The organism is Portibacter lacus (genome assembly GCF_021533215.1).
In the GTDB taxonomy this organism is placed as follows: Bacteria; Bacteroidota; Bacteroidia; order Chitinophagales; family Saprospiraceae; genus Portibacter; species Portibacter lacus.
In genome coordinates this window covers 173015-288357 of sequence record NZ_JAJNKA010000004.1, presented here as the reverse complement: position 1 = coordinate 288357, position 115343 = coordinate 173015, and the positions used below count along the sequence as shown (strand labels likewise).

The following is a 115343-nucleotide window of genomic DNA, read 5'->3' as shown; positions in this document are numbered from 1 at the left end:
CAAGACCAGTTACGAAGTGTATACTGTTAATGTACTTCGCATCTTTATTTAATAAGTTGCCACTATTATCTTGGAATCCTAGTATCGTATACGGCGCAATTTTATAATAAGAACCGACAGTAGCATTCCATCTCCAGGAATCATTTTTATCTAATCGGACAGAAACTCCAGCTCTTGGAGAAAGCGTTTTTAGCAATTGGTTTGATTCTTCGGTGAATGTATTCGCATCACTTCTAATCCCAACCGTAAAATCTAATCGATCCCAAATGTTAGCCTTGGCAGCTTGCACGAATAATCCATATTTTACGAAATTAATTCCCGCTTCATAATTAATGTCCTGCAGGAAGTTTTGGGTTTTATTAGTGTACTTAGAAGAAATAACATTAAAACCAGTTGAGATCGACCAGTTATTTATAAAATGCGTGTAGGTAGGTCTTAATTTAAATTCCGTTTCCCGACTGAACGTTTGGTAATTTAGTCCCACTTGGTTTTCGTTGTCCTCGTAGCCTGAAAATTGGTTTCTTAATCGATTAAAACTGAACGCCGTATTATAGATTCCTTTTCCATCTTGTCTTCTGCGTTTCCAAATTAATCCAGTACTTACAGAATATTGCTCGATTAAAGGCACTTGTTCTAAAGTTGCTTGTTGTTCGGGAGTAAAATCATCTGGGGCTTTTAACGTAAAATCATCGATAGCACCTATTCCAGTAAAAATGAGCGAATTGTATTCATCTATTTTATGGTCAAATTTATATTGGTAATCCCAGTAAGACGGTCGAATCGGAAGACCGATTAATTGGAAAAGCAACTGAAGGTAAGATCGTCTCAGTGAAAATAAAAATGTTGTATTGGACTCTTCTTTATCGCCTTTGAACAGTGGACCTTCTATTGTTGCTGCTGCTTCACTTGCGCTAACTCTGAAATTAGTCTGGAACTTCCGTTTATTACCCGATCTCTGATCGAACTGAAGAACACCTGAAAGCGGATTATCATACTTGGCTCCGAAAGAAGAAGCAGATAATTCTACACCTTCGATAAAAGAAACATTCAGCAAACCTGCAGGTCCACCCGCACTTCCTTGCGTGCTGAAGTGATTAATATTCGGGATTTCTATTCCGTCTAGATAATAAACATTTTCATTCGGCGCACCACCTCTGATGATGATATCATTTCTGAATCCACCGATAGAACCACTGATTCCCGGAAGACTTTGAACCACTTTCGCAATGTCATTATTACCACCGGGATAGGTCTTTAATTCTTCAGGAGATAATTTCTGTAAGGAAAGTGGTGATTCTAAAGAACGAGCAAAGGGACTAGCCGTAATTTCAACATTGTCCAGTAAAGTTCCTGCTGCATTCAACTCAATATTTAGGTCTGAGTTACCTTGTGACTGAACAAGGAAATTAGATCTAGTGTAGCTTTCATATCCTAGATAACTGGCAGTAATATTATAAGTTCCTGGTTCTAGAGAGAGTTGGAATTTCCCATCTAAATCAGTAGTCGTACCTCCGCCAGTATTTTCTACGACGATATTGGCTCCGATTAAAGTTTCGCCAGTTTGGCTATCAGAGATGACGCCATAAATTTCAACTTTAAGTTGAGCAAAGCTTAGTAACCAAAAGCAAGATAGACTAAGAGTGAGAAGCAGTTTTTTCATGGAAGTAGAATTGATAAGTAGGATGAAAAGTTTTTAAAATTGACATTTTTTTTAAAAATATATAATGCAGCGCACAATAAGTATCTAGGTTTTAAGCGTTCAATTTCAGCTAGAAAATCTAAAATTTAGATTCCACTTCGCTAAGTCTACATCCTTTTTTACCGAAAATTATTTCTTAATTAATCACGAGCTGTTAACACTGCAACAAATCTATCAGGTTCTAGTTCAAATTCTTCGTTAGCTTTTAACAATCCAATGAGTCCTGCAGTAGACGCTGGCAGAATTTTAGAACCTTCTACTTTAAGTAATAAAGCGCTCATTTCTTTCATCGCTTTGTCTGAAATATGATAAGCTAGACCATTGGACTCATAAAGGGCTTGTAAGGCTTCTTCACCATCGAAACTATGCCAGTTGATCAGCGGCTCATTAATCGAGGTTTCTTTTATTTTAGCAGGATCTAGGTCTACGCATGTTTTAAAACCCTTGCTAAAGGAGTGAATAATTGGATTTTTGTGAGTAGAAGAAGCAGCAATCATGCGCGGAATTCTGGAGGTTTTTCCTCTTTTATATAAACTCACAAATCCGCGGTAAATTCCTGCGAATAAAGTCCCATTCGAAACTGGAACTGCACAAAATTTAGGCGCATCTCTCAGATCATCATAAATTTCAAATGCGATCTGTGCATATGCATTAATCTGGATAGGTGTGTTTTCACCGCCAGGATTCGCGTCATACCAGTCATTTTTTAAAGCTGCTTCAGAACTAGTACGAACGACATCTTCATACGTCCCTTCTGCTCTTATAATTTCAGCGCCTAAGGATTCCATCTCTGCAATTCGATCGGTGTGATAGCCAGCAGGAATATAAACCATACACTGCAGGTGAGCTAGATTTGCTGCGAGAGAGACGGCAACGCCATAATTTCCGCAGGTAGCTAGTACAATCCGATCGTAACCTCGACGCAGCGCATCATAAACCTGTGCGAAAGCAATCCGATCTTTTTGGGTTCCTGTGGGGTTATTACCTTCGTATTTTATATACAGTTGTCGAATATCGAATTGTCGCTCCAAGGATTTAGCACGCATTAATGAAGTATCACCAATTTCTAAATTGATAATATCTTCGAAGAGGGCCAACCTTGAAATTTCTCCTACGGGTAATGCTAACATTTGCTCACTTAAAGCATTAGCTTCTTTAGCAACTTTATTCTGCGCAGACTTAACATTGTCTCTTAGATTCATTTTTTGAATAGTGGATTTGTAGTGGTTAGAACATCCAGCGGTATCGAAGGATGGCAATTTAATAATGGCCAAAATGACAGCCTCAGAAACTTAATGAAATTTATATAATATAATTATGCTTTTCAATGACATTCCTAACTCTAAAATTTGCATTTTGCACTTAATTTTATAGTTTATTTAAAGGCTGATTTTAGCGTTTTATGTAAATGTTTAGTTAATAAAGACCAACTTGTTTGTTAACAAATAACTTTCAAATATAATTCTATAAATTTTTCTATTTTTTTGAGATTATTTGATAGTATATTTTGTTATGATTTTTATTTATTTATAATGAAGTAGTTAAGGAAAGTTTGTTTGCATGATTTTCATGTAATTTATCAATAATCTCAGCATTTTATAAGTTGAAAAATGTTGATTATTTGTTTGCGTTATTTGGATTTTAAATGCAAACTTTTTTTAATCAAAATAAAATATAAAACTAAATTTAATGACCACTAAGATCAGCGGGAACGCTATTGTTTATTGTGACGGTGCATTTACCTTACCAGAAGGTAAAACGGCGCATGGATTAGTTCGATTTACAGATCGATATGATGTACTAGGAATTATAGATCAGAAATATGCTGGTGGAGATGCAGGAGAAGTACTGGATGGAAAAAGAAATGGAATTCCTATTTTTAAAAATTTAGAATCTGCATTAGAAGCCTTAAGTGATCATGCACCCAAATATTTTGTTATTGGTCTTGCTCCAGATGGAGGAAGGTTGCCATCTGAAGCACTAAGTGTGATCAAGAAGGCGGTCTTAGCTGGTCTGAATATAGACAGTGGCTTGCATGATTTTATCAGTAATAATGCAGAAATCCAAAAGCTTGCTGATGAAAATGATGTTCAAATTAGAGATGTCAGAAAAACACCAAATAGAGATCAATTGCATTTTTTTACTGGCGAAATAGAAAAAGTAGACTGCTTAAAATTAGCTGTTCTTGGGACGGATTCCGCAATTGGAAAAAGAACCACTGCATGGATGATCGTACATGGACTAAGAAATAAAGGGAAGAAGGCTGAGATGGTAGGGACAGGCCAGACAGCTTGGATGCAGGGAGCGCAGTTTTCTATGATAATGGACAGTTGTATAAATGACTTTGTTTCTGGCGAAATAGAACATGCAGTTGTCAGTGCATATAAAGAAAAGAAGCCAGATGTGATTGTTATAGAAGGGCAGGGGAGTTTAATGAACCCAGCATATCCTGGTGGATTTGAGATTCTGGCGGCAGGAAGACCTGATTATGTGGTATTACAACATGCTCCTACTAGACTAGAGTATGATGGTTTTCCAGGTTACAAGTTACATTCATTGACAGAACAAATTCATGCGATTCAAGTCATTTCGGGAAAGAAGGTCATCGCTATAACGGTGAATCACGAGGGACTAAAACCTAATGAAATCAGTGATGCTTGCGAGCGTATCACAGAAGAAGTAAATTTGCCAGCATTTGATGTGCTTGCTCATGGACCTAACGAATTAGTGGACCTTATAATTAAAAACTATGTTAATCGATAAGATTAAGTTTGTGAAATTGGATTTGTGTTTGAGAAAACCTTATACTATTGCCTACGAAACGATTTCGGAAGCTACTAATTTTATATTGAAAATATCCACAAGAAGTGGAATGTGTGGATATGGTTGTGCGGCTCCTGATTTAGCCGTCACTCATGAAGATCCAGCGATGGTTGAAAAAGCCATAACAACGGTTGTTATTCCATATTTAGAAGGTAAGAATCCTTACTGTAGAGGAGAAATTTTAGAGCATTTTAGAAAAGTATTGCCGAATCACAATTCGACTTTAGCGATGATAGATATGGCTTTATTCGATTTGCTAGCACGTAGAACGAATTTGCCATTATACCAAGTTTTAGGCGGATACAGACATTCTATTCCTACCAGTGTGACTATAGGAATATTGCCTACAGATGAAACATTAGAAGAGGCTGCAGAAATTATCAGTAAAGGATTTTTTATCTTAAAGGTGAAAGGAGGATTAGATATTGATAATGACATAGAAAGAATTAGAAAAATAAGGGAGCAATTTGGTCCTGTAATTCGTATTAGATTTGACGGAAATCAAGGCTTTGATTTGGATGAAACGGTGCGATTCATAAAAGAAGCACATCCTTATAATGTGGAAATATTGGAACAGCCAATGGCAATAGGTTCAGAACTTCCTAATTTTGATGAGGGTAATAATGGAACGTTGCCGATCATGGCAGATGAAAGTTTGAAACACCTGAAGGATGCATTTAGAATAGCAAAGAATTCAGCAATAGATATGATTAACATAAAAATTCAGAAGGTAGGAGGACTGGAAGAAGCAATGCATATCAATAGCGTTTCTAAGGCAGTAAACAATGAGGTGATGATCGGATGTCTAGATGAATGTGCACTAGGCATTTCTTCAGGGTTGCACTTAGCACTAAGTCGACCTAACATCCAGTTCGCTGACCTGGATGCTCATTTAGATTTTGAGAATGATCCTTTTCAGAATTTATTTACCATTAAGGAGGGTCTTATGTATCCGAAATTACAGCCTGGATTAGGAAAAATTAGCGCGGAGATCAATGACATGTTTATTACTTAATAACCACCAATAGATGAAGAAAGGAATTTTAATAGTATTTGATTTAAGAAAGCAGTATGATGGATATTTAAATTATGTAATAAAAATTGCAAGTGAATTTTCACTTCCTATAAATTTAGTTCATTGCTATCCAAAAGCTGACTACAATAGACATTTCTCTTTCCCAAATAAGTCATATGGAGAAGGAATTCTAAAGTTGCTCAAAAAAGCCCTTGAACCATTTCAAGAAAGCATCAAAGCTGGAAGTGTAAATGTAAAATATCTAGCCTACCAAGGATCTGAAGTGGAGGCTGTGCAAGCATTAAGTGCAAAGTATGACTTTGTAACTTTTGAAACTCAAATCTACAAGAATACCTTCACCAAGTTTTTAAATAGTAAAATTGCTTACCTAACGATAGCTTCTCAGTGTCCCTTACTCGTTATTCCGCCTAAAGTGCAGTTTAATGGATTGAATAGCCTCTGGTTAATCGCTCGTCGGGATAATGACCTTGAAAAATTAAAGGCTGACTTGAAATTATTAAAAGTCGACAGTGATAAAATCACGGTTCATCATTATGAAGAGAAGAAACACACCTCTAATTTGTGGCGACGAATGTCTACTGTAATGGGAATTACTGCTGGAGGTAAATTAGATTTTGATATAGAAATGCTTGAGAAAGAACACATTGATATGTTATTCTTAGTTGGTTATAATCAAAATGCTTTTCAAGTGTTTCTAGGGACGAAACTAATGAAAACTATATTCTCTATGGGTATTCCGTTAATGATTCACCACGAAGTGGAAATTTAACTTGGAAGCTTATATTTCTTTAGAAATAACTCTGTTAGTCCTACCCAAAATGGACTGATAATCATGGTCAAGGAAATAAGACTGATCGTAAAGTTATACCCGTAACGAGCAAGGATTCCTAAATTAAATGCTGATAGACTAATTAGAAAACTAAGTTCTCCAATCTGCCCTAAAATAGAACCACCCAATATGGCTTCTCGCCAAGTATTTCCAAATAATTTAAGAATAAATGAATTAATCGCATGGTTAGTAAGATATACCATGATAAGTACGATGGAGATTTCTCTCAAATTCTCCCATACGAAGGTGAAATCGATCTGAAGTCCGATTCCTATAAAGAAAAAGGCAACGAAAAGAACACGTAACGAATGCAATACATCATGAATCCAATCTGTCGATTTTCCAGCGTGCATTACCATTCCTCCTATGAATGCTCCCAATGCACCAGATAATCCGAATAAAGAAGTAAGTAGCGCAAATCCAAAACAGGATAAAATAGCCACGAAGACCTGAAGTTCATGATCTTCTTCCAGCCCTTTAGAAAACGGAAGTATGATGGTCTGTTTCTTAAATATATATACCAAAATAGCAACAATAAGTGCACCGCCTATTATCATCAATATAGCAGAAGATGTAGATATCTGTTCTCCTCCCATAAATGAGGTTAAGATCAATAAGGGTACTATCAAGATGTCCTGTGTTAAGAGAATACTTAGGATGTTCTGGCCTAACTTGGTATCTATTAATTCTTTATCGGAGAGGAGTTTGATGACAATAGCTGAACTACTGAGTGCGATGACAAACCCGAGTATGATGGATCTTTTTATATTCCAGTCAAAGAAAAATCCAAGTATTAAGAGCATTGCTACACTGAGCGCAATCTGCATACTGGTGCCGATAATGGCAATCTTCCATTTCTTAACTAAATCAGGAAGACTTATTTCCATACCAATGAAAAACATTAGCAATATAATTCCGAGCTCGCCTAATCGATGAATTGCTTCTGCATCTTGAATGAATTCAGTCTGACCTAACATAATACCCATCAAAATGTAACCGATGATGAAGGGTTGTTTAATCTTTTTTAACACATAACTTACCGCTATTGCGAGAATGGCAAGTATAGAAATTAAACCAACTAATGGGTCAAATGAGGCTAAAAATATCATAGTGTAAAAGTAAACTTATATATTACAAATTTACTATATATACTGTGTATAAACTATTAAAATTTTATTAGATTTTAGGTTTTTGTTTATGCGAACTCACTGTCTAATGTCTGCATGAAATCTTCAGTTAATTGATTGAAACTCCATCTGTCCGATGAAAACTGATCTTGGAAGTAACTCACGAATGAATTCAGCGTTATATTATCTAGGTTTCCTCCTTTTCTAAAGTGAGCATCATACACTTCTCCAGTAATTGTCGTCAGAAAACCCGAAATACTTGCTCGAATCAGGGAGTCTTGAAGCATCTTGTCTAATTTTGTCTTCGACGCTAGTGCTGTTACTCCTGTAGTAATCAGTTTAGAAATTAAAGAAGATAAAAGAGACGATATGATAAGATTCGTTGTGTCATCTACTTTTACGCCATGTTCATCAGCTAATCTCTGAACCATTGTATATTGAAAATAAGTCATCCCTGCCACATCAACTAATGGTATAGGTAACGCAGAAATTGCTGAAATTTTAGCCGTTGTATCTGCAATGATTGAAGTTGAAGCTTGAATATCCATTATTGTTTTTATTATCTAAGTTCTTCGTTCAATTATTTGTTCGAATAAAAAGTTATTCCTTTTGTAAATTGCAATATGATTCAAGACACAGATGCGCTAAGAGATTTGATAGCGGGGATTCCTTTCGGTGTAATCACATTTACTACAGATGGTCAAATCCTTAATGCGAATAAACAAGCCAGGAAATTATTGAATATAAAGTCTGATATTGACCAACTTACAGGCCTGGACTTATTCGGGATTATTAAGTCCGATCGAGTACGGAAATCCATCAAACGACTTCTAGATAATAAGCGAAAAGGATTTAACCTTCAGAGAATTCATGTCGGTGGTAGATATGTCAATATTAGAGGGAAGAAATTGAAGGATAACTTCCTTATTACGATCATCGATACCACTGAGAATGTGGAATCCCAAGACACCGCAACATTGAACCTGATTCTAGGACAAGAAAGAGAGAGAACCAGAATGTCGAAAGAAATTCACGATGGAGTAGGTCCTATGATGTCCACTATTAAACTGCAAGTAGATGCATTATACGGATTAGCGACGAATGAGAAAGTGAAAAGCAAATTGGACTCTATTAATCAAATGATCATAGATACTTCCAGAGACATTCGGCAGATTTCACATGACTTAATGCCTAGCAGCCTTAAAGATTTCGGCTTAGTGACAGCGATCGAAAACATGGCGAAAAGGATCAATGAGCATAATTCGATGAATATCACCATTTTTTATCAACTGAAAATCGAAGAAGGTATCTTAGACCATGTGATCGAGCTTAATATTTTCAGAATTGTTCAAGAAGTCATTAACAACGCTATTAAATACTCCGAATGCACAGAAATTCACATTCAACTCAGAACATATGACGATAAATTGCAGTTGACCATTGAGGATAATGGAAAAGGAATGAACATAGAAGAAGTAGAGAGCGGAATGGGATTGCAGAATATTGCAACTAGAGTGAAAACCTTACATGGAATTTTCGAGATGGAATCAAGTCCTGGAAATGGCTTGCTTTCGCAAATCATCATCCCTCTAAAAACAAAAAAATGATAAAAATAGGTATTGTTGATGATCATAAAATATTCAGAGATGGCGTCACATCGATTATAGAAGATGTAGAAAACATGGAGGTGATTTGGAGTACTTCGAACACAAAAGAAACGATTGCCTCGCTCGCTCAGTCACTACCTGATGTTATTTTAATGGATATTAGTCTAGGTAGTGAAAGTGGAATCACATTGACCAAAGAAATATTAATTACTTATCCGGAAGTCAGGATTCTAGCACTGTCCATGCATTTCGAAGATAATTATATTGTGAAAATATTAGAAGCGGGTGCGAAAGGATATATTTTAAAAGATTCAGGGAGTGAAGAAATGCTTCGAGCTATTAATACTGTTAACAATGGTAATACCTACTACAGTAATCATGTCTCTTCAGTGTTGATTAAGCATATTACTCAGGGTACGAAGCCGACGGGAAGATCATTAGAAGTGCCATTGACTAAAAGAGAATTAGAAGTGCTGAAACTGATCGCAGAGGAGTATTCTAATCCTGAAATCGCAGAAAAATTATACATCAGTATTAGAACAGTCGATACGCACCGAAGAAATTTACTGGACAAATTAGATGTAAAGAATACAGCAGGGTTAGTGAAGTATGCCATGAAGATTGGGATTACGGAGTAGCTATTTCAGCAGGTTTCGGGAGAGGGGTTGAGCTAGTTAGAAATAAAAAAGCCGGTTGACCTTTACTACGAGGTGAACCGGCAGACCGATAAATTTTAAAGACTACTTTTTCTTCGTTTGTGGAACAGCAGATTTTCCTTTTGCTTTAGGATTCGCTGTTGCAGCTATATTTCCTTTTCCAGCTCTTATTGCTTTCTTTTTTGCTGCGCTTTGTTCAGCTACCTTTTTAGCTTGATTTCTCTTTTCTGTTTTTGTTTGTGCCATTTTGATTTTTTTTTTAAAGTGTTATTGTTATGACGAGAACCTTCGTACTCGCTGTTTTATTTTAAATCCTTTGTTTTTCGAAAGGATAATCAATTCTTCTTCACTTCCGAAGCGTATGATTCCATCCTTTTTCAAATACCTTTTGATTTTAATCATCTCCGTTAATTTTCAATACAAATATCTGGGAATTTCTAGATCTGTAAATCGCGCAAAAAGCGTATTTTTCAATCTAGGTAATTCTCGTAGATTATAATTTAATAAGTCGATCACTTAACAATACTTTTCCTCCCGCATAATAGATGCTATAGAAGTAGACTCCAGGAAGCAAACTTTCTAATTGAATAACTTGGTCCTCTATCGCACTTGAATATACTTGTCTTCCTGTCATATCAGTTAATGAAAAGTAGAGCTTGTCTAGCTTCGAATGATTAACATTTATGTTGATTTCATCTTTGAAGATGGTTGGATAAACAGAGATATTTGCTTCGCTATTTATATTGATTGTGATGATATCACTATACATGAATTCAGCATTGAGGTCTACTTGCTTCAGCCTATAAAAAACCTTGCCTATTGCTTGTCGATCTAGAAACTCATATTTGCCTCCAGCATAAACTTTCCCTATAACAACATAATTTCGTCCATTTGCTGATTTCTCGATGATAAAGTGGTCATTGTCAATTTCATTTTCAGTCACCCATTTAAGGATCACTCCGTTTTCAGAATGACTTGCTGTAAATGATACAAATTCTACAGGTACAGTAGGGGAGGGATCTATTCCGAAATTGACTTCAGATACATCTGCACCCATTGAAATAGCGACGGTTAGTTTGCCATTCGGACTGCCGTCACTTCCAGCATTTGTACCGATATGATCGCCGACCCATTCGTAGTCTCCAGGTAAGTTTTGGGCAGGAGCGGCAGAACTAATGGTACCCCGAGTACTACTAACTTGGACCTCATAATTGCCAGAAAATAGTCCTAGAAACTGATAAGTTCCGTCACTTAGTATTTCAGAAGATTTTACAACGATTCCATTTTGGACTAGATTCGCATACATCTTGGTTGTCCCTGCGAATGGTGTTCCGTTACCATTTACTGTATTGTCTGTTAATCTATTCGTATCATAGAACAAATGTCCAGAAATGGCTGGAGGTGCATAGCATCCAGAAGCGGCATCTGCATTTTTACTATTTAAAGTTGCTTGGCCGGCAAAATCAGTGAAAGCTCCTGAGGTTAGATTAACAGAATATATTTCTCCATTAGAGTCAATTCCTCTTACCAATCCATCTCTATTTTTATACAATCCTAAGATGGTTCCACCATTGATAACACCTGTATTACCTACAGATGTCATTGCTCCTGTGGCTGGATTAATTCGGTATAGTTTTTTGTCAATGAAATTGCTACCAAATAGAAATCCAGATGCTTCGTCGAAGATGATGTCTGTAATTTGAACTTCACCTCCCGCACAGGTTGGACAGGTCAATGTCACAGTAGACAAGACTTGAGCGCCACTTGTACTAATTCTGATTTTTTGCAATTTATTTCTGAAACCAGTGGAAGCGGTATTGGTGTAAGAAGTGTTCACATAGTAGTTATTATCTAAGTCAAAGGTACCTGAGCCAATATTTCCTCCAGCTGCATCTATATCTGCTCTATTATTTGTGTTGAACTTTATAATTGATCCAGTTACGGGTACTACTGCTCGCTCACAATTGGCACCTATTCTGTATAAGGTGCCAGATTGGCCTGAAGAAAGTGTTCCATCATATCTAGAAACTGCATATAGGAAGTTATCATGCGGATTAAAAGCTAATCCATTAACAGATCGGCCTAAGTCAGCGCAAATCGTGGTTCTTGCCCCAGTTGCAGTTACTATTTTGCTCAGTCTTGAATTAGAATAAGTTGTATTGTTAGTTCCATTATTCTCTGTTGCAGAACTCACGTAATATCCGAAACCATCACTTCCTGTACATGAAAACGGTGTTGGGTTTTGTGCGAAAATGGCATTCATGCAACGGATGGTGATTACCATCGTAAATATTAAATTTCTCATATTTATCAATAAATTCCAGGTTGTAAATAAAAAATTATGTCTAGGTAAGTAGTATTTAGTAATGGTCTTAAATTAGTATCTCCGATCTTTCTTCTTGATAAAGTGACCTTCGTTTTCAAAGTGCGTTTTACAGAATTTCTTGACATTTTTGATATCATAAAATGCTTCACCTCGATAGATAATCACCGGTAATTTTGAATCTTTTTTATCAATGCCTCTTCGCTTAAGCATGTCTAGATACATCTGTTCTGTATCACCATTATAGGAGGTATTTATTTCATTGTATGCGATGCCGTTTTGATTGAGGTAGATCAATAGTTGAGTACTTCGCTTGTGTTTGTTTTTAGTATAAATGGTAATGTTAGGTTCATAAACAAGCGTCGAGTTTTCCATTTTCTCAATTTTGTAATTGATTAAATAGTGAGTAGCTTTTTCGGAAGTAGGTTTTAATTTTGCGATTGAAACCTTTGTGTTGGGTTCAATTTTTAGTTTAAGTGGAAAAACAGCATCGGTGGTCATTTCAGTGAGTTCCACATTTACTGATACGGTATAAAATTTATCTGAATGATTGATAACAGACAAGTCTACAGATCGGTCTTCATTCTTGAGTTTAATAAATTGTAAATCTTTCTGAGCGGAAAGCTGCTGAGAAAAGATGAATATAAAAAAGACTAAAATTCTCATTGTTTTATTTTTTTAAGACCGCAAAATTCGGGATTCTTTAAGTCTAATAAGTAGGTGAATTACCTATTTTTAAAATAGGTGTTTATACCTGTTAACATGCCATTATAACGAGTGATCTTTGTGCTTCAATTTAAAAAAATGAAAACTAGAGTATTTGTTATGTTGGCCTTCTTAATGACATCATTAATGTCTATTGGCCAGAATTATACAGTCAGTGGAGAAGTCGTGGATAAAGACAATTTTAGGCCATTAGACGAAGCGTTAATAGAGGTTTATCGAGATAGCATATTGCTTTCTAATTTTGTAGAAACAGATTTTACTGGTGGATTCGAAATATTGCTTCCTAAAGATGGAATCTATACTTTACAGTTCGTTAGATCAGGTTATCGAGAAGGACAGATTATCGTAGATACCAAGAATGATAATATGGATCTTAGGATAAGATTAATGAGGCTTCCTGGCTATGAGTTTCAAGCAACGATCAAGGATTTAATTGTTAAATCTGGAAAGAAATCATTGGGCAAAGAAATCAAGAATTTCAAGATAGAGATTTACAATAACACGACGAATAAAGAAGTCAAAGTGGTAGAAGATGATCCAAAGAATTCCTTTATGACCACGTTCGAAAGAGGCAATCATTATACGATGCTTATTAGAAAGAAAGGATATTTCGCGAAGCGAATAGAGGCATATGTGAATATAGATGGATGCATCTTGTGCTTCGAAGGATTAGGAAATGCCTTCATTCCTGAAATCAATGAAGTAACGACGGATGGAAATGAGAAAGGCAGTTTGATTACGGATATACCATTGAGAAAGATTGTAAAGGACGAAGCAATCAGACTGGATAATATTTATTATGATTTTGATAAATGGGAGATAAGATCTGATGCAAGACAACCATTAAATGATCTTGTGCAAATATTAAAGAGAAATCCGATCATTATTGAATTAGGATCACACACGGATTCAAGAGGGACAGATGAATATAACATGACCTTATCTGATAAGCGAGCACAAGCTGCAGTGGATTATATCATAGGAAAAGGTATTAAAGCATCTCGAATTACTGCTAAAGGCTATGGAGAAGCAATGCCCCTAAATGGTTGCTCGAATGATGTGGATTGTACTGAGGCTGAGTTCCAATTTAACAGGAGAACAGAATTCAAAGTAACTGGCTTCATAGAGTCTTCTAGTTTCGATAAGAAATCATTAAAGCAGATAATCGAAGAAGAAAGGGTAGCAAAGAGAAGAAGTGTGGAGGTGTTAGAAGGTTTATAGCATTTCGACCATCTCGGACTGCAGTTCAAGGTACTATGGAACTAAGATTCGAGCGGACAGATTGGTGGGGCTATTTATACATAGATAGCTCTATCAAAAATGCAACGCTTTCTAGCTATCGCGCATTTCCACGCTTAAAAAGCATTACATTGAACCTAAAACCTAAAAGCAAAAAACTAACAACTACCTGCAGTCCAAGGTAATATGGAACTAAGATTCGAGCGGACAGATTGGTGGGGCTATTTATACATAGATAGCTCTATCAAAAATGCAACGCTTTCTAGCTATCGCGCATTTCCACGCTTAAAAAGCATCACATTGAACCTAAAAACGAAAAACAAACAACAAAAAACTAAAAACTACCTGCAGTCCAAAGTCCTATGGAACTAAGATTCGAGTGAACAGATTGGTGGGGCTATTTATACATAGATAGCTCTATCAAAAATGCAACGCTTTCTAGCTATCGCGCATTTCCAGGCTTAAAAAGCATCTCATTGAACCTAAAACCTAAAAACTAGCAATCAAAAAACTAAAAACTAAAAACTACCTGCAGTCCAAAGAACTATGGAACTAAGATTCGAGCGGACAGATTGGTGGATCTATTGATACACTGTGAGCTTTATGAAAAAATGCAACGCTTTCTAGCTATCGCGCATTTCCACGCTTAAAAAGCATCACATTGAACCTAAAACCTAAAAACTAACAACCAAAAAACTAAATACTACCTGCAGTCCAAGGTCCTATGGAACTAAGATTCGAGCGGACAGATTGGTGGGGCTATTTATACATAGATAGCTCTATCAAAAATGCAACGCTTTCTAGCTTTCGCACATTGGAACGCTTAAAGAGCATCACATTGAACCGGAAACCTAAAAACTAACAACTAAAAACTTCTACGGCGCCGGATTCGGAATCTCTTCATGTACTTCGTTAATTTTCGCAAGCGTTTCGTCGGATAAAGTGACATGAATACTATCAATGTTCTCCTTTAGTTGTTCCATATTCGTTGCGCCAATTATGTTAGCGGTTACAAATGCTTGTTGATTTACGAATGCAAGTGCCAATTGAGCAACAGAAATTCCTGCTTCTTCCGCAATTTTCATATATCGTCTTGTTGCTTCATGGGCTCTGTCATTACTATATCTGCTCATGGCTTCAAATTTGTTAATTCGATCTTCAGGACGATCATTTCCATTGTGGTATTTGCCAGAAAGCAATCCAAAAGCCATAGGAGAATACGCAAGTAAACCAACCTTTTCCCGAATAGCCATTTCTGCAAGACCAACCTCAAAAAGTCTATTTAAAAGACTATATGGATTCTGGATACTTACGATTCTTGATTTGCCAGTAACAGCTGATTTTTCTAAGTGATGCATCATTCCCCAAGGCGTTTCATTTGAAATTCCCCAGTGACGGATCCTTCCTTCCTTTACCAAGTCATCCATGGTATTCAGGATCTCACCAAAATTATCTTGCCACTCGTCATTTTCGTGATGAACATATCCACGTTTCCCGAAAAAGTTGGTTTTCCGTTCAGGCCAGTGCAATTGATATAAATCGACATAGTCGGTTTGTAACCTTTTCATTGACTTATCCAGTGCCAAGTGGATCTGTTCTTTCGAGAAATTTAACTTAGGTCTTATAAAACTAAGTGGCTTGGATGGACCCGTTATTTTTGTGCCTAGTATGATATCCTTTCTCCTTCCTGATTTTTTCAGCCAAGTTCCTATTATTTCTTCTGTTTTCCCTTGATAAGGTTGTTCTGAAGGAACTGCATAGAGCTCTGCAGTATCTATGAAATTGACCTCATGATCCAGTGCGTAATCTAGTTGTGCATGTCCTTCCGCCTCTGTATTTTGCCGGCCAAAGGTCATGGTACCAAGACAAATTTTACTCACTTTAATATCTGAATTTCCTAGTTTACTATACTTCATTTATTTCTGATTCTTTTTTAGAAGTCGAAATGTAAGGAATTTTTGAAACTATTGCGGCAGCTGAATTGGAACAAATAATTTGATACGTGTTCCTTTACCCTCACTTGTTTCAATTTCTAACTTTGCATCAAGGATTTTAGATCTTTCAACGAGCGTCTTCATACCTAAACCATCTAAGTGGTTTAAGTTCTCCGTTCTGAATTTGAAGCCTTTTCCAAAATCTTGTAGTGAAAAAAGTACTGAAGAAGCTGTCTTTTTAACTTTAAATGATGCGGATTGAGCATTAGAATGCTTAACCATGTTATTCAGTGCTTCTTGAATTATTCTGTAAATATGCAATTCGGACTTAGGAGGGAATAGATTATCTATAGGATCTATTTCTGCTTCAATAAAAGTATCCGTTGATTCATCGATAGAATTTACAAGTGATTGTATAGCAGCAGTTAACCCATGCCTTTCTAGAACGGAAGGGTGTAATCCACTTGAAATAGCTCGCAATTCTTCTAAGGTTTCTTTAGTGAGTAGTTCCGATGATTTATCTCCTAGAACTTTTATTTTCATACTCAATAAGACAAGTTTCTGACCTACGCTATCATGCAATTCTCTCGCGATTTCTGTCAATTGGGTTTCTTGAGCTGTAATAATATCTCTGGAGAAAGTTTCATGCATCCGAACTCTATTTCTTGATGCAATAAAATACCAAAAAATAATGGCGAACATTCCTAAGAATGTGAGAGACAAAAACCACCAAGTTCTGTAAAAAAAGTCTTTTGCAATTATTTCTAAATATAAAGAATTACCTATTTTTTTCTGGTTGAAACTGATAGCCTCTATTTCAAGATTATACCTACCAGGTGCTATATTAATCAGGTCTATTTTCTTAGATGATCCTAATTTAGACCATTCGCCATCGTTGATTCTGTAGTGATACTTGATGTTTCGGACAAGGTTTTCGCCAAGTACAGAATATTCATAGGTCAAGTTTCTATTCTCGGGAGGCAAAACAATAGGATTTGCTTCTTGTAATGACAAGACATCGATCTTTTTAACCACTTTATTTTCTTTCTTACTGAAATATTGAAGTGAGATAGGTACTAAAGTGGAAGATTTAGAAGATGGAAGCAAGGAGTCTGGATGGAAATAATTAAGCCCTTTTAATGTACCTAGGAATAAATAGCCTTCTTCGTTTTCAAATGCACTGTACCGATTGGCTTCATAATTAGTAAACCCTTCGTCTTCATTGAACCGATATTGTGTTTTGGTTTTAGGATTATACTTAACAAAACCACCGAAAGTACTGATCCATAGATTTCCTTTTTCGTCATTTTGAACATCTGCAATACTTGCCTCTAAAGCATCTTGGTATATTAGTTTAAATTGCTCTTTGTCTGGATCAAAACTATATAATTTACCAGATCGACTTCCTATTAGAAATTTGTAAACAGGATGTTTTGATATGCTTAGAAGGTATTCGGATGATTTCGTTTGATCAGGAATTAAGAGTTTACTGTTTCCCTTGTGATAGATGTACAATCCTTTCTCAGTTGCACCTAATACCTTTCCATTGTATAGATCTATATCTTGAAAATTTAAAGTGTCAGTTAAATCCAGATCTTCATAAATTTCTTTTTCTTTATCAAATCTGAGGAGCTTAAATCTTGTCGTTCCGGTATAAATATAATTTCCATCTTCCACCATCGACTGCGCAGGGAAATATATAAATTGGGTCAGCTCATGGGTCTGCAAATCAATTTTACAAACCCCATTTTCGTTATTGGTCCAAAGAGTATTTCCACTTTTGAATAGGTTTCTATTGAAAAATGGAATAAAGGGTTTTCCATTTAATAGTATTTCAAAGGGTTCCGTTGTCCTTTTTTTAGGATCAACGATAAAGTATCCATTCAGCTCTGTTGCAACTAAATATCGATCTTTTTCAATTTTCATGATTGATCTAATACTGTATTGGGTTAAGAAGGTAGCCACTTGATTACTTTCAAAAATAAGTTGATGGAAAGTCCCATTTTCAGCTAAGTATAGTGACTTATGAATGTTAACAGCGGCATGTTTAAACTGCCTACTTCCTTCTATGTAATACCCTTTACTTGGGACGTCGCCTAAGGAATCTTTTACAGCAAACTCAGATCCATTCTTTACCAATGTTTCTTGAAAAATATGGCCAGAATCATCACTTTTTACGATGATATTCAGGTCTATATTATCATAGGAAGACTTAGACCATTTTCTCGAAGCAGGATCGAAGCTATAAAAATCTGGAGATTGATGGAACTGATAATAAATGGTATCATTATACGTGAATAGGTTTTTAACCATATGTTTAAATGGATCTTCAGAAAAATTTGGGTCTATACTTTTGGGAGAAATAATCGAAGACTTTCTAGTTTTTAGGTCAAGAAAGTGAATACCTACATGACTATCGTGAAGTATTAATCCTTCATCATATTTTCCGATGTCACTTACAAATCCAGATCTATCTGAAGTTATTTCCGCAAATAATTCTGCTTTATTGTTTTCACCTACTTCATAAATTTTACAGAATTGTTCTGAATTTACACAAATAAGCAACTTACCTTTATAGTTAAATATTTTCGAAGCATGATAATGTACATCCTTTTTTAAGGGAATTATAATTTCTTTATATTCTAAAGTTTCAGGATTTAATGTATAATATCGATTAAAGTCATCTAATGTTACGGAAACAATGATCTCACCATTAGGTTTATTGAAAAGATCGATGCTCCAGTAGAATCCGGAAAGGTCACTGGGTAGTGCAATTCTCTGAAACGACATTCCATTAAATCGCTGAATTATACCATCTAAGTTTTCATTTTTATATAAGTCTAACCTTTTAGCTAATCCAGATATCCAGACCCATCCATCATTCCCAATGATCATAGAATTGACAACTGTAATGTCAAAACCATCATCTATTCCATATTGGTAATGATGTAGGGGATTATTTCGACTATTTTCAGATTGACAAAAAACAAGTTGAATAAGAAAAATAGGTACTATCGCTAGGATATGCTTTAATTTCATTTGTGGTTAAATGTATGGAGTAGAAATATACTTTTTACTTATTTAAATTCCGGATTTTAGTCATGTTTTTGTGGAGAAATTATTGATACAAAGAGATTAATATGAGTGCCTTCTCTTTTTTTGCTTTAATTTTCTATTTGGCGTTGAGGATTTTTGATCGCTTTACAAGTGTCTTCATTTCTAGACCTTCTATTTTTTTCAATTTTGCTAGGAAGTTCAGCATCAGCTAATTTTATTGATTCGTCTGTTCTTATACCTGCTTTCAATGCTTTGCTAAATAGACTATTACGAATCATCAACAAAAATTAATTGAAATAAAGATATAAGAATCTTTTTTATCTACTTTTACACTCTAATATTTAATATGGAGTCTCGAGATATTTTAAAGGAACTGAAAGCTGGTGTTTATAAGCCTATTTACTTCTTGTCAGGGGAAGAACCTTATTATATTGACCAGATTTCTGATTACATTGAAGATCATATTCTTGATGAAGGAGGAAAAGCATTTAACCAAGTAATCCTCTACGGAAAAGAAGTAGACTTTAAAACAGTAGTAGATAACGCTCGCCAATTTCCTATGATGGCTCCATACAGAGTAATCATTATTAAAGAAGCGCAAGAGATGAAATCTCTCACTAGTCTACAGTCTTATATAGAAAATCCGTCACCACAGACGATCTTAGTAATTAATTACAAATATAAAAAAGTAGATAAGAGAACAGGATTCGCTAAAGCGATTAAGGCTAATGCAGTACTGTTAGAGACGAAGAAAATATACGACAATCAATTACCAGGATATATCGATCAGATTGCGAAATCTAACGATCTGAAAATTGATCAAAAGGCAAATGTTTTACTCGCTACTTATATCGGTGCAGACTTGTCAAAGATCAACAATGAGATAGGGAAACTGGCATTAAGATTAGAAAAAGGAGAAACCATTAATGCACAGCACATCGAAGAATTCGTTGGGATATCTAAAGATTATAACATCTTCGAATTACAAAATGCGCTGGGGAAGCGTGATAAAGTAGTTTCTTTCAGAATTGTGGAGTATTTTGCTTCGAATGAAAAGAAGAATCCGCTAATCGTCAGCATTAATTCTCTCTATGGATACTTCACAAAAGTATGGCAGACACAATCATTATCATCATTGGATGACAAGTCATTAGCGAGTAAGATTGGTGTTTTTTCTAGTTTCTTCATGAAGGATTATCGATTAGCTGCACGAAATTATTCTAAAGATAAACTGAAAAGAATTCTTTTAGACTTGCAAGAGTATGATGGCTACAGCAAAGGGGTAGATCGAAGAAATCCCGATCAAGGAGACCTTCTGAAAGAACTGGTTTTCAAGATCCTAAACTAAAGGTGGTTTATAACCAAATCTCGATTCAAATTTATCAATGAAGTAAGACTTTTTACCAAATCCTAAATACTTAGAGATAGTTTGGAAATCAACTTCCATTTCAGTATTAATGATTTCCTTAGCTAAGGCGAATCTAATGTCATTGACAAATTCTTGTGTAGATCTGCCATTAATCGCCTTTATTTTTCGTCTTAATTGTCTAGAACTGAGATTCATTGCCTCCGCTAGAAATTCTCCTGAAAACTGATGATTAGAAAGATTCTTAATGATATAAATTGTAATAGCTGCAAGCCATTCATCTTGGATTTCTAATACTTCAATAATTTTAGCCCCATACTTTTGAGACAAGGAAAATTCCATAGCTTTAATTGGGTTGTGAGAATGTATAGTAAAAGAAATTTGATCTTCTTGAAAATGATCATTGATTAATGATTTCAGCTTGTTAAGAAAATCAGAGGTCTCAATTTTAGATAGATTAAAAATGAGTTCAACATTGTCGTTTACCAATGCATCGTTAAATGATTGTGTTTGATTGTTTTTTGTGGAGTAGATCATGCTATTAATTAAATAATGTAAATAATTATAACAGGGCATTAATTACATTATAAAATTAAGAGATCGTGTAGAGGTAGGAAATACGTATGTACCCTTATTTATGTACGTGGTAGTACGTAGTTAGAGGTTATATATTAAATCTTTATTGCCAGAAACCCAATTCATCAAAGCATATTGGCCGTTTTCTAGTAATAGTTTTTTAATGATGTTGCTTCTGTGCTTTTCAACCGTTCTTTCTGAAATATTAAATAATTCACCGATCTCTTTCGAACTTTTTCCTTCGGCAATTTTCTTGATAATTTTCTTTTCGGAAGGGGAGAGTTTATCTAATCTCAAACTTGGAATGTCTTCTATTAAGGCCTCTTTGTCTTGTAAAGAAGTACTAATGAAGTTTTCGTTCTTAGCAATGGCATAAATACAGTTCTCGATATCTGCAAGTGCATCTTCTTTGAGTAGAAAACCTTTCACTCCTTTTTGCTGGCCAATTTTAATGGTAGCTCTGTCTATCTGATAGGAAAGTAATATGGTATTAACTGCCAGTTCATTTTTATATACTAAGTCCGCTACATTTAAACCTGTCATGTAAGGCATATCGATGTCTAATATTGCAAAGTCGGGTTTCAAATCGATAATGAATCTCCATGCTTCACTTCCATCTCGTGCTTGTTTCACAACTTGAAATCCTCGACCTCTTAGGAAATCCCCTAAACCTTTAAGCAACAAAGGATGGTCGTCAGCAATTAAAATGCTTATTTGGCTTGGGTCGATCATATGGAAGGATACTTGATTTTTACAAATATCTGAATTAGATGCTTAATACCAAGGATATTGTGTAAGATTTCTTACATATTACATATTGTTAAAACATGTAATTTTTGATATAAGGTGTTGTAGTTCAGACTAGTATGTTTTTGTTGTCCGAAATTTGGTCCACTTTGTCCGATTTGTGGCTTACAAAAACTAGCATTTTGCTTCGTGTCTTTGTCATATTTGTATGAGAAGTAAACCTAAAACTTTATTCAACCCCAAGAATAATGAAATCGAAAAATAACTCAAGAAGAAACAATTTTAGTATTAGTGCATTCTGTTTGCTTATTTGCTGTCTAATGCCGATATGCAATTTGTCTGCGCAAAGTATTGCTTCAGAAGAGAGATCAGATCTAGTTAAAATAACAGGTGGCTTTGCCATAAACTTAGGAGCTTATCAATCCTTTGGAATAGAATCGAGACGAGATCCATTCTCTTACTTATTCGCAGGGAATTTGAATTTCAATATAAAGGGCGTCAATATTCCAGTAGGTGCAAGTTTTTCCCAACAAGAGACCCGATTTCTTCAACCATTTAACAGATATGGATTATCTCCGAAATACAAGTGGGTTCAGACACACTTTGGCTACCGAAACATGGATTTTAATCCGTATACTCTAAATTCTCATACTTTTTTAGGAACAGGTTTTGACATTGACATACCAAGTAATAAAGGTCCTAAGATTAGTGTTTCAGCAATGTATGGAAGACTTAGAAGAGCGATAGAACCAGCTGAAGCTTCCATTAACGGTGGTTTAGCAGCATATAAGAGAAATGGCTATGGTTTTAAAGTGAAATTGACTAATAGAACAAACGCTGGCACCTATTTTTCGACGGATATGTTCAAGGCGAAAGATATATTAAATAGTGTCGAAACACCCTTAGACCTATCATTGATCACCCCTAAAGAAAACCTCACCCTAGGCTTTAGGGGGCAGGTCAATTTACTGAAAAATATCTACGTTAATGCTGATCTAGGTGTGTCCGCTTTAACTAGAGATCAGCGAGCGGAAGTATACACTGGAAATATTCCTAGCTTATTTAGTCCTTTCGAATCTTTATATAGTAGCAATAGTTCTACCCAATACACGAATGCTTATCAGACTGGGATCACTTACGCTAACAAATATTACAGTGTTGGGGTAGAATTTGAACACATCGACCCAGGTTATGAAACACTTGGATCCTATTACTTTCAGAATGATTTGGAGAACATAACGGGACAAGCATCCACGACCCTTAACAATGGAAAAATTAGATTGAATGGTTCATTGGGAAGTCAGCGAAATAACTTGGACAGTGATAAAGCAACAAGAACGAATAGAATAATCGGTTCTTTCGGCTATAATCATAGTATTTCTAATCGGTTAAGTACCAATTTTAATTTCAGTAATTATTCATCTAGCGTGAAGGTGGTGTATGAAGAACTGACAGATTCGGTGAATTTATTTCAAGTGAACACGAACATTAGTGCGGGAGCGAATTACCTATTGAATAAGAACAATAGCAACCAAGCTTTAATAATCAATGCCGGATACCAAGTTGGAAATTCAAGAGATGAGTATCGAATTTTTGATAACACAACGAATTTCATAACGCTGAATGTTGCCCATATGTGGAGAATTGTAACCAAAGATATGAGCCTAAATACAAACTTAAGTTATGCTAACAACGAAACAGGGAATAACTCTTCCACACTTGTAGGACCGACCGTTTCCCTTAGTAAATCACTCAAATCAAGAGGGATAAAACTTTCTTACGCTATTGGATGGAAGCAGAATGTGCTCGATGGTGCTGCAAGTTATCAGCTCTTAACGAATAGATTTAGATTGAGTTACCGATTGAAAAAAATAGGAAGCTTAGGAGCTGAATTATATCTATTAAATAAGAATGATCAAGGTCCTCAAGATCGATCCTTTTCAGAATTAAGAGCGAGAACGAGCTATAAATACAACTTTTAGAAATTATGAAACCTCAAAACCTCATTTACCTCGTGGTGCTGGTACTTGTTAGTATATCTGAATATGCTTTCTGTCAAATAAGTCCAGTTAATGCCCAGTTTAATTTCTCACCACCATCTTCGGTTTACCTGTCGGATTACACCTTACCTGGCTCTAACAAATTGCAACTGATGGTGAATCTGAACGATGAAAATGAAGATTTCCTAGATGTTTTTTTGAAAGTGGAAATAAAAGGGAATGGAGTAATCTTGAAAAGTAATCCAGATTATAATTATTCACCTGTAACACTGAATACAGGGATCAATATGCTAAGCGGCTCGGATATAGAACAATATTTGAATCCGGCGAATATGATTATAACTGGTCTCGATCCAGCCGAATTTATACAAACCTCCATCTTACCTGAAGGCATGTATACTTTCTGTGTTACCGTAGTAGATTTTCTTAGAAGAGACAAAGAACTTTCTATGCAATCTTGTAATACAGCAACCTTATTAAAGAACAATCCACCTACGAATATTTCTCCACAATGTGGGCAACCTGTAGTTGCTGGAGGTGTGCAGAATCTACAATTTCAATGGCAGGCTAATCATGATAATAGTATCATGGCTGAGTATAGCTTGAAAATAGTAGAAGTTTTGCCTGGGGTATCACCTAATGACGCCATGTTAGGAGCGAATACACCTATCGTTGAAGGTTTAACGTCAACAATGAATCAAATTCTGTATGGCCCCGATCAACCAGAACTAGAAATTGGACATACTTATGCATATCGAGTTGATGTTGAAGATATGGAAGGTTTAACAACTTTCGAAAATGATGGTATCGGTGAGGTATGTGTATTCGAATATGGATATGAACTAGGTGGAACTGTAGATTTGATAGCGCCTGAAGTTGGGGGATCAATGAAAGGAGAAGGGAGTACAGTATTTCAATGGGGAGGCCCGAGTAATGCAAGACCGGGTGATCCTATTTATTACAGATTTAAAATAGTAGAAGTAATAGAGGGACAAGATCCCGTGGAAGCCATGACAAATAATGGTTTAGTGATAGATGACGTTACGGATATTGCTGTTAATCTAAGTTCGTACAACTATATTTTAGAAGAAGACTTGGGGACAGAAGCTAAGTTTGCTTGGCAAGTAGAAGCTTATGTAGATGATCAACTAATCGCGTCTAGTGAAGTACGGCCATTTGGAACAAGGCCTTTCATAGATCATTTTACGGCTGGTGGTCGAAGAGTAGAAGTACTGAGTGTCAGTAACCAAGATCCTGAAAATTTAGCCGGGAGAGGAAGCATGCAACTCATCGAAGGCGGCGCACCAACTCCAGTAGCTTTTTCCGGGTTGAATATTGGAATATATCCAAGTGGGAACATATTAGAAGATGGCTCGATGGTTTCTGAAATTCCTGGTGGATTAGATATTGAATTAGAAAGCGAAGATGACCTAAATGCTGAATTTAAAGCAACACACGTCGTTTTGGATACCAGGGAGTTAAGATTAAGAGGTAAAGTTGAATGGGTATTCCCTTTAGCATCCACTTCCACTGGAGGAGTAGCTAAAGTCTTTTCAAAAACGATGGACGTTGACTACAATAAGTTTAAAATTGTGGATGATGTAGATTTTGAAAATCAGTCATTTGAATTACTAGATCCATATGGTTATGTTATAGAATTATTAGAATCGTCTAAGTTTATTATACGTGATGACAATGTCGTTGTTGATATGACAGGAAGTGTCACACTGCCAGATTCATACAAGACAGCTAGCGGAAATAAAGCTGTTTTCCCTTTTGAAAACATAACGGATTTAGAATATTTTGAAGGTCAAGATTATTCTGATGTAGAGTCATTTTTAATATTTGAAAAGGACAAAGTTAGCTTGAAGCCAGGGTCTGCAATATTTGATTTTTCAGATGCTCAATCTCCTTCGGGTGGAAGCAGTGAAGATTCATGGAAGGGTGTTTATTTTCCAAAGTTTGTAATTGATTTTCCACTTGACTTTGATGCTTCAGGACAATCCTTGATAGATGAATCTTTTAATAGAACTTTCAATAACTCAGATGGGTCAAGCAAAGCCTGGATCGATGGCAATGGAATCACAGTTAATGCTGCTTCAGATGAAAACTTAGAAGCTAAGTTTAATGAGTTCGAAGGTAAATACAAAAAATGGAAAATAACTTTGGATGAGGGTTCAGTAGATGATTCTTATATCAGTGGATTTATTAAAATTCCATTGCTGAGTGACGAAGAGTTTGCTTATACGATACCTTTTTCTAATGATGGTTTAGCTACTGGAAAATTAGATGAAGAATTAGATAATTATGAAGTTACGATGATGGCTGGTGACGAGCAGAGGGAAATGATCTTGACGATTCATAGTGCAACCTTTGGAGATCAAAACAAACTCAACTGTTCTGCTTCTTTAAATTGGCCATTCTTAAATGCTCATAACGGTGGACCTTCAGATGGGCTATATTCTACAAGATTCGATATTTTCGGAGATGGGAATATTGGGTACGATGGTGCGAATAATATGATTCCACTAAATAATACGGGTACAGGAAGACTAGGTGGTTCTTTCCACGCGACAGTTGACAGTATAGGGGCTGGATTTGCTGATAATTCGTATTTCTTCGTCGCGAGCTTAGTGGTTAATTTAGGTAATCAATTGGCAGGTGAAAAAGGAGTGACGAGAGCTTTGTTTTCAACTTCCAAAGAAGTGGCAGAAGATATTGAAATTAAAGGTAAGGAATTAGCAGGTACGATTACAGGTAAGTTAGGATATCTGACAGGAAACATTCAGATTCCGGATTTAAGTATTGTAGTTCCAGGCATTGTTAGTGTTAAAAGTCAGGCTGTTAGTTTTACTACAAATGACAGCATCTGGGGAGCTAGTTTCAAAGGTAACATCATAGTAGATGTATATAAACCTAAGAAATTTAGTATATCGGCTAATGTCATTGTAGGCCACAATCCGACTTCAGACATCGCATTCTTTTATGGAGAATTAGGTGCAGGCCAAGTAGATTTAAAAACATTTAAAAATGAGGATGGTAGTCTAGCCAATTCAACAGTAGATAGTTATAAAGATCCATCACACTTTGCGAAAGGAGTGGTTACAGATACAACAAAGAATGACCTCTATCTTAAAGTTGGTCCTATTGCTTTCACATCGATTAGGCTTAAAATATTTCATAACCTAGAATATACGGAAGATGCAAAAGGAGCGATCGTTTTCCAACCAGTTACAGCTGGAAATAATTCTTGGGGTTTTGGTGGAGGATTAGGTGGTCAATATGAAAATGGAAAAGAATTCAAAATGTATTTGGGAGGCTTCGGAATGACGAAGAATGGAAATCTTGAGACTTTAGCTTTTGATGTGAAAGGGACTGTCATGGATGATATTGATTTCAATGGAAGCGTCCTGCTGATGTTCGCTGCTCAGCGTTACCAAGTGACAGCAGGTGTGAGCTTTGAAAGTCCGTTGTGTGTAGAAACTCAAATCTGGGTGGATGTTGACATCCCGAGGCAAAAAGTTGTCGTGGATCTCGGAAAACGAACTCAGAAAATCAATATTAGTCAAGGTGGTTGTGTAGGGATAGGTGGCGAAGGATGGTTTCATATCGCCATCGATGAGGCTAAAGATTCCATCGGTATGGAATTAGGATTGGGCTTTGTCGCAAGATTTGAAAAGAAGTCTGACTGGTATGTTCTTGTTCCGATGATTTTAGAAGCCAGAGGAGTCATGAATGCGAAAATAGGTGTTGGTCTTTTTGGCAATGTTTCAGTGGAATGGATGAGTGGGGAAACAGTCTGGTACTGCAGAAATATAGGTGTTTATCTGGATGCCATGGCATCGATCAATGTAGAAATCAATACCCCAGCTGGAGGAGATGTGATCCCCATAGCATCCGTTGCCATAGCCGGAAGTGCGCAACTTGATATTATTCCAGCACCCGTAACGGCATCAGGTAAACTTGCAGGGACTGTCACCATTCTTGGTGTTTCAGCATCTATAGAATTTGCATTTTCAGGATTATCATTGGGAGCAGCTTAAATCGTTATGAAAAAAATGATGAAACATATAATATTACTCATATTTATACTGCAAGGTTATTCCAACTTTGCACAAAACGAATTGGTTAAAACAAAATCAATAGATGGTACTATTTTAGTCAAGTGGTTTCCAGAAGAATTGGTTAATGCCGATGGTTTTGACGTCTTTCGATCTGAAAATGGCGGGGCATACATTAAGCTGAATGAAAGCCCAATTAAAATTGACATAGAAGAAATTGCTAATGAGCAAGATCAAGAATTAAAGAATTATAAACAAATGGCTGCCCGATATGTAGAAGGTGCCCAAGATGAGCCACTTCTTAAATTCTACATACTTGTTAAATCCATGGTTTCCGATGATTTCGCAAAATTTATTGGAATAAGGTATGATGATCATAATGTTATAAAAGGGAAAAATTATCGATACAAGATAGAGCGTACAGCTAACAACAGCCAACTCGGTATATCTGAAGAAGAAAGTCTGGAAACGGATTTACCAGTAGCACCTCCGAAAGAAACGAGGTTAGCTTTTCAGAGCGGTTCAAGGAACACTTTTACTTGGTTGCCAGAAACAGATCGGTATTTTGCGGTCAATGCCTATCGGCGGGCTGATGGAGAAACAACATTTACAAAGATTAATAATACACCAATTATACCTGGGCAAGCGCCTGATGAGTTTGGCATAATTCGGTATCCAGATTATTTTTTCGAAGATACTTTGGTAACTAAGGCTTCCTACTATTATGTATTTAAGGCAATAGATGCGTTCGGTGATGAAGGACAAGGAAGCCCTGAAATATTTGTCAAATCATTAGACGAGACTCCTCCTGCTAAAGTTTCTGATATCACGCTTTCTAATACAGATACGGAAATAACTATTGGGTGGGATAAGTCAAGAAGCAATGATGTTAAAGGATACAATGTTTATAGAAGCTTTAATGGTGATACAACTTACGTTCAGAGAAATGATAAGTTGCTCACTGGAACGAGTTTTGTCGATCCGATAGATCGTCCAGGCACATATATGTATCACATAGAAGCATTGGATGAAGCTAAGAATTCAAGCCTTTCAGAATTAAAATACATCATAGTTTCAGATTTGACTCCGCCACCTAATCCTTATGACTTGGGTGTTAATGTGGAGCCAGGGAAAGTTAGTTTGACTTGGAAAGGAATAAAAACCGATGATTTTTGGGGATACAAAATTATGAGGTCTGATAAAGAAAATCCTACAAAAGATGATTTTCAGTTGATTATTCCTGAACCATTAAAAGAAGAAAAATATGAAAATATACTGGCGGGTGAATCCGAGCTTGCCTTGTATTATGCGGTTGCAGCAGTTGATACCTTTAATAACGAAAGTGAATGGCTGATTTCTGATAAGGTCATGACACCTGATACAGTATCACCACAGGCACCAGTAATTGTCAATGTTACTAGCCAGGAAGAATCGGTAAATCTTCAGTGGATTGCTAGTCCAGATCTGGATGTAGTAGGTTACCAGGTCTTTCGATGTGAAAAGAGTGATAAGAATTGGGTGAGTATAAATGATGACCTCGGTGTAGATGCCCTTACATTTAGCGACAAGAACCCTGTTCAGGGCGAAATGCTTTGCTATAAAGTAGTTGCGAAGGATGATGCTGGAAATATTTCACCTGCATCTAATGTGTTTACTATTAAGTCGAAATCTAAAGATATTTCGGGTGAGCAACGTATTAATTTGTCGGGTAGCAAATATAGAAAGAATAAAAAACAAGTAGAATTAGAGTGGGAGGAGGACAAGGATTTTCAGTATCGGGGCTATATGGTTTTTCGATCTGAAAATGACGGAAAATTAAGTCCAGCTTCGGCGCTTTTGACAACGACTACTTACGAAGATAAGTCCATTCAAGAAAATACAAATTATCAATATCAGATAAAGGCATACACTGTCAAAGGTGTAGTGCTAATCTCTAATATTCAAACCATAACCATCAAGTAAAAGTCAGAAAATATATCAATTATGAAAATTGTAAAGAAAATAAAAATAGCCCTCACTGCATTGTCGATAGTAGTTCTTGCAGGATCAGCATTACATGCCCAAAAAGTTGGAATTAATACCCAAACTGTGCCCGCAGACGCAGTGTTAAATATTGAAAGCGGAGGAAGCAAAGGGATGATTCCACCTAAGGTATCAAATGGAAATCGACCTTCGTCAGCAACTGTGGGAAATACCATCTATAATACAACAGATGATGCATATCAAGTTTATACTGATCTAGGATGGGAAACCATTGGAACACCGAAAGGAGGAATAATCATGTGGCGAGGCACAACCGCTCCAACTGGTTGGGCGATATGTGACGGAAACAATGGAACACCAGATCTTAGAGGTAGATTTATAGTTGGTACTGGAAATTCTGGAATAGGGGGAACGACTACATATGCATTAAACGCTACAGGAGGGGAACAAACCGTTACATTGACAACAAGTCAATTACCTGCACATACACATGGATCAGGTACACTAACAACGGATGATTCAGGTTCCCATTCTCATGGCCTAGGGTCTAGAGGTGTAGTTCTGAGCTGTGTTGGTTGTAATTCTGGAAATGTTGCTGATGGATCTACTGACGATTCAGATATAAGTGGTACGAAACAAGGAGGTAATCATAGCCATGATGTTACTGGTAATACTGGATCTGCTGGGACTGGAAATGCCCACGAAAATCGACCACCATATTATGCCCTTGCTTACATCATGAAACTTTAATTTTTAATGGCTTTGAATCCATTTAAATAACCCCATTATGCAGTAAGAATGAAAAGAAATATACTTTATATAACCTTATTTTCCATCCTTGGTATATGTCAAGTAAAGGGACAAACTGCCTTTTATTGTGAAAATTGTAATGTTAATCTGAGAAATGGTGCAATTTTATATGTGGAGGGTGATTATGTAGATAACTCTTCCACTGAAGGTATGCAGATGGTCTCATTGGATTTAAGTCAAATATTAGTAACAGGTAATATTATTCAAAATGGAATTACCAATTTATTTAAAGTCGGTGATCGAACAACGGTTAATTTCGCCGGTAATGGAACTCAATTTATCCAAGGCTCTTCTGCCGCTCAAACTAATTTTTACAATGTGGATCTAAGTTCCTCTGGTGATAAAACCTTACAAAGAAACATTTCCGTTAACAATATTTTTTCTACTAATCCAGGTAACTTAAAGCTTGAAACATTCACCTTGGAACTCGTTCTAGATCCTAGTTATGGCCCTAGATTATTTGGAGATGGAAATCATGAGCCGAAGATCTTTAACGAATCTAATACTGGAAGAGTCTATGGCATCAATGGGAAAATAAGAATAGAAGGAATGGCAAGTTCATCTTATTTTGACTCATTTAAAAATCTAGGAAACATTGGTGCAGAATTATTGAAACCCGGAATGACGGACATACATATAGAGCGAGGGCACCAACCCCAGACTATAGGAACTAATCAATCTATTAAAAGATATTATGACATTTTATCAGGGAATTCTGATCCAACTGGAGGTAGTTTAAAGTTTCATTATTTAGAAGGTCCATTTACCGATATTCCTAACATTTCCAATGAGGAAGATTTAGTTTTCTTCAAGAGAAATATTAATAGTCTGGGCACTCTAGAAGGTGGAGCTCCTTGGCTAAATGACTCTATTTCAACAATTAATATATCTGGGAATAATGCGACCAGAATGGACGTTCCTAATTTATATGATGAGAGATTTACGCTCGTAGAATGTTCCGCTCCAGCAGTTTCTGCTTCAAGCAATGTGGATAGTGTTTGCGTCAGTGAAACTGTAACACTGGATGCAGGTTCAGGAACAGGCTGGACATACTTATGGAGCAATGGTGAAGCAACTCAAACCATTGATGTTTCTAAGAATTTCATGGTGACAGAGAAATTTTATGTTATTGTGCAAGATAGCAGAGGTTGTGTTGCAAGAGATTCCGTGGAAGTAGCTTGGTTAGATTATCCTACTATTGATTTTACTCCAGCAACTGAAACAGTATGTGATGGATCAAGTTTAGAATTAAATCCAACTGTAACTGGCACGAATTTAAGTTATTTATGGTCTACAGGAGAGACGACACCGACGATAATGCATACATCTGATGGTAATCAAAGCATCAATTATAGTGTTACGGTAACTTCATATAACAGATGTGCTATTAATGCATCTAAACAAGTGGATGATGCCATGAATCCTGTCCTAGATCTTGGTGAGGATATTGTTAATTGTGATGGAGATCCACAAACCATTATTGCGGGACCTGCATCTGGATTTGTATATGAGTGGCGAAATGACGAAGAAACGGTGTTAAGTAATAGTCATCAATACACAGTCAGTGAAACAGGTTATTATAGTGTTGATGTGACAGAAATTGCAACAGGATGTAACACTTACGATGACATTCGAGTGGGAATAAGTGATATTCAATTATCCTATACAAAAAATGATGTTCAGTGCAATGGCCAAGCTGGTGGAAATATAGTCTTAACTATCAATGGGGTATCGGGAGACTACTTAGTAGAATGGTCGAATGGTGCAGAAACGGTGGACTTGTCAGGTGTGGTTGCTGGAACCTATAGTGTCACGGTTACGGATATGGAAGGCTGCTCTGCTAATTTGCAAAATATAACGATCGCTGAACCAACTGCAATGTCAATTAATCCGATTATAGTAGATGATTTATGTGATCTAGGAAGTGGTTCTATCATTTCTAATCTTTCTGGAGGAGTGCAACCATATCAGTCTATCAATTGGTATAACCAAAATGATCCTCAAGGCGGTCCATTTGCATCTACACAAGATGTAACTGGCTTATCTTATGGAGAATACGTAATTAGTATAATTGATGCGAATGGTTGTCAGTTTGATGAAATACTAACTGTTCAAGGAGGCCCAATTAACCCAACTTTTACTCCTGTTATTATAGATATTTCATGCCCTCAGGCAAATGATGGATCAATTGCAATAAATAATGTTAGTGGAGGGAATGCACCTTATAGTTTTGCTTGGTCTAGTGGAGAAACTACATCTTCGATCATGGACCTTGAACCTGGAGATTACAGTGTGACCGTAACAGATGTTAATGGCTGTTTAATGCTAGATGAAGAATACAGTATTATAGCTCCTGATGAACTAGAAATCAATTTAGTAGAACAACAAAATGTATTATGTAATGGCGATGCTTCTGGAAGTATTAGTATATCCGTAACGGGTGATGCTGCTACTCAGTATAGCGTTCTATGGTCTACAGGAGCAACTTCCGAGGCAATTGCTGGAAGGCTTGCTGGACTTTATTCTGTCACAGTAACTTTCGGTAATAATTGTATGGAAACGATGGATTTTGAAATTACGGAACCTGCAAAAATGGGAGATAACCCAATCATTCAGGATGATCTATGTGGAAATTCAGGTGGTTCTATTTCAACGGGAATCGTAGGAGGTGTAGGGCCTTATACCTATAAGTGGTCTAACGGTGCAACTACACCTGATATTTCAAGTCTTAACAAGGGCACCTATAGTCTTACTATTACAGATGCTAACAATTGTACATTGCTAAAAAGCTATTTTGTCGACGATGTGCTTCCATTAACGTTAAGTGAAAAGCATCAAGATTTACTATGTATCGATGATCAATCAGGACGAATAGATATTTTGCACACAGGAGGAACTCCAATTAACACGTACTTATGGGCGACTGGTGAGACGACTAGAATTATAGAGGGTCTATCGGCTGGAACTTACTTTGTTACAGCTACTGATGCTAATGGATGTACAGACAATATTTCTGTAACCATCCAGAATCCTGATCCTATCATTGCAAGCGCAAACGTAACAGATGCCACATCGACTGGTGCGGCTGACGGGTCTATCAACCTAGATGTTTCAGGAGGAGCTGGAGAATATACTTTTTCATGGTCCAATGGAGAAACCACCCAAAATCTGGACAGCTTATTAGCTGGTATATATGATGTTACTATTATAGATGCTAACGATTGTCCTTTGGAAAAATCATTCGTAGTTTCCGAACCTAATTCGATTTTAGTTGAATCTGAAATTATTAATTTGACATGTTTTGGAGATAACTCTGGTAGCATTCAGCTTAGTCTAAGTGGTGGGGTAGAACCTTACTCCTACAGCTGGTCTAATGGTGAGAATTCTAAAGACTTATCTGGGCTAAGCGCAGGTTCATATTCAGTGACTATTTATGATAACGATGGCATTACCACATTTAAATCCTTCGAAATTATAGAACCAACCAAGATCGAAATCGTTTTCGATAAAACAGATGTTCAATGTAATAGTGAGATGAGTGGTTCGATTACTGCTTCAGTTTCTGGAGGTTCTGGTGAATACATGTATGTATGGTCTTCTGGAGAAGGAACGAATTATATTGAACAACTTACTGCTGGAAATTATGAATTAGCGGTTACGGATAACAACGGATGTCAAACCGTTAAGAGTATAGCAATAGAAGAACCTGAATTACTATCAGTAACAATCTCTTCGAATAATGTAAGTTCTACAGATGCTAGTGATGGAAGTATTTCCTTAGAAGTAAATGGAGGAACTTCTCCTTATACTTACCTGTGGTCTAATGGCCAAATTTCTTCTACAATTTCAAACTTACCTGGAGGAGATTATTCAGTAACCATTAGCGATAAAAATGGATGTTCTATTGTTTCGTCAGCTATGATCTTCGATCCTTCTTCCATTTCTGCTAGTGCTGATATCGTGCACATCGATTGTGGAGGAGACGCAAGTGGAAGTATAGATATCACCATGGATGGTGGAAGTGAACCTTATGAATATTTATGGTCTAATGGAGAGGTAGCAGAAGATATCAGTGGCTTAGTTGCGGGTGAATATAAGGTTACGATTACAGATAATAATGGCCTAATTGCGAGTTTTACTTATGAAGTAACTGAAACAGATCCGATTACCATAAACAGTTCTGAAATACAAGATGTAGATTGTGGAGGAAGCACTGGTTCTATTTCAATTGCCGCAATAGGTGGAACTGGTGTACTTACTTACTTATGGACATCTGGAGAAACAACGAATTCTATTGAAAATAAGGAGGCTGGAAATTATGAAGTTACCATCTCAGACGAAAGTGGTTGCTCAATAACAGAAAATTTTGAAATTGCTTCTTCAAGTACTATCGAATTGGAAACATCTTTTGAAAATTCTTCTTGTGGAGAAAATTTCGATGGAAGTATAGATTTGACCATTTCAGGAGGTAGTAGTCCTTACACCATCAGCTGGAGCAATGGACAAATCAGTGAAGACTTAATTAATTTAGGCCCTGGTACCTATGTCGTAACGGTTACCGACTCTAAATCATGTAATGCAACTACTTCTGTTACTATAGAAGGCGGAGCTAGTTTTACACTACAAGGAGCGGTGCAGGATGTTTCTTGTTTCAATGCAAATGATGGCGCTATTGCTATTTCAGTAGATGGTGGAAGTGGAGAATTGACCTATGAATGGTCTAATGGAGAATCTTCGCAGGAGATCTCAGGCTTAGATCAAGGAGTATATTCTGTTACGGTTACAGATGAAAATGGCTGTTCAGATGAGTCAAGTTTTGCTATTTTGGAGCCAGATCCAATGACATTGAATCTAACTTCTTCGTTAGCTGGTTGTACATCAGAAAATGATGGAAGTTTGTCTGTTCAAGTTAGCGGTGGATCATCACCGTTTACATACTTATGGTCGACATCAGCAACTAGCTCACAGATAATAGGATTGAGTCCTGGAACATATACTGTTACAGTTACAGATGCTGGTGGGTGTTCTTCTACATTGACAACAGAAGTACAAAGAACCGATCAAATGTTAACGGCTAAGTTTCTTGTGGCCTCACCGGTAAGAGAAACAGAGACATTGCAGTTTCTAGATCTAAGTTTTCCTAAGCCTAATAGTTGGTTATATAAATTCGGCGATCTTAAAAATTCTACTTCACAAGAAGAAGATCCATTATTTAGATATCCTAATGATCCTTCAGTGGCAGAATCCATCTACAATGCAACGTTGATTGTATCTAGTATAGCATGTATAGATTCAACATCGAAGGAAGTAAGAATTATCAATACAAGAAGTCCGAATACGGAGAACCCTAATAATGTAATAGAACCATTTTATACTGAAATTGAAGAGGTGAAAGTCTATCCTAATCCAGCAATGGAATATGTGAATACAGAAATTTCTCTTAACCAAAAAGACAAAGTTGACATTCGACTGGTTAATATGAATGGTCAGATATTGAGACATTTTTCAATGAATGCATCACAAGTGTATTTTGAAAGAATAAATTTAAAAGGGTTAACTGCTGGTTATTATTTTATCTATGTGACCAGTGGTGCGGATAGTGTAATCAAGAAAATTGTTGTTGTGAAATAGTTAGCAATAGTACGGAAGAAAATAATATAGCAGTGAGGCGAAAATCCTCGCTGCTTTTTTGTATTTATACAATTTTAATTCTAAATCATCATGGTTTACCACGCTTTAGATATTGAAAAAGACCTATCGGCTTACGTAGAATCGGTCTTTTATTTTCGTGATTTTCATCCTGATCATAGCATTGAAAGGGTAGTTCCAACAGGCCATGTTTTTCTGTTAATCGAGTTAGATGATTTACCTCGTTTTACGTATGAAAATATTGACCTAAAAGAAAAAGATCGCTTTACTAAAGCTTGGATTTCAGGTACACAAAAAGACTTTCTTTCCATTTCAGCTCCACAGAAATCTTCGATGATGGTTGTTCAGTTTAAGCCTTTAGGTGCTTATCCTATTTTAAAAACGGACTTAAGTTTGATAGCTAATAAAGTGATAGATGCAGAATTGGTTTTTAAAGGAGCTGTATTAGAACTTAGAAAGCTAATTATAAATTCAGTTAATGTAAATGAAAAATTCGCTTGTGTATGTAAGTTTCTGAATACCCATTTAGATAGGTGCATAGTGGTGCCTTCTGATATTATATCTTTATTTGACTTGCTTATAACGACTCCTTTTTCGAAGCATAAAGAAGCGATCGGTTCTATAGGTTACTCGCAGAAACATATTATCAGCCAGTTTAAAAAGTACCACGGACTCACTCCTAAACTCTCACATCGAATCTTAAGATTTAATAGAATATTAAATTTGATCCAGAATAAAACGAAAGTAAATTGGACTGATATTAGCTATCAATGTGGTTTTTCTGACCAATCTCATTTTATAAAAGAGTTTCAGCAATTTTGTGGCATTAATCCTAGCGATTTTATCATCAATAATCATAATGATGAACTAAATTTCTTCCCTATAGCCTAGCAGGTTAATTTTTTACAATTATTGTTATTTCATATTACTTACATTAGCTCTTAATATGAAAACTAAATTCACAATTGCATTCTTTGTTTTATTTTATGTCAATGTTTTAGCTCAAGTAGAATCAAAGATCGATTCCAGTATAAATGGAGAATTAATCTTAGCGCAGAAATTCGAGGTCAATGCATCAATAGACGAAGTATGGGAAGCATTCACAACAAGCGAAGGATGGGAAAGCTGGGCTGTTACCAAAGCAAAAGTAGATCTAAGAATAGGAGGTAGTGTGAAATCGGTGTATAATCCAGAAAGTACAATAGGGGACAGCACAACAATTACGAATAATATTTTAAATTTCGTACCTTATAAATTAATAACTCTTCAAGCTGAATTAAACCCTCACTTTCCTGAATTTATCAAAGATGATTCTGAACGACTTTATAATGTAATTTTATTTGATGACCTCGGGGATGATCGAGTAGAAGTGACTTCATACGGAATCGGATATCGAAATAATGAAAAATATATGAAGCTTATGCAGTTTTTTATAAAGGGAAATGAGATGTTATATTTGAAATTAATAGAAGAATTAGAAAAGAAATAAAAGGATGGAACAAGCATTAAAAACAATGATCGACAATATGCCAGAAAAGACTGGTAAATCATTAGATGAGTGGAAGAAAATATTGAAAGCTAAGAACTTTGCAAAGCATGGAGAGGCGATGAAGTTTTTAAAAGGAGAACACGGTGTTACCCACGGATTTGCGAATACAATCGTGAGTTTGGCGAAGAAAGATAATGAGGAAGAAATAGATTTAGTTGCTGCACAATATACTGGGAAAGAAAGTCTTAGACCTATTTATGATGAGATCATCTCGATCGTTTCTGAATTCGGTGACGATGTGACCATTACCCCTAAGAAGACAAGTGTCAGTTTAATTCGTGCTAAGCAATTCGCATTGATAAAACCAGCAACTAAAACAAGAATCGACCTTGGATTAAAGATAAAAGATCAAGAGCCAACAGGGATTTTGGAAAATTCAGGCCCTTTCGGAACCATGTGTACACACAGAATTAAGATATCTGGAGTAGATGACTTAAATGAAGAAGTGGTTAATTGGATGAAAACGGCTTACACTAGGAATCTGTAGTGCCAAAAATCAATTTTCTGACCTCATTTCCTAGTAAGGCAAAAGGCGTATAAATAATTACATCTGCTATACTAAACCAAAGCGGATGCGGAATCGAAACTAGATTCAACACGCCAGCAACTAAAAGAATTAATCCCACAAATAAGGCAGCACTACGTTTTTGAACTTTAGCCATTTTACTAGCAATAAATCCGCCGACTAAAGCTCCGATTGCATGTGCAAAAAGTACCGTAATAAATGCACTCATAGGCAAACTACTAATATGGTTGGCAACTGCGTCTAAATCGGTAGGATCAAGGTTTTCAGGATATGGATGCATCGAATTACTTACTCTTTCAAGGATGCCTATTACAATTGCACCAGCAACAACGCCTGAAAGAATTGAGAAAATTCTATTGACGATCAATTTAGTTGTTTCCTTCATTTTAGCTAATTTACAATTTCATTTAAGAAATGGAATGAAAAGCTAAGTGAATTTTTTTTGACTTGGATTGTAAATATGATTCGGTAGAGATGAATTACATCCAATTGATGAAAGAATTTATTAATTACATCAAACAAAAACGTGTAGAAAAATGAAAAAAATTAAGTGGGGAATCATAGGACTTGGAGGAATAGCTAGAAAGTTTGCAAAGGATCTGAATGAAACAGAAGGATGTGAGATTAGAGCAGTAGCATCCAGAAGCCAAGTAAAGGCGGATGAATTTGCAGCTACTTTCAATGCTCAGAAGGCATTTGGTAGTTATGAAGATTTAATGCAAGATAAAGAAATAGACATCATCTATATTGCCACACCACACTCGCATCATTATGAGAATACCATGATGTGTCTTGAGGCTGGATTTAATGTTTTGTGCGAAAAAGCATTTGCTATCAATAGAGAACAAGCGGTGATTATGATTGAGAAAGCGCGAGAAAAGAATCTGTTTTTGATGGAAGGGCTATGGTCAAGATTTAACCCTGCTATATTAGGAGCATTTAATGATGTGAAGAATGGGCTCATAGGCAATCTTTGTGGAGTGAAAGCTGATTTTTGCTTCCATTTCCCTTATGATGCGGATAAAAGACTTTGTAATAAAAATTTAGGAGGTGGAAGCTTGCTAGACATTGGGATATATCCGATTTTCCTATCTTATTTATTCTTAGGGAAACCAATCAGGATGAATGCAGAAGCGGAGTATTTTCCTAATGGCACAGACAAGAATTTAGTCATGCTTTTCGATTACGAAAATGGTGAAGAAGCGATTTTGAATTCAAGTTTACAGTACTTTTCTCCTTGCGACGCATATATTTATGGAGATGAAGGATGTATCAGAATACATGGAAGATGGCACGAGGCTAATGCGTACACTAGATTTAAGAAAAACATGGATGAGCCGATCACAAAAGGGTTCGGGACTAGACCTTTCTCTTTTAAATACGAGATAGATGAAGTGGTCGCTTGTCTGAAAGAAGGGAGGAAGGAAAGTGCAAAATGGAGTCTACAGAATAGTCTTGATTTAATGGAAGTACTTGATTCTGTTAGAAAGGATATTCATCTGAATTATGGAGCTATAGAAGAGACAAAATTAAGTTAAGGTTAGACAAAGTCAGTATCCTTAGTTTCTCTTCTAATTTCGCGAAGATCATCTAAGTCTAATTCATCTATGTCGCCATATTCGTCCTCGAAATTTTTAAGGACTTGTTGTCTTTTTAGGATTTCTTTGCGCAGTTCTTCTTTTTCCCATTTTTCACCCATGCCGAAAAAATCAAACGCTCGTACACACTGAATGAGCACGCCTATTCCCCAACCGAAAATAGGGTAGAAGGCCCATTCGAGGAAGACCGATCCGTCATTCATATCCATGAATATGAAAAACAGTGCAAATGCAGCCCAAGTAATGAGGCTGATCATTGCTCTTTTCTTTGTTTTAGCTTTCTTTTCAGCCTTGTAGTAAATGCTTGATTTATCCATTGAATATAAAAGTAAGGTTTTTATTTAATAAATTAATTTTGCTTTTAAATTACAAAAAGTATATTTAATCTTTATTTAATATTTTAAGGGAAAACGGATACAAATCGTTCCAACCTTATTGACATTTATATAAACGTTTATGAACCTCAAAAATGCATTAATCGTTTTTATATTAGTATCTGCTAATATAACTACCTTATCTTTTATTAACCTTGAACACAAGAAGGAAGAATTACCAGAAATCACCTTGTCAGAACAGCGCTTTGCCAACGAAGAGAGCTTTTCCAACGATCCCTTTATTGGCGAAATAGTTTTGTTTGCAGGGAACTTCGCGCCACGAGGTTGGGCTTTTTGTGACGGACAGCTTCTGTCTATACCTTCTAATTCTGCATTATTCTCTATTTTAGGGACAACTTATGGAGGAGATGGAGAGACCACTTTTGGCTTACCTGACCTGAGGGGAAGAGTCGCTGTCGGTCAAGGATCAGGTCCTGGTTTAAATCATATTAGTTTAGGACAGAAATTAGGAGAAAATGAAACCTCCTTAAATATTAACAATCTTCCAAGTCACAGTCACCAAGTAAGTGCGAAATTATATTTAGGTGATGGTCTAGCTACATCTAGTATAGGCGAAGGAAATCATCTTGCAGTTAATACAGGGACAACTCCTATTTATACTGATAATATAAATACTACTGTAAATTCAGCTGAAAATTTAGATATAAGTATTTCTACTGAAGGGAATAATCAAGCGTTTTCTAATATGCAACCTGGATTAGGTTTGAATTATATTATTGCGCTTTTTGGAACATACCCTTCTTCTAATTAATTTTTTTAATTAAAACATATCAAGTTATATGCAGCGAAATATCATATCCACACTGTCTATTTTACTCATTGTTAATATTCTTTCTTTTTCATTCTTACATAATCAGGATAGTAAAAATGAAACCCCAATAATTAGTGAAGCATATTCTGTAGATCCATTTTTAGGAGAAATTATTCTATTTGCAGGAAATTTTGCGCCGAGAGGATGGGCTTTTTGCGAGGGACAATTATTAGCAATTAATCAAAATCAGTCACTTTACGCGTTGCTGGGAACATATTATGGCGGAGACGGAGAAACCACCTTTGCTTTGCCTGATTTAAGAGGTCGAGCACCGCTTCAACCAGGCAATGTCCCTGGTATAAATAGTTATAGTTTAGGTGAAAGGATGGGTGATAAGTCTATTTTATTAAATAGTACTCATATTCCTTCCCATACACATACGGCATCAGGATCAATGATCCTGGGTTCAAGTATTACCGATGAAATAGGAAAAGATCGATTCGTTTCAGGACAAACAGGTGAATCACCCCTTTTTATTGAAGGGAGTACCTCTAATTTTAAAGATTTAGGAACAGATAATATATTTGATACTTCGAATGCAGGACTAAGCCAACAGGTTTCAAACTATCAACCAAGTTTAGGCGTAAATTATATTATTTCATTAAATGGAACCTTTCCATCCCAAAACTAAAAATGAAGCTAGCTCCAAAATTTCATAGAATATTTATTATTTGTGTCTTAAATTTCATGGTATTGCAGATCAATGCTCAAGTGATTGCCGTAGATGAATATTGTATTTCCAATTCATTTGCTCAAAATGGGACCATGAATGATCGGCCACTTTACGGACCAATTGCGGGAATTTATATCTTCTGGGATGATACAGAAGAATGGGTCATGGGAAGCCTCGATAAGAATTATGTCTATTATACAAGTCAAGATAACTCAACAGGACCAGGATGCTCGAGCACTTTTACTTGGACTGCACCAGCGAATTCGGAATGTGAGAACATAGCTGTTTCTGGAGAGACTTGTTCTATTATAGTGCCCGTGGAATATGTTTATTTGAAAGGAAAGAAAGAGCAAGGTAATAATCTAATCACGTGGAAAACGGCTTCAGAAATAAACAATGAAGGTTTTGTGGTAGAGCGAAGTACTGATGGCATTTCATTTTCGAAAATAGGGTTTGTGAATGGCAAAGGGACAACTAGTTTTTCTTATGATTACGCATTTGTTGATCGGAGTTTGAATACTTCAATCAGTTATTTTTACCGACTGGTGCAACGCGATTATGATGGTCATTCAGAAACCAGTAAGATTATCCAGATAACTGGTAGTCGTGAAGGGAAGACCATTGAATATGCCTCTATGGCAATGTCTAATATTTTACTTTTTTCAAATTTTAAAAGGTCGAATGTTAGCCTGGAGTTATTTGATATGAATGGTAAAAAATTATATGCTAATTCTGTTGCACTTTTGCAAGGTGAAAACGCTCTGAATATTCCTGATGTACCTTCTGGACAGTATATACTCTCAGTCGAAATGGAGCATAATGAATTAGAGCTCTACAAGTTGTCTAAGATTTAAAGGGTCTTAATCTTGCATTAAGTTTTGCTGAATAATCTTACTGATAAGAATAGCTGCTTATAAGTTTATGTTTTCTACACATGATAAGAATCAGTTATTAAGATTGGTGGAAATATTGAAGGAGATCTAGTGCCATAATAGCTTTTTCAAATTCCTTTATGTCTTCGCTCGTATTGTTTCTGCAAGGTGTTCTTAGTTGCCCACAATCTACGCCAACTAGTTTCATCAATGGCTTTCCTCCGATTACTCCGCCACCATATTTTATGAGGTAGGAGATGAATTTTGCTGCTAGGAGCTGATAATTTGCAGCACTTTCTATATCACCATTATTGTATGCTTCGATTATTTTAATGTAAAGTGGTGCCATGTAATTATAGGTGCTTCCTACTCCGCCTTTTGCCCCAAGTGTTAACCCTGCCAATAAAGTTTCATCTTGACCATGCAAAATATTCCATTTCTTATCATTTAAATTCATGCATAATTGCATTTCCATCATGTTGTTATGTGTAAATTTTATCCCAGCAAGGTTGGGGATTTTACTTTCAGCTTTGTTAAGGAATTCCACCATAGGTAGATTTACGCCTGAGACACTAGGAATATGGTAGTAGAAAAATGGTTTGCTAGCTCCAGCCTGCGCAATTTCTTGACAATAGGATATCAAATCATCTACATGATCTGGTTTTAAAAAAAGAGGTCCCATAGCGCTAAATGCATCTGCGTCGATTTCACAGGCATGTCTAGTCAATGAAGAAGCATCTTTATAAGAAGTAGCACCTACATGAACGATGATTTTAAATTGATCATCTCTGTGCTTCATCCATTCTGCCGCAACTGCTTTTCTCTCTTCAATGCTCATCAATAGGCCTTCACCTGTTGTCCCACAAACGAATGCACCGCTGACGCCATTTTTCTTTAGGTAATCAGCATATTTTGAAATAATTTTTAAATTTATTTCACCATTCTCGTCGAATGGAGTGTAAGGTGCGGCTATAATTCCTGTTAAATTCGTTTCCATTTTTTATTTGTCTTTAACCTATTCTATAAGTGTGTTATGCATTAAAAGAGTGTTTTCTAGATGAGTTAGAAAAACATCGGGTTTTTTTATAACTGACTACCAATTTTCGTGATATTGATGCTTATGTTAAAATCAGCCTGAATTTTTTTTATCAGCAATCTACTAAATATTAAGATGTAAAATTTGAGTTAATCGCTTCTACTTATTTAGGATTTTAATGGATTGGAAGATGATGTTTTCATATGGCGACTTCACTCCACCTTCATAGAACAAGGCCATGTTTCCATCATCCATTTTTGTAATACTAGAATAAGCAGAAGGACCAGGGAAAATTGTTCGTATAAACGGCCAAGACTTTCCTTCATCATAACTCATTCTAAAACTCAAGTTCCTTCGCCCACCTGATGTTGCCGGATTTAAAAACATAAGTAAACTTTCATTGTGATTATCCTTCCAAGAATATCTTATAAAACTAGCCTGGCAGACTGGTTCCACAAGTTCCTCTACTGTAATCGGGGCTGTCCAGGACAAACCACCATCATAACTTGTAGAATGCGTTCTTCTATTGCTATAGCCATATGATCTCATGTTCATTAGCATAGTGCCATTGCCATCATTCTTTTCAATAACTTGACATTCGTTTACCTTAGGTTTAATAGTCCCACCTAATTGCCATGTTAGTCCGTGATCGTCGCTATAGATAATATGTGAACCATATTCATACGGACCATTTCTAACTTTTCCTTTTGGATCATCGAAACTATGGTCACACGGAATAACTAACCGACCTTTATGAGGCCCATATTTCAATTGAATTCCATTGCCAGGTCCTGTAGCATACCATCCCCAATCTTTTTTCTTTGTTGTTGAAGTTATTTCTCTTGGTTTATCCCAAGATTTGCCATTATCCTTACTTTTCATGACCCAGACTGTTCTTGTGGATTCAGCTGTTTTTCGAATAATATCGGTCTCATGATCACTACCTATATTATGTGTTAATAACAAATGAATCTCACCTGTTACTTCATCTACGACAGGGCATGGATTCCCACATGTATTGGTCCCGTCATCCCAGATAACCACTTGGTCACTCCAGGTTTTTCCATTATCTGATGATCTTTTTAATAAAATGTCAATGTTTCCAGCATCGCCTTGGCCATCCTTTCGACCTTCACAAAAAGCTAAAAGCGTTCCATCGCCAGCGGTTACAATAGCTGGAATTCGGTAAGTGTCGTAACCATCGATATTTTTTGAAAATAATGCTATTGAATCAATGGTTTGAATGGACTGTGTATTTCCATTTAATGCGAAAATCATGAATGATGTTAAAAAGAATAGTATTGCTTTCATAGTGTTCTATAGTTTGTTAATTCTAATTTGTTATGTATAATAATTTAATGAAATATTAAATTTTTATCAAGGAATCATGAACCCAAGAAATCATCCGTAAAGTGGCCTCTACTTTTTTCTTTGTCAAATTTTGCCTTGTTAAATGCTTTAGAGTCTCCCTTCGGAATGGTTAAGCTTTTCCAATTGTGACCGCTATAAAATTTACCTACTAAAACGATCTGACCTACATGGTAAGCATAATGAGCCATTTGTCGGTTAAGAGCTTCAGTAACCGTATGTCCCTGGTTTCTTATATATACAATGGTATTGAGATCTTGAATTTGATCGATTGCCTCAAATACGATTTTCCATCCATCTTCCCAATATTTCAGCAATTGCTTTCTATTTTTGATTAAATCTAGAAACTCTTCATCTCGATTTCTCCATTCTTTTTCGCCGTCACTCGTTAAGAAGTCTGTAAATCGGCTTTTCATATTCCCACTAAGGTGATTTACTATGATGGCAATTGAATTAACATCTTCACCGAGTGGTTTAAATAAGTCTTCATCGGATAACTGTTCAAAAGTTCTATCACCAAGCAATTTGTAGTAAGCAAATTGCTTTTTAATACTGGATAAATAATTGTTTTCCATGTCGTTTTTCATTATTGATCAAGATAAAAATTTTGAATGCAAGCATGAAATTGCATATTAAATATTTTTAATTTAATTATTATAAAAGTTTGAATAAATGAAAAATAATGCTCAGAATCTAAGTAATCTACATGGTTTTAATGATTACTTTAGATATTTTGAAATTAGAATTGAAGAAAATCTTTTATTGTATTCCTATATTTGACAAGAATTTCTATATTAAAGTTCTAAACACGAAATATGAAAAAAAAGTCAAGTAGAAGAACATTTATTAAGCAATCAAGCTTAAGCGTAGGCGGCATAATGATCGTACCTCGGGATATACTAGGAGGAGTAGGTTTTACCGCAGCTAATGATAGAATTAATTTAGCTGCAGTAGGAGCCGGGGGAAAAGGACATAGTGATATCAGAGATGCTGCAGGATTTAATAGCCTTACCAATTCATCAAAAGAGAATGTCGTTGCATTATGTGATGTGAGTTCGAAAGAAGCAAAGAGGTCTTTCGAAATGTTTCCTAAAGCAGCTAGATACCAAGATTATAGAGAAATGTTTGCGGAAATGGGTGATAAGATAGACGCAGTGACTATCTCTACACCAGATCATATGCATGCACCGCCAGCAATGATGGCGATGAAAGCAGGAAAGCATGTCTATGTTCAGAAACCGTTGACTCATGATGTTTATGAAGCAAGAATGCTTACTGAAGCAGCTAATAAATATGATATTGTTTCTCAAATGGGAAATCAAGGATCGTCGGGAGATGGTGTTCGTATTATTACAGAATGGATAGAGGCAGATGCTATAGGTGAAGTAAAAGAAGTGCATTGTTGGACAAATAGACCAGTCTGGGAACAAGGGATGAAAAGACCAGAAGGTTCTATTTCAGTTCCTGATTATTTAAATTGGGATTTATGGCTCGGAACTGCTCCGAAAAGACCATATCATAATGGATACCAACCTTTTAATTGGAGAGGATGGTGGGACTTCGGAACAGGAGCCTTAGGAGATATGGCTTGTCATGTTATGGACCCAGCTGTTAGAGCATTAAAACTGAAATATCCATCAGCAGTACAAGCATTTGCGCCATTCAAAGTGGTGAATTGGTCGCGTGTAGACTCATTAGATAGCCCTCCACCTGCAAGTATGGTTTACTATGAATTTCCAGAAAGAGATGGATTACCACCGGTTAAGTTAACATGGTATGATGGAGGAATGATGCCTCCTAGACCTGAAGAATTAGCTGATGATGAACCTATGGGTAATAATGATGGTGGAGTTCTTTTCGTTGGATCAAAAGGAAAATTAATGTGTGATTGTTATGGAGCTAATCCAAGACTTTTACCGAAATCACGAGATGAACAATTCGAGGCTCCGACACCAACAATTACAAGAGTAAAAGAGAAAAACCACCAGCGTAACTGGATAGCAGCGATTAGAGGAGAAGCGGAAGCAAGTTCTGATTTTGACTATGCAGGACCTTTCTCAGAAATCGTTCTGATGGGGAATCTCGCAATTAGAAGCTTATATACTCAAGAGGAAGTCTCTAATAACGGTAAGAAACATATGGCTTATACTGGAGTAGGAAGGAAACTTAGATGGGATGGTGAGAATATGAAAATCCTAAATTATGACCCAGCTAACCAGTTTGTAAAAAGGGAATATCACGGAGGTCACACCTTGTAGGAAAAAACAAAATGATTTTTAATGCAGCTACTTCTTAGACACTAAGAGTGGCTGCATTTTTTTTATGAGTAATTCTCCTTTGAAAATGAACGGTTTTACGTGCAGTCACATATTGTAAAATGTAGAACGATTTCGAAGTTATCTCTTCTCACTTACACTTTTTCGCCAATTGAAATACCATTTCTTAAATGATTGCCAACCTTTTAGACTGCCGTCATTAAGAGCAGTGAAAACTTGACGTTGATAATCTATTGCATCACTAGGTCTCAATCGAAAAACACGTTTCGCGTGGCCGTGTGCGCCAGGAACGACAATCCATTCTTTGTTAATATAAATCAAAGTATGTACTGCATATTCATCAGTTTCAGGATGGTCGAGATAAACCGTAATATGGTTTTCGATGCCAGAAAGCTTACGGAAAAAAGGTTGAGATAAAACTGGGTTTTGTAAAGAAGCGATAGTTAATGGGGTAAACAAAACACTCATGATCCTGAAAGATTCCTCCGCATTGATGACGCCATCATCACCGTGAGCTTTCATATTACTTATGTTTTGTGCTTTCAGTTTGATTTCATAATCAACATCTGATGAAATGCCTTCTACCATTTCAAATTTATCTGATCGATGAATTACTGTAAATCGTTCACCAGTATCTTCTACTTCGATTCCTATTTTGTTGAAAACTCCTTCAAAGTACTTGGCTAAACTGCGTTTGTCTAGCATCTCCTGCCAGACTTTCATTGATTCTGTCATATCTTAATTTTTTTATGGTCATGAATTAGCAAGTGCCAACATTTTTACCACCTTTTAGAGCTCTATCCCATGAGGATTTTAGAAGTTTCTCTAAAACTTCTAAGTTAATATCCGCAAGTTTGTTGACGTACAAACAAACCTTCCCAGTTCTATATTTGCCTAAGTTCTTCAGTAAGTTATTTTGTTCTTCTGTATCATTAATGATGTAGAATACGAAGTTTGTTTTTCTAGGTGAGAAAGCAAGCATAGGCATTTCTCCATGTTTATAAGATGTTCGATCAAACCCAATGATAGAAGGGCCCCACATTCGTGGCGCCCTTTCAGTTATATCTTTTATCATTTCAAGGACCTGGCGTGCTTCGTTTTGTTTTCGTTCATTAGGTAAAGTGTCAATGTATATATCTACACTTTCATCAGTCGGAATTGTTTTATTTGCAGCCATTTTTCTAGAAAGATACTAAACAGAAACGAAAATGTCTACTTCTGCATCATTTGGATTCATGGTTTTAGCACCGTAAATCTCAAAATCTGATTGGTAGGATCGATTGATATCCATTTTCCAAATTTTCTCCCATGCTTGGTAAACCATAACCCCTTGAGTCAAATCTCCGTTGATGGTAATTTGCTCATAATGGCATAGAGCTATTTCTAGAGAAACCATTCCTTCAGGAATTTCATCTAGACTACTAACCTTGCATCCAAGTATAAAAGTATATGGCTTGGTGAAATCGCCTTCATAATCGGTATAGATTGCGAAGATCTCTTCACTTACTTTGTTTGGAATCTGTTCCATTATTTTTTGACCCATGAATTTTTGCCAAAGTGCAGGAATATCTATAGCGCCAGTATCATGGCCGTTAATTGTTCTTTTAGAAATACCAATAATTTTGAATCCATCTAATTTTACTTTGCTCATTGTTTTATTTTTTAATGTTTGCACAAGTTTAAGGTAGTGGAATGACAACCCTTTGGCAAGGGTGTGCTATGGGGTGCAAATAAATTTATTGATTATGTGTTTTTCTTGAGATTCTTGAATGGATACCCACAATATTCATAGGCTCACTAGAGGTGATACTATGAAATTGCTATTGTGATGAGGTGCCGTAGGTACTAAACCTATGTAGCTCTGAAAGAGCATATAATATCAGCTCCGTAGGTGCGACACCTTTTTCGAGGTATTAGTTTATGATAAAATTTTAAATTCAAATGTATACCCGCAATATTCATAGGCTCACTGGAGGTGATACTATGAAATTGCTAATGTGATGTGGTGCCGTAGGTACTAAACCTATGTAGCTCTGAAAGAGCATATAATATCAGCTCCGTAGGTGCGACACCTTTTTCGAGGTATTAGTTTATGATGAAATTTTAAGTTTAAATTTAAACCGCAATATTCATAGGCTCACTAGAGGTAATACTATGAAATTGCTAGTGTGATGATGAGATAAGTTCCGTAGGTAAGGAGTCTATAGTGCTCTTTATGAATGCTTCTTAGCCAATTCAATTAATTCAGCAAAGTAATCTAAAAGAAGAAATGAACGATCATCAAATTTTTGATTAAGTACGACCAATTTTTGAATACGATCCAATCTGAATTCGCGAAAGGCGTTTCGCTTTCTACACCAAGCAATTAGGATCCAATTTTCTTGTGTATGATAAAGCGCTTGAGGTTCTATTTCACGGGAAGAAGAAACACCCGCTGCGTTCACATAATCTATTTTAATAATTTTTAAATCTGTAATTGCTTTTTGTATGTCGGATAAGGAGTCGCTGGAATTTTCGCGTTTAAAATTTTTCATATAAGCCACTCGTTGGCTTAATAATTCAACCTTCTCTTTACCTGCTGACTTAAGGGTGGTTTTCAGTTTTTCTATTGCAGATGAATGATTCTTAACTAAGGATTTATCTCTGTTTTGAAGAATAATGTGGTGTGCAGTAATTAAGGCATTTGCTTCTTCTTCCGTAAACATGACCGGTGGAACATTGAAACCATCGACTAAAGAATATCCTTTTCCTTCTACCGTGTAGATAGGAATTCCAGAAGCTTCTAAAGCTTTAATGTCTCGGTAGGCAGTCCGTTTACTAATATCAAATTTCTTGGCTATTTCGCTTGAGGTCAATATTTTCTTAGATTGCAGCATAGTCAATATTGCTGTCAGTCTAGATAGTCTTGATATGTTGTTTAAATCCTTCAATTTCGATTATATTATTGAAAGATAGAAAAACTAAATGATTTTCAATTTTAGAATATTGATTACTTGGTATTAAGAATTTGCTGTAAGGAAGTTGAAGCAATAAACGATTTGCTTTATCATCGGGAGAAATTCACTTGATCTTCGATCTCGTTTTTTCCACCTCGGACTGAAGTCCAAGCTCCTGTTTAAGAACCTAATCTGAGGACTTACCTTGATGAAATTGAAGTAGCTTATTTGTCAAGTAACAAAAAATAAAATTCACTCGATCTTCGATCTCGCTCTTTCTTCCTCGGACTGAAGTCCAAGCTCCTGTTTAAGAATCTCATCTGAGGACTTACCTTGATGAAACTGATGTAGCTTAATTGTCAAGTAGCAAAAAATAAAATTCACTCGATCTTCGATCTCGCTCTTTCTTCCTCGGACTGAAGTCCAAGCTCCTGTTTAAGAATCTCATCTGAGGACTTACCTTTATGAAACTGATGTAGCTTAATTGTCAAGTAGCAAAAAATAAAATTCACTCGATCTTCGATCTCGCTCTTTCTTCCTCGGACTGAAGTCCAAGCTCCTGTTTAAGAACTTAATCTGAGGACTTACCTTTATGAAACTGATGTAGCTTATTTGTCAAGAAACAAAAGTTAAAATTCACTCGATCTTCGATCTCGCTCTTTTTTCCTCGGACTGAAATCCAAGCTCCTTTGGTTACTCACTGTAACAAAAAACTAAAAACAAAAAACCGAAATTATTCTTGCCATAGCACCCTAACTTCCACTGCATTACTAAATTGTTCACCTCGACATTCTGTTATTCCGATAATGGTCCCTAATGTGCAGATATTTTCACACGTAGCATTGAGAATCATCGTACTTCCATCAGAAATACATTGACCCATATCAAAAGCATAAACGGTTTCATCCTGAAATTTATATTCTATTACGCTTGGTCCTCTTTGTGAACACGGATCAGAATTGGCCTTAAAGGTATCTATCTGCGCTTGGATACAAGCTGGAACGGAATCATCTATTTCAGGGTCTGGATCTTTATTACAAGAAATGATAAATGCGAAACTCAATATATAGATTAGATATTTCATGATTTTTTTCTTTTATAGACGCCGTGATTAAACAAAAGGTTGGTTGATTTCATGCTTTTCAAAAGGAAAATTTACAGGGAGTTACTTTCGACTTAAATGTCAAAACTTTATTATATATACTGTAACAATACCTAATTTTGTTCGTTCTAGTACACAGAAAAACAATTGGAATGACAAAACAACTACTATTGTTCCTTGGGATAGTCTTATCTATAAGCCTGTCAGCCCAGGAGAAATACACTATTTCCGGATACATTCGAGATGCTTCGACAGGGGAGGAATTAATTTCTGCCAACCTTTTCGAGACCACAAATGGAGTGGGAACCGTTTCGAATCTCTATGGGTTTTACAGTATTACACTTCCTAAAGATTCTGTTTATTTAAACTTTTCTTATATCGGATATCAGTCCCAATCTATCGGTATTTACCTTGATAAAGACGTTACTTTAAATATTAACTTGGGTGAGTCTGTGGAGTTAGAAACTGTGGAAATTGTGGCGACTAATGCTCAGAAAATTGAGGAGAAAACAGAAATGAGTGTCATCGATGTTCCGATTGCTCAAATCAAGAAAATTCCTGCGCTTTTAGGTGAAGTGGATGTACTGAAAACACTCCAATTGTTACCAGGAGTGCAGTCTGGTGGGGAAGGGCAGTCTGGACTTTATGTTCGAGGTGGATCACCAGATCAGAACTTGATTCTATTAGATGGCGTTCCTGTATATAATGCGAATCACCTTTTCGGTTTCTTTTCTGTTTTCAATGCAGATGCTATAAAGGATGTGAAATTGACTAAAGGTGGATTCCCAGCACGGTATGGAGGACGACTATCTTCGGTATTAGAAATTAACATGAAGGAAGGTAATAACCAAGAATATCATGGTTCTGCTTCAGTAGGCCTGATCTCTTCTAAGTTTACTTTCGAGGGGCCGATCGTAAAGAATAAGGCTTCCTTTATTGTTTCTGCTCGAAGGACATATATTGATGTATTAGCAAGACCGCTTATCAGTTATGGCTTAAGGCAAGAAGGTGCAGAAGGTACTTTCGGATATTATTTTTATGATTTAAATGCGAAGCTAAATTATCGAATTTCTGACAAAGATCGATTGTACTTAAGTGCTTATACAGGTGACGATAAGTTTTATGTGAGTACAGTAGAAGAGTTCTCAGATGGCAACTTTGGGAAGTCAGAACAATCCACAAAATTTAACTTGGGGTGGGGGAATATTACGACCGCTGCGAGATGGAATCACTTGTGGACGAATAAATTATTCAGCAATGTTACTGCTACCTATTCTAGGTATAATTTTAACACGCTGATAGGAAGTAGATCTGAGGATTTTAATGATGCTGGCGAAGTTGTAGATGGTGAGAATCTGAGTGCTAATTATGATTCAGGAATCGATGACTTATCCTTAAGAGTAGATTTTGACTACATTCCGTTACCTAATCATTTTGTGAAATTTGGTGCTCAGGGAATCATGCATAAGTTTAATCCAGGATTGTTCGAAATTAATGCTGATATTACAAATAATGGTGTTCAAGGAATTGCTTTAGATACGATTTTTGGGCAGGATATTGTGAATTCATTAGAATACAATGCCTTTATCGAGGACGACTATAAAATCACAGATTATCTTAAAGTAAATGGTGGTTTGCATTTTTCAGGTTTCTCCTTGAACAACACTAATTATACATCATTGCAGCCGCGGATTTCAGCTAATTTTAGACTGCCTAATTCTTATGCACTGAAGGCATCTTTTGCAACAATGCGTCAGTATGTTCAGTATTTAACCAACGAAAATCTAGGGTTGCCTTCAGATCAATGGTTACCGACTACCGAGCGGATTAAACCTCAAGATTCTTGGCAAGTTGCATTAGGTATCGCGAAAACCTATGGTGATCAATATGAATTTAGTGTGGAAGCCTACTATAAAGAAATGAAGAACTTGATCGGTTACAAGGAAGGAGCTTCTTTATTTAACCTAGGAGACTGGCAAGATCAAGTAACCCAAGGGCAAGGAAATTCATATGGTGCGGAAGTCTTTTTGCAAAAGAAAAAAGGTCGATTGACGGGTTGGGTAGGATATACACTTTCGTGGTCTAATAGACAATTTGATGATAAGAATTTTGGGAATTGGTATCCTTTCAAGTTTGATAGAAGGCATGATCTTTCCATTGTAGGAATTTATGAAATTTCGAAGCGCGTGAGTTTTGCTGCAACATGGGTTTATGGAACAGGTAATGCGATTACTTTCGCGGAATCTTTAGTTCCTACAGTTACGGATAATCAATATGGTCCTTCTTCTGGTTTTATCGAGTATTTTAAAGAAAGAAATGATTTCAGAATGGGTGATTATCATAGACTTGATGTCGGTTTTGATTTTACAAGAGAACGTAAGAGATATACGCGTACATGGTCTATAGGTGCATACAATGCGTACAGCCGAAGAAATCCATTTTTCCTTTCGAGGACAACGAAGTATACCACTAATCCTGATGGCACAGCAGAAAGAGAAGAAGTGCTAAGACAGTACAGTTTGTTCCCGATTATTCCATCTATAAGTTATAAAATCGACTTTTAATTATGAGAGATATACTATTTTTTTTATTGTCAATGTTTGTGCTAAGTTCCTGCGAAAATCTGCTTATTAAAGATCTAGAAATAGATGATACGCAATTTGAAAAACAACTGGTGGTTCAATCTTTCGTGGAAGCCAATACGGATTCTATCGTTGCATTTATCTCAGAAAACGAGTCTGTTTTAACACCAACTGATGAGATCAAGTTTCTAGATAATGCGGATGTGCAATTATTGTATCAAGGCAATGAGATTGCTAAGCTAGAGCAAGGACAAGATGGACGTTATTACCATTTCTTCGATACTCCTATCACAGAGCGAGGAGAATATGAAGTAGTTGTTAGTCATACGCCTTATGCAGATGCATCAGCATCCACGATACTCCCAGAAGATAGAAGTATTCGTGACCTGAAGTTTAAATATGACGTAGGAACTGACCCGCTGGATATGTCTACCGCAAGTGAAATTTCATTTGTAATAGATGATCAGCCAGGCAAAGATTACTATACGATCAATCTTTCTACCGTTTCTTCAGGTTTAGATACTTTTGTTTATGAACCAGGCGATACTAGTTTTTATGAGAATAAAATTTACATATATCAAGCTTCTACGCAATTAGATCCGAGTATAAGTACGATAGGTTATGAGGGAGATTACGTAATCAGTGATGAAACATTTGATGGTCAAAGTAAAACCATTAAAATAAGATTTATACTCAGTCATTCAGATAGTTCACCAGGTTTTGAAGATGAGGTTAGAGAAGTTCTTCGATTGAATTTTACAACTCATTCTGAAGATTCATTTAAGTATACGACATCCTTAAATGCTTACTATGATTCAGGTGATTTTGGGCTTTTTTCAGAACCAGTTTCCGTGTATACAAATATAGAAAATGGACTAGGAGTCTTTGCTGGATTATCGAAAAAAGAGTATACGTTTGAATAACATCTGAAGTTGAATTTACTCTAAATGGCAATCAAGTAAGTCTGATAATGGCTAGTCTAAAATAGGTTTAGACTAGAAGCCATTAGCAATCTGATTAAAGAATCGTGCTATTATGGACGGGTTAAACAGTATGATGAATATCATCCCATATAGTGCTCCATAAAAGTGTGCATCATGACCTATTCTAGTATCTTGTTTCTTAGCTGCCCAAGATGAATAAACTAGATATAATACTCCAAAGATAAATGCTGGAATATAAATCGGGATGAAGATGATACCAATACCAGACATTGGGCTTATCAATATACTGATGAAAATCACTCCGGATACGGCACCTGAAGCACCAATTGCACTATAGGCTGGGTTGTTTTTATGTTTAAGGAAGGAAGGTATATTAGCAGCTACAATACACGTAATATACATTAATAGATACATGACTCTTCCCGGAACTACTCCAAATTGGCGTACAAAATAATCTTCTACTATCGCTCCGAACATCAATAAGACGTAACCATTAAAAATCAAATGCATCCAATCACCATGAAGGAAACCTGAAGTAAGTAATCTGTAATATTCCTTATTCCCAGCTTCCGCAACAGGTAAGTGTTTAAACTTATCGAAAAAAGCTCTGTTTGAAAATCCTCTAAAGGAAATTAAGCCTGTTAAAACTAAAATGGCTAATGTTAAATTGAATTGAATTCCTTCCATGCTGCAAGGTATAAATTTGGTGCAATATTAGAACCATTTAGATGAAAAACAGTTCAGTCGGATGCTTAGGAATGTAATAGTACTGCTACTCGTTATGGTATTTTTCTCCATTTAGAATGGTAAAAGCTCTGTACATTTGCTCTAAGAAAAACGTCCTAATCATCTGATGGGAAAATGTCATTTTCGAAAGAGAGAGCATTTCCTTAGACTGATCATATACAGACTGATGAAAACCATATGCCCCTCCAGTCAGAAAGATGACCCTTTTATAAGAGCTTATATGAAATCTATTAATTTTTTCAGAAAATTCAACGGAGGTGTACTGTTTGCCTCTTTCGTCTAATAAGATCAGATAGTCTTGTGGGTCTAATTGACTAAGAATCATTTCTGCTTCCTTCGTTTTAATAACGGCTGGATCATTTCCGTGTCCTTTCACATCGTTAAATACTTTGTAGGTCAATTTAGTATATCGCTTGATGCGTTTAAGGAATTCTGCCTCAGCTGAAATAAAGTACTTTTCCTTCGTTTTTGCAATAACCCAATACTCAAATTTCATAATGTGTTAATTTAACACTATCTTCGGTTTTTAGCTAAATTTCTAGCTGAAATGTTAGTTGAAAACTCAAATATACAATCCTATGACTAGAAGTGATAACATTGTACTGGCACTTTCTCCAATAGATGAAGATCTCAAGTTGGCTTTTACGGTTGATTGCGTGATTTTCGGATATGATAATGACGATCTTAAAGTGCTTACGATCGAATGTAATATGGACCCATTCATGGGCATGATTTCATTATTAGGTGATTTTATTACTCAAGATGAAGATGCTGATAGCGCTGCCAAAAGGATTTTAAAATATTGCACAGGGAATGAGGATATCTTTCTAGAAGAAGTAAAAAGCTTTAGTAAACCTGATCGGCATCCATTTGGAAGAGTGATAACGATTGCTTTCTATTCGCTAGTCCCTATTAGCCTTACTAAGCTGACCGATTCAGCAGACAAACACCTGAAGTGGGTTTCAGTAGACGAGATTACGGAGATGGCATTTGATCATAAAGAAATCTTAGACAATTGTCTTTATCAATTGAGGAAAAGCTTAAGAGAGAAGCCGATCGGCTTCGAATTACTCCCGAAAAAATTTAGCTTAAAACAATTGCAGACACTTTATGAGGTCGTGCTTGGAATAGAATTAGATAAGCGAAATTTCAGAAGAAAATTACGATCGTTGAATATCTTAATAGACCTAGAAGAACGTCAGCAAGAAGTAAGTCATCGTCCAGCCAAGTTGTATAAATTTGATGAGCATAGTTTTGAAAAGAAAAGCTCTGATGGTTTAAAATTCGAAATATAAACATGAAAAAATTAATACTATTTTTTTTGCTAATTAGCTTTTACGCTAACGGGCAAGTTGTAAGAACAGAACCTGCTTTTCCATCACAATTTGATGACATTACGGTTTATTTCGATGCGAAACTTGGTGATGGTGGACTCGAGGGATTTACTGGAGACGTATACGCACATACGGGTGTGATTACGAATCAGAGTAGTGGACCGACTGATTGGAAGAACGTTCAGGGTGAGTGGGGAGTTGCATTCCCGAAAACGAAGATGACGCCTGAGGGCAATGATATTTATTCTATTGCTTATAATATTGAAACATTTTATGGGATTTCGGATGATGTCACGGTAGAGTCGCTGTCATTCGTTTTCAGAAGTACAGATGGCAGTGTTACTGGTCGAGATGAAGGTGGAAAAGATATATACGCACCAGTTTATCCACCAGAAACGGGGTTGTTGTTAACGGTAGTTTCTCCTAATTCGAATGGCAATATTTACTTTCCGAATGATAGTGTAGCCATCGAATTTGTGTTGAATGATTCCGCATGGGTGACTGTTACGGATAATGAAACACTGGTTTTTGGCGATTCTACGATGACGGATCAATTTTATATCCACGAACCTGCTATCGGTCTTCATAAGTTAGTTTATACAGCAAGTAATGCAGACGATACCATAGAAATTAAGCGCAATTTTATTGTTCTAGAAGAGGAAGCGAGTTTGGTTGATTTGCCATTTGAGGCGCCACTTGGTTTTTCCTATCCAACAGATTCCACCTATTTGTTTCAGCTGTACGCACCAGGGAAGGAGTATGTATTTTTGTTAACTCCAGATAACAATTTTGATGCAAATTTGTCATATCAACTGAACAAAAGTGTTGATGAAGCAACATTCTGGATTTTATTAAATAAGAGTGAATTTGTAGAAGGGCAGACGATGTATCAGTATTTAGTGGATGGAAGTATTCGGATTCCGGATCCTTATTCTACAGTGGTCTTAGATCCAAATCACGATGGAGGCGTGCCAGCTGATGTTATGGCGGAGTTACCTGATTATCCAGAAGGGCAGACAGAAGGAATTGTGACAGCATTTGATTATGAAAAAGATGCCTTCGAATGGACAAATACTGATGATTATGAGCAACCTGAGCAGACGAATTTAGTGATCTATGAAATGCTTATGCGTGATTTCTTAGATGATCGAAATTTTAAATCGTTAATTGATACGTTAGATTATTTTGAAAAGTTAGGGGTTAATGCAATAGAATTAATGCCAATTACAGAATTCGAAGCGAATCAAAGTTGGGGATATAATGTATCGTTCCATATGGCGCTTGATAAGTATTATGGAAGTAGGAAGCAGTTTAAGGAATTTGTCAATGCAGCTCATGAGCGTGGCATTTCTGTCATTTTAGATGTTGTGTATAATCATGTTTTTAGTCAAAGTCCTTTAGCACAATTGTATTGGGATCCGACAAATTTTAGACCGTCGGCAGATAATCCTTGGCTGAATGTGATTCCTAAGCATCCTTTCAATGTTGGATATGATGTTAATCATGAAAGTTTAGCCACGAAGACCTGGGTGAAGCAGACGTTGGGATATTGGATGGAGGAATTTCATATAGATGGATTTAGATTTGATTTGACAAAAGGATTCACTCAATTAAATTCAGGAGAGAATGCTGATTTAATGGCGCAGTATGATCCTGGTAGAATCAATATATTGAAAGATTATGCAGATTATGTATGGAGTGTAAATGAAGACGCTTATGTCATTCTAGAGCATTTCGCATACAATGAAGAGGAATTGGAGTTAGCGAATTATGGGATGATGTTATGGGGAAATATGAATCATGAGTTTATTGAGGCAGCCCTTGAGAATAAGTCTGATTTGGAATGGTTGGATTATACTGTAAGAGGTTGGGATAGTCCGCATGCAGTTGGATATATGGAAAGTCATGATGAAGAAAGGTTGATGGTTAGATTGCTTGATCGTGGTTTTTCATTAGAAAGGGCATTAGAGAGAATAGAAACAGCGTCATCTATATTCTATATGGTTCCAGGTCCTAAAATGCTTTGGGAATTTGGAGAACTTGGCTTTGATTATTCGATCAATTGGTGTACGAATGGTACGATAGGAGATTGTAGATTGGATCCTAAGCCAGTGGTTTGGGAGTATTTAGAAGAAGAAGATAGGGCAGAATTAAATGATGTGGTGAGTGATCTGATCCATTTAAAAACAAATTATCCTACATTTAGTACGAGTGATTTTACCTTTAATGATGCGAATCAGTATTTGAAAACCATTCATTTTAATCATGATGCTATGGACGCTTTGGTGATGGCCAATTTTAGAGATAGAGAACAGGACTTTATTCCTAAGTTTCAATATACTGGCGTATGGTATGAATACTTCACGGGAGATTCATTGATTGTTGAAAATGTAGAGGATAGAGTGGAATTGTTAAGCGGAGAATATAGAATTTACACATCAGAAAGAATTACTCCTCCGAATGGATTTAGTACGAGCGTTTCGGAAAGTGATGTGATATCTGGGATTACTGTTTTTCCTAACCCTATTCGCGTTGGACAGCGTTTGTATTTCACAAATGGAAAAAAGGTCGATAATGTTGAAGTGTATGATCATTTAGGTCGACTGGTAAGGGTAGAGCATGGGAAGTCAGGAATGATTGTAAATGAAGGATTTCTGCCTGGAATATATTTTCTGAAAGTGTATACTGATCAAGGTATAGAATGCGGAAGTTTTGTGGTGAAATAAGCATTTAATCTTATTGTTTTCTGTGATGGCATCAATGATGTCGGTAGAGATCTAACATCGCTTAAAGTTGCTGTCAGATCGTCAAATTATTATTTGTTAATGCGACACTTCTAGCCTAGCTCTTGTGGGAAGATGAGATGTGAAGTATTTAGAATGTGTCTGAATTTTAGGAATTGTTTATTGCGACACCTATCAACATTGATAGCCTTCCGCTGGTAATTGGACAAGCTACTGGATGTGAGATCATCAGATTGCTCTCTAGCATCTGTAACATTTAGACTCGTAAGCCAGCGGGCGGGTAATTTGTAAAGCAAGGACTACGAAGCTGAATGCGAGTTGGAGTTTAAGTGAGATAAGAAGTTGTTGGGGAAGTATAATTTAGAACCCAAGTAGCACTGATAGCCTCCCGATGATAATCGGACAGGCTGCTGGATGTGGGACCATCTGGTTTCTCTATCACCTAGCAACATTGATCACAAAAAAAAAAGAGACTGCCTAATTGCTAAGCAGCCTCTTTTAAACTTATTAGAGTTGATTTAAAAACATTTACTTCACACTGATAGGCTTAGCTACCAAGAATGTCTTGTTGTACATTTTCACAAAGTAAGTACCAGGTACCAATGTCGAAACATCAATTCTTACGCTCTTCTGAGCAGCACTCACTTTAGAAATTACTTTCTTACCTGTCACATCGATGATTTCAATATTTACATTTCCAGTAATTAACTCAGAATCCATATCGATATTAATAAAGTTATCTGTAGGATTCGGGTAAATTTTCACCTCATTTAATAATGATTCAGAATGAACTGAAGATGGTGGTTGGAAACTATAAGAAGCTTCATCAGATCTAAAAGATACAAAGTATGTACCAGCAGGTACAGGAATATTGTCTCCATCTTGAACGCCAACACCAGAAGGGAAATCAGCTGCTCCCCAGTTAATGGCCCAGTCAGCATTAACTCTGAATTTACACTCTCCTTCTACTAAGTCAACAGGAGATAAAGTCCATAATTGCTCATCTACTGCATCTTTATTCAAAAAGATGTCGCTATCCCATCCGCTATTACCATCATCTATTCCATTGGCACTACCTACGATACCAATTGTATCATAAATTACTAGTTCAATGAATTCGTATGTTCTAGTGGTTGTATTAAAATTGATTATGTATTCACCTTCTGTAACTGGAATATTTGCACTTGTTGCATTGTATCCAGCTATTCCAGAAGGAAAATCTCCACCTCCCCAACTGTCTATCCAATCATTATCTGCTCTAAATTTAGCTTCACCATTTAGTAACTCAGTTCTTAGCGTCCATTGTGCAGAGTCCGTTTCACTTCTTGTCATATCTCTATCTTCTTCCCATCCGTCAGCAGCACTTCCGATTAAACCAATTGTTTCATAATAGATCACTTCTAAGAAATTATAAACTCCCGATTCGGTATTAAAAGTTACCAAGTATCTTCCTGGAATTACCGCAATATTGTCACCAGGCATTACTGCTGTGTCCATTGGAAAAGTCCCTGATCCCCAAGTGACATCCCAGTCATCATTTGCTCTAAACTTGATTTCTCCTTCAGTTAATTCGATATTACCTTCCCATAGATTAGGATCACTTGCACTTTGTACTAAGTAAGTAGCTGAATCCCAGCCACCGCCAGTAGCATCACCAAGAATACCTATAGAAGAGTATGTAACTAACTCTTCGAAATTGTAAGCACCCGATAAAGTATCAAAAGTTATATTATAAGTACCTGCTTTAGTTACAGGAATATCACCTCCAGTTTTGCTAGCTGTACCCATAGGGAAATCATCTCCTCCCCATGCAACTGCCCAGTCATCGTTTAATCTGAATTTTGCTTTCCCTTCCGTCAGGTCTGCTTTTACAAAGAATACACCATTAGTATCTTCATACATGTTGATATCAGATTCCCAGCCATTAGCTGTTGCGTCACCTATTAAACCTATTACAGATTCTACTTCGAATGAGTATGCACCCGATAACGTGTCAAATGTGATGTGATAAGTTCCTGCGAAGACAGGAATGTCATCTCCTCCCTGAGTTCCAATTCCAGTAGGGAAATCAGAAGAGCCCCAGTTCGTATCCCATGTATCGTCTTTTCTGAATTTCACAGCACCATCAATTAATGTGATGTCCATTGTCCATAAATGTGCACTATCTGGGTGTTTTACCATATTGGTATCTACATCCCAGCCACCAGGTGTGGCACTACCAATAATTCCAATTGTCTGGCTATTAGCAGTAAAGAAAAAAGCACACAAAATAGCGCCCATTAGTAAACGTAATTTCATAATATTCTTTGTTTAAATTTTTTAATTTTTAAGTTCTTAATGTCAATTTGACACAAAGTACGGAAAAGTTTTTTATTTTCGCGTTAGATTGATTAAAAAAACATTAAATTAATTTCAATGAACTTCACTAAATTTAATTTGCTTAACGTCGTAACTACACTAATGTTAGGGCTTTGGGTGATTTCACCTGCGATTAGTCAAAAACTAATCAGTGGAATCGTCTTAGATGAGCAAAGTAATGATCCTTTGATAGGCGCAACTATAATCGCGAAATCGGATCAAGGAATAGGTACGACAACTGATTTTGATGGGAAATTTGCATTAGATGTTCCTGAAAATGAATCAGCTGTTATAATTAGTTATACTGGTTATTCGGATAAAGAAGTTGTAATAACTAGTTCTGAAATGGGAACGATTTTACTTTCGTTTGGGGAATTACTGGATGAAGTGGTTGTGGTAGGATATGGAACTGTGAAGAGAGAAGATGCTACAGGATCTATTCAATCTGTGACTTCGAAAGATTTTAACAAAGGTGCCATAACTGGGCCTCAGCAATTGCTTTCAGGGAAAGTTGCCGGTGTCGCAATTACAACTGACGGATCACCTGGCGGAGGTTCTAAAATTCGAATAAGAGGAGAATCTTCTCTGTCTGCTTCTAACGATCCGCTAATTGTTATAGATGGTATTCCATTAGATAATGGAGGGGTTTCAGGAAATCGAAATCCATTAAATGTGATTAATCCGAATGACATCGAATCCATGACAGTATTAAAAGATGCATCAGCAGCAGCCATTTATGGAAATAGAGCAGCAGGAGGTGTAATTATTATTACGACCAAACAAGGTGAATTAGGAAAGAAAATAAGAGTGGGGTATAATGGAAATATTTCAATTGGTAATACTTCTAATCGGGTAGACGTTTTGAACGCAGATGAGTATCGATCTATAGTTCAGGAAAGATATGATGATGGCGATCCAACTACACCAGATCATCCTGCACTTGGATTATTAGGTGATGCTAGTACAGATTGGCAAAGCGAAATTTACCGGCAAGCTATTGGTACAGATCACAATCTTAGTGCCTCGGGAGGCATCGGAGTTGTACCGTATAGAGTTTCTATTGGTTATACCGACATGCAAGGGATTCTAAAGACAGATAATTTTAATAGATATACAGCAGGGATCAATTTATCACCTGGACTCCTCAACAATTCTTTACAGCTGAAGTTGCATTTTAAAGGGATGTTAACTCAAAATGATTTTGCTGATAGAGGAGCTATTGGAGCAGCACTTGGATTTGATCCAACGAGATCGCCAAGAGATCCTGATAGTCCATATGGCGGTTTTACAACATGGACTAATGTGAATGGCAGTCCTAATCCAATTGCACCGACGAATCCAGTTGCGTTACTTGAACTGAGAGATGATCGATCAACAGTGAAAAGATATATTGCGAATGCAAGTGCAGATTACAGACTACCTTTCTTTCCAGCTTTGAGAGCAAATTTAAATGTAGGTTATGATTTTTCAAATGGTTCTGGTTCGGTAAAAATTCCAACAACAGCAGCTTTTGCTTTCAATGCAATTAATGGTGGTGGAGTAGATAATATATATGAGCAAACAAAAGAAAATTCATTACTTGAGTTTTATTTGAATTACAAGGAAACTTTCGGGAAGAACACTTTTGATGTTTTAGGTGGTTACTCATGGCAACACTTTTTTGTGAACAATACCTTTACAAGTTCTAACGTAGCAGGAACGCCTTCTGAAACCCAAACTGGAAGTGATCCAGCGGAATTCTTTTTATTATCACTATTTGGTCGAGTTAATTATAATTATAACGATCGCATATTATTAACAGGAACACTCAGAAGAGACGGAACATCTAGATTCGCTCCTGAGAATAGATGGGGGATCTTTCCTGCTGCCGCTTTAGCGGTAAAGGTGATAGATAATGATAATAATAAGTTTAATAATGTTAAACTACGACTAGGCTGGGGTGTAACTGGTCAACAAGAAATTGGTGATTATTATGCTTACCTAGCAAGATACCAAACTGGTCTGAGCAATGCAGCTTATCAGTTTGGAAATGAATTTATTAGTACATTAAGACCTAATGGTTATGATGGCAATATTAGATGGGAAGAGACAACGACTTATAATATTGGAATAGATTATTCGATTATCAGAGATAGAGTTTCTGGTAGTGTAGATGTATACCAACGAGATACTAAAGATTTATTGAATAGAATTCCAGTTCCAGCAGGAACCAATCTTACGAATTTTATCACAACGAATGTAGGAAACATGCAAAATAGAGGAATTGAATTTGCATTGAACACAACTCCTGTTTTAACCAAAAATATCACATGGGATTTATCGGCTAATTTAGCTTTAAATCGAAATGAAATTACCAAGTTGACCGCAACTGAAGATCCATCTTACATAGGTATTTTAACAGGAGGAATTTCTGGTGGTGTAGGTTCTAATATTCAGATTCATAGTGTAGGTTTTGCGCCAAGTTCTTTTTATGTATTTGAACAGAAATATGATGAAGGAGGGAATATAATAGAAGGCGAATTTGTAGATAGAAATAATGACGGAATGGTCAATGAACAAGACAAGTACCGATTCAAGAACCCTACACCTGATTACTCTATCGGACTGACAAGTAATTTGAGCATTGGAGACTTTGATTTCTCATTTGCAGGAAGAGCTAACATTGGCAATTATGTATATAATAATGTGGCGACGGATATGGGGTATTATGATCGTTTATATAACTCTAATAATACGATATGGAATATTCACCAAGCGGCAATTGATAATAATATTGTTAGTCAGTCGAATGTAACCTTCAGTGATCATTACGTGGTAGATGCTTCATTTTTTAGATTGGATCATATTACTGCAGGATACAACTTTTCTGAGTTGTTAGGACATAATGTGAGGCTTTACGCAACCATACAGAATCCTTTAGTCGTAACTAAATATGAAGGATTGGATCCAGAAATAGGAAATGGAATAGACAATAGTGTTTATCCAAGACCGAGAACCATTTTAATAGGAGTTAGTGCTAATTTTTAAAAAACAGACAATGAAATATATCAAAATATTAAGCTGTGCATTTGTAATTCTAATGAGTGTCAGCTGTTTTAAAGATTTAAATACAGTCCCTCTAGATGAAGATGTTGTAACTGCGGCAGTGGTTTTCGATGATCCAAATTCATACTTGCAAGTACTGGCTAAATTATATGCAGGTCTAGCAGTTTCAGGTCAACAAGGTCCAGCAGGACAGGCGGATATAGAAGGAATAGATGAAGGTTTCGGTCAATATTTGAGAGGATATTGGTACCATCAAGAATTGACAACTGATGAAGCACTTATTGGATGGAATGATCAGACAATCGGTGATTATCATGATCAAGATTGGACTTCTGCAGATGGTTTTACATTTGCCCACTATTCAAGAATATTCTACCAAATTGCATTGGCAAATGAATACTTAAGAGAAACTACGGACGAAAAATTATCATCTAGAGGTGTAGATGCTGGATTGAAAGCGGATATCCAAGGTTTTAGAGCTGAAGCAAGATTTCTAAGAGCATTAAGTTACACACATGCACTAGACTTATTTAGAAATGTACCTTTTGTAACAGAGGAAGATATTGTTGGTTCTTTCTTCCCAGATCAAATTAAGGGAGCAGACTTGTTTGCGTTTATTGAGTCTGAATTGAAAGATATCGAAACTAAAATTGCTCCTGTAAGAACAAATCCTTATGGAAGAGCTGATCAAGGTGCAGTGTGGATGTTGATGGCTAAGTTGTATCTAAATGCGGAAGTTTATACAGGTACAGGAAAATATACGGAATGTCTGGAATATTGTAAGAAGATATTAAATGCCGGATACGAATTGGAACCAGAGTACGAATATTTATTCTTAGCTGATAATCACCTTTCAAAAGGAATTATTTTCCCTATTACCTATGATGGAATTCATACAAGAACTTGGGGTGGAACGACCTTTATTGTCAGTGCTGGAATAGGTGGAAGTATGAATCCAGAAGATTCAGGAGTTTCTGGCGGCTGGGGAGGCGTGAGAACAACTAAAGAATTCGTTCAAAAATTTCCGGATGCAGATAAAGTATTAGTTTCTCCTAATGAAGGAAAAACTAAAAGCTATCCTAAAGTTTATGTACCAGGATCATTTAATGATTTTGACGCTTCTGATACTGATAATTCATTGGCATCAGTGGCATCGGATAATGTTTTCGAAGGATATAAATATTTCCCAGAGGCAGGTACGCAATTTGTTTTCACAACCATTCCGTCACTAGCTTTAAAGTTTGGAGATAATGAAGGGGACGGAATCTTAGAGCAGAATGGTGCTGATATTATCGCAGGAGAAGCTGGTTTATATTATTTCAATGTGAACATGAATGACAAAACGTACAGACTAGAAAGACGAGATTTTGGTATTTTAGGGGATGCGACTTCGGCAGGTTGGGATGGAGATGACATTAATATGGAATGGGATGAGGAGCTTGGTGGATTGAAAGCAACATTAACATTGAATGCTGGCGAATTTAAATTTAGAGCAAATGATGATTTCGCGGTAAATTTAGGTGATGATTTAGGAGATGGAATTTTAACACAAGATGGTGGAAATATAATCATCGAGAAGGGTGGTAATTATGAAATAATCTTATTCATTGACAAGCCAGATTATACATATCAGATCAATTTTCTTGATTTTGACAGACGGAAATTATTTTATACTGAAGGTCAGTCTCTTGAAATAAATGATATTAGTTTGTTTACGGATGGTTATGCAATCAATAAGTTTAAGAATATAAATAGAGATGGAAGTAGAGGTTCTGATGCGGCACACCCAGATACTGATTTTATCATGTTCAGATTAGCGGATGTGTATTTAATGGCTGCGGAATCAATCTTGAGAGGTGCATCGGGTGGTAGTATGGATGAGGCATTACAGTATGTGAATGCGGTAAGAACTAGAGCATTCCAAGGAGAGTCTGCTAACATTAGTTTAGATGAATTGACATTGGATTTCTTGATAGATGAAAGAGCAAGAGAGTTGTATTGGGAATGCCATAGAAGAACTGATTTGATTCGATTTGGTAAGTTTAGCGATACAGATTATACTTGGGCGTGGAAAGGTGGTGTGAAAGAAGGGAAGGCTGTGGAGTCTTTTAGAGATATATTTCCTATTCCGTCTTCTGATATAAGTGGTAATCCTAGTTTGACGCAGAATCCGGGGTATTGAGTGAGGGAGTCGGGAGTCTTAAGTCAGGAGTCGGTAGTCTAAAGTCAGGAGTCTTTGGGTATAAAAATAAGGAACATTTAGATCTGTAAGCCGAGCGAGAGATTGTGGGTAGGTAAGGATTGCAGAGCTGGATGTGGATGTGGAGGTGGAGTCTTAAGTCTAAAGTCTAAAGTCGGGAGTCTAAAGTCGGGAGTCTTTGGGTATAAAAATAAAGGACATATAGATCTGTAAGCCGAGCGAGAGATTGTGCGTAGGGAAGGATTGCAGAGCTGGATGTGGAGGTGGAGGTGAAGAGTCTGAAGTCTGAAGTCCTAAAGTCTAAAGTCGGAAGTCATGAGTCCTGGAGTCTGAATAGTTGATAGAGGATATTTAAATTAAAATTGTGGTTTCGAATGGGTGACTAGTCCGATTTTCATATGATGGTATGACTGTTTTTAAGAAACATTTAGACTCGGACCTGTCTTGCTTTGGCGAGAAGCCAGCGGGATGATTTTGTGGGAAAGCAAGGACTGCGAAGCTGAATGTTTGTTTAGGTGACAGATAATAGTGGATATATAACAGTTGATAGAAAAACCTCCCATATAGCTCATCAGCTACAAACTTTTAACAGTGCTATATGTTATAAAAATAAAGAAGAAATGAACATCCGAATCGCCCTTTTATTACTCTTTATATTTCCATCAATCGGTCAGACACAATCCTTCTACTTCGGAGCAGATCAATCCTACGTTAATGAAATGGAAGATTGCGGTGTGGTTTATAAAGAGGACGGCGTAGCAAAAGATGTGTATCAGATTTATAAAGATCATGGAAGCAATCTAGTTAGGTTACGATTATGGCATACACCGAACTGGTATGATCAATTAAATTCGGGAAAGCGATATTCTGACCTTCCTGATGTCAAAAAAGCAATCAAAAGAGCTAGAGACAAAGGAATGGATGTCTTATTAGATTTTCATTTATCAGACAATTGGAGTGATCCGAGTAAGCAATTGGTGCCTGCAGTATGGCTGTCTGTAGTAGATAACTTGCCAGTTTTACAAGATTCGCTTTATCAATATATCTATAAAACATTAGATGAGCTTCAGAAAGAAGATCTCTTGCCAGAAATGGTTCAGATCGGAAATGAGACCAATAAAGGTATTCTGCTTTCTCCCCAAGATAATGAAGGCTGGAAGCTAGACTGGGATAGAAATGCAGCACTTTTTAACACTGGAATAAAAGCAGTTAGAGACTTTGATGCTTCTATAAAAATTATGATCCATGCTGCTGGTCCAGATGATTCGGTTTGGTTAATGGAACAGTTTCATGATAATGGAGTGACGGACTTTGATGTAATTGGGATTTCTTACTACTGGGCATGGCATAAACCGACGAGTATAGAAGATACACGAGAAATCGTTAAGGGACTTATTCAGAATTACAATAAAGAAGTCATCATCGCAGAAACTGGATATATCTGGACTACTGCAACTAATGATTCTGCAAATAATATCATTTCTGATACGGATCCAAATTATGGGCCTGCGTCTCCCGAAAGTCAGAAGCAATGGCTAATTGATTTAACTAAGGAAATTATCGTAGCTGGTGGATCAGGCGTTATTTATTGGGAGCCTTCTTGGGTATCATCAGGTTGTAGTACACAATGGGGTCAAGGTTCACATCAAGAACATGCTACCTTTTTCGATTTTGACAATAACTTATTGGAACCAGGTGGAATAGAATGGATGGAGTATGACTATGGTCTCACTTCTTCTATTGATATTCAAGAAACATTTGTAGAGAACTTAGACATTAGATTTTTGATAAGAAGCAACTCCGTTTTAATCAATATGGAAAACCATAAGGAAATTGGTGAATATTCATTTCAAATGATCGATACATCTGGAAGAATTATCCAACACGGTAATTTGAATACAGATGAAAACTTAATTCAACTTCGAGATAAAAGTAGAAGTGTGATTATCGTTCAAATTTTTAAAAATCAACTATTGGTAGCTTCAAAAAAAATCATCGTTGGTCAATAGCCTCAGTTATGATTTTAAGGACTGAACATTTAGATAGCATCTAAAATAGCCTTCATTTTTTAAGTGATTAATCCTTTTTCCAGTGCATGTTCCATCATAACTTCAGAAGATTCACTGAGAATTACATCCGTTTGATGTCCTGAATGTTCTTCAATTAAGCTTTTTATTCGACGCGCATTTTTATTGTTTTTAGTTTGCCGAATATAGATCGCCTTAATTTGATCCGGGAAATCGTGAGCCAATTTTATATATAAATCGGCATCTTCAGCTGCGGTATCTCCAAGCATAATAAATGGCAAGTCGGGATGGTTTTTAAGTATTCTTGTGATTGATTTAATTTTGTGATCAGAGAAATGACCAACGGGTTTGATACCATAGTCTCTTAGTAAAATTGGTCCTTTCGGTAACTCTTGCATTTCCATAAAATCCACTAGTAAGTCATAGATGTTCCAAGGACTGTGCGAAATGTAAAAGATAGGATTACTTCCATGTGTGAATTTGCTGAACAAATTAACAATTCCTTCCATCGGCATTCTCTGATGCGCATCTTTAAAGAATGTAGCATATAGCATTTTCAATTTGAAAAGGGATGTAACATTTGTTTTAAGGACCGTATCATCTATATCTGTGATGATACCATATTCCGCCTCTGGAGTGGTATGAAAAACTTCCGCAACTTTAGAAATCCCTCCGGCGATTGAGATTTTTGCATCTAGCAAGCTTGCATTGTTTTCATTCATAAAATCCCAATGCTCGTCAAGTGTGAAATATCCTTCTCTATCGGTTATTAGCTTAAAATCTCTTCCTTCTATAGAAATTTGCACTTCCACACCAGGCACTTCATCCGTTTCAAATCGCTTGAAATTCTTGATGAAATTTCTGATAGCACTCTGACTTTGAGTTTTTAGAATACCTCTATCTTCTAATATTCGACCTTTTAAAAATATGCTCGTTGGGCTTGCATAACCTCTGTATGCATGAATAGTTAATGGCTCCTTGGTGTCTGAACTTACTTTTTTCTTTCTCCACATGTTGTCGCTACTTTATTATCAAAGATGATACTCGAATTAATTGTTCAATGATAATAATTATTCAAGTATATATGCCGTCATGGCTTTTAATTGTAAAGGATTATTGAGATTAATTTCTTGCTTACTTATAATATCCTTTGCTTTACTCTTCGGGAAATACTTTTGATACTTTTTGAAATCAAGTTCGACATTCTGTTCATTCTTATTGAGCAATATGATGACCCTATCATCATTTATGTACCGCAGAAAAACATATACATCATTATTATCTGGTGCGAAGTGAAGCGTTTTCCCATTATGGATAACTTCCTTGTCTTTCCTCCATTTCAAAATTGTCTGCATATATTTTTTGAATTCAATTTGCTCACTTGTAAATGTTGGTTTTTCACCTGGCCACCCGCCTGGAAAATCAGATCTGATCTCCCCGTGATCACCAGTAGAATCTGCCATCAAATATTCTGTTCCATAATAGAATTGTGGAATTCCTCGCATGGTTGCAAAGTAGGCAATTGCAAGTTTCGTTTTGTCAACATCTTTTCCTACTTGAGCGTGGATTCTACTCATATCATGATTGTCAGGAAAAATAACCATATTCATCGGATCTGCATACAAATAATCTAGACCCAACATTTCATAAGCATGATTCCATGACGAGTGCCAATTTTCCTCTTCAGTCAATGATTTGACAACTGCATGCTGTAGTGGAAAATCCATTAAACTTTTTAAGTCAGAGGTATAACCATTAGGATTATCTTTCCCTTTTTGCCAATAAGATACCACAGTAGGGTTTGTATACCACTCCTCTGCAACAATATTGAAATGAGGATATTCTTTCATAACAGCTTTTGTCCAGTCCGCCATAAAATACATGTCGGGGTATGGGTAGGTATCTTGCCTAATCCCAGATATTCCTGAGTATTCTATCCACCAGAGTGTATTCTGAATTAAATATGTAGCCATGGAAGGATTGCGCTGATTGAGGTCGGGCATAGAAGGTACGAACCACCCATCAGTAAATTGCTTTTTGTCTTCATCCGTTGAATAGGGATCTAGAATCACTGTTTTACGGTGGTTGGTATTGGTGTATTCTGGCCACTGATTAATCCAGTCTTTCGTAGGTAAGTCATCCATCCACCAATGCAACAGTCCACAATGGTTTTCGATCATATCCATGATGATTTTAATGCCTTTTTCTCTAGCGACATCACAGAGATTTCGATATTCTTCATTCGAGCCATATCGCGGATCGATCTTATAATAATCTGTTGTAGAATAGCCATGATAGGAATAGGTTTTCATATCATTTTCTAAGAGTGGATTTAGCCAGATGGACGTAAACCCCATGTCTTTAATATAATCAAGATGATTCACGATTCCTTGAATATCGCCTCCGTGTCTACCTCCTAATAAGTTCCTATTTGCTTTTTCTCTGAGGCCATCTACGTTGTCATTGTCAGTATTCCCGTTAGAGAATCGATCTGGTGTAATGAGGTACATCACATCTGAACCATTGAATCCTTCTATATTCTTACGTTGTGGATTTCTAGCTTCGAGTGGATAATCGTGGCTAAGCGCTATTTTTTCATTTTTATATAGGTCAATTTTTAAGCTACCTGGAGCTGCATCCGCTGATATTCGAATCGTTACAAAGAGGTAATTTTCATTTTCAAAGGATTTGTGAGAAACAAGTTCTACACCTTTCTTATCAAATTTCGGTGTCAATGTTGCCAAGTCTTTGCCATAAAGCATAATCTCAATTTCATTGTATTCCATGCCTATCCACCAGTTCGGAGGTTCCACACGTTCGATGGATTGAGCATTTAATTGGATGTGAATAAAGCAAGCTAAAATGGCTAAAAGTAGAGTCTTTTTCATTAAAACAATTTTCTTATATTTTGATTATCGAAATAGATAGTAATATAAGAAAATCGAGATGAAATGAGAAGGATAAAATGAACAAGGCGACACTTATATGCTGGTAACGAGTGTGGGTGAGAAGTGAATATTATTTTTGGATTTTGGGCTCCAAGAAAGATCTGTCACCTTGTCCGCTAACCAGCTGATTTTAGCTGGTGCGCAATGCTCTACCAAAAGTTACTAATCGAGAAGAAAGTTAGGATTCCTAAAACTTATACGATAATCCTAATCCATCAAATAATATAAACCTGAAATCTAACCCATCATAATCAAAATCTGGATTATTGCCGAATGTTTTATTGGCCTTTATGGTTGCGTAATCCATATAAAAAGTACTCGTAAGGAAGACGTATAAATTATCAGTGATATTAGTAAGGAAAGTAAGCTGACCAGCGACACCTATGGCTCTTCTGTTATATTGAAAATCTAAGACTGGAACTTCACCTGGGAGATTAAAATCAGCTTTGAGATTAACAAATGATCCTCTAACACCTGCCGCCATAAAAAATCCAAAATGTTTGAAATTTGTCTGTCTTTCAACTCCTAAGAAAAGTGCATTGTTGTAAAATGTACCATTACTTACGATACTATCATTTGAAAGATAAGGAAATGCACCGCCCACTTTACCGCTAAGTTCTGCTTTCATAAAGTATGGAGTAGATTTAAATCTTCGTAAATAACTTAAGGACATATCATTAAACCTTGGATAAGCTGATAATCTACTATCAAAATCAGGGCTAAATAAAGTACTACCTACAAGTCCATATCGAATTTCGTGGTTCCGAGTGGTATCAATTTGTGCTATTGAAACATTGACAAGGATAAGAGTTAAAATTGCAAATGTGAGTAAGGCTCGTAATTTCATGACGATTAATTGTGGTTAGAAAAAATCGACTCTACTTTTATAACGATGATTGTAAAGTTTTATTTTAGTCGTTTAGTCGTTAAGTCTAGAGTCTTAAGTCTTAAGTCAGAAGTCTGCAAATCTGGAGTCTTTAAGTCGAAAGTCTAGAAGTCTGGAAGTCCTAAGTCTTAAGTCGTTAAGTCAGAAGTCGTTTAGTCAGAAGTCGTTTAGTCTTGAAGTCCTAGAACCTTATTCTCCTTTCTCTCTTACAATAGGTAGTTTTATACTACTCGGGAATTCAGTTGAATGATGTATCGAATTCTTAGCTACAACGCCTTCACTTTCGTCATAATTATTTCCTCCAGTATTTAGATTTCGTACGAATCTCGGGAAATTACTGCTTGATATTTCTATTCTAATTTGGTGCCCTTTTTCGAAATAATTACTTGTAGACATTGGGCTCATCTCTATTTTATACACTTCGCCATCCTTCATAAATACTTCCTTATCATAACCTTCTCTATATCTTGCTCGTTGTATGGTTTCATCAAGATTATAGGCAGTTCCATCTGGATATACATCGATTAACTTAATCGTGAAATCAGTATCCTTAGCATCAGATGAAACATAAAGTGTTGTTTCTATAAAGCCTGAAACTTCCACTCCCTCAGCCAATGGCTGCGATGTATAAACCAATATATCATTTCTAGTCTCCATTTGTCGTTGGTCAAATGCTCCACCTTGAATCGCATTTCCTGTGCAACAAACATTTCCACCATAACTCACCACAGGATTCAATGGATCATATACAAATTGGTCTGGAGTATCGGTTTTTGGTGGCTTAGTCGTGAGCATTCCGTCACCGTAAAGACTGTTGGCTTTTCCGTTGCTGCTTAAATAAAAAGACTTGGATTCAGTTCCTTTTGGTGGAAAGACATCGCTTGTTTTCCATTCATTTTTCCCCATTAAATAGTAATGTACTTTTGGCTTAGAAAGGATGTCATTTTGCTCACCTTTTAACCAATAGTCAAACCAGCCGTACACGAGTTCATCATAATCGAGCCTTGCATCACCTACGCTTCTTTCACCTACGATTGTGTTTTCTGTGGCTCTGGTGTACCTGCAATGCAGGGTAGGGGCGATGACTAAATATTGATCATCACGAGCTTTGCTAACATGATTGTACAGTTCGAGATTCGGTGCAGTCGAAACATCATACCACGATACAAACCAATATCCAGGAATGTCAATTTCCATATTTTCGTGGTAAAGCCCACCTTCAAACCACTTCGGATCATTAGGTTTTCTTGTGATCATTTCTTCGAAAATTCCTTTTGGACCATCTACATTTTTGATGATATCTTGTACAGGAAGATGCCATAACTTTTCCTCCCAATCCACCTTAGGGTATTCGGGTGCCATGTCATAAAACTTTTGTAGTCTTAATAAATCTTCTTGGGCAATGCCAGGTGCAAGTTTAGGTGCATCAGGATCGTGCTGGACACCATATAACCAAGCGAAGAATAACATTTGTTCCGCTCCGCCTCTATACCAGTTGCCTTGTTCATAAAATCGGCCCACTGTACCGACTCCTGCTCCGAAACCTTGGGGAACCATCGCTCCGTGTGAAGGGTGATCTAATGCTGCAACCGCCATTTGCCATTCTGCAGTAGAAGAACAGCCGAGTGTTCCTATTTTGCCATTGCTCCATTCTTGATCCTTCATCCAAGAAAAAGCATCATATCCATCGGTTAATGGTGTTCCTAATATGTCCCATTCTCCCTCTGAGAAAAACCGGCCTCTTTCATTCTGAACAACATATGCATATCCTTTCTTGATGGCTTCATACGCTCGAGCATAGGCTCGCGTGGATTCTTCCCCATCTCTCCACGAATTAAAATTGTATGGAGTTCTGGAAAATATAATGGGTACCTTTTTATCTGTCTTCGGGCGGTATATGTCTGTAGCTAATCTCACACCGTCTCGCATAGGCATCATTACCTTTTGATCGACGATTGCAATTTCTTTTAAAGCTTCAAGGCTAATATTTTGTGCTTCAGAATTAACACTGCTTAGAATAATGAATAATAATAGTAGAATAGATGTGGCGGCTTTCATTTTTAAATGTTTGTACCAAACTACAAATAGATTTGGACATTTTCTGTAAACCTATAAAGCTAAATGCTAAACTATTAACCTGAATTCCAATTATCCTTACTCGTAATTATTTGATGATAATCATACTTTAATGAGGAAATTTAGTGTAGAATATGAGGGAGATTTAAGGTCTTTATTGGAGATGATTGATAGAAATCACAGAAATCCAACATTTTCTGCGTTAGATCGCTTCGATTTAGCCCGTTAAATCTTCATCGATGTGCCTTGATATTGACGTTTTCTAAGATTTTTTCTTCGCAATTATAACCCGATCTCAGGTTATTAATCTTACATTTGACCTCTTAAATAAAATGATAAGCAATTGAAATTATCCACAGAATATAGTCCGGTAGAAGTTGAAGACAAATGGTATGCTCATTGGGAAGCGAAAGGTTATTTCCATTCGGAGCCAGATGAAAGAGAAGCGTTTTCAGTAGTTATTCCACCACCGAATGTAACAGGAATGTTGCATATGGGGCATATGCTTAATAACACCATTCAGGATATTCTTATCCGTAAAGCCAAGTTGGATGGGAAGAATGCGTGCTGGGTACCTGGAACAGATCACGCTTCGATTGCTACAGAGGCAAAAGTGGTAAGGATGTTACGAGAGCAAGGAATAAAGAAATCTGACTTAACAAGAGAAGGATTTCTAGAACACGCTTGGGAATGGAAGGAGAAATACGGAGGAATTATACTTCAGCAGCTGAGGAAACTAGGTGCCTCTTGTGACTGGGACAGGACAGCATTCACAATGGATGAAGAACGTTCTAAGGCAGTAATGCAAGTATTTGTAGATCTCTATAATAAAGGGAAATTGTACAGAGGTCTTAGAATGGTGAATTGGGATCCAGAAGCTAAGACGGTATTATCAAACGAAGAAGTATTATATAAAGATGAGCAATCACATATATACCATGTAAGATACCAGATAGAAGGAAGTGAGGACTTTGTAACGATTGCAACAACACGACCAGAGACGATTCTCGGTGATTCTGCTATTGCAGTTCACCCGGATGATTCTAGATACACTTTCCTACATGGGAAAAGAGCCATTGTTCCTTTAGTTAATAGATCTATTCCGATCATTTTCGATGAGTATGTAGAAAGAGAATTTGGAACCGGTGCGTTAAAAGTTACTCCTGCTCACGATGTGAATGATTATGAAATAGGGAAGCGGCATGAGTTAGAAGTTATCGAAGTTTTAAATGATGATGGAACCATCAATGAAAATGGTGGACTAGCACATTATGTAGGAAAGTCAAGATTTAAGGTTCGAACCGAAATCGTAAAGGAACTGGAATCTTCGGGAAATCTCGTAGAAATTAAACCATATGCACATAATGTAGGTCGATCAGAAAGAACGAATGCAGTTGTAGAGCCGAAACTATCGCTTCAGTGGTACGTGGACATGAAATCCTTGGCGGAACCTGCACTGGAAGCAGTAATGACGGATGAGGTAGAATTCTTTCCAAAGAATCAGAAGAATGTTTACAAGCATTGGATGGAAAATATTAGAGATTGGTGTATTTCAAGGCAATTATGGTGGGGACATCAGATACCAGCATGGTATTATGAGGATGAAGTTTTCGTAGCGACCACAGCAGAAGAAGCACTTTATCAAGCGCGAGCAAAAACAGGTAATCATGAATTAGAAATTTCAGATTTAAGACAAGATGAAGACGTTTTAGACACCTGGTTTTCTTCTTGGCTATGGCCAATGTCTGTTTTCGATGAATTCAGTACTAAAGAGGAAATTGACTATTATTATCCGACGAGTGTTTTAGTAACAGGATGGGATATCATCTTTTTATGGGTGGCGAGAATGATAATGGCTGGATATGAATGGAAACATGAAAGACCATTCAAGCATGTTTATTTCACAGGGATGGTTCGGGATCAGAAGCGTCGTAAAATGAGTAAGCAGCTCGGGAATTCTCCGGATGCCCTAGAACTTATTTCCCAGTTTGGAGCAGATGGTGTTAGATATGGAATGTTATCAAGTTCCCCAGCTGGTGGTGATTTACTGTTTGATGAGAAATTAGTCGATCAAGGTAAAAAGTTCTGTAATAAATTATGGAATGCACTTAGAATGTTTAAAAACCTGGAAATAGATGATTCATTAGAAACACCTATTGAAAATAAACTTGCAATCGAGTGGTTTGAGCAAAAAAAATCAGCCATTTTAAATGATTTGGCTTCTAATTTTGATCAATATCGATTATCAGAAGCTTTGGTTTCGCTGTATAGTTTTGTATGGACGGATTTCTGCTCTTGGTATCTAGAGATGGTTAAGCCAGATTATGAAAAACCGATTGACAGCTATACCTATGAAAAGTCAATGGATCTTTTTGAAGATTTATGTTTGATGTTGCATCCATTTATGCCATTTATTACGGAAGAAATCTGGCATAAACTGAAGGATAGAAAAGAAGGAGAAGATTGCATGAATGGATCATGGCCGAAGGCAACATCTTATGATAAGGAGATCATTGCTAAGGTGGAAAAAGCGAAAGATGTTATTTCTAGAGTTCGTGAGATTAGGAATAAGAATGGAATTAAGAAAAATGAGCCATTATCTGTTTTGGTTGAAGAGAGTAAAGGAGCGCAGGATTTATTAGCGGTCAATGGTGTTAAGGAAATATTGATAAAGCTTGCAGTACTGTCCGGGATAGAGTGGGTGAGTGGGGAACCTGAAAAATCTGTTGGTTTCTTATCTGGAACTGAAAAGTATTATGTGGAGATTGAGCAAGAAATTGATGTAGAAGCAGAAAAGGAGAAGTTGGAAAAGGATTTAGCACATGCAGAAGGTTTTGTAAATTCTGTTGAGAAAAAATTATCCAATGAAAGGTTCGTCAATAATGCGCCAGAAGCAGTTGTGGCTATGGAGCATAAGAAGTTAGCAGATGGTAAGGAGCGGGTTCGGATTATAAAGGCTAGTTTGGAGAAGTTGTAGGAGTCGGGAGTCTTGAGACTTGAGACTTGAGTCTTGAGATTTAATGGAGCTTGGACTTTAGTCCGAGAAGGAAAGAACGAGATCGAAGATCGAGTGAATTTCAGTTTAAGAAAGTTGGAGAAATCTCGCGCTGAAGCACGAGGTCCAGTTAACACTTGAGTTTCAAAGGGAAGATAAGAATAGAAATATTAAAAGGACCTTGAATTTTAATCTGCGAAATCTGTGGGAAAATTATGAACGTTTCTCTTCCATATATAACCATTGCCAAAGTGCAGTTGAGTGCATACTCTGAACAATTTCATTTTTCTCTAATAAACCTAGTACGTCCTCTTTTGTGAGCAGTTTAACATTAATATCTTCGGTACGATCTAAATCTTGGTCTTTAATCCTCTTTACACCTTTAGCAAGGTAAATAAATGCAGTATTAGTATGTGTTCCAGGGTTCGCACAAGTTTTTGCGAAAAATTCCCATTGACCTCCACCATAACCAGTTTCTTCTAACAATTCTCTCTTCGCAGCAAATAGAGGATCTGGGTCATCATCATCGATCACACCGGCAGATAATTCCATGGAAACAGTACCATAAGCATGTCTATACTGTTCAACAAAAATAAACTTATCGTCTTCTGTTAAAGCAAGTGCAATCGCCCAATCTGGGTATTCCAACACATAATAATTATCCAAGATTTCTCCATTCGGTAGTTCAACTTTGTCAACTCTAGTAGTAAACCAAGGTGGATCTTTTGCGATATACTTAGATGATAATACTTTCCATTCCATCGGACAAAAATACTCAAGAAAATGATAATGTTTTGAGAGGTTGCTAGTTTCACCTATATTTATGCTTTAATAATGAGAACGGTAACTAGACACAATTACATATGAAATTAAGAATACTAAGTGGAATAGCATTTATATTAGTGATGTTGATGACAAATGTTGTCATCGGTCAAACTGATGGAAATGATTTTGAATTTATTGTAAAATCTCCTTCAAGTGCAGCGGGAACTTATACATGGGGAGGAACTACAGATTTCGGACCGGCCATTACTAAAAGTTTATGTGGTGAATTGGTCTGGGCTGAAGATGGAGAGACAGAAGGCTGTGAATCGATTACGAAAGATTTATCAGATAAAATAGCATTAATAAGAAGAGGGACATGTGATTTTAGCTTGAAAATATGGAATGCGCAACAAGCTGGGGCAAAAGCAGTTGTTATCGTTGGACATGATCAAGATCCGAATGGTGAAGGAGCGTTAGTAGGAATGCTAGCTGGTGATAATGCGGATGACGTAACCATACCTGCAATATTTATTTCATATACATCGGGCTTAACTATTGTTCCAGCGGTAGAAGCCGGCACAGTGGAAGTTTGCTTTGAAATTCTGAGTTTTTATTCCACTTTCGGACCTTATTCTTATTCCACTCCACAGAGTCAGATTGTTCCTATGGAAAATATGAGTGTGGTAGTTATTAATCAGAGCAATGAGGATAAAATAGGAGTTGAAACTAAATTGCAAATAACTAACCCTTTAGGTGAAGTTCAGGAAATTGTTTCTGTGGATGATATACCAGGCGATGGTCAAGCATACTTAATTGAATTCGATGCTTATACACCAAAAGAAATTGGGGAGTATGAAATGAAATATATAAGTGGATTAGAGGATAAGGAGGTCAATAGGAAATTTGAGATCACTGAAAACACATTTGCAACAGATGATGGAGTAATTACAAGAGGAATCGGTCCTGATAGTACGACATTTGCGGATGCAGAATATTTTTATCAGTTCGGAAGTTTGGTTGTTCCCGGAAAGAGTGAAATGGCAACCCATGTATCCTTTGGCTTAGCAAATGGTGCTGAACTTTTTACGGGTGATGCTAATGCAGATATTGTTTTGATCGCCATTTACAACGCGGATAATAATGGAGATGGAGCGATAGATATTGCTGATCAAGGTGTTTTAGACTTTCAACCTTTTGGTGATCCAATAGAAATTGGTATTTATGAATTGACAGGAAATGAAACGATTAATGATGTTATTTCGGTCGCATTGGATAATCCGCTATTATTAGAAGAAGGTAATCTTTACTATGTTTCTGTAGCATATGATGCAATAGAAGCAGGAACTGGTATCGCACCGGAATTCGCGGCAACTGCGAGTGTGGATTATCCGAGAATATTGGTAACAGCATTGGATTTGGATGCATTATATACAGGATTTGAGAATGCTTCATTAGTATGTAGACTTCATGTAGAAGGATTTAGTAGTGTAGTCGAACATAACAAACCATTGTCAGCTGATAAATTGAAAATTCTAAGTAATCCGATTCAAAATAGAAGATTGGCTTTTGAATTGAATTTAACAGAACCTTCCGATAAAATAGATGTGCTGATAAGAAATTTAGAAGGTAAATTAATAGAGCATATGGAATATGCAGATAGATCAAACCTTAGTGAGCAAGTAGACTTAAAGGGTATGCCGAGTGGTACTTATTTTTTAAATGTCATTACTTCTGAAGGATTTCGTTCTATGAAATTTATTATTGCTGATTAAGAAAAGTTGTCTTAGGACTTGAATCGGTTATTCGGTTAAAATTGGGGTTAGAGGTTAAGAAGGGGGAATGACACGTATTCCCCTGGAGGAATTTACAATTATTTTGGTCTTGGAGTATTAGGATTTTAAGGTGTAATAATTTGTTAATCAATGAGTTATTACTTATTTGCTTAATAGGAGAATGCTGATGGTCAGTCTACTAAAATTGGATTAAAAGAACTCCAAAGATTAAGTATTAAACTATAAACTAATCTGTTATCTTTGCATTTATGAAGAAAATAAGGAATTTCTGTGTGATAGCGCACATAGATCATGGTAAGTCTACGCTTTCAGATCGTCTATTAGAATTTACTCAGACGATATCTGAAAGAAACATGAAAGATCAGGCGCTCGATGATATGGATCTTGAGAGAGAGCGAGGTATTACTATAAAAAGTCATGCTATCCAAATGGATTATAAACATTTAGATGGCGAAACATATACATTTAACATGATCGATACTCCTGGTCATGTTGATTTCTCATATGAGGTTTCACGTTCTATTGCTGCCTGTGAAGGCGCATTATTATTGGTCGATGCTTCACAAGGAATTCAAGCACAAACAATTTCCAATTTGTATTTAGCGATTGAGCATGATTTAGAAATAATTCCAGTCCTAAATAAGGTGGATATGGAGAGTGCGATGATAGAGGAAGTTTCAGATCAAATTATTGATTTGATTGGATGTGATCTAGAAGATATTATTCATGCAAGTGGAAAAACGGGAATTGGTATCCAAGATATCATGACAGCTGCTGTGGAAAGGATTCCACATCCAAGAGGAGATGAAGAAGCTCCTTTGCAAGCATTAATTTTCGATTCAATTTTTAATCAATACCGAGGAGTGATTGCCTATTTTAAAATAGAAAATGGGAGCATGAAGAAAGGTGATATGGTCAGATTTGTGAATACGAAGATGGACTATGAGGCTGATGAGATTGGTGTTTTGAAAATGGACATGATCCCAAAGAAAGAGCTTAGGGCCGGAGATGTGGGTTATATTATAACTGGGATTAAAAGTTCTAAAGAGATTAAGGTAGGGGATACGATTACTCAAGTTGATCGACCATGTGAGAAAGCAATTGATGGATTCGAGGATGTGAAACCGATGGTATTTGCTGGAATTTTTCCGATAGAGAATGAAGATTTCGAGGATCTTAGAGATTCATTGGAGAAACTTCAATTGAATGATGCGAGTTTGGTTTTCGAACCAGAGACATCTGTGGCACTGGGATTTGGATTCAGATGTGGGTTCTTAGGAATGCTGCATCTAGAAATTATCCAAGAAAGATTATCTAGAGAGTTTGAACAAGAAGTTATTACGACGATTCCAAATGTTTCTTACTTTGCCTATACGAAGAAAGGAGAGAAGATGTTGATTAATACTCCTACGGATCTTCCAGATCCAACCTTATTGGATAGGGTAGAGGAGCCTTATATTAGTGCACAGATTATTACGAAGCCAGAATACATTGGAACGATAATGACATTGTGTATGGAGAAAAGAGGGGAGTTAACTAAGCAGATTTATTTGACGACTGAAAGGGTTGAGCTTTCTTTTGAGCTGCCATTAGCGGAGATTGTTTTTGACTTTTACGATAAGTTGAAGTCCATAACAAGAGGTTATGCGAGTTTTGATTATGCTCCGAAAGATTATAGAGCGTCAGATTTAGTGAAATTAGATCTTAAGTTGAACGGTGAACCAGTGGATGCTTTATCTTCTTTGGTCCATAGAGACAAAGCGGCTTCTTTCGGGCGAAAGATCTGTTCTAAATTGAAAGACTTGCTTCCTAGACAGCAGTTTATGATTGCGATTCAAGCAGCAGTAGGTGCTAAGATTATCGCTAGGGAAACGATTTCTGCTTTGAGAAAAGATGTTACTGCAAAATGTTATGGTGGTGATATTACTAGAAAGCGTAAGTTGTTAGAAAAGCAAAAGAAAGGTAAGAAAAAGATGCGTCAGATCGGAAGTGTAAATGTTCCGCAGAAGGCATTTTTGGATGTGTTGAAGTTGGATTAGAGTGAGAGTCTTGAGTCGTGAGTCATAAGTCTTAAGTCTTAAGTCATAAGTCTTGAGTCGTGAGTTTGTTCTCGAAGAATTTAAATTCATATTTTGGAGCTGCTTAGTTCATGCGATTTATTTTAAGAGCTTAAGTGAGATGGAGAATCCTTTTATAATCATAAAAGCGTTACTTTTTTTGTGAAAGTTCTATTTTGAAAAGACGCATCACTTTTCTGCTTAACGCGCATTGCTCAGCTTAAAAAGCGACACGTCGAGGAAAGTATTAATGTGATGCTTAATAAAGGGAGAAGGAGTGGGAAGGAGAAAAGCGTTGCATTTTTTGTAGAAGACGCATCACTTTCCTGCTTAACGCGTGATGCTCAGCTTAAAAAGCGACACGTCGAAGAGAGTATTAATGTGATGCTTTTTAAGTGCAGAAGGAGTGGGGAGGAGAAAAGCGTTGCATTTTTTGTAGAAGACGCATCACTTTCCTGCTTAACACGTGATGCTCAGCTTAAAAAGCGACACGTCGAGGAAAGTATTAATGTGATGCTTAATAAAGGGAGAAGGAGTGGGAAGGAGAAAAGCGTTGCATTTTTTGAAGTGTAAAGTTAATAATCATAAAGGATAATTTATTAATCAGTAGAAATACTGAAATTAATGAATACGCTTGCTAGATTTGAACCTCGAAGAGATTATCATATTTACAATAGAACTAATAACAAGGAACTACTATTTAGGAATTCAGAAAATAGACGATATTTTCTGAATCGTTTGAATTATTTCTTAAAAGACTATGTCAAATTTTACGCTTACAGTTTACTGCCAAATCATTTTCATTTACTAATTAAAGTGAGATCTATTGATGAGATTATTGAAAACATTAAGCGGATACCTAATATAAAGATTACTAAAACTCAACAAAGATTTCTGCTTCAAAAAGATAAGAATGATCTGATTAATGATCTTATAGTTAACCAATTTCTAAAATTCTTTACTTCTTATTCCAAAGGTTTTAATAAAATATATAAGAGAAATGGAAATCTCTTTGCTAGGTCATTTAAAAGATCGTTAGTTTACAATGATAGCAGACTAATGTATTGGCATTATTATATTATTCATAATGCAAGAAAGCATAATATTGTGTCAGATTTCAGGGATCATCAATGGAATAGTTTTTTAGGAATTATTAACGAAGTTAATTGGCTTGTCTTTGATGATGTAATTAGTTTGTTTGGGGGTAAAGCAGAATTTGTACAATTTATGGAAACGGAAGAAAATGGTAAGATTCTGTTTTCGAGTTAAGGTTAATGTGATGCTTTTTAGGGGAGAAAGAGGGCGTTGCATTTTTGTAAAAGACGCATCACTTTTCTGCTTAACGCGCGTTGCTCAGCTTAAAAAGCGACACGTCGAAGCAAGTATTAATGTGATGCTTTTTAAGTGCAGATGGAGTGGGGAGGAGAAAAGCCTTTGCATTTTTTGTAGAAAGACGCATCACTTTCTTGCCACGCGCATATCCTTGCTTAAAAAGCGACACGTCTGTCGAAGTGAGGATGGCTAAAAAAACAAAAGGCTTCTCGAGTGAGAAGCCTTTCATTATACTAATAAATACTATTTTAACTTTCTACTATTTCAATTTTACGAATTGTTTGTTCACAACTTCGTGGTTTAATTTTGCTTCGATGTAGTATACTCCAGGAGTATAACCAGCTACATTAAGTTTAATGTAGTTATTCTCAAAAGAAGAAGCAGGAAGGTTTTCAATTAACTGCCCCAATTGGTTAGTAATTTTAACTCCTTCATACGTTCTATCTAAATGTATATTCACATAATCAACTGTAGGATTAGGGAAGACTTTAATATCTCCTTCATTCCCAGTTCTAAAATCCACAGTTTCTACTTTAGAATATTCATAGTCACCATTAAAGTCAACTTGCTTAAGTCTGTAGTAGTTTAAACCAGCAACTGGTGTTCTATCAATAAACTCATAATTTTGAGTCTCTGTAGTTGTTCCGTTTCCTAACACTTTACCGATCGTAGAAAATGATTTTCCATCAGCTGAACGCTCAACATTAAAAAAGTCGTTGTTGATTTCTAGTTCAGTTTCCCATTTAAGTATTGAGTTCGAATTATTTTTGACTGCAGTAAAAAAAGAAAATTCCACTGGAAGAAAAGCTCCAGCTTCTCCCAAGTCCCAAGAATTGCCAAGGATGATATTTGATATATTTGGTGTAGTACCAAAGCTAAGGCCAAGATCTGAAGTATTAAGGAAAAAATCTTCCCCAGCTCTGAAAACAGCCTGCTCTTTTATATCAATTGGTAATTTTAATGTAAAGATATCTATTTTGACACCAAGTGCTATTGGAATATCTGCCGTTTCAGGTGCAGATAGAGTCATATAAACATTACCATTATCTGTACCACCAACTTGGTCTAAAGTATAAGTTATAATATTAGCAGAATTCGTGAATCTGTCTTTAAATGGAAATGAGTTTCCAGGCACAAATTGAATATTTGAGTTAGGTTGTTCTGCTTTAACACCTGATGATTGTGACCACCCGAACGTGATTGTTTGGCTTCCCCAATCATCAGAGCCATCATCAGCGATAAATGCCCCTTCAACAGCTGTATAACTCACTAATATACTTTGGAATCCAGTCTCAATTTCACCTAAGTTTTCTATTGTAATCATAATTCTTTGCGACATACCTAATTGTAAAGTCGCAATCATAAGTAGAAGTGTATATATATATTTCATTTTTTTTAATTTAGTTTTCTGGTAATTGTTCAATAAGTAATAAATAACTATCGACAGGTCCACTTCCGAAAAAGCCTGTATTTCCTGGATGGGAAAGAACAGAGTTTGCAGGAATAGATGAATCAGAAGGAGAGGCATTTGCAAGTACACTACCATCAAAATTGATATCTCCAGGACTGTAGACATTACTAACACCTAAGTAAGAATCAATAGGGCCACTTCCAAAGAAACCGGTATTACCTGGATGGGAAAGAACAATTGAAGTTACTGAATTTGCATCTGAAGGTGAATTATTACTATATATTATACCATTGCCATCTACATCTCCTCCCCACATCATCATTTTAGCATCAAAACTTTGTTGTGCATGAGTACCAAATGTATTTGCTGCTAAAGCAGTAAAATCTATATCACCAATTGTAGACAATAGTGGAGTTGTATTATTTAGCATTATACCTAAGTGATTTCTATGTTTGATAGAAACGTATGTACTTGCAGATGCATTCTTAAAGTATAAGACATCATTGTCGGTTCCTGAAAAGTCCATTAGACTTCCATCATTTAATACAAATGCACTTCTTGAAGCAATTACAGTTTCATCATCAGAAACATCTCTTAGTTCTACTAGAACCCAATCAACTACTGTAGCATGTGTATCAAAAAATCCAGCTGTTACCGTTTCTCCTGTTCCATATGGTGATGTTAGGGCTTGAGTAGCTAATATTCCACCAGAACCTCCATTAAGGTCAGTTCTCATTAAATTAGAAGCATCATCATAAGCTCCACCTAAAATTACTGAAACCATACTCTTACCAAACGTATTACTTCCAGTCAGTTCTCTTGAATCAGTTATAGTTGCTGCCACTTGATCACTACCTGTATTATCTACATCTTCATATGTCCAGTTTACACCATCATATAAAGCAGCTTTAATTAATGATTCAGCTCCTCCACCCAAGACTTTATCATTGGTATCATCATATGTACCTGTTATATCAGCACTGAAAGATCCACCAAATCCAGATTGATCTACATCCCAATACTTAGTTAAGTATTCTGTTGCATTTCTGTTTGGATTACTAGCATCTTGTGGTAGTGCAGGATGTATTGCATCTTTTAAATTTACAGAGATTGTTGAAGTTCCAACTGTTCCAGCTGTAACTTCTGCTTCTAATGGTGTATAACCATTGGCATCACCTATAGGGAATACGAAAGATTCTAAAGCATCATAAGTCTTTACAACTTGTCCAGCTCCATCCGCTTTAATATAACCATCGCTTGCACCTCTTGTAACTATTGCTCCAGCTCCTAAAGTTAAATCTTGACCAGCAATATCTAGATTTGCAGAACCAGTTTCGAATACAAGTTCATTCGTTATTCCTAATCCTGTCGCAGTTAATGATACATCTGCATCAGTATTTGTTACCGTCACCTTCCTCACCGTCGCTCCATTAGCATCAAAGCTTTGTGCAGCATCCCCACTGAAGATAATATCAGAATTCGTTGCAACAGAGGTTAATGTTCCATCATTTACAAAATTTCCTTTAACCTCGATGGTCCCAGAATTTGTAATGGTACTAGAGGCCATATTATCTATGTCTCCTTCCACAACCAAAGTCGCACCTTCCTCTATAATAATGGAGGCACCGTTATTTGTTAATTGCGCAGTTGCAAAGAAAGGCAGAAGCCCCAGCAACCCTAATAATTTGTATTTATTTTTCATATCCTTTTAAGTGGGTGAAACAATTCTTTTCAAATATAATAATATTATGGACCAAATTCCATGAAAATGAGTATATGGTCGTTGTTAGTTATTATTTGACAATTATAAAATGGTAATCAAGTGTTAAATAATAACGTAATCCGCTTTTCGGATCTACATTTTTTAATTCCATGGCAATTTCAATCGTCTCTTCCTCATCCTTAGTTGTCGAATCAAAAGTTACATTAAAAACCATAGACTCTCCTGGCTTTAAAATTTTTCTTTCTGGATAATCAACCTCTGTACATGCACAATAATCTAGATAATCTATCTCAATATTGTCTTTGCCTGTATTTCTCATCTCGTAACTAAATATCTTTTTCTCTCCTTTGGTTACCTTTCCTAAGTCAACATATGTCTTATCAAATTCAAAACTTGTCGTTTCTACAGGTGTAACTACCTCTGAATCAAACGATTTCTGGCCATACATGTGATTGGAAAAAAATATTGTTAATACTATAAAAGCTACTTTCATTTTCTATTTCTTAATTAATGACACTAAAAAATATGGTGTCCTCATGTTCTTCCCTCTTTATTTTGGTCTTTTATTTTACTAAAAGGTTAACAAATAAATATATATATTATTGATTTTTTCTATTTATCTATTGAAATAGATCAATATGAATATATCTATAAATTAATATGTGTTTTAGTGCTATCTTAAAAATAGGGTTTTATTGTATATTGCGCAATTATTTACACTAAGTTAATGATGAAAAAACGACTTTGCCTAATCTTTGTTTCCATTTTTATACCTTTTTGTCTTTGCTATACACAAAACATTGAAGTTGTAATTTTAGGAATAGCGCAAGATGCAGGATATCCCCAAATCAATTGTCAGCTAAAGTGCTGCGCTGGTATGCCAGAGAAGAAAATGGTTTCTAGTATTGGAATTGTTGATAATTCTTCAGGAAAAATATATATGATTGATTGTACTCCTGATTTTAAGGATCAATTGAAAATGTTATCTGCTTATGGTTCTGAATATGGTCAATTGCCTGCTGGGATTTTTCTTACACATGCTCATATTGGACACTATTTTGGTTTAGCTCAATTGGGACATGAAGTGATCAATGCTGGTAATGTTCCCGTATATGCAATGCCTAAAATGACTAATTTCCTTAAAAAGAACGGACCGTGGGATCAATTAGTAGAGCAAGAAAACATTGACCTTCAAAAATTGAATAATAATAAAGAGGTTGTCCTTTCTGAAAATCTAAGAATTAAACCTATCCTTGTTCCTCACCGTGATGAATATTCTGAAACAGTTGGTTTTGTTATCTCTTCTAAGAAAGAATCACTCCTCTATATTCCTGATATCGATAAATGGGAAAAATGGGATACAGATATTGTTGCACTCTTAAAGGAAGTTGATTATGCGCTTCTCGATGGAACTTTCTACCAAGATGGGGAGATTTCTAATCGAAATATGAAAGAAATACCTCATCCTTTTGTTGTGGAAAGTATAAAGAAGTTTTCAGACCTTCCAGCATTAGAAAAGGCAAAGATTCACTTTACACATTTGAATCATACTAATCCGCTTATTGATAAGAAATCAACTTCTTATAAGTCGGTCTATTTAAATGGTTTTAATGTAGCTAGCGAAGGATTATCATTCTACTTAAATTAGTATAGAGGTTTTTATTGGAGTTTTCCCAGTTAAAAACTTGCTGTATAAGAGATGATGGAGTCAAGTTTCACTTGAGCTAAAGACTCAGATTTAAAGTTTTCGTCTAATACTCTCGACCTGAAGTCCACGGTCCTGTGGAGTTCTAGATTTAATAAAGTTTAAATCCATTCTTGGAGTAAAATCAATATTCAATTAGAGCTATAGGTTATTACTCTCGGACGGCATTCCAAGGTCCCTAAGAATAATAGTTTTAGAGAAATACAGTGATTAAGTCTATTCTCAACCTAAAGCCAAAGATCCATTCCGATTTTCGGCAACTGCTCATCTATTTTAATTCTATCCCTCTGGATAATCAGCATCTATCCATGCACTTACTTGATCGATCTTACATTGTGAAAGCTTAGATCCGTTTTTAGGCATCGGAGAGAAATTGTTGTCTCTATTTAACGCTCCAAGTATCCGGCCATTCTGAGCGTACGCCTTTGCCTCAGTGAAGTTTGTCATTTCTCTTCCCGTACCTGAGCCATGGCAGCTTGAACCTTGACATCCGCTAAGTATACTTTTAATGGTACCATTATAGGTAACATCAGTCAAGTTGCATTCCTCCTCCATTTCTTCTTCCATTTCAGGTGTGATGGATTCTTTGTCGCACGAGAAAATTGTGATGACCGATAGGATCAAAATAAATGATTTAATAAAATTCATAAAGTCTGTTTAGTTTATAATATTTGTTTATAACGAACAAAATAGGAATTATTAAGGCTATATGGTCGATTATTTTTTGATATACCTTGACAAAGACAATAAAGATTTCAAATACCAGAGCTCAATTTAATTTCAGAATATTGTTCAATGGCAGTAAAAGTCCCAAGAATCGAATACTAAGTATGAAAATTATTGTTGATTCTTATCTATCCTTTAATTTTTTCAAGGTCAGTAGGTAATTCTTGAAAACCCATATTGTAAAGCGTAAATCCGAAAATATCAGCGTATTGCTCTATCGTTTTACTAACTGGGGTTCCTGCTCCATGACCTGCATCCGTTTCTATTCGGATTAATGTTGGATTGGTTCCACTTTGTTTTCTCTGTAATTCTGCTGCAAACTTAAAACTGTGCGCTGGGACAACTCTGTCATCGTGATCTCCAGTGGTTATAAGTGTGGCAGGATACTCGACACCTTCTTTTACATTATGAACAGGTGAATAGCCTTTTAAATATTCGAACATTTCTTTGCTATCTTCTGCCGTCCCATAATCATATGCCCAACCAGCTCCAGCAGTAAACGTGTGATATCGAAGCATATCTAAAACGCCCACTGCAGGTAGTGCAACTTTCATTAAATCCGGTCGCTGAGTCATAGTTGCTCCGACTAGTAAACCACCATTTGATCCACCTCGGATAGCGAGATAGTCTGGAGAGGTATATTTTTCCTCAATTAAGTATTCTGCCGCAGCTATAAAATCATCGAAAACATTTTGCTTTTTCATCTGAGTACCCGCATCGTGCCATTCTTTACCATATTCACCTCCACCTCTTAAGTTAGGGACGGCATAGATACCACCTTGTTCCATCCATACCGCATTCGTAATGCTGAATGAGGGTGTAAGGCTGATATTGAATCCGCCATAACCATAAAGAATGGTTGGGTTTTTACCATCAAGCTTGAGACCTTTTCTGTACGTAATGATCATCGGAATTTTAGTCCCATCCTTAGATTCATAAAAAACTTGGTTACTTTCATAATCGTCAGGATTAAAAGCAATATCTGGTTTTTTATAGACTTCAGAATCTCCAGAGCTAGGATCGAAAGTGTAAATGGTTCCAGGTGTTTTATAGTTTGAAAAAGAAAAATACAAGGTTTTATTCTCCTTTTTTCCACCGAAACCTCCAGCACTTCCTACTCCTGGTAATTCAATTTCTCGAATGAGCTTTCCTGAATAATCATATTGTTTAACTTGTGAAACAGCATCGACCATATAATTCGTGAAAAAATATCCTCCTCCTATCGAAGGGCTTAGAACATTTTCAGTCTCTGGAATAAAGTCTACCCAATTCTCTTGTGCTGGGTCACCTGCATCCACTGTAACAATTTTTTGATTTGGTGCATTTTTATTGGTTACAATAAATAACTTTTCGCCCTCATTTTCAATAACATAGGAGTCTGAATCTGTGTCTCCTTGTAAAGTCACTATTTTACTCCCAGGATTTGTTAAGTCCTTTAGGAACAACTTGTTTCCAGAAGTAGAAACACTTGCAGAAATAAATAAATACTTGCCATCATCAGAAACATATCCACCTACATATCGATGCTTCTCCGCTTCATTTCCACCGAAAATTAACTCGTCCTCAGACTGAGGTGTGCCTAGTTTATGATAGTATAATTTGTGTTGATCTGTTTTAGCAGAAAGCTCGCTCCCTTTGGGCTTGTCGTAACTAGAATAGAAGAAACCTTCGTTGAGTTTCCAAGATAACCCACTGAATTTGACATCAATTAAGGTATCCTCGACAATTTGCTTCGTTTCAGCATCCATAATCAAGATCTTTCTCCAGTCACTGCCACCTTCAGAAATAGAATAGGCAGCTATTTTCCCATTTTTAGAAAAGGAAAGTCCGCCTAAGGAAACTGTTCCATCATCACTGAATTCATTTGGATCAAGAAAGATTTCATCATCACCATCTTCACCTTTTTTTCGATAGATTACATATTGATTCTGTAAGCCATCATTTTTGTAGTAATAGGTATAGTCTCCTTCCTTGAAAGGGGCACTTATTTTTTCGTAATTCCACAATTTTTCCAACCTGCTTTTTAAATCGTTTCTGTATGGTATGTGATTTAGAAAATCATAAGTAACGTTATTTTGTTCTTTAACCCAAGCCTTAGTTTCATCGCTCATGTCATCTTCTAACCATCTAAATGGATCATTTACTTCTGTCCCGAAATAATTGTCTATGGTGTCTACTTTGCTTGTTGTTGGGTATGTCAATTTTTCAATTTTTGAATTTTCTTCTTTCTGAACACAATTAGAAAGAAGGATAGGAATAAGAAATATTAGGAGAAATTTATTCATAACTGGGAGGTTTAGTACTCAAATGTATGAAAAGGTAAATAGGAATTTAATTCGTTCGTCGAAAATCCTTATTTTGGCGCCAAATTAATATATAATATGGGAAGAGCATTTGAATATAGAAGAGCAGCAAAAGAGAAAAGATGGGCTAAGATGTCTAAAATTTTTCCAAAACTGGGGAGATCAATTACGGTAGCAGCTAAGGAGGGCGGACCAGATCCAGACATGAATTCTTCACTAAGGTTGGCTATTCAGAATGCTAAGGCAGCTAACATGCCTAAGGACAACATTGATAATGCCATAAAAAGAGCGTCAGGGAAAGATGCCGAAGACTATGTAGAAGTAAATTACGAAGGAAAAGGCCCGCATGGTGTCTTAATCTTTGTAGAATGCGCCACGGATAACACGACCAGAACAGTTGCCAATGTGAAATCTTATTTTAATAAATCAGGAGGAACAATGGTGCCAATGGGAAGTCTAGAGTTTTTGTTTGATCGTAAAGCAGTTATAGAATTTACGAAAAAAGAAGATATGGATTTAGAAGAGTTGGAATTAGAGCTGATTGATTATGGCTTAGAGCGATTCGAAGTGGATGAAGAAACGGTTTATGCGTATGCGGATTATACTAATTTTGGTAACTTAAATGAAGGTTTTGAAAAATTAGGTATAGAAATTGTAACAGCTAATTTACAAAGGTTACCAAATTCTCCAACTGATTTCACAGACGAGCAAATGGTAGACATAGAAAAGTTAATTGACAAAATAGAGGAAGATGAAGATGTGCAAGCCGTTTATACAAACCTTGCATGACAAATTGGAATTTAATTGCACTTAAACTAGGTAAAGTAGAATAATAATGTTTTAATTTACGTCATAATATTTGAGGAGGGGCCATCTCAAAAATCGATTTTGAGCTTTTTATATTGAGGTGCGCCCTTTTTTTTCTAAAAATAGTACTTACATCTCTTACTCAATCATCTATAATCAAGGCATTTACCGCTAGGTTAAAATCTAATTATACAGCACTTATATATAAGGTGAATTCAGCGTAATTTTCTGGATTAGATTTTTGATATATACTTTCATCTTCCGAAGATAGAACACCGCCTATTCCGTTCATATAGCGATCGATACACAATATGTAGTGATCTGATTCCACTAAGCCAGCTTTTGTTTTCGGGAAAGTAGATCGATCTTTATATTGGTCAAAATCATAAGGCGAATAGCTGAAGCCAAAGGGAAGAATAGATGTAAATCTGAATCCATTTCCATGAAGATCTGTAATCACGATTTCTTCGTTTTCAGATCTATAACCTGATTCTTGCGGAATGATATAACTAGGAATCATTTTTTCAGGTGTCGTATAATACTGCCCCCAGAAAGCGGAGGATTTTCGATCGCTATAATTTTCATGAGGACCTCGACCTAGATAACTAACTTGGCTATATATCTTAGGGAGTTGAATTTTCACACCGAATCGAGGTAGCGGGCTTGTCACTTGACATTTTAGTTGAATGCATAAGGTGTCTTCGTCTATATAGTCTTCTGTCAACTCGTATTGAGGAGGATTTTCGAGAATGTTTTTCTTTTCATCCTCCATTTGAGAAGGCAACTTTCTAAGATTTGGAGCAATAACAAAAGGGAATACTAAAGTTCTTTTTGAGCTCGGAATTTCAGCTGTTTTTCGGTGTAAGATGAATTGTTCTTCTCCGGCTAATTCTCCATTATTCATAAAGCATCTTACATCAAGAAATACAGAATCTGAGAATTTGTTATTGTCTAAGTTGTACGTAATCAATTCTGAAGCCTGAGCAGGTAATTCGAAGTTTCGTCGTTGAAAAAATAACTGCTGTTTAGCCTCCCAAATTCGAATTTCAATGACACCTATGATCGGTTCGAAAAGATTGTTGTTCCTGAATACGATAAGCTGTTCTTCTTGATCTATTCTGAAAACGATTTCTTGAAATATTTTTTTTAGCTCAAAATAAGTGGGGTGGGGAGTACGGTCAGGAAGGAGGATGCCCTTCACATCATACTTTGAGTCATAATCCCATTTCCCATCAGAGGTCTTTATCCCACCGTCTATAAAGCCATCGACAAACCCACCTTGCAAGCAATCATTATTATTTATAAAGTCCCAGTAAGTTTTAAGACCACCAAGACTATTTCCAAAAGCATTGTCGATTTTAGAAAGTATTAATGGTTTGCTTGGGTTTGAATAGACATATGCAGAAAGTTGATCTACATTCAAGTAACTAGGACAGTATACATCAGAATGGCCTTTGGGACGTTCTTGAGAAAGAAGAACTAGGCGCTTACGCTCCTTAGATTTTATCCAGTGGAAACTGGTGTCTAAGTTAAAGTTGTTTTCCGTGCCAATGTGCCATCCGATAACGCATGTATGATTCTTGCTTCGATGGAACATGCTTTTCACATTTGCTAAATGGTAGTTTTCGCTTTCCTCCGCTGATCTTAATAGCGCATCGCTGCTTTTTTGAGCGGGAACATGGTCGATGATTAAGATTCCATATTTGTCACAGAGTTCATACCACTTTTGTCGATGTGGATGATCAAAATTGATCACCGTATTGATGTTAGCAGCCTTGAGCATACGAATGTCCAGCAACATTGTTTCATCATTAATCATGCTTAGTTGACCATAGGGCGCAGACCGGTTAATGCCTTTGATACATAAGTATTTTCCATTTAGATATAATAACCCATTGACTATTTCGATACTGCGAAAGCCAATGTACTGAGTCATCGTCTGAAGAATAACTCCACTTTGATCTATAACACAGAGCTCTAAGAGGTATAATTTAGGATACTCAAAAGACCATGATTCTAGAAATAAATTCTTTACAGACAAGTTTTTTAAGCAATCCTTAATCAAAATGGGATGATCATTCTCGTAAATAGTGACTTCAACATTGGCATCGCCTATTAAATCCACTGATAAATCAAATGCAGCTCCATTTAGTTCACTCCAAGAAGTAGAAATGTGATAGTCCCTTATGTATTTCTCTGGTAATGAATAGAGACAAATACTCCCTAGAGTAGGTGTTTTGTAAAGGCTGGTAACATCTTGAAAAATTTGGACGATTAATTCATTTTCGCCGCTTTTTATAATGGATGAAACATCGAATTCTATTTCTATTGATTTGGACTTGTTGAAACCTAAAAAATCACCATTTAACCAATAATACGATATGCCACTTACATGCTCAAAGTTAATGAAATGCTGATTTAGAGCCTCTTGTGGTTTTATTCCAAAAGTTGTTTTATAAAGATAATTCTCCCATCGTTGAGAAGCTTTTTTCTCAGAATCAGGAGCGGAGTAAGGGGAAGGATTTAGGTCAATTTTAGAAGGTAGAATACAATTTGACCATTCTATTTTTTGAAAGTCATCACTAAACGGACTGGAGACTTTACTAAGATGCTTAGTTTGCCATGTACCGTTTAGTGATAGACGTAACGCTGGGTCAAATGAATAAAAGCAATGTGGTTTTAACTGACCAACATTTTGAACTTTTACATCTTCGAGCCAGGAGTAGTTCATTTCTTATAGATGAATAACTTCATCATATGCTGCAGCTGCAGCTTCCATAACTGCTTCACTCATTGTGGGATGCGGATGAATTGATTTAATAATTTCATGCCCTGTTGTTTCAAGATTTCTAGCAACCACGACTTCAGCAATCATTTCTGTAACATTATTTCCAATCATATGCGCTCCAAGGAATTCACCATATTTTTCGTCAAAAATAACTTTTACGAATCCTTGAGGTACTCCTCCTGCTTTTGCCTTTCCAGAAGCAGAGAATGGGAACTTTCCAACTTTGATTTTATAGCCTGCATCCTTAGCAGCTTGCTCTGTGTATCCGACAGATGCTACTTCTGGAATACAATAAGTACATCCAGGAATGTTATTATAATCTATCGGTTCTGGAGAGTGACCCGCTATTTTTTCTACGCATGTAATTCCTTCAGCAGAAGCTACGTGAGCCAATGCTGGTCCAGGAATCACATCACCTATGGCATATATTCCAGGAACATTGGTTTCATAGTAGTCGCCTACTAAGATCATTCCTTTTTCTGTCTTAATCCCAAGTGCTTCTAGTCCGATGTTTTCAGTGTTTGGACTAACTCCAGCAGCAGAAAGAACTACATCACATTCGATCACTTCTTCTTTACCTGTTTTTCTGTTTTTAGTCGTGACTTTTATCACTTTACCTTTGGTATCTACCTTCTCTACAGAAGTATTCCCAAGTACATTTACACCTTGTTTCTTAAATATCTTTCCTAATTCTTTAGAAATATCAGCATCTTCTCTAGGTACCAATCCTTGTTCCATGTATTCAACTACAGTTACTTCAGTACCTATTGAATTATAGAAAAAAGCAAACTCAACTCCGATTGCTCCAGCTCCGATTACAACCATTTTCTTAGGTTGAGTTTCTAAGCTCATGGCCTTTCTATATCCGATGATTTTCTTGTCATCAATCTGAATTCCAGGAAGCGAACGAGCTCTTGCGCCAGTTGCAATAATGATGTTCTCAGCGCTGTACTCCTTTTTCTTTCCATCGGCATCCGTAACTTCTACTTTCTTACCTCTAAGTAGTTTCCCTTCTCCAGCGATTACTTCAATTTTATTTTTCTTCATCAAAAATTGAACACCTTTACTCATAGCATCTGCCACACCTCTACTTCTAGATATCATAGCACCGAAGTCTGCGGACGCATTATCTATTGTTATACCATAGTCACTCGCGTGATTTATGTAATTAAATACTTGCGCACTTTTTAATAGCGCTTTCGTAGGAATACATCCCCAGTTTAAGCAGATTCCTCCTAAGTTTTCGCGTTCTATTATCGCCACTTTTTTACCTAATTGCGAAGCTCTAATTGCAGCAACGTATCCTCCAGGTCCACTTCCAATTACTATGATGTCAAAATTCATTTTGCTATTTATTTTTTAAGTGATCAAAGATAGAATATTTCTCTTAATTCATGTATTGTATAGGAGCCAATCCTTCTTCGAAATCTCGTAATTCAACAGATGGCGAGGTAAATTTAATGTTTCCGTCATAATCGATGATTTGGACACCTTCTCTTCCTAGTACTCTTGCGAAGCCATTATGGAAATCCCAGACCAATGCATAGACTGGATCTGTTACTGCTTTACCTTCTATGTCGAAAAAGCCCCAAATACCTTTCACACTGTATGCGCATCGACCTTCTTTGTACTTATAAAGCATCTTGTAGCTACATGGAATTACTTCTTCTCCATTCGCATCGATCATGCCAAATAGACCATTTTTATTGACCATCCACATACCTTCATGACCATACTCAATGTGTTTGTAATCAAGAGTTTTAAAAACTTTTCCTTTTTTGTCAATAAATGACCAAGTACCAGAATTTTTTACTGCGGCAATACCATCATGGAAATCTGTTGCCATTTCGAAACTTGGTTCTATAGCAATTTTAGAGGAACCATAAAATCCATATTTACCATCCTTTTTAATTCTAGTAAGCCCTTCTGAGAAGTCATAAACTTTATCAAATTCAGTTGGAATTAGAAATTCACCTTTTGTGTTGATGACTCCGAAATGATCAAATTGATTCACTTTAGCTCTGTTTTCACTGAAATTACTTGCCTTCACGAATTGTTGCTCGAAAGCAATACTGCCGTCGGGTTTGATATATTGATAAAAACCATTAATCCCAACTTTAGCCAAACCATCATGGAAATCTTCAGCTTCTTCATAGATCGGCTGGATCACTTCTTTGCCGTTTTTATCCAAGTAGCCATACTTTTGATCAAAGGTTTGAAATCTAGCAAGACCATCTTCAAAATTAAATAAGGATCTATATTTGAAATCTATAATCGGACTATCATCGTGATTGATCATGCCCCATTTTCCTAGAAAGTTTACAATTGCTAACCCATTTGAAAAAGGCCTAGCAGCATCGTATTTATTAAGAATAATCTTCTCGCCAAGAGTATCAATAAATCCCCATTTGTTAAAAGGTGGTTCATAATCTTGGAAGTATATTTCTTCCTCATTCATATTGGCTTCTGCTTCGTCGATTGCCTTTTCGTCCGACTTGCATGATAATATAAAGCATGTTATGAAGAATGCGATCAGAATCTTGCCACTCATATATTGTTTTTTTGCAAATATAAATTAATTCCAATTCTAAGATCATTAAAACTAGACGTACATTCATTTTGTGAGGAGGAAACACGCTTCCTTAACTTATAAAGCTTTAATGGAATAGACCTTAATACAAATTAAGGTTCATTGTTTGAACCTGCATAGTTGGTATTAAATTACGATGTATATCCAATACAAGTTATATTCAAGAGCAGGATTATTAGCGCTAGAATTCGTTAGAAACTATTCAAAGTTCCTTTTTTTTATCAAAAAAACCTTCAAAAAGGTAATAGCTAATCCATTACATCGATAAGATCCGAGCCATTTCTAACATGGAACTTTTAGGTTTTTTTGCTTGAGAAATAGCCTCTTGAAATGGCGTTAGACATAGCTCATCGTTGATAATGCCTAATGCTACATTGCTCTCACCTTTCAGTAAGACCTCTATCGCATGATAACCTAGTCGACTGGCTAATACTCGATCACGACATGATGGTGCACCACCACGTTGCATGTGTCCTAGAATCGTGACTTTTGATTCATATCCATCATACTTTTCGTTCAGTCTATTAGCAATTTCCATTGCATTTCCACTTCTATTTCCCTCGGCTACGATAACCATATTAAACATCTTATCTCGATCATTTGCTTTTTTCAGCACATCTACGAGCTCATCAAGAGGTGTGTCATATTCAGGAAGGAAAATACATCCTGCACCACTTCCTATTCCAGTATGAAGTGCAATATATCCTGAATGTCTTCCCATGACCTCCACGAAAAATAATCTAGAGTGAGAGTCGGCCGTATCTCTGATTTTATCTACAGCTTCGATCGCTGTGTTAATCGCCGTGTCAAATCCGATGGTATAGTCTGTACCATAAATATCATTGTCAATTGTACCCGGAAGTCCTACGATAGGTATATTATATTCTTGGCTGAAGACTTGAGCACCAGTGAAAGTTCCATCACCACCGATAGCGACTAAGGCATCGATTCCAGCTTCTTTAAGATTTTCATAGGCTTGTTTTCTACCTTCAGGAGTCTTGAATCGCATACTACGAGCGGTCTTAAGTATCGTACCACCTCTTTGTATAATATTTCCAACATCTCTTGCGGCAATAGGCTTGATTCTGCCATCTATCATTCCTTCATAACCTCTATAAATACCAAAGGCTTCAAGATTGTGATAAGAAGCGGTTCTAACTACTGCTCGCACAGCAGCATTCATTCCTGGAGCATCACCGCCTGACGTAAAAACTGCAATTTTTTTAATCTTCGTCATGTCAAGTTTAATCTATAATTCAATTAATTTCGAATAAGACAGCGAATCTATGGGATTTTGGATAATCTTTCCTAGTTTATAACCATATTTTGAGCATAAATCTTCTATTTCTTGCTTAAAGTGCCATGAAATAGATCCAGAAAAATGATGTTCTAGGTTTTCAGCCCCTCTAAAATAGGTAAGTTGCTGCTGGAAAAATAAATCTAAATTCGAAAACGAAACGTGTCTTCTATATGTCGGTGTGCTATCGATGAGAAAACTGCAATAACTTGCAATATAACCATTAGGCTTTTCTGAATCATGGTAGACTCGCTGGATTAATTCGTCTCTTGTTAGTTGATATTTATTCGAAAAAAGCTCTTCATCCTCTAAACTCATTTTATGATAAAAGTAGTCCTGTAAGATGGTCTTTCCCATTCGGAATCCACTGCCTTCGTCACCAAGAATAAATCCTAGGTTATTTATTTTTTGTTCTATCTTATTATCTGAGAAAATACAACAATTAGACCCCGTTCCCAAAATTGAGATAACACATCTTTCCTTGTTGGAAAGGGCTAAGCCTGCAGTGACCAGGTCAGATCCGATGATGATTTGTTGAACATTGGAAAAGGTATCGGTAAGTTTTTGTTTTAAGAGGGATTCTTTGGCCTTATTCCCTGTTCCAGCGCCGAAGAAGAAAATTTTACTTACAGTGGATTTGTATTTTTCAGGGACGTCGTAATTTAACTGATCAATATTACTTGTCGATAAATTAAATCCCTTAAATTTAAAGAATTCAAACTCTTCTGCTGCATTTAAAAACTTCCAATTAGAATTTGTAGCACCACTATCAATAATCAAAATGATATCCTTCATCACTCTATAAAATCTATAAAATTAAAGCGAAAAGTACAATTTTCTTTTCGTTTTCCAACGATTTTCCAATAACCGTCATATTTTATTTCGACAGGAATATATAAATCATCATGCTTTTCTAGCGCGACCATCATCAAAATATCGAAGCGATAAATGCCAGCATTATATTGTAGCTTGTATTTTCTAGATAGAACCTGAAAGTTCTCTTTCGCCATCTTTACCTCTAGGTATTTTACGACTGATCCGTCTGGGTTTTCTTGATTGTAGAATGGATTAATGGTTGCTGTAAACACATAGGATTCTCCATTAGATTTAAGAGAAAAATCATAGTGTTCGATCATTTCTTCTGAGAAAATAGCTGTTTTACTGCCGATTAACGGAATATTGGCTTCCTTTCCTGGCGTATAAATCAATTTCTTTAATTCATCTATTCTACGCTCTAATATTTTCTTAGCGCGGCTAACCTTTGCTACTTGTGCTCTCTTCTCGCACGGAATGCTAGATTGGTAAAAAACTCGATCATAGAGATCTGACGTGTAATAATTATAATTACCAAAGCGATTGTAATAGTCACCACTTGCTGATTCTTCCAGCACTTCCATCCATTGACAGAGACCGTTATAGCTTTGTTTGTTTTGGCTTTGATAACTTGCTTTAATTGCACCTTTATTATTATGAAAGCGAATATCATTCGAATAGGTGTATGATATCTGTCTAAGGTTATTAAATGATTGCTCTAGGGAATTGTCTTGTTGGATAATTTTAATAAATTCCTCAACGCTAAAACCACCGCGTTCAGCTGTTATCATAATGCTGTCTAATTTAACATAGGCGCTGAAGTCAATGTATGAACTATCCGTTTGGGCATGAAGTGGAAGTAGTGTAAACCAAAAAATGACTATTTTCCAGGGACGTTTCAATTTTTGTTTTTAAGGAGGTAATCGTATGCTAACTGTTGCAAATCAGGTCTGAAATTCATGCTGTACAATTTTCGATTGCTTCGGTAGGGATAAACTCTATTACTGAGGAATATAACAATTAGGTCGTACTCTGGATCCATCCATATAAAAGTTCCAGTGAACCCACTATGACCAAATGAAGATGGACTTGCAGATTCTGCCACATAGGAGCTACCGGCCTTATATGTTAACATGGGTTTGTCGAAAACAAGACCTCGTCTATTATCATTTTCTGGAAACTGAACAGAAGTATACTGTGCTACAATCTGATGGTCAAATATTTTATCATCCTTTGCTAGTAAAGCTTCACCAATTGTTCCTAACGATCTAGCATTAGAGAATAAGCCAGCATTGGTAGAAACACCGTTAAGCATAGATGCGTTCTCATCATGAACATAACCGTGTACTAATTTATGTCGAAAGAAGGTGTCTATTTCTGTTGGTACAATTTCTTCAAGAGGAAAATATTTAGAAGGCTGAAAAGTGATACGATCTAAATCTAAAGGTTCATATACTTCCTTTTTTAGAAACTGGTCTAAAGGCATTCCCGAAGTTCTTTCGACGAAGTCTGGAATGAGCAGAAATCCTAATCCTGAATAAAGGTATTTTGCTTCGGAGTTCAATGGTGATTTTTTGATTAATTTTTCAATCTTTCGAGCATACCTTCTGTGCAGAAATATTTCATCATCTATTTGAATGTTGTTGTATTTGTTTTGGGTATAAGAAAAGGTTCTCCATTTGTATCGACCGTTCTTTCGTTTTGCCGTTTGCCAGAAAACAATGTAGGGTTTCAACTTGGCTTGATGTGCAAGAATGCTCTGCCATGTGAAGTCTGCTTTATCTGTGTTCTTAAAAGAAGGGTGGGTTTCTTTAAGAAGCATATTAGGATTAAATTTTCCTTTTTCTTGCAATTTCATCAATGCAAGACCTCCACCCATTACTTTTGTAACAGAAGCTAAATCATAAAGATGGGTTGTATCCACAGGTGTAATGTGATCATAGGTGTGATATCCATAAGCTTTATGAATTAATGTTTTATTTTTGTGTATAATGAGGACTTGAGCTCCAGGAAATGCCATAGAATCAATAGCATTTGTCACAATCGAATCAATCTGGCTTTGAAATTGCTTTAATGATTCCTGAGCGTTTAAATTGAACGATAAAAAAAGAAATAAACTTAAAAATCTAATATTTGTAACCATGGTTAAAGTTAAAAATGTCTACTTAATAATTCTCTTAGTTTTCGTATCCATTGCGATTTCTACTGCACAATCTGCGGAATCACATCAAATATTCACTGAATCTCTAAAAAAATCCAATTTCAAAAAATTGCTCAAGAAAGCAAAAAATGCGGACGTTATTTTCTTTGGAGAAATGCATAATGATCCGATTAGCCATTGGTTACAATTAAAACTCATTAAAGAGCTGGATAAAGACAATAATTTAATTGTTGGTTTAGAGATGTTCGAAAGAGATAATCAAGAGGCACTAAATAATTACTTAGATGGAAGCATCGATGCTAAGAAATTAGAAGAAGATGCTAGGTTGTGGAATAATTATAAAACAGATTATGCGCCGATTGTAGACTATGCTAAAGAGAATGATATCAAAGTCATCGCTAGTAATATTCCGCGAACATATGCGTCGATGGTTTATAAGCAAGGATTTGAATCGATAGAATCCTTAGTGGCAGAAGAGAAAGCTTATATCGCTCCTTTACCGATTCCATATGATGCGAGTTTGCCAGGTTATGTGAAGATGCTGAATATGATGGAAGGCCATGCTGGAGAAAACTTTCCTAAGTCTCAGGCTGTGAAAGATGCGACTATGGCTTATAGTATAAATGAAAATTATGAAACCAATAAGAAATTTGTTCATTTGAATGGAAAATATCATTCTGATAATTTCGAAGGTATTATCTGGTATCTAAATGAGTATAATCCAGCTTTAAAAGTATTAACGATTTCTACTGATATGACGGATACACCAAAATCAGAATTGGCAAAAGCTGACTTTATAATTTTAGTAGACAAAGATATGACAAAGACATATTAATACATTATAAACATAATGAATTGTTAATGACGGTCCAAAATAGCCATATAAAAGAAAAATTTATGTTGATTTACGCAACACTGAGTAATACACCATGAAGTAACACCGAAGTGTTATTATCTGCTCATAAAGAGTATGATGAGAAAAGAAACTCACTTAAAACGAACTATTTAAGTGGGTTTTTTTTTGCCCATACGTTTCTTATCCTCGTTTATGTTAAACAATCTTTTCACGATTTAGTTTAAGAATAACATTTTATCTCTAAAGATCAAGCATGTTAATCATTCAAGGCAGCCATCGAAAAAATGGTAATACAAATCTCGCAAGCACTTATTTAAATGATCAAATTAAAGGGGAAGTCGTTCATCTTAATGATTTTGAAATTGCCCACTTTAATTATGAAGGTCCGACTGATGATGACTTTTTACAAATTATAGAGAAAATTATTGCGCATAAAGAAGTTACCTTGGTTACACCGATTTTTTGGTATACGATGAGCGGCAAGATGAAAGTCTTTCTCGATAGAATTTCAGATTTATTAAAGTGGAATAAAGAAACTGGTAGAAAGCTTAGAGGCCTTAAACTTAATGCAATTAGCGTTTCGATAGAGGATGATGCTCCATTGCATTTTCCTTATCCATTCGAGATGACTGCAGACTATCTCGGAATGAAATTTGGTCAATACATTCATTGCTATGGTGATGAGCTATCTTTGTCTGACGAATCTTATCAACGAATTTCTGAATTTACTACCATTGCTATGAAATAGTAAATGCTTGCTAAAACGGAATCTATTATCTTCTCGGAATCAAAGTACTAGGGTAGGTCACTACACTCTCATTGCCATCAGCTGAAACTGCAGCCACTCCGAATAAATAATTATCTATAACAATTCCTTTCAGCGTGAATTCACTGACATTTCCCACGTATCTTGAATATTGCCATTGAGGAGAAGTCGTATCTCTCCAATAGATTTTATATCCTTTCACGTGCTTGTCGTTACTCTTGTCCCATTTCAACCGAGTCGACGGTTGGACAGCGCCACCTATCATCAATCCTTCAGGAGGCTTAGGAGCCCATGCAATACCTGCAAGTGTAATAGCATTAACAGCGGTTAACTTAGATGCATAATCAAAATCAACACCATCGATGACATCTCCATAAGCGATACCATCTTCAACTCTAATATCCTGATGCTGCATATTATAGTTTTCGTGTGTTTCCATAATTCGTACTCCAGGAAATCCAGCATCATTGAAAGGTTTGTGATGCCCACCTCGGCCAAATCTATCTAATCTGTAAATCATGATTGCTCTTAAGTTCGTCATATACTGACTCGTCATTTTTTCTACGTATCGAGCGAGTTGACGGCTTGGCCCATCTACTTCTCCGCCATAGAATCTTTTCCATATTCTTTTTTGCTCATTTTCATCAGGTGGAGCTGCTTGAGAAAAAACTCTAAAAGTACTGTTGTCAATGACACCATCTATTCCGTGAATATTCCCAATCATATCATTGTTCAAAATTCCAATGATATCCCAGCCTTTATCTTTGGCTTCTTTGGCCATGATCTGACCGCCGAAGAGACCTTGCTCTTCTCCAGAAAGGCCAACGAATATGATAGAGGTAGCAAAATCGTATTTCGAGAGTATTCTAGACGCTTCTAGGACTCCTGCGATTCCACTTGCGTTATCATTTGCGCCAGGAGAATCATCAGTAGCATTAAGAGGATTAGATACTCGGCTATCGATGTCACCGGACATGATGATGTATCGATCTGGATAGACGGTTCCTCTTTTAATGGCCATAACATTAACAATATGAACACCTTCAGGAATTCTTCTGGATTCACCTGGTTTAACGTCCCCGCTTTGGTATTTCACTTCTAGACAACCACCGCAATCAGATGAAATATTTTCAAATTCTGCTTTGATCCATCTTCTTGCTGCACCTATTCCCCTCGTTGTAGAAACGGTATCTGATAATGTATGTCTAGTTCCGAAACTGACCAGTTTCTCGATGTCTGATTGAATGCGATCTGCAGAACTATTTTCAATGATTTCATACATTCGATCATCTTGCTGAACTTGAGCAATTCCAAGATTAACACAAAAAAGGAAGATGATAAAATAAAATAATCGGGTTGCAGTTGTCATATCTGTTGTATTTTAGCCCAATATAAACTTATTTATGGTTTTAGAAGTAGCAATTTTAGAGGTAAAAAAAGGAATGGTGTCGAAGTTTGAGGCAGATTTTAGAAGAGCAGAACCTCTGATTTCGAGCATAGAAGGTTATTTGAATCATCGCCTTAAGAAATGTCTAGAGAATGATCACAAGTTTATATTACTAGTAGAATGGGAAAGTTTAGAAGCGCATACGGAAGGTTTTAGGAAGTCAGATCAGTATTTAACATGGAAGAAATTATTACATCATTACTATGATCCATTTCCTGTGGTAGAACACTATGTCTCATGAATAGGAGAAAGTTTATATACAACAGCGCTGGTATTTTAGCGATTCCGCTATTAACGGGAGTGTATAGCTGGCAGATGGAGCCGTTTTGGTTAGAGTTTGTCCATAAAAAGATGGATATTAAAAATTTGCCAAGTAAGTTACAAGGAAAGACCTTAATGCAAATTTCAGACATGCATGTAGGAGATCGATTTCCAAGAGAATACTTGATGAAATCTCTTGAAAAAGCTAAGGTCCATGAACCTGATATAGTAGTCTACACGGGAGATTACATCACTTATGATTCAGATGAACAATTTAATCAACTAGAAGAAGTTGTGAAACATACTTTAAAAGGTAAAATGGGCACTTTTGGCATTTTCGGCAACCATGATTATGGAGAAAACTGGAGTAATGCAGAAGTTGCGCATACGATAAATGGAATTTTAGAAAGAGCTGGCATTCAGGTACTCAGAAATGAATACGTCGAAGTTGAGGAATTGGGAATCATTGGCATTGATGACTTCTGGGGAACGAATTATAACCCAACTGAAGTGCTGAGAAAGGTGAAGAATGAAAATGGTAAGATTATTCTCTGCCACAATCCAGATGTCGCTGATGAAGCAATCTGGGAAAACATCAATGGATGGATTCTCAGTGGGCATACACATGGCGGACAAGTCGATCCACCATTCTTAGAACCACCGATGCTGCCTGTTAAAAATAAGAACTACAGCGCTGGTGAAATTGAATTGAATCCGAATTTGTCAATGTATATTAATCGAGCCTTAGGTCACTTGTGGCAGGTCCGATTTAATGTCAGACCAGAGATTACTATATTTACATTAAATAAAAAATAAATGAAAACAGCAGCAATTTGCCTTATCTTATGTTTAACCATTTTTTCTTGCGAAGAAAAGCAAGTGACAATAACGAACCCGCCTGCAAGTGGATTCAATTTAGAAGGAAGTGATGCTAAAGCAATTGAGATTGCAGATGCTGTTATGCTTGCCTCTGGAGGCCGGGCTGCTTGGGATAGTACAGAATATCTTCAATGGAGATTTTTTGGGAATCGGTTACATACTTGGAATAAAAAGTCAGGTGATCTGATTATCGAAAGTGAAAAAGATAGTTTATTGATCAATATGAATCTAGAATCAATGACTGGAAGTGTCAAGGTGAAAGGAGAAGTAGTAGATGATGTTGCTGCTCAGAAGGATTTTCTTAAACGAGGAAAAGAGTTTTGGATTAATGATTCTTACTGGATTTTCCTTCCTTACAAATTGAAGGATTCTGGTGTTACATTGAAATATATAGGCAAAGGAGAAACGACATCTGGTGAGGAAGCTGAAAAGGTCCAGCTGACTTTTGAAGGAGTAGGAGTAACACCAGAGAATAAATATGTAGTGTACGTTGATCCAAACACTAATCTTGTTAGCCAATGGGATTTCTATACGAATTTCGAAGATGAAGAGCCGAGATTTTCTACACCTTGGACAGATTATAAAACATATGAAGGATTAAAACTTTCTTCTAGTCGAGGAGACGGAAGAGGAATGCAAGATATCGCAGTAGGTCAAGAGCTGGCTTCAAAATTTAAGTAAGTTTCACTTAGCCTAATACATTTAAGATATGCGGTAGAAATACTAATGTTTTCTTAGGAAGAAGTCTGAATAGATAGAAGATCGAATAATAGCTAATATTCGAATCTTTTAGAAAGGCACAAAGTAAATAGGATTACTGTATGCTTTTACGAGAGTAAAAGTTGGTTGGAATTTTCATTCCAACCTTCCATTTCTTTTTAATTATGGTATGCCTGATTATGTGCTAGTGGATTTCCACAAACTGCACAATTTGCTTGAGCTGCCGCACCTCCAGCACAACCATTAGAACAAGTATAATGGTAAACTCCAGCAGCATTTGTAGCAGCTGCAGGAACTGGATTAGGTGTAATTGCTCCAGGAGTTGCTGCACCTGGCGTTGCAGGTGTATTGTGAAAAGCTTGATTGTGAACTAAAGCTTGACCACAATCTGGACATGCTCCTTGTGCATCACCACCTTTAGTCGGGTGTGTACTACAGTAATAATGTAACACACTTGGACTTGCTACTGAGGCAGCTGCTGCTTGAGCTGCTTTCTGTGCTTGTAGTGCTGCTGATTCTGCATTGACTGCATCATGTTGTGATTGTGTCATTACAGGAGCTGGTCTCTCAGGACTGTCTGCACAATTAGCAAATAAAAAAATGGTAAGTGATAAAAGGAAAATAAGTCTCATGCTCTATTTTTTATAATACGTATTATATAAGAATGTAATGTAAAGGTATAATTATTTTCTGTCAAAGTTATTTTCTTCTTCACTAAAATTATATAATATTGCAGACGCAATAATTGCATATACAAATATACTATGGTAAAAATCCTTCCGCATATTCAGAATTTGACACCTTATAAACCAGGAAAATCAAGTGATCCTTCAGATTTTATTAGGTATAAAGCCATTCTAAGTTCTAATGAAAATAATTATGGTCCATCACCATTAGCGATGGAAGCCATCCGAAAAAATTTAAGTTCTATCAACCTTTATCCTGATCCTCTGGGAGAAAGTTTAGTCACCGAGCTAGCTAAAATGCATCATCGGAATGAAGAAGAGATCATTTTATCTAATGGTTTAGACGGATTGCTGTATTCCATGTTTAAGGCCTTTACTCTAGCTGGAGATCACGTGGTAACGAATGATAACTCGTTTGTAGCTTTTAACAAGTTTAGCTTAATGAATGACTTAGCATTAGAAATTGTTAGCAATATCGATTATGCTTTTGACTTAGAACAAGTGGTTGCTTCAGTTAAGGAAAATACGAAAATGGTTTATTTATGCAATCCGAATAATCCAACAGGCATGGCGATAGGTGCTAAAGAATTAAAGCGTACCATTAGTCGAATTTCGTCTAATGTTTTAGTCATTATTGATGAGGCATATTTCGCATATGCACAAGCTATAGATGCTGATTTTCCAGATTCTTCTTTGCTAAATCTACCCAATGTACTAACACTTAGAACATTTTCTAAACTTTACGGTCTGGCTGGGGTAAGAATAGGTTATGCTATCGGTTCTTCGCATGTTATTAATGTATTAAAAAAGGTAAAGCTTGTTTTTAATCCAAATCTGCTTGCCCAAGTTGCTGCCACTGCAGCTTTAGGAGATGAGGAGCATGTAGCTAAAACACTGACTAATAATACAAAGTGGATACATATTTTGCAAGACCAATTTGCTCAGAAAAATATTAGAACATTGCCATCTTATGCTAATTTTATATGTGCAATTTTTTCTGACGCTACTGCTGCGAGCAAATTCTTTGAATTTATGGATAGTAAAGACATCTTATTAAGGAAATTAGATGGTTTCGGAATGCCTGAAGGTGTCCGAGTTTCAATAGGAAACGATGAAGAAATGAAATACTTCTCTGAAACTTTACAGCAGTTCTAGCGTTTTTGACGACAGTAGATATGGGTGCACATTAAGTACTCGTTAGACTTTTATCTATGTCAATTTTTGAGTCTAAGAAATATTGCAATTCTTGGTAATAAGTTAACCACAATTGATTAGATTATATCTTGGCTTTTGCCCTTGCTTGTTCTCGAACCCATTCTATGTAATCAGTTTGCGTAATTTCTGTTACACCGAGTTGCCTTAAGCACATGACTACTTGGCCACGATGATAGCTACCATGATTAAAAACCGTTTGAGCAATTTCCCTTGCTGGAATGGAGAATTGCTCTCCTTTGTGCTCAAAGTTCACTTTCCTTTCCAGATCTGTAGTTTCAACATATTTCCTAAACTGCTCAGAAGTGGCTTGCCAAGAAGTAAATAATTCTTTGCTATTTCCCTTGAACTGATCAGATTTCAAAACGCCCCAATCATTTGTTTGTAAGCGCGAAAGCCACCCAGCCTCAGCATTCCAGATGTGCAAGAGAATAGAACGTATAGATGGAAAGCTGCCAACCACTTCCTGTGTTAATTTGCTTTCATCCAGTTTAGATAAATCATTGATTAACCTGTTGTTAGCCCATATGTTATATGTGGCATAGTCTATATATCGCTGATTCATGATTTATTAGTTTTTTAAGTAGTATTCACTATCGTTATTCAGTCTCTTCATTGTCATGTACAAATAAACAAAGAATTCCAGCAATGAGAAAACTCACTCCTCCGATCAGCATTGCATTAATGGATTCATTTCCTAGAAATGTCTTTAAAATAAAGCCTAGAATTCCAGCTGCAACAATCTGGGGGATAACAATGAAAAAATTAAAGACGCCCATGTAGTAGCCCATTTTTTCTGCAGGTAACGTGCTCGAAAGAATGGCGTACGGCATTGATAATATACTTGCCCATGCGATCCCTACACCGACCATCGAAATCAAAAGCATGGTAGGATCGGTCACAAAATAGATAGAAAACAAACCAAACCCACCGCAAAATAATGCTATTAGGTGTGTCATTCTTCGACTGGTTTTCTTTGCTAGAATTGGCAATAAAAATGCTACAAGCGCTGCAATCCCATTATAGATGGCAAAGCAAATCCCAACCCAGTCTGCTCCTTCATTATATAAAGCTGAAGTAGAGTCACTCGTTCCATAGACATGGCTAGTTACGGCTGAAGTTGTATAAATCCACATGGCAAATAGTGCAAACCATGAAAAGAATTGAACAAAAGCAAGCTGAAGCATTGTTTTTGGCATCTTGAATATTCCTTTGAAGGATTCTATGAGTCCTCCAAAAATGGTGACTTCTGCATTTTCTGCTTTTAGTTTTTCTAAGTCTTCTGGTGGATATTCCTTGGTTTTGATAACTGTCCAAAGTACAGCAAGAAAGTATGCAATTCCTCCTACGTAAAAAGACCATCTAACGGAATCGGGAATTAAGCCATCTCCAGCAACATTACTGACATTAAACCAATTCGTGAAAATCCAGGGTAGGGCAGATGCGATGACAGCACCTATACCAATAAAAAAGCTCTGCATAGCGAAGCCACTGGTTCTCTGCTCGTTAGGGAGCATATCTCCTACGAATGCTCGAAAGGGTTCCATGCTTACATTGATAGATGCATCCATTAACCAGAGCATAATTACTGCCATCCATAACGCCGTTGAATTCGGCATTAGAAACAAAGCAATGGTGGCTAAGATAGCACCAACTAAAAAGAAAGGCCTACGACGCCCCCATTTCTCTGACCATGTTCTATCGCTATAATAACCGATTATCGGTTGAACCAATAAACCCGTTACTGGAGCAGCTAGCCAAAGGATCGGCAATTCATCTTTCGATGCCCCGAGGGTTTCGAAAATTCTACTCACATTGGCATTCTGTAATGCAAATCCAAACTGGATTCCAAGAAAGCCGAAACTCATATTCCATATTTGCCAGAAACTTAACTTAGGCTTGACTGAACTTATTGATATTGTACTCATGACACTAAGTTATTATTTTTTCTATATTCCTCCCTTATCTTTTAAGAAAAGCGTGAAATTTATGAAAGAATAATTTGGAGAAGGAACTTAGAGGTTATTTTAAATTGGGTGTTTTCAGATATCAGCAGGTTTTTTTATATGAAATAAGGATCTGGAATTTATAACCTATCAACAAGAAAAGTAGCCATCATTATTGCCATCATTTTACTTCATCGCGAACCATTCATAGCGTAGACTATGAGCATCCTAATGTAAGACGAAAGTGCTAAGCTTACGGAATCTTCCTTTAAGTTAATGTTGAAAACATTGACCTAAAAAACATGTAGAAAAAAATCCATGGCAAATCTCTTTATTGTTGCGTTACCACAAATCGCTTGTTCTCCACTTCTCCTTCACTCGACTTAATCTGGATGAAATATACACCATCTATTCTAGGAGCAGGAATTGTTTTATGAGCGCCTGAAAATTGACCTTCATCTAATTTTGTTCCCGCACTATTATAGATTGTATAATTAACCAATCCGTCGAATTCATCATTCTTAATATTGATTTCTTTCAGCACGGGATTAGGAAATAAAGTCCAATTTGACTGAAATGAGATCTCATTCTCGACGGATGATACACCTGCTAGCTCTACCAGAAAAGCATCTAATCCAGCTTCTACCAAGTGACCATTTTCAGCATCATCGGATGCTTCGAAACTAATTTGAACTTGATCATTCAATGCAATAAAGTCCGCTAGTTTAAATATCATTAGTGGTCCCCAGCCATTTGTGTTTTCCGAAATATTAACCAAGAGCACTTTCTCACTTCCATTACTTGCAAAAACCTTTAGAGTGTCATTTGCTGGAATTCCTGAACCGCCATCGTTAAAGAACCAAGGATTAAACTGAAGGGTAGCATTAGGTGAATTACTTAGATCCATCATAGGACTGAGTAAAATCGAATTTCCATCGTCTACATCGAAAGCACCAGCGCCACCTGCTCCATTTCCAGTTACATAGCAGAACTCTCCTAGATCTCCATCTACGTCAGCGCTTGGATTCGAATTCACTCCATTATAGATCGTTCCGATAGGTATAGCTCGGACCCATTCGCTTCTGGTATTCGGCGCTTCTTTCGTCCAGTCATAATCAAAAATGAAATCATCTTGATATCCTGGTTCTAGTTCAATGGTATAGCTACCATCTGCACTAAAATTGACATCCATAACCTCATATTTGTATCCCCATTTTCCAGCAATGATCTTAAAGTCTCCAGAAACATAGTCACTTATTACAAAGCCTTCTGCATCCGTCCGTTTTTCAATTTCCAAACCTCTTTTTTGCAGTACTACATGAACATCACTAATAGGTTCGCCGGTAATTGCATCCACCGTCTTGATGGTCTGATTAAAAATCGGTCTTTTAGTTAATTGGGCATTTAATTCTTTTATTTCTCCTTTAATAAAGGTCGTTTCACTTATATATGGCTCATATTCTGGATGATAGAAGTCAATTTCGGAGTTGCCTTCTACTAAATCACCAATGGCATATTCCCCTATAGGATTCGTATTGTCATCGAAAGGTTGTTCGGTCAATGCCTGCACGATTGCGTTAAAAATAGGATTTCCAGTTTCGGCATCGGTTACTTTCCCTGTCAGATAAGCTGCTCTTTCATAAGCTGCTTTTAAAACAAATAGTCCATTATCTATATCTGAAGCAATGATTAATCCCGAAGGCAGATATGGATATACGCCCCAGCAATTGGGATTTGTGCCTGTATTAAAATGTCCTACCTCTATAAGTTTATCTGGTTTTCTGACGTCGTTAATGACCACCCCGTAGTCATACCAAGAAGTAATGAGAAAGTCATTAAAAAAGTGAGTGTTATGTGGTACGATCCCTAAGCCAACTATAGAGGCTGGTTCGAAAACATCTACTCTGGCTGGATTTTCTAAGTCAGAAATATCATAGGCATCGATCGTTCCATTGGCAACTTCATCGGTTGTGTATACGTATTGGTTATCATCACTACTCCATGCATTATGCGTAAAGAAATGAGTGGTTGGCGTCTTTCCTAGTGCTATCGGATTCATGATGTCCATGATATCAAAAATGGACAGTTGACCTGCAAAAACTTCAGAAGAGAAAACTAAATTATCCCTAACGAAAACATCGTGAGAATAAACCGTGCTTATGGTATTAATCAACTTTGGGTCTAACGGATCAGTAGTAATGTCGAATGCGGTAACTCCTGAAACGGGAGTATTATTTCCGTTACAGCCAGCAAGAAACATGACTTGAAGCGAGGTATCAATATATAGATTATGACATCGCTCTATAGAAGTCCCATTCACAACAGGATTTACTTGGGTAAAGGTAATATCATCAGGGGCATTAGTCATATTAATGATGATTACACCATCATTGCTTCCTGGTTGATCTGCGACCACATAAGCATAATTACCAAGAACCTTTATATCTCTCCAGACTGTAGACGCTCCAGGTACTCTTTTAACAAGAAGTGGATTCGAAGGATCTGCTAGACTGTATATTTCTGTGGCATTCCTAGTTCCGATGATAGCATATTCTGTACCATCTTCTGCTACATATCCCCAGATATCATTAAGTTTTTCTGCATTCGGGACATGTGCTATCTGCTCAATGTTCAAATTACCTTGACCAATAATGGCATTGAATCCAATGACAAGAAAGGTAATTACACTAAAAAATGCTTTCATATTTTATCTTTTGTTTATAATCATGGTAGTTAAACGCGAAACACAAGTTAATGTTCCTTCTTCATTTCTTATTTCTATATTCCACACGTGCATCGATTTTCCGACTCGAATCGGAGTAACGCGCCCGATCACTTTTCCGCCAGTCACGCTTTTTAGATGGTTTGCATTGATTTCTATCCCTACAGGAACAAGATTAGAATCTGCTTTTAGACAAAGACCAGAGGCTATAGAGCCTAATGTTTCTGCTAGCGCTACAGATGCTCCTCCATGTAGAATACCATATGGCTGGATGGTTCGATGGTCAACGGGCATCTCTGCCTCTAGGTAGTCATCACCGAAACCTGTAAATACAATGGCAAGATGGTTGACTAGACTATCAACTCTCACTTTATTAATCTCTTCCAAATTGAATTCCTGCTTCCAAATCATATATACTTATTTACTGGATAATATTAACGTTCGGTTTTTATGTCAATGTGTCTAAGGATTAAAGATAAGTGTTTTTAGGTCAATTTTGTCTTCTGGGTGTAACCAGATAGCGTCTGGAATCTTGCGAAACCACGTTAGTTGACGCTTAGCATATCTTCTTGAATTTCGCTTAATGAGTTCAATGGCTTCATCTCTTTCAATTTTTCCGTCGAAGTAGTCGAAAAACTCTTGGTATCCAACCGTTTGCAAGGAATTATAAGAACGAAAAGGAAATAATTCTTTGGCTTCAGCTTCTAGTCCTTGTTCGATCATCTGATCTACTCGCAGATTAATTCTTTCGTAAAGTTCTTCTCGATTTCTATTAAGAATAACATAAGTTGGTGTAAAGTTTCTGGCTCTACTTCTCTTGCCTAAAAAATGGCTGAATGGTTTTCCTGAACTTTCAAAAACAGATAGAGCTCTTACGAGTCTTTGTTTATTTTCGATATCTACTTTCTGAAAGTAGGTGGGGTCTTTTAAGGAAAGTTCAGCCTGTAATTTTTCTAATGGGTACTGATTAATCTTTTCGAAAATGACACTTGGTACGTCTGGGAATTCATCGAATCCTTCACATAAAGCCTTGATATACAATCCTGAGCCTCCGGTAAGAATAACGGTATCTGATTTTTCAAATAGCTTATCCAACAATGCTAGTCCGTCACGTTCGAAGTCACCAGCTGAGTAATCTTCACTAATGGATAGGGTATTAATAAAGTGATGAGGTGCGAGCTGGAGTTCATTAACAGAAGGTTTAGCAGTGCCAATATTCATCTCTTTGTAAAATTGCCTACTGTCGCAGGAAACAATTTCCAGCTGATATTCTGTCGCTAATTGTATGGTTAGCGCAGTTT

Annotated in this window: 89 protein-coding genes (2 of these 89 running past the window's edge); 40 read left to right on the top strand and 49 right to left on the bottom strand. The window is 36.4% G+C overall.

The features are described 5' to 3' along the window. On the bottom strand, positions 1–1660 hold the 5' portion of the coding sequence (locus L2586_RS08720) for a TonB-dependent receptor (protein ID WP_235292495.1). It extends 695 nt beyond the left edge of the window; the window shows 1660 of its 2355 coding nt (coding positions 1–1660); its start codon is at positions 1658–1660; the stop codon falls past the left edge of the window. Positions 1661–1839: 179 nt separating this feature from the next. Then, on the bottom strand, positions 1840–2901 hold the full coding sequence (locus tag L2586_RS08715) for a pyridoxal-phosphate dependent enzyme (protein ID WP_235292494.1): 1062 nt from the start codon (positions 2899–2901) through the stop codon (positions 1840–1842). Positions 2902–3388: 487 nt separating this feature from the next. Here L2586_RS08715 and L2586_RS08710 point away from each other — a divergent pair, with 487 nt between their 5' ends. From L2586_RS08710 to L2586_RS08700, 3 genes are read left to right on the top strand one after another with little or no spacing between them, the layout of a single operon-like run. Next, complete coding sequence (locus L2586_RS08710) at positions 3389–4462, top strand: DUF1611 domain-containing protein (protein ID WP_235292493.1); 1074 nt, start codon at positions 3389–3391, stop codon at positions 4460–4462. After that, the gene (locus tag L2586_RS08705) at positions 4449–5537 is read left to right on the top strand and encodes a mandelate racemase/muconate lactonizing enzyme family protein (protein WP_235292492.1); all 1089 of its coding nucleotides are present in this window, start codon (positions 4449–4451) and stop codon (positions 5535–5537) included. Before L2586_RS08710 ends, L2586_RS08705 begins: the two co-directional genes overlap by 14 nt. Positions 5538–5550: 13 nt before the next feature. Continuing rightward, positions 5551–6327: an adenine nucleotide alpha hydrolase family protein gene (locus tag L2586_RS08700; RefSeq protein ID WP_235292491.1), complete on the top strand. Its 777-nt coding sequence runs from the start codon at positions 5551–5553 to the stop codon at positions 6325–6327. On the opposite strand, the gene L2586_RS08695 is transcribed toward L2586_RS08700, so the two are convergent. Further along, entirely contained in the window at positions 6324–7496 is a 1173-nt protein-coding gene (locus L2586_RS08695; RefSeq protein ID WP_235292490.1) for a cation:proton antiporter, read from the bottom strand. The two genes, L2586_RS08700 and L2586_RS08695, sit on opposite strands and share 4 nt — an antisense overlap. Before the next feature lie 86 nt (positions 7497–7582). After that, positions 7583–8062, bottom strand: a complete 480-nt coding sequence (locus L2586_RS08690; protein WP_235292488.1) for a DUF697 domain-containing protein — start codon at positions 8060–8062, stop codon at positions 7583–7585. A 75-nt stretch (positions 8063–8137) separates the two neighbouring features. Here L2586_RS08690 and L2586_RS08685 point away from each other — a divergent pair, with 75 nt between their 5' ends. Both L2586_RS08685 and L2586_RS08680 read left to right on the top strand, forming a co-directional pair. Then, entirely contained in the window at positions 8138–9121 is a 984-nt protein-coding gene (locus L2586_RS08685; RefSeq protein ID WP_235292486.1) for a sensor histidine kinase, read from the top strand. Beyond that, complete coding sequence (locus tag L2586_RS08680; RefSeq protein WP_235292484.1) at positions 9118–9759, top strand: response regulator; 642 nt, start codon at positions 9118–9120, stop codon at positions 9757–9759. Before L2586_RS08685 ends, L2586_RS08680 begins: the two co-directional genes overlap by 4 nt. A 102-nt stretch (positions 9760–9861) precedes the next feature. Here L2586_RS08680 and L2586_RS08675 read toward each other — a convergent pair whose 3' ends face one another. From L2586_RS08675 to L2586_RS08665, 3 genes are all read right to left on the bottom strand, one after another. Next, positions 9862–10023, bottom strand: a complete 162-nt coding sequence (locus L2586_RS08675; protein WP_235292483.1) for a hypothetical protein — start codon at positions 10021–10023, stop codon at positions 9862–9864. Positions 10024–10270: 247 nt separating this feature from the next. Further along, positions 10271–12082, bottom strand: coding sequence for a DUF6923 family protein (locus L2586_RS08670; RefSeq protein WP_235292482.1), 1812 nt, complete (start codon positions 12080–12082; stop codon positions 10271–10273). A 72-nt stretch (positions 12083–12154) separates the two neighbouring features. Then, entirely contained in the window at positions 12155–12766 is a 612-nt protein-coding gene (locus L2586_RS08665) for a hypothetical protein (RefSeq protein WP_235292481.1), read from the bottom strand. A 138-nt stretch (positions 12767–12904) separates the two neighbouring features. Between L2586_RS08665 and L2586_RS08660 the strand changes: the two genes are divergently transcribed. Further along, entirely contained in the window at positions 12905–14047 is a 1143-nt protein-coding gene (locus L2586_RS08660; protein ID WP_235292480.1) for an OmpA family protein, read from the top strand. Positions 14048–14940: 893 nt separating this feature from the next. Here the strand turns inward: L2586_RS08660 and L2586_RS08655 are convergent. The 3 genes from L2586_RS08655 to L2586_RS08645 form a co-directional block, all read right to left on the bottom strand. Next, positions 14941–15981, bottom strand: a complete 1041-nt coding sequence (locus L2586_RS08655; RefSeq protein ID WP_235292479.1) for an aldo/keto reductase — start codon at positions 15979–15981, stop codon at positions 14941–14943. A gap of 48 nt (positions 15982–16029) precedes the next feature. After that, positions 16030–19038, bottom strand: coding sequence for a sensor histidine kinase (locus L2586_RS08650; protein ID WP_235292478.1), 3009 nt, complete (start codon positions 19036–19038; stop codon positions 16030–16032). Between the two features lie 125 nt (positions 19039–19163). Beyond that, positions 19164–19334, bottom strand: a complete 171-nt coding sequence (locus L2586_RS08645; RefSeq protein ID WP_235292477.1) for a hypothetical protein — start codon at positions 19332–19334, stop codon at positions 19164–19166. A gap of 68 nt (positions 19335–19402) precedes the next feature. Here L2586_RS08645 and holA point away from each other — a divergent pair, with 68 nt between their 5' ends. Further along, positions 19403–20404 carry a DNA polymerase III subunit delta gene (gene holA, locus L2586_RS08640; RefSeq protein WP_235292476.1) on the top strand — a complete coding sequence of 334 codons (1002 nt, stop codon included), beginning with the start codon at positions 19403–19405 and terminating at the stop codon, positions 20402–20404. Here holA and L2586_RS08635 read toward each other — a convergent pair. Then, positions 20396–20959, bottom strand: coding sequence for a helix-turn-helix domain-containing protein (locus L2586_RS08635; protein ID WP_235292475.1), 564 nt, complete (start codon positions 20957–20959; stop codon positions 20396–20398). The genes holA and L2586_RS08635 overlap by 9 nt on opposite strands. Positions 20960–21079: 120 nt before the next feature. Then, positions 21080–21730: a response regulator transcription factor gene (locus L2586_RS08630; RefSeq protein ID WP_235292474.1), complete on the bottom strand. Its 651-nt coding sequence runs from the start codon at positions 21728–21730 to the stop codon at positions 21080–21082. Between the two features lie 263 nt (positions 21731–21993). Here L2586_RS08630 and L2586_RS08625 point away from each other — a divergent pair, with 263 nt between their 5' ends. The 8 genes from L2586_RS08625 (at position 21994) to L2586_RS08590 (ending at position 38284) form a co-directional block, all read left to right on the top strand. Continuing rightward, positions 21994–23727: a hypothetical protein gene (locus L2586_RS08625; protein ID WP_235292473.1), complete on the top strand. Its 1734-nt coding sequence runs from the start codon at positions 21994–21996 to the stop codon at positions 23725–23727. A 5-nt stretch (positions 23728–23732) separates the two neighbouring features. Next, positions 23733–27788, top strand: coding sequence for a hypothetical protein (locus L2586_RS08620; RefSeq protein WP_235292471.1), 4056 nt, complete (start codon positions 23733–23735; stop codon positions 27786–27788). Positions 27789–27806: 18 nt separating this feature from the next. Beyond that, positions 27807–29768, top strand: coding sequence for a fibronectin type III domain-containing protein (locus L2586_RS08615; RefSeq protein ID WP_235292470.1), 1962 nt, complete (start codon positions 27807–27809; stop codon positions 29766–29768). A 21-nt stretch (positions 29769–29789) separates the two neighbouring features. Further along, positions 29790–30539, top strand: coding sequence for a phage baseplate protein (locus L2586_RS08610; protein ID WP_235292469.1), 750 nt, complete (start codon positions 29790–29792; stop codon positions 30537–30539). Positions 30540–30587: 48 nt separating this feature from the next. Next, positions 30588–36230: a T9SS type A sorting domain-containing protein gene (locus tag L2586_RS08605; protein ID WP_235292468.1), complete on the top strand. Its 5643-nt coding sequence runs from the start codon at positions 30588–30590 to the stop codon at positions 36228–36230. Positions 36231–36320: 90 nt separating this feature from the next. Then, entirely contained in the window at positions 36321–37139 is an 819-nt protein-coding gene (locus L2586_RS08600) for a helix-turn-helix domain-containing protein (RefSeq protein ID WP_235292467.1), read from the top strand. A gap of 55 nt (positions 37140–37194) precedes the next feature. Beyond that, positions 37195–37737, top strand: a complete 543-nt coding sequence (locus L2586_RS08595; RefSeq protein ID WP_235292466.1) for an SRPBCC family protein — start codon at positions 37195–37197, stop codon at positions 37735–37737. A 4-nt stretch (positions 37738–37741) separates the two neighbouring features. Then, positions 37742–38284, top strand: coding sequence for a DUF4287 domain-containing protein (locus L2586_RS08590; RefSeq protein ID WP_235292465.1), 543 nt, complete (start codon positions 37742–37744; stop codon positions 38282–38284). Here L2586_RS08590 and L2586_RS08585 read toward each other — a convergent pair. Further along, on the bottom strand, positions 38271–38708 hold the full coding sequence (locus tag L2586_RS08585; protein WP_235292464.1) for a hypothetical protein: 438 nt from the start codon (positions 38706–38708) through the stop codon (positions 38271–38273). The two genes, L2586_RS08590 and L2586_RS08585, sit on opposite strands and share 14 nt — an antisense overlap. A 151-nt stretch (positions 38709–38859) precedes the next feature. On the opposite strand from L2586_RS08585, the gene L2586_RS08580 reads away from it, so the two are divergent. Beyond that, positions 38860–39861: a Gfo/Idh/MocA family protein gene (locus L2586_RS08580; RefSeq protein ID WP_235292463.1), complete on the top strand. Its 1002-nt coding sequence runs from the start codon at positions 38860–38862 to the stop codon at positions 39859–39861. A 2-nt stretch (positions 39862–39863) separates the two neighbouring features. Here L2586_RS08580 and L2586_RS08575 read toward each other — a convergent pair whose 3' ends face one another. Continuing rightward, a complete protein-coding gene (locus L2586_RS08575; protein ID WP_235292461.1) occupies positions 39864–40238 on the bottom strand; it encodes a 2TM domain-containing protein in 375 nt (124 codons plus the stop codon). Positions 40239–40377: 139 nt separating this feature from the next. Between L2586_RS08575 and L2586_RS08570 the strand changes: the two genes are divergently transcribed. The 3 genes from L2586_RS08570 to L2586_RS08560 are packed head-to-tail and all read left to right on the top strand — an operon-like array spanning position 40378 to position 42654. After that, entirely contained in the window at positions 40378–41067 is a 690-nt protein-coding gene (locus L2586_RS08570; protein WP_235292460.1) for a phage tail protein, read from the top strand. A 28-nt stretch (positions 41068–41095) separates the two neighbouring features. After that, the gene (locus L2586_RS08565) at positions 41096–41758 is read left to right on the top strand and encodes a phage tail protein (RefSeq protein WP_235292459.1); all 663 of its coding nucleotides are present in this window, start codon (positions 41096–41098) and stop codon (positions 41756–41758) included. Positions 41759–41814: 56 nt separating this feature from the next. Next, a complete protein-coding gene (locus L2586_RS08560; RefSeq protein WP_235292458.1) occupies positions 41815–42654 on the top strand; it encodes a T9SS type A sorting domain-containing protein in 840 nt (279 codons plus the stop codon). Between the two features lie 97 nt (positions 42655–42751). Here the strand turns inward: L2586_RS08560 and L2586_RS08555 are convergent, their stop codons facing one another. From L2586_RS08555 to L2586_RS08545, 3 genes are all read right to left on the bottom strand, one after another. After that, positions 42752–43669, bottom strand: a complete 918-nt coding sequence (locus L2586_RS08555) for a dihydrodipicolinate synthase family protein (RefSeq protein ID WP_235292457.1) — start codon at positions 43667–43669, stop codon at positions 42752–42754. A gap of 198 nt (positions 43670–43867) precedes the next feature. Beyond that, positions 43868–45019, bottom strand: a complete 1152-nt coding sequence (locus tag L2586_RS08550; RefSeq protein ID WP_235292456.1) for a sialidase family protein — start codon at positions 45017–45019, stop codon at positions 43868–43870. A 74-nt stretch (positions 45020–45093) separates the two neighbouring features. Next, entirely contained in the window at positions 45094–45663 is a 570-nt protein-coding gene (locus L2586_RS08545; RefSeq protein WP_235292455.1) for a DUF1572 family protein, read from the bottom strand. A gap of 228 nt (positions 45664–45891) precedes the next feature. Between L2586_RS08545 and L2586_RS08540 the strand changes: the two genes are divergently transcribed. Next, complete coding sequence (locus tag L2586_RS08540) at positions 45892–47334, top strand: Gfo/Idh/MocA family protein (protein WP_235292454.1); 1443 nt, start codon at positions 45892–45894, stop codon at positions 47332–47334. Between the two features lie 138 nt (positions 47335–47472). Here the strand turns inward: L2586_RS08540 and L2586_RS08535 are convergent, their stop codons facing one another. The 5 genes from L2586_RS08535 to L2586_RS08515 form a co-directional block, all read right to left on the bottom strand. Further along, positions 47473–48087 (bottom strand): hypothetical protein, encoded by a 615-nt coding sequence (locus L2586_RS08535; RefSeq protein WP_235292453.1) that lies wholly within the window; start codon positions 48085–48087, stop codon positions 47473–47475. A 25-nt stretch (positions 48088–48112) separates the two neighbouring features. After that, positions 48113–48529 carry a DUF1801 domain-containing protein gene (locus L2586_RS08530; RefSeq protein ID WP_235292452.1) on the bottom strand — a complete coding sequence of 139 codons (417 nt, stop codon included), beginning with the start codon at positions 48527–48529 and terminating at the stop codon, positions 48113–48115. 15 nt (positions 48530–48544) lie between these two features. Continuing rightward, positions 48545–49003, bottom strand: coding sequence for a GyrI-like domain-containing protein (locus L2586_RS08525; RefSeq protein ID WP_235292451.1), 459 nt, complete (start codon positions 49001–49003; stop codon positions 48545–48547). 562 nt (positions 49004–49565) lie between these two features. Continuing rightward, complete coding sequence (locus L2586_RS08520) at positions 49566–50282, bottom strand: helix-turn-helix transcriptional regulator (protein ID WP_235292450.1); 717 nt, start codon at positions 50280–50282, stop codon at positions 49566–49568. A gap of 739 nt (positions 50283–51021) precedes the next feature. Then, on the bottom strand, positions 51022–51372 hold the full coding sequence (locus L2586_RS08515) for a DUF6970 domain-containing protein (protein WP_235292449.1): 351 nt from the start codon (positions 51370–51372) through the stop codon (positions 51022–51024). 170 nt (positions 51373–51542) lie between these two features. On the opposite strand from L2586_RS08515, the gene L2586_RS08510 reads away from it, so the two are divergent. After that, positions 51543–53954 carry a TonB-dependent receptor gene (locus L2586_RS08510; RefSeq protein ID WP_235292448.1) on the top strand — a complete coding sequence of 804 codons (2412 nt, stop codon included), beginning with the start codon at positions 51543–51545 and terminating at the stop codon, positions 53952–53954. A gap of 2 nt (positions 53955–53956) precedes the next feature. After that, the gene (locus tag L2586_RS08505; RefSeq protein ID WP_235292447.1) at positions 53957–54895 is read left to right on the top strand and encodes a DUF4249 domain-containing protein; all 939 of its coding nucleotides are present in this window, start codon (positions 53957–53959) and stop codon (positions 54893–54895) included. Between the two features lie 72 nt (positions 54896–54967). Here L2586_RS08505 and L2586_RS08500 read toward each other — a convergent pair whose 3' ends face one another. Together L2586_RS08500 and L2586_RS08495 are read right to left on the bottom strand one after the other, a co-directional pair. Then, the gene (locus tag L2586_RS08500) at positions 54968–55603 is read right to left on the bottom strand and encodes a rhomboid family intramembrane serine protease (protein ID WP_235292446.1); all 636 of its coding nucleotides are present in this window, start codon (positions 55601–55603) and stop codon (positions 54968–54970) included. Positions 55604–55688: 85 nt separating this feature from the next. After that, entirely contained in the window at positions 55689–56159 is a 471-nt protein-coding gene (locus L2586_RS08495; RefSeq protein ID WP_235292445.1) for a 23S rRNA (pseudouridine(1915)-N(3))-methyltransferase RlmH, read from the bottom strand. An 82-nt stretch (positions 56160–56241) separates the two neighbouring features. Between L2586_RS08495 and L2586_RS08490 the strand changes: the two genes are divergently transcribed. Then, positions 56242–56958, top strand: a complete 717-nt coding sequence (locus L2586_RS08490; RefSeq protein ID WP_235292444.1) for an NUDIX hydrolase — start codon at positions 56242–56244, stop codon at positions 56956–56958. 2 nt (positions 56959–56960) lie between these two features. Further along, the gene (locus tag L2586_RS08485) at positions 56961–59723 is read left to right on the top strand and encodes an alpha-amylase family glycosyl hydrolase (RefSeq protein WP_235292443.1); all 2763 of its coding nucleotides are present in this window, start codon (positions 56961–56963) and stop codon (positions 59721–59723) included. Between the two features lie 546 nt (positions 59724–60269). Here L2586_RS08485 and L2586_RS08480 read toward each other — a convergent pair. Next, a complete protein-coding gene (locus L2586_RS08480) occupies positions 60270–62039 on the bottom strand; it encodes a SusF/SusE family outer membrane protein (RefSeq protein ID WP_235292442.1) in 1770 nt (589 codons plus the stop codon). Positions 62040–62156: 117 nt separating this feature from the next. Here L2586_RS08480 and L2586_RS08475 point away from each other — a divergent pair, with 117 nt between their 5' ends. The 3 genes from L2586_RS08475 to L2586_RS08465 all read left to right on the top strand — a co-directional run bounded on the left by L2586_RS08475 (position 62157) and on the right by L2586_RS08465 (position 69353). After that, a complete protein-coding gene (locus L2586_RS08475; RefSeq protein ID WP_235292441.1) occupies positions 62157–65126 on the top strand; it encodes a SusC/RagA family TonB-linked outer membrane protein in 2970 nt (989 codons plus the stop codon). A gap of 10 nt (positions 65127–65136) precedes the next feature. Further along, positions 65137–67326: a RagB/SusD family nutrient uptake outer membrane protein gene (locus tag L2586_RS08470; protein WP_235292440.1), complete on the top strand. Its 2190-nt coding sequence runs from the start codon at positions 65137–65139 to the stop codon at positions 67324–67326. Between the two features lie 638 nt (positions 67327–67964). Beyond that, entirely contained in the window at positions 67965–69353 is a 1389-nt protein-coding gene (locus tag L2586_RS08465) for a glycoside hydrolase family 53 protein (protein ID WP_235292439.1), read from the top strand. Positions 69354–69412: 59 nt separating this feature from the next. Here the strand turns inward: L2586_RS08465 and L2586_RS08460 are convergent, their stop codons facing one another. The 4 genes from L2586_RS08460 to L2586_RS08445 form a co-directional block, all read right to left on the bottom strand. Then, positions 69413–70384 (bottom strand): App1 family protein, encoded by a 972-nt coding sequence (locus L2586_RS08460; RefSeq protein WP_235292438.1) that lies wholly within the window; start codon positions 70382–70384, stop codon positions 69413–69415. Between the two features lie 57 nt (positions 70385–70441). Beyond that, entirely contained in the window at positions 70442–72259 is a 1818-nt protein-coding gene (locus tag L2586_RS08455) for a glycoside hydrolase family 13 protein (protein WP_235292437.1), read from the bottom strand. Positions 72260–72506: 247 nt separating this feature from the next. Next, on the bottom strand, positions 72507–73166 hold the full coding sequence (locus L2586_RS08450; protein WP_235292436.1) for a hypothetical protein: 660 nt from the start codon (positions 73164–73166) through the stop codon (positions 72507–72509). A 228-nt stretch (positions 73167–73394) separates the two neighbouring features. Continuing rightward, positions 73395–75263 carry a CocE/NonD family hydrolase gene (locus L2586_RS08445; RefSeq protein WP_235292435.1) on the bottom strand — a complete coding sequence of 623 codons (1869 nt, stop codon included), beginning with the start codon at positions 75261–75263 and terminating at the stop codon, positions 73395–73397. Positions 75264–75624: 361 nt separating this feature from the next. Here L2586_RS08445 and L2586_RS08440 point away from each other — a divergent pair, with 361 nt between their 5' ends. After that, complete coding sequence (locus L2586_RS08440; protein WP_235292434.1) at positions 75625–78258, top strand: valine--tRNA ligase; 2634 nt, start codon at positions 75625–75627, stop codon at positions 78256–78258. Between the two features lie 231 nt (positions 78259–78489). Here L2586_RS08440 and L2586_RS08435 read toward each other — a convergent pair whose 3' ends face one another. Continuing rightward, positions 78490–79038, bottom strand: a complete 549-nt coding sequence (locus L2586_RS08435) for an NUDIX hydrolase (protein WP_235292433.1) — start codon at positions 79036–79038, stop codon at positions 78490–78492. 101 nt (positions 79039–79139) lie between these two features. On the opposite strand from L2586_RS08435, the gene L2586_RS08430 reads away from it, so the two are divergent. The 4 genes from L2586_RS08430 (at position 79140) to L2586_RS08415 (ending at position 84160) form a co-directional block, all read left to right on the top strand. Continuing rightward, positions 79140–80813 carry a T9SS type A sorting domain-containing protein gene (locus tag L2586_RS08430; RefSeq protein WP_235292432.1) on the top strand — a complete coding sequence of 558 codons (1674 nt, stop codon included), beginning with the start codon at positions 79140–79142 and terminating at the stop codon, positions 80811–80813. A gap of 269 nt (positions 80814–81082) precedes the next feature. Beyond that, on the top strand, positions 81083–82873 hold the full coding sequence (gene lepA, locus L2586_RS08425) for a translation elongation factor 4 (RefSeq protein WP_235292431.1): 1791 nt from the start codon (positions 81083–81085) through the stop codon (positions 82871–82873). A 273-nt stretch (positions 82874–83146) separates the two neighbouring features. Next, positions 83147–83464 carry a hypothetical protein gene (locus L2586_RS08420; RefSeq protein WP_235292430.1) on the top strand — a complete coding sequence of 106 codons (318 nt, stop codon included), beginning with the start codon at positions 83147–83149 and terminating at the stop codon, positions 83462–83464. A gap of 51 nt (positions 83465–83515) precedes the next feature. Then, entirely contained in the window at positions 83516–84160 is a 645-nt protein-coding gene (locus tag L2586_RS08415) for a hypothetical protein (RefSeq protein WP_235292429.1), read from the top strand. Positions 84161–84482: 322 nt separating this feature from the next. On the opposite strand, the gene L2586_RS08410 is transcribed toward L2586_RS08415, so the two are convergent. From L2586_RS08410 to L2586_RS08400, 3 genes are all read right to left on the bottom strand, one after another. Further along, positions 84483–85613, bottom strand: coding sequence for a T9SS type A sorting domain-containing protein (locus L2586_RS08410; RefSeq protein WP_235292428.1), 1131 nt, complete (start codon positions 85611–85613; stop codon positions 84483–84485). Between the two features lie 10 nt (positions 85614–85623). Next, positions 85624–87336, bottom strand: coding sequence for a hypothetical protein (locus L2586_RS08405; RefSeq protein ID WP_235292427.1), 1713 nt, complete (start codon positions 87334–87336; stop codon positions 85624–85626). 91 nt (positions 87337–87427) lie between these two features. Next, the gene (locus L2586_RS08400; protein WP_235292426.1) at positions 87428–87850 is read right to left on the bottom strand and encodes an Ig-like domain-containing protein; all 423 of its coding nucleotides are present in this window, start codon (positions 87848–87850) and stop codon (positions 87428–87430) included. A 384-nt stretch (positions 87851–88234) separates the two neighbouring features. On the opposite strand from L2586_RS08400, the gene L2586_RS08395 reads away from it, so the two are divergent. Beyond that, positions 88235–89005: an MBL fold metallo-hydrolase gene (locus L2586_RS08395; protein WP_235292425.1), complete on the top strand. Its 771-nt coding sequence runs from the start codon at positions 88235–88237 to the stop codon at positions 89003–89005. Between the two features lie 336 nt (positions 89006–89341). Here the strand turns inward: L2586_RS08395 and L2586_RS08390 are convergent, their stop codons facing one another. Both L2586_RS08390 and L2586_RS08385 read right to left on the bottom strand, forming a co-directional pair. Further along, entirely contained in the window at positions 89342–89710 is a 369-nt protein-coding gene (locus L2586_RS08390; protein ID WP_235292424.1) for a hypothetical protein, read from the bottom strand. A 206-nt stretch (positions 89711–89916) separates the two neighbouring features. Continuing rightward, on the bottom strand, positions 89917–92073 hold the full coding sequence (locus L2586_RS08385) for a prolyl oligopeptidase family serine peptidase (protein WP_235292423.1): 2157 nt from the start codon (positions 92071–92073) through the stop codon (positions 89917–89919). 96 nt (positions 92074–92169) lie between these two features. Between L2586_RS08385 and L2586_RS08380 the strand changes: the two genes are divergently transcribed. Beyond that, positions 92170–92880 carry a YebC/PmpR family DNA-binding transcriptional regulator gene (locus L2586_RS08380; protein ID WP_235292422.1) on the top strand — a complete coding sequence of 237 codons (711 nt, stop codon included), beginning with the start codon at positions 92170–92172 and terminating at the stop codon, positions 92878–92880. 205 nt (positions 92881–93085) lie between these two features. On the opposite strand, the gene L2586_RS08375 is transcribed toward L2586_RS08380, so the two are convergent. The 7 genes from L2586_RS08375 to L2586_RS08345 form a co-directional block, all read right to left on the bottom strand. Continuing rightward, complete coding sequence (locus L2586_RS08375) at positions 93086–95629, bottom strand: glycoside hydrolase family 2 TIM barrel-domain containing protein (protein ID WP_235292421.1); 2544 nt, start codon at positions 95627–95629, stop codon at positions 93086–93088. Between the two features lie 3 nt (positions 95630–95632). After that, positions 95633–97030: a dihydrolipoyl dehydrogenase gene (gene lpdA, locus L2586_RS08370; protein WP_235292420.1), complete on the bottom strand. Its 1398-nt coding sequence runs from the start codon at positions 97028–97030 to the stop codon at positions 95633–95635. 43 nt (positions 97031–97073) lie between these two features. Beyond that, the gene (locus L2586_RS08365) at positions 97074–98237 is read right to left on the bottom strand and encodes a WG repeat-containing protein (protein ID WP_235292419.1); all 1164 of its coding nucleotides are present in this window, start codon (positions 98235–98237) and stop codon (positions 97074–97076) included. 295 nt (positions 98238–98532) lie between these two features. Then, the gene (gene pfkA, locus L2586_RS08360; RefSeq protein ID WP_235292418.1) at positions 98533–99513 is read right to left on the bottom strand and encodes a 6-phosphofructokinase; all 981 of its coding nucleotides are present in this window, start codon (positions 99511–99513) and stop codon (positions 98533–98535) included. 12 nt (positions 99514–99525) lie between these two features. Then, complete coding sequence (locus L2586_RS08355) at positions 99526–100368, bottom strand: hypothetical protein (protein WP_235292417.1); 843 nt, start codon at positions 100366–100368, stop codon at positions 99526–99528. Further along, positions 100368–101288, bottom strand: coding sequence for a hypothetical protein (locus L2586_RS08350; RefSeq protein ID WP_235292416.1), 921 nt, complete (start codon positions 101286–101288; stop codon positions 100368–100370). The genes L2586_RS08355 and L2586_RS08350 overlap by 1 nt, the downstream gene beginning before the upstream one ends. Then, positions 101285–102427 (bottom strand): serine hydrolase domain-containing protein, encoded by a 1143-nt coding sequence (locus L2586_RS08345; RefSeq protein ID WP_235292415.1) that lies wholly within the window; start codon positions 102425–102427, stop codon positions 101285–101287. The genes L2586_RS08350 and L2586_RS08345 overlap by 4 nt, the downstream gene beginning before the upstream one ends. 100 nt (positions 102428–102527) lie before the next feature. Here L2586_RS08345 and L2586_RS08340 point away from each other — a divergent pair, with 100 nt between their 5' ends. Together L2586_RS08340 and L2586_RS08335 are read left to right on the top strand one after the other, a co-directional pair. After that, positions 102528–103382 (top strand): ChaN family lipoprotein, encoded by an 855-nt coding sequence (locus tag L2586_RS08340; protein ID WP_235292414.1) that lies wholly within the window; start codon positions 102528–102530, stop codon positions 103380–103382. A 274-nt stretch (positions 103383–103656) separates the two neighbouring features. After that, on the top strand, positions 103657–104151 hold the full coding sequence (locus L2586_RS08335) for a flavodoxin family protein (protein WP_235292413.1): 495 nt from the start codon (positions 103657–103659) through the stop codon (positions 104149–104151). A gap of 25 nt (positions 104152–104176) precedes the next feature. On the opposite strand, the gene L2586_RS08330 is transcribed toward L2586_RS08335, so the two are convergent. Next, positions 104177–105538, bottom strand: a complete 1362-nt coding sequence (locus tag L2586_RS08330) for a M28 family metallopeptidase (protein WP_235292412.1) — start codon at positions 105536–105538, stop codon at positions 104177–104179. A 34-nt stretch (positions 105539–105572) separates the two neighbouring features. Between L2586_RS08330 and L2586_RS08325 the strand changes: the two genes are divergently transcribed. From L2586_RS08325 to L2586_RS08315, 3 genes are read left to right on the top strand one after another with little or no spacing between them, the layout of a single operon-like run. Beyond that, positions 105573–105857 carry an antibiotic biosynthesis monooxygenase family protein gene (locus tag L2586_RS08325; RefSeq protein WP_235292411.1) on the top strand — a complete coding sequence of 95 codons (285 nt, stop codon included), beginning with the start codon at positions 105573–105575 and terminating at the stop codon, positions 105855–105857. Beyond that, the gene (locus L2586_RS08320) at positions 105854–106693 is read left to right on the top strand and encodes a metallophosphoesterase (RefSeq protein WP_235292410.1); all 840 of its coding nucleotides are present in this window, start codon (positions 105854–105856) and stop codon (positions 106691–106693) included. Before L2586_RS08325 ends, L2586_RS08320 begins: the two co-directional genes overlap by 4 nt. After that, positions 106694–107437: a hypothetical protein gene (locus L2586_RS08315; protein ID WP_235292409.1), complete on the top strand. Its 744-nt coding sequence runs from the start codon at positions 106694–106696 to the stop codon at positions 107435–107437. 197 nt (positions 107438–107634) lie between these two features. Here L2586_RS08315 and L2586_RS08310 read toward each other — a convergent pair whose 3' ends face one another. Continuing rightward, positions 107635–108108 (bottom strand): heavy metal-binding domain-containing protein, encoded by a 474-nt coding sequence (locus L2586_RS08310; RefSeq protein ID WP_235292408.1) that lies wholly within the window; start codon positions 108106–108108, stop codon positions 107635–107637. Positions 108109–108240: 132 nt separating this feature from the next. Between L2586_RS08310 and L2586_RS08305 the strand changes: the two genes are divergently transcribed. Then, on the top strand, positions 108241–109317 hold the full coding sequence (locus L2586_RS08305) for a pyridoxal phosphate-dependent aminotransferase (RefSeq protein WP_235292407.1): 1077 nt from the start codon (positions 108241–108243) through the stop codon (positions 109315–109317). A gap of 121 nt (positions 109318–109438) precedes the next feature. Here L2586_RS08305 and L2586_RS08300 read toward each other — a convergent pair whose 3' ends face one another. The 5 genes from L2586_RS08300 to miaA form a co-directional block, all read right to left on the bottom strand. Next, positions 109439–109939: a DinB family protein gene (locus tag L2586_RS08300; protein ID WP_235292406.1), complete on the bottom strand. Its 501-nt coding sequence runs from the start codon at positions 109937–109939 to the stop codon at positions 109439–109441. A gap of 34 nt (positions 109940–109973) precedes the next feature. After that, the gene (locus L2586_RS08295) at positions 109974–111302 is read right to left on the bottom strand and encodes an MFS transporter (RefSeq protein WP_235292405.1); all 1329 of its coding nucleotides are present in this window, start codon (positions 111300–111302) and stop codon (positions 109974–109976) included. A 349-nt stretch (positions 111303–111651) separates the two neighbouring features. Continuing rightward, entirely contained in the window at positions 111652–114024 is a 2373-nt protein-coding gene (locus tag L2586_RS08290) for a choice-of-anchor B family protein (RefSeq protein ID WP_235292404.1), read from the bottom strand. A 3-nt stretch (positions 114025–114027) separates the two neighbouring features. Further along, positions 114028–114453 carry a hotdog fold thioesterase gene (locus tag L2586_RS08285; RefSeq protein ID WP_235292403.1) on the bottom strand — a complete coding sequence of 142 codons (426 nt, stop codon included), beginning with the start codon at positions 114451–114453 and terminating at the stop codon, positions 114028–114030. A 51-nt stretch (positions 114454–114504) separates the two neighbouring features. Beyond that, a protein-coding gene (miaA, locus tag L2586_RS08280; RefSeq protein WP_235292402.1) for a tRNA (adenosine(37)-N6)-dimethylallyltransferase MiaA crosses the window boundary here: on the bottom strand, positions 114505–115343 show its 3' portion. It continues 49 nt past the right edge of the window; the window shows 839 of its 888 coding nt (coding positions 50–888); the start codon falls outside the window, past its right edge; it ends in the stop codon at positions 114505–114507.

Coding starts and splice junctions, on each gene's coding strand:
- L2586_RS08715 (WP_235292494.1), bottom strand. CDS start 2,901: ATGAATCTAAGAGACAATGTTAAGTCTGCGCAGAATAAAGTTGCTAAA.
- L2586_RS08710 (WP_235292493.1), top strand. CDS start 3,389: ATGACCACTAAGATCAGCGGGAACGCTATTGTTTATTGTGACGGTGCA.
- L2586_RS08705 (WP_235292492.1), top strand. CDS start 4,449: ATGTTAATCGATAAGATTAAGTTTGTGAAATTGGATTTGTGTTTGAGA.
- L2586_RS08700 (WP_235292491.1), top strand. CDS start 5,551: ATGAAGAAAGGAATTTTAATAGTATTTGATTTAAGAAAGCAGTATGAT.
- L2586_RS08695 (WP_235292490.1), bottom strand. CDS start 7,496: ATGATATTTTTAGCCTCATTTGACCCATTAGTTGGTTTAATTTCTATA.
- L2586_RS08690 (WP_235292488.1), bottom strand. CDS start 8,062: ATGGATATTCAAGCTTCAACTTCAATCATTGCAGATACAACGGCTAAA.
- L2586_RS08685 (WP_235292486.1), top strand. CDS start 8,138: ATGATTCAAGACACAGATGCGCTAAGAGATTTGATAGCGGGGATTCCT.
- L2586_RS08680 (WP_235292484.1), top strand. CDS start 9,118: ATGATAAAAATAGGTATTGTTGATGATCATAAAATATTCAGAGATGGC.
- L2586_RS08675 (WP_235292483.1), bottom strand. CDS start 10,023: ATGGCACAAACAAAAACAGAAAAGAGAAATCAAGCTAAAAAGGTAGCT.
- L2586_RS08670 (WP_235292482.1), bottom strand. CDS start 12,082: ATGAGAAATTTAATATTTACGATGGTAATCACCATCCGTTGCATGAAT.
- L2586_RS08665 (WP_235292481.1), bottom strand. CDS start 12,766: ATGAGAATTTTAGTCTTTTTTATATTCATCTTTTCTCAGCAGCTTTCC.
- L2586_RS08660 (WP_235292480.1), top strand. CDS start 12,905: ATGAAAACTAGAGTATTTGTTATGTTGGCCTTCTTAATGACATCATTA.
- L2586_RS08655 (WP_235292479.1), bottom strand. CDS start 15,981: ATGAAGTATAGTAAACTAGGAAATTCAGATATTAAAGTGAGTAAAATT.
- L2586_RS08650 (WP_235292478.1), bottom strand. CDS start 19,038: ATGAAATTAAAGCATATCCTAGCGATAGTACCTATTTTTCTTATTCAA.
- L2586_RS08645 (WP_235292477.1), bottom strand. CDS start 19,334: ATGATTCGTAATAGTCTATTTAGCAAAGCATTGAAAGCAGGTATAAGA.
- holA (WP_235292476.1), top strand. CDS start 19,403: ATGGAGTCTCGAGATATTTTAAAGGAACTGAAAGCTGGTGTTTATAAG.
- L2586_RS08635 (WP_235292475.1), bottom strand. CDS start 20,959: ATGATCTACTCCACAAAAAACAATCAAACACAATCATTTAACGATGCA.
- L2586_RS08630 (WP_235292474.1), bottom strand. CDS start 21,730: ATGATCGACCCAAGCCAAATAAGCATTTTAATTGCTGACGACCATCCT.
- L2586_RS08625 (WP_235292473.1), top strand. CDS start 21,994: ATGAAATCGAAAAATAACTCAAGAAGAAACAATTTTAGTATTAGTGCA.
- L2586_RS08620 (WP_235292471.1), top strand. CDS start 23,733: ATGAAACCTCAAAACCTCATTTACCTCGTGGTGCTGGTACTTGTTAGT.
- L2586_RS08615 (WP_235292470.1), top strand. CDS start 27,807: ATGAAACATATAATATTACTCATATTTATACTGCAAGGTTATTCCAAC.
- L2586_RS08610 (WP_235292469.1), top strand. CDS start 29,790: ATGAAAATTGTAAAGAAAATAAAAATAGCCCTCACTGCATTGTCGATA.
- L2586_RS08605 (WP_235292468.1), top strand. CDS start 30,588: ATGAAAAGAAATATACTTTATATAACCTTATTTTCCATCCTTGGTATA.
- L2586_RS08600 (WP_235292467.1), top strand. CDS start 36,321: ATGGTTTACCACGCTTTAGATATTGAAAAAGACCTATCGGCTTACGTA.
- L2586_RS08595 (WP_235292466.1), top strand. CDS start 37,195: ATGAAAACTAAATTCACAATTGCATTCTTTGTTTTATTTTATGTCAAT.
- L2586_RS08590 (WP_235292465.1), top strand. CDS start 37,742: ATGGAACAAGCATTAAAAACAATGATCGACAATATGCCAGAAAAGACT.
- L2586_RS08585 (WP_235292464.1), bottom strand. CDS start 38,708: ATGAAGGAAACAACTAAATTGATCGTCAATAGAATTTTCTCAATTCTT.
- L2586_RS08580 (WP_235292463.1), top strand. CDS start 38,860: ATGAAAAAAATTAAGTGGGGAATCATAGGACTTGGAGGAATAGCTAGA.
- L2586_RS08575 (WP_235292461.1), bottom strand. CDS start 40,238: ATGGATAAATCAAGCATTTACTACAAGGCTGAAAAGAAAGCTAAAACA.
- L2586_RS08570 (WP_235292460.1), top strand. CDS start 40,378: ATGAACCTCAAAAATGCATTAATCGTTTTTATATTAGTATCTGCTAAT.
- L2586_RS08565 (WP_235292459.1), top strand. CDS start 41,096: ATGCAGCGAAATATCATATCCACACTGTCTATTTTACTCATTGTTAAT.
- L2586_RS08560 (WP_235292458.1), top strand. CDS start 41,815: ATGGTATTGCAGATCAATGCTCAAGTGATTGCCGTAGATGAATATTGT.
- L2586_RS08555 (WP_235292457.1), bottom strand. CDS start 43,669: ATGGAAACGAATTTAACAGGAATTATAGCCGCACCTTACACTCCATTC.
- L2586_RS08550 (WP_235292456.1), bottom strand. CDS start 45,019: ATGAAAGCAATACTATTCTTTTTAACATCATTCATGATTTTCGCATTA.
- L2586_RS08545 (WP_235292455.1), bottom strand. CDS start 45,663: ATGAAAAACGACATGGAAAACAATTATTTATCCAGTATTAAAAAGCAA.
- L2586_RS08540 (WP_235292454.1), top strand. CDS start 45,892: ATGAAAAAAAAGTCAAGTAGAAGAACATTTATTAAGCAATCAAGCTTA.
- L2586_RS08535 (WP_235292453.1), bottom strand. CDS start 48,087: ATGACAGAATCAATGAAAGTCTGGCAGGAGATGCTAGACAAACGCAGT.
- L2586_RS08530 (WP_235292452.1), bottom strand. CDS start 48,529: ATGGCTGCAAATAAAACAATTCCGACTGATGAAAGTGTAGATATATAC.
- L2586_RS08525 (WP_235292451.1), bottom strand. CDS start 49,003: ATGAGCAAAGTAAAATTAGATGGATTCAAAATTATTGGTATTTCTAAA.
- L2586_RS08515 (WP_235292449.1), bottom strand. CDS start 51,372: ATGAAATATCTAATCTATATATTGAGTTTCGCATTTATCATTTCTTGT.
- L2586_RS08510 (WP_235292448.1), top strand. CDS start 51,543: ATGACAAAACAACTACTATTGTTCCTTGGGATAGTCTTATCTATAAGC.
- L2586_RS08505 (WP_235292447.1), top strand. CDS start 53,957: ATGAGAGATATACTATTTTTTTTATTGTCAATGTTTGTGCTAAGTTCC.
- L2586_RS08500 (WP_235292446.1), bottom strand. CDS start 55,603: ATGGAAGGAATTCAATTCAATTTAACATTAGCCATTTTAGTTTTAACA.
- L2586_RS08495 (WP_235292445.1), bottom strand. CDS start 56,159: ATGAAATTTGAGTATTGGGTTATTGCAAAAACGAAGGAAAAGTACTTT.
- L2586_RS08490 (WP_235292444.1), top strand. CDS start 56,242: ATGACTAGAAGTGATAACATTGTACTGGCACTTTCTCCAATAGATGAA.
- L2586_RS08485 (WP_235292443.1), top strand. CDS start 56,961: ATGAAAAAATTAATACTATTTTTTTTGCTAATTAGCTTTTACGCTAAC.
- L2586_RS08480 (WP_235292442.1), bottom strand. CDS start 62,039: ATGAAATTACGTTTACTAATGGGCGCTATTTTGTGTGCTTTTTTCTTT.
- L2586_RS08475 (WP_235292441.1), top strand. CDS start 62,157: ATGAACTTCACTAAATTTAATTTGCTTAACGTCGTAACTACACTAATG.
- L2586_RS08470 (WP_235292440.1), top strand. CDS start 65,137: ATGAAATATATCAAAATATTAAGCTGTGCATTTGTAATTCTAATGAGT.
- L2586_RS08465 (WP_235292439.1), top strand. CDS start 67,965: ATGAACATCCGAATCGCCCTTTTATTACTCTTTATATTTCCATCAATC.
- L2586_RS08460 (WP_235292438.1), bottom strand. CDS start 70,384: ATGTGGAGAAAGAAAAAAGTAAGTTCAGACACCAAGGAGCCATTAACT.
- L2586_RS08455 (WP_235292437.1), bottom strand. CDS start 72,259: ATGAAAAAGACTCTACTTTTAGCCATTTTAGCTTGCTTTATTCACATC.
- L2586_RS08450 (WP_235292436.1), bottom strand. CDS start 73,166: ATGAAATTACGAGCCTTACTCACATTTGCAATTTTAACTCTTATCCTT.
- L2586_RS08445 (WP_235292435.1), bottom strand. CDS start 75,263: ATGAAAGCCGCCACATCTATTCTACTATTATTATTCATTATTCTAAGC.
- L2586_RS08435 (WP_235292433.1), bottom strand. CDS start 79,038: ATGGAATGGAAAGTATTATCATCTAAGTATATCGCAAAAGATCCACCT.
- L2586_RS08430 (WP_235292432.1), top strand. CDS start 79,140: ATGAAATTAAGAATACTAAGTGGAATAGCATTTATATTAGTGATGTTG.
- lepA (WP_235292431.1), top strand. CDS start 81,083: ATGAAGAAAATAAGGAATTTCTGTGTGATAGCGCACATAGATCATGGT.
- L2586_RS08420 (WP_235292430.1), top strand. CDS start 83,147: ATGCTTAATAAAGGGAGAAGGAGTGGGAAGGAGAAAAGCGTTGCATTT.
- L2586_RS08415 (WP_235292429.1), top strand. CDS start 83,516: ATGAATACGCTTGCTAGATTTGAACCTCGAAGAGATTATCATATTTAC.
- L2586_RS08410 (WP_235292428.1), bottom strand. CDS start 85,613: ATGAAATATATATATACACTTCTACTTATGATTGCGACTTTACAATTA.
- L2586_RS08405 (WP_235292427.1), bottom strand. CDS start 87,336: ATGAAAAATAAATACAAATTATTAGGGTTGCTGGGGCTTCTGCCTTTC.
- L2586_RS08400 (WP_235292426.1), bottom strand. CDS start 87,850: ATGAAAGTAGCTTTTATAGTATTAACAATATTTTTTTCCAATCACATG.
- L2586_RS08395 (WP_235292425.1), top strand. CDS start 88,235: ATGCCAGAGAAGAAAATGGTTTCTAGTATTGGAATTGTTGATAATTCT.
- L2586_RS08390 (WP_235292424.1), bottom strand. CDS start 89,710: ATGAATTTTATTAAATCATTTATTTTGATCCTATCGGTCATCACAATT.
- L2586_RS08385 (WP_235292423.1), bottom strand. CDS start 92,073: ATGAATAAATTTCTCCTAATATTTCTTATTCCTATCCTTCTTTCTAAT.
- L2586_RS08380 (WP_235292422.1), top strand. CDS start 92,170: ATGGGAAGAGCATTTGAATATAGAAGAGCAGCAAAAGAGAAAAGATGG.
- L2586_RS08375 (WP_235292421.1), bottom strand. CDS start 95,629: ATGAACTACTCCTGGCTCGAAGATGTAAAAGTTCAAAATGTTGGTCAG.
- lpdA (WP_235292420.1), bottom strand. CDS start 97,030: ATGAATTTTGACATCATAGTAATTGGAAGTGGACCTGGAGGATACGTT.
- L2586_RS08365 (WP_235292419.1), bottom strand. CDS start 98,237: ATGAGTGGCAAGATTCTGATCGCATTCTTCATAACATGCTTTATATTA.
- pfkA (WP_235292418.1), bottom strand. CDS start 99,513: ATGACGAAGATTAAAAAAATTGCAGTTTTTACGTCAGGCGGTGATGCT.
- L2586_RS08355 (WP_235292417.1), bottom strand. CDS start 100,368: ATGAAGGATATCATTTTGATTATTGATAGTGGTGCTACAAATTCTAAT.
- L2586_RS08340 (WP_235292414.1), top strand. CDS start 102,528: ATGGTTAAAGTTAAAAATGTCTACTTAATAATTCTCTTAGTTTTCGTA.
- L2586_RS08335 (WP_235292413.1), top strand. CDS start 103,657: ATGTTAATCATTCAAGGCAGCCATCGAAAAAATGGTAATACAAATCTC.
- L2586_RS08330 (WP_235292412.1), bottom strand. CDS start 105,538: ATGACAACTGCAACCCGATTATTTTATTTTATCATCTTCCTTTTTTGT.
- L2586_RS08325 (WP_235292411.1), top strand. CDS start 105,573: ATGGTTTTAGAAGTAGCAATTTTAGAGGTAAAAAAAGGAATGGTGTCG.
- L2586_RS08320 (WP_235292410.1), top strand. CDS start 105,854: ATGAATAGGAGAAAGTTTATATACAACAGCGCTGGTATTTTAGCGATT.
- L2586_RS08315 (WP_235292409.1), top strand. CDS start 106,694: ATGAAAACAGCAGCAATTTGCCTTATCTTATGTTTAACCATTTTTTCT.
- L2586_RS08310 (WP_235292408.1), bottom strand. CDS start 108,108: ATGAGACTTATTTTCCTTTTATCACTTACCATTTTTTTATTTGCTAAT.
- L2586_RS08305 (WP_235292407.1), top strand. CDS start 108,241: ATGGTAAAAATCCTTCCGCATATTCAGAATTTGACACCTTATAAACCA.
- L2586_RS08300 (WP_235292406.1), bottom strand. CDS start 109,939: ATGAATCAGCGATATATAGACTATGCCACATATAACATATGGGCTAAC.
- L2586_RS08295 (WP_235292405.1), bottom strand. CDS start 111,302: ATGAGTACAATATCAATAAGTTCAGTCAAGCCTAAGTTAAGTTTCTGG.
- L2586_RS08290 (WP_235292404.1), bottom strand. CDS start 114,024: ATGAAAGCATTTTTTAGTGTAATTACCTTTCTTGTCATTGGATTCAAT.
- L2586_RS08285 (WP_235292403.1), bottom strand. CDS start 114,453: ATGATTTGGAAGCAGGAATTCAATTTGGAAGAGATTAATAAAGTGAGA.